The organism is Isoptericola sp. F-RaC21 (genome assembly GCF_038593535.1).
Taxonomy (GTDB): Bacteria; Actinomycetota; Actinomycetes; order Actinomycetales; family Cellulomonadaceae; genus Isoptericola.
Genome location: NZ_JBCFYX010000004.1, coordinates 227229 through 338084, shown reverse-complemented (window position 1 = coordinate 338084; position 110856 = coordinate 227229). Strand labels below are relative to the sequence as shown.

The following is a 110856-nucleotide window of genomic DNA, read 5'->3' as shown; positions in this document are numbered from 1 at the left end:
CGCGCCGGCGCGGGCCTTCATCGACGCCTCGCGCAGCGGCAGCGCCAGCACCGCCGTCGCCGCGAGCTCCTTGCGGGTGGCGGGGCGCAGCGTGGCGGAGCGACCGGGCGCCATGTGGTCGACGACGGCGTCGAGCGCCCGGGCCTTCTCGTCCTCGTCGGTGACGAGGCGCGCGGTGCCGATCACGACCGCCGAGCGGTAGTTCATCGAGTGGTGGAAGCCGGAGCGCGCCAGCACCAGGCCGTCGAGCTCGGTCACGGTGACGCAGACGGTCGCGTACGTCGCCCCGACCAGCCAGCGCGCCGCCACCGACCCGTGCACGTACAGCGTGCCGCCGTCGTCGGGGCCGTCGAGGTCGACGGCGTAGGCGCAGGGCAGCACGACGGGGTGCCGGTCCGCGCCCTCGCCCACGTCGACGCCCAGGTGGGCGACGCGCCCGTCGGCGAGCAGGGCGTGCAGCGCGGCCCGGTCGGCGACGGCGCGGTTCCGGCCGCGCCGCACGGTGGTCCTCGGGGTGGGGGAGAGGGCGTCCATGCCACTACCGTGGACCGGGTATGGCCTGCCGTCACGAGCCATTCCCCGAGGGATCCAGCAGGCCACTTCGTCCGTCCGACAGGCAGGAACCCGCGTGTCCGCGCTCCCCGTCCGCCTCGACCGCCGCAGCCGCGACCCCCTCGGCGCGCAGCTGTCCGCCCAGGTCCGCGACCTGGTCGCGCGCGGGACCCTCCGCCGGGGCGACCGGCTGCCCAGCACGCGCGCGCTCGCCGCCGACCTCGGTGTGGCCCGCTCGGTCGCCGAGCAGGCCTACGACCAGCTCACCGCGGAGGGGTGGCTGACCGCGCGCCGCGGCGCCGGCACGTTCGTCGCCGCCGAGGCCGTGCCCCGGCCCGCGCCCCGACCTCGGCGGACGGAGGGGCAGGGCGGCGGGCTGGTGCGGCTGAGCACGGGCGAGCCGTGGATCGACCCCCGCCACCGTGCCGGATGGCGGCGCGCCTGGCGGGAGGTGTCCGCGGCGACGCCCCCGCGGGGGTACGACGACCCGTGCGGCCTGCCCGAGCTCCGGGTCGCGCTCGCGGAGCGGCTCGCCCGCACGCGCGGGCTCGTCGTCGACCCCGACGAGGTGGTCGTCACCGCCGGGACCACGGCCGGGTTCCGCGACCTGCTCGCGGTCCTCCCCGGCGGCGCCGTGGGCGTCGAGGACCCGGGCTACCGGGCCGCCGTCGCGACCGCGCGCGCCGCGGGCCGCGCCGTCGTCGACCTGCCCGCCCAGGCCCGGCACGACGAGGCGTCCCTGCGCGGGCTCGCCGGCGCGTACGTGACCCCGGCGCACCAGCACCCGCTCGGGCGGGTGATGCCGGCCGACGACCGGCTCGCGCTGCTCGCCGCGTCGCGGGCCACCGGGGCCGTGGTGGTCGAGGACGACTACGACTCCGAGCTGCGGTACGACGTCGCGCCGGTGCCGGCCCTGGCGGCGCTCGGCCGGGACCGGGTGGCCTACCTCGGCACCGCGTCGAAGTCCGCGCCGCCCGGGATGCGGATCGGCTGGCTGGTGCCGCCCCCGGGCGTGCTCGACGACGTGGCGCGGCACCGCGCCGTCGTGCACGACGTCGGCGCGTGGCCCACGCAGCGGGCCCTGCTGACGCTGCTGCGGGACGGCTGGCTCGACGCGGTGCTCCGGACCGCGCGGCGCGTGTACGCCGAGCGGGCGGCGCGGGTGGCGGCGGTGCTCGCGCCGCACGCCGTCCCGGCCGCGACCTCGGCCGGCATGTACTCGACGTGGCTGCTGCCGCAGGACGCGGCGCTGTCCGCCCGGGAGGCCGCTCGGCGGGCGGGCTTCGACCTGCCGCTGCTGTCCGAGCTGTGCCGCAGCGCGCCGGAGACCGGCGTCGTCGTCGGGTTCGGCGGCGTGTCCGACGCCGAGCTCGACCGCGCGCTGGCGGCGATCGGGGCAGGGCTGGGCGGCTGACGGGGTCTGCGGCCGGGGCAGCAGCAGGGCCTACAGCAGCCCGTCGACCACCTTCGCCGCGAGGCCCAGCGCCGTCGTCGTGCCCAGACCGTCCGCGACGGTCACCGTGGTGACGCCCGGGGTCGGGTCGGTGACCACGAACGGCGTCCCCGCGAAGGGCCCGCGGCGTGGTCGGGGCACCGCGAGGTCGGGCACCGACCAGCGCCGCCGCACCTCGACCGGCCGGCCGAGCAGGGTCTCGGCCTCGCGCAGCAGCAGGGCGTCGGCGGCCTCCGATCGCTCGGGGTCGCGGTCCAGGCCCGCGTCCTCGCGGCGGTCGGCGTCGGTGCGGCGGGCCTCGCCGAGCAGCAGCGTGTCGCCGTGGGGCGTGATCGCGAGGTGGACGCCGGCGTCGAGCAGCTCCGGGGCGTTCGTGCGCAGGCGCTCGCGCACGTCGGCCAGGGCGGGGGAGTGCGCGGTGGCGGCGTCGCGCAGCAGGCTCGTGCCGCCCAGCACGGCGGGTCCCGCGGGGTCGTGGGCGCGGCCCGGGGCCGCGACCTGCAGCACCTGCCGCACGTCGGGCCGCAGCCCGGCGCGCGCGATGTCGCCGGGGAAGAAGCGGTCCAGGTCCGGCCCGACGGCGACCAGCACCCGGCGCGCCACCACCTCGCCGCGCGACGTGCGCACCAGGGTGCGGCCCGTGCCGGCCTCGAAGGTGAGCGCCGTCGTCGACCAGGCCACGTCGGCGCGGGGCCGGGCGTCGAGGGAGGCCGCCAGCGCGCGGAGCGCGTCGCGCGGCTCGATGCGCAGGTCGAGCGGGAGGAACGCGCCGCCGACGACGTCCCCCGCGGCCACCCGGGCGCGCTCCGAGGCCTGGGCCGCGTCGAGGAGCTGGGCGTCACCGTCCCGAGCGGCGACGAGGTCGTCGAGCACGGCGAGCTCGTCGGCGGAGCGCGCGACGACGACGGCGCCGGTGTCCTTCACCCAGAACCCGGCCTCCCGGCCGAGCTTCAGCCAGCGCTCGCGCGACGCCAGCGCGCACGACAGGGTCGCCGCGTCCTGGGTGGTGACCGCGACGTGGCCGCTGCGGCGCGCGGACGCGCCGTCGGGCCGCGGGTCGCGCTCCACCACCAGCACCGAGTGCCCCCGGGCGTGCGCCTCCAAGGCGTGCGCGAGCCCGACGATCCCCGCGCCGACCACGACCAGGTCGGCGGTGGCGGGCAGCGGCGGAAGGTGCGGGATGCGGGGCGACGGCGGTCTCACGACGAGACCGTGCCCGATGACGGCTCGCCCGCTCAACCGCAGGGAGCGGCCTGGCGAACAAGTTCAGCGAACGTTCATCCCGCGTTCCCCGTGGCCCTCCTTCGGCCGCCTGTCCGGCACGGGCTGTGGTAGACCGGGCGCGTGACCCAGGACGACGACGCCTCCACGCCCTTCGACGACCTCGACCGCTACCTGGAGCTCCCGCGCGTCGGCGGGCTCGCGCTGAGCCCGGACGGCTCGCGGCTGGTCACCACGGTCCAGACGCTGGACGCGAAGCGCACCGGCTGGACGACGGCCGTCTGGGAGGTCGACCCCACCGGCACGGCCCCGGCGCGGCGGCTGACGCGCAGCCGCAAGGGCGAGTCGTCGGCGGTGTTCTCGGCGTCGGGCGACGTGCTGTTCACGTCCGCCCGCCCGGACCCGGAGGCGGAGAAGGACGACGACGAGCCGAAGGCGGCGCTCTGGCTGCTGCCCGCGGGCGGCGGCGAGGCGCGGGTCGTGGCGACGGCGCCCGGCGGCATCGGCGGGGTCCTCGCGGCGCGGGCCGCCGACGTCGTGTCGGTGTCCGCGCCCGTCCTGCCCGGCGCGGCGGGGCTCGCCGAGGACGAGGCGCTGCGGAAGGAGCGCACCGACCGCAAGGTGTCGGCGATCCTGCACGCCGGGTACCCGGTGCGGCACTGGGACCACGACCTGGGCCCGGACGAGGAGCGGCGGTTCGCGGGCTCGCTCGGCGACGGCGACCGGCTCGACCTGCGCCCGCTGACCGGCCCGGGGCGCCAGCTCGACGAGCACCAGGCGGACCTCACGCCCGACGGCGGCACGCTCGTCACGACGTGGGAGGTGGCCGACCCCGGGGCCGCCCGGCGCGTCACGCTGGTCGCGGTCGACACCGTGACCGGCCAGAGGCGGGTGCTGGTGGACGACCCGGACGCCGACGTCTTCGGCCCCGCGGTGTCGCCGGACGGCCGGTGGGTCGCCTTCGGCTCCGAGACCGTCACGACGCCGGAGCAGGCGCCGGTGGTGCGCCTCGGCCTGGTCCCGCTCGACGGCGTCGACGCCGATCCCGAGATCCTCGCCGACGACTGGGACCGCTGGCCCAACACGGTCGCATGGCTGCCCGACGGGTCGGGGCTGGTCGTGACGGCGGACGAGGACGGCCGCGGCCCGGTGTTCCTGCTGACCTTCGGCGACGGCGGGCCGGGCGCCGGGGAGCCGGTCGTCGTGGAGCGCGTGACGAGCGACGACGCGATGTTCACCGACGTCCGGGTCGCGCCTGACGGCTCCGCCCTCTACGCCCTGCGCAGCAGCTACACGGCCCCGCCGGAGCCGGTGCGCATCGACCTCGCGGCGTTCGAGGCCACGGGCCCGGCGGGCGGGCGCACCCCCGTGGCGGCCGATGCGCTGCGCGGCCCCGTCCCGGCCCCCGCCCTGCCCGGCACCCTGACCGAGGTGGAGACGACCGCCGCCGACGGCGCACGCGTGCGCGCCTGGCTGGCGCTGCCCGAGGGAACCTCCGCGGACGCCCCGGCCCCGCTGCTGCTGTGGATCCACGGCGGCCCGCTGAGCTCGTGGAACGTCTGGTCGTGGCGCTGGAACCCGTGGCTGATGGTGGCCCGCGGATACGCCGTCCTGCTGCCCGACCCGGCGCTGTCCACCGGCTACGGGCAGGAGTTCGTGCAGCGCGGCTGGGGCGCGTGGGGCGCAGCGCCGTTCACCGACCTCATGGCGATCACCGACGCCGTCGAGGCACGGCCCGAGATCGACGCGACCCGCACCGCCGCGATGGGCGGGTCGTTCGGCGGGTACATGGCGAACTGGGTGGCCGGGCACACCGACCGCTTCCGCGCGATCGTCACGCACGCCAGCCTGTGGGCGCTCGACCAGTTCGGCCCGACCACCGACCACGCCTACTACTGGGCGCGCGAGATGACGCCCGAGATGGCGGAGGCGAACAGCCCGCACCGTTCCGTCGCCGACATCCGCACCCCGATGCTCGTCGTGCACGGCGACAAGGACTACCGCGTGCCGGTCGGCGAGGGGCTGCGGCTGTGGCGCGAGCTGCTCACCGCCTCCGGCCTGCCCGCCGACGACGACGGCGCCACCGTGCACCGCTTCCTGTACTTCCCCGACGAGAACCACTGGGTGCTCGCGCCCCAGCACGCGAAGGTCTGGTACCAGGTGGTGCTGGCATTCCTCGGCGAGCACGTGCTGGACGCCGACCCCGAGCTGCCCGCCTACCTCTGACCGTCTCGTGGGTCGAGCTTGTCGGGTTTCGACAGGCTCAACCAGCGGGGAGTTTCGACGGGCTCAACCAGCGGGCGTGACGATGAGGTCCACGAGGACCTCGAGCATGGCGCTGGCGTCGCGACGCGAGCCGGCGGCAGGGAGCATCGCGGCCCGCTGCCCGGCCTCGTGGGCCCCCAGGAGCAGGTCGATGGCCACGTGCTCGTCGACGGCGAACCGCAGGCCCAGGGTCGCCATGACACGGTTCAGCGCGGCGATCATCTCGCCGCGGAGGACCTGCTGCTGGTCCACGTAGCGCTGCGCGATCTGCGGGTCGCGCAGCGCGAGCAGCTCGAACTCGAGCTCCATCACGCACCACGACGCCTTGGCGGCCTGGTCGGGCAGCACGGACGCGATGACCTCGCGGACGGTGGCGCGGAACCCCTCGGGCGTCTGCAGGGCGGCGGGGTCGACCGTGGTGACGGCGCTCTCGAGGGCGCCCAGGTGGCCGCGCGCCTCGCGCTCCGTGAGCGCGAGGAACAGCTCCTCCTTGCTCGCGAAGTTGGAGTAGAACGCGCCGCGGGTGAACCCGGCGGCCTCGCAGACGGCCTCGATCGACGCGGCCTGCACGCCCACCTGCGCGAACACCTCGAAGGCGGCGTCGAGCAGCCGCTCGCGGGTGCGCTCACGGCGGGGCGAGCGGCCGGGGGCGGCCGTAGCGTCGTCGGGGGCCGCGCTCTCGGTGGTCAGGGGTCCTCCTCGGGTCCGCCGGGGTACCGGCTCTGCGCGGGCGACGTGCCCGCACCGGGCTCACTGTAGCCAATACGCCGGTGTATCGGATACGTTCGTGCATCGGATACAGTGCCGTATCGAACCCCTGCTCCGTCGTCCCGGGAGAGCCTGTGTCCTCCGTCCTGTACTCCCTCGGCCGTTGGGCCGCCCGGGCCCGGCGGCTCGTCGTCATCGGCTGGGTGCTGGTGCTCGCCGTCGTCGGCGGCGCGGCCGGCCTGCTCTACCAGGGGTTCGACAACTCCGTGACCATCCCGGGCACGGAGTCCCAGGACGCGCTCGACAGCCTCTCGGCCACGTTCCCGCAGGTCAGCGGATCCTCCGCGCAGATCGTCGTCGTCGCGCCCGACGGCTCGACCATCGACGACGCGGCGATGCGCGGGCCGATCACCGACGCCGTCGACGACCTCGGCGAGCTCGACCAGGTCGCGGCCGTGACCTCCCCCTACGACGACCAGATGGCCGCGTCGGTCAACGACGACGACACGGCCACGCTGCTGACGATCCAGCTCGACGGCGACCAGTCCGTCATCACCGAGGACACCAAGGACGCGCTGCACGCCGCGAGCGACGACCTCGCCGCCGCGCTGCCGGCCGGGGCCCAGGCCAGCCTGGGCGGCGAGCTGTTCAGCGTCGAGTTCCCGGCCCTGAGCATCATCGAGGCGATCGGCGTCGTCGTCGCGCTCGTCGTCCTCATCATCACGCTCGGCTCGTTCGTCGCGGCAGGCCTGCCGCTGGTCAACGCGCTCATGGGCGTGGGCGTGTCGATGCTCCTGCTGCTCACGGCCACCGTGTTCGGCCCGATCAACTCGACGACGCCGATGCTCGGCCTCATGCTCGGCCTCGCGGTGGGCATCGACTACGCGCTGTTCATCGTGTCGCGGCACCGTGAGCAGCTCGCCGCCGGGCTCGAGGTGGACGAGTCGATCGCTCGGGCCACCGCGACGGCGGGTTCGGCCGTCATCTTCGCGGGCCTCACGGTGATGATCGCCCTCGTGGGCCTGGGCGTCGCCGGCATCCCGTTCCTCACCGTCATGGGCATCGCCGCGGCCGTGGCGGTCGGCATCGCCGTCCTCGTCTCGCTCACGCTGCTGCCCGCGCTGCTGTCCTTCTCGGGGGAGCGGCTGCGCCCCAAGGCCCCCCGGGCGCCGCGCCGCAAGGGCCGCGGCAAGCGTCAGGCCGCGCCGTCGTCGGCCCCGCGCGAGAACCGGTTCTTCGCCGGCTGGGTGCGCGGCGCCACCCGCTTCCCGATCCTGACGATCGTGCTGATCGTGGGGGCCATCGCCGCCCTCGCCTGGCCGGCCACGAACCTGCGCCTCGCGCTGCCGGACGCCGGCACGCTGCCGGAGGACAACAGCGCCCGCGTCACCTACGACCTGGTCGGCCAGGAGTTCGGCGAGGGCTTCAACGGCCCGCTCATCGTGACCGGCTCGATCGTCACCAGCAACGACCCCGTGAAGCTCATGGACGAGCTGGGCGACGAGATCGCCGACCTGCCCGGCGTCGCCGACGTCCCGCTCTCCACGCCGAACCCGTCCGCCGACACCGGCATCGTCCAGGTGGTCCCCGAGGGCGGGCCGACGTCGCAGGAGACGAAGGACCTGGTCAACGAGATCCGGGACCAGCACGACCACTACCTCGACAAGTACGGCGTCGACCTGTCCGTCACCGGCTTCGCCGCGGTCGGGATCGACGTCTCCGACAAGCTCGGCGCCGCGCTGCTGCCGTTCGGCCTCGTCGTCGTGGGGCTGTCGCTCGTCCTGTTGACGATGGTGTTCCGCTCGATCTGGGTGCCGGTCAAGGCCTCGCTCGGCTACCTGCTGTCCGTGGGCGCGGCCTTCGGCGTGGTGACCCTCGTCTTCGAGAACGGCGTCCTCGCAGACGCCCTCAACGTCACCAAGCTGGGCCCCGTCATCAGCTTCATGCCGATCATCCTCATGGGCGTGCTGTTCGGGCTGGCGATGGACTACGAGGTCTTCCTCGTCTCGCGCATCCGGGAGGACTACGTGCACGGCGGCGACGCCCGGCGGGCGGTGCGCACCGGCTTCCTCGGCTCGGCCAAGGTGGTCACGGCCGCGGCGGTCATCATGTTCGCCGTCTTCGTGGCGTTCGTGCCCGAGGGCGACATGACGCTCAAACCCATCGCGCTCGGCCTCGCGGTCGGCGTGCTCGTGGACGCGTTCGTCGTGCGCATGACGCTCGTGCCCGCCGTCCTCGCCCTGCTGGGGGACCGGGCCTGGCACATGCCGCGCTGGCTCGACCGCATCCTGCCCACGTTCGACGTCGAGGGCGAGGGCCTCACCAAGGAGCTGCGCCTCGCGTCGTGGCCGGAGCCGGACGCGACGGACGCCGTCGCCGCGCGGGACCTCGAGGTCGCCGGGCCGGAGGGCTCCGACGTCCCGGTCGTCGGCCCGGTGAGCGTGCGCGTGCCGCAGGGCGGCGCCCTGTGCGTGCACGGCGACGCCGCCGCCCCGGTCTCGGCGCTGCTGCTCGCCCTCGCCGGCCGGATGGCGCCCGACGCCGGCGCCGTGAAGGTCACCGGCCTGGTGCTGCCGGAGCGCGCGATGACGGTGCGCGGCCGCGTCGCCGTCGTCGACGCCCTCACCGAGCGCGGCCGGCCCGCCCCGGTCGTCGACGCCGCCGTGCGCGACGGCGCGCAGGTCGTCGTCGTGGACCGCACCGACGCCGTCGCCGACCGCCCGGCGCGCGAGGCGCTCGCGGGCGCGCTCGCCCGGGCGCAGCGCGCCGGGACCGCGGTGCTGCTGGGCGCCAGCGGCGTCGCCGCGACCGACCTGCTCGACGACAGCCGCGGCCGCGAGGTCGCCGTGCTCGACGTCGGCGCCGGCTGGGGCGCGCCGAGCGCGCTCACCGGGGCCGACGTGCCGCCGCCCGTGCCACGGGGCCCGGAGGTCGAGCCCGTCGAGACCCAGGACGGGGCCTCGACAGGCTCCACCGACGGTTCGAACGACGAGGACACCCACGTGCAGGAGGTGCGGGCATGACCGCCCCGACCATCGAGAACGCCGCGCGGCGCAACCCCTGGCGCATCGCCGCCGTCGCGCTGCTGCCGATCATGGTGCTCGGGCTGCTGCTCGCCGCGCTGTGGAACCCGCAGGACCGGCTCGACCAGGTGCCGGCCGCCATCGTCAACCTCGACGAGCCCGTCGAGGTCCAGGGGCAGACCGTGCCGCTGGGCCGCCAGCTCGCGTCCGGGCTGGTCAGCGGCGGCGAGACCGCGGATGGCGCCAAGGCCGCGCAGCCGGCGGCCGACGCCACCAACTTCGACTGGACGATCACCGACGAGGAGTCGGCGGCCGACGGCCTCGCGGACGGCACCTACGCCGCCGTCGTGACCATCCCGAAGGGCTTCTCCGCGGCCGCCACGTCGTACGGCGAGGACGACCCGTCCGAGGCGCGGCAGGCGACCATCGACGTCAGCACGCCGCCCGGCGGCCGCGTGGCCGACGACGCGCTCGCCCGCGTGGTCGCCGCCACCGCGACGTCCGTCATGTCGAGCACCCTCACCGAGACGTACGTCGACAACGTGCTGGTCGGCTTCAACGACCTGTCCGACGGCATCGGGCAGGCGCAGGACGGCGCCGTGCAGCTCGCCGACGGCGCGGGCGACGCCGCCGACGGCGCCGACCAGCTCGCGGACGGCGCGGGCCAGGTCGCCGACGGGGCGGACGACCTCGCCTCCGGCGTGGGCGACCTCGGCACCGGTGCGGACCAGCTCGCGTCGGGCGCGGACGACCTGGCCGGGGGCGCGGACCAGCTCGCGGGTGGTGTCTCGCAGAGCGCCTCGGGCGCGGACGGCATCGCGAGCGGCGTCGAGGACCTCGCCGCGGGGACCAAGGGCCTGGCCGGCGGCGCCCGCAAGCTCGCGGACGGCCTGGGCACCCTGGACGAGCAGGTGGCCCCGCTGCCGAAGCAGACGCAGCAGCTCGCCGACGGGTCGGCCGGCGTCGCGGACGGCGTCGACGAGCTGGTCGGCAGCCTCACGGGTGCGGCCGGTACGGCGGACGACGCGCTGACGGACCTCGCCGACCGCCTGGGCTGCGACGGCACGGTGGGCGAGGTGATCCCGCCGGAGGTCGCGAAGCTTCTCACGCCCGATCAGCTCAAGGAGCTCGGTACGGCGCTCGCGAGCCAGAGCGCCGACGCGTGCGCGCAGATCGAGGACGCGCAGGCAGGGCTCGACCAGCAGACCGGTGAGCTCGCGAAGCTGCAGGACGGCGCCCGGCAGGTCGCGGACGGCAACCAGGCCCTGGCGTCCGGCATGGGCGCGCTCGCCGGCGGTGTCGGGGACCTGTCCGACGGCGCCGACGACCTGGCCGGCGGCGTCGAGGAGACCGCGTCCGGCGCGGGCGATCTCGCGAAGGGCGCCCGTGGCCTCGCCGACGGCCTCGGCACGCTGAGCACCGGTGCGTCGACCCTCGCGGGCGGTGCCGGCGACCTCGCGACGGGCACGCAGGGGCTGGCGTCCGGCGTGGGCGAGCTCGGGACCGGCGCGACCCAGCTCGCGACGGGCACGGAGGGCATCGCGTCGGGGGCCGGCGACCTGGCGGGCGGCGTCGGCCAGCTCGCGTCGGGCTCGGACGACCTGGCCTCGGGCCTCGACGACGCGAAGAACCAGATCCCCACGTACACGGACGACGAGCGTCAGTCGCTCGCGTCGGTGGTGGCGGAGCCGGTCGCGGCGCCGACGGCGTCCGGGATCAGCACCGGGGCGTCGGGCCCGCTGTTCGCGATCGTGGCGCTGTGGCTCGGCGCGCTGGCGCTCATGACGGTGTTCCCGCCGGTCGTGGCGCGGGCCCTGGGCTCGACGCGCGACTCCGTCCGGCTGGCGCTGCAGGCGTTCTGGCTGCCGGCCGCGGTGGGCGCGGGCACGGGTGCGCTGGTCGGCGTGATCCTCGCGGCGGTCGAGAAGCTCGACGCCGGGGGCTGGGTCGGGTCGGTCCTCGTGGGCGCCGTGGCGTCGGTGGCCTTCGTCGCCGTCCACCAGGGCTTCCTCGGCTGGCTCGGCAACCTGGGTCGCGGCATCAGCCTGCTGATCGCCGTCCTGCTGATCGCGACCGGGATCGTCGCGACCGTGCCGACCCTGCTGCAGGGGCTCGTCGACGCCCTGCCGGTCGGCGCCGGGCGCGACGCCCTGACGGCGGTCGTGGTGCCCGCGGCCGGCGGCCTCGGGATGGGCGTGACCCTGCTCGTGCTGTGGGGCCTCGGCGGCCTGGCGCTGGCGGCGCTCGTCACCGCGCGCGGCCGGCGGCTCGGCGTGCGGCGGCTGCTGCGCGCCTGAGCGCGTCGCTCAGACGCCCGGGCTCGAGCAGCGGGCGGCGGCGCGCTGCCACCGCAGCACGAGGAGCGCGTCGGCACGCCGCCGCGCCGCGTTGCCCAGGTGGACCACCTGCCGGTGCTCCAGGAGCGCGTGCAGGTCGTGGTCGAGCGCCCAGGCCAGGGCGCGGCGGACGTCGTCGAAGTCGGGCGTCAGCAGGGATGGTGCGGGTCTCACGTGGGGAGAGATGTCCGACTCGCCGGTTTGTGACATCCGGGTGTGTCAGCGGCCTGCAGCAGACTCGCCGCATGGACCTCACCCAGGCGCGCGAGACCAAGGCACAGCTCTCCGACTTCGCCCGTGACCTGGCCGAACGGCACGGCGTACCGGCCAGCCCGTACGCGGTGGGCGACGACGCGACCCCGGCCGACGTCGTGCGGGCGCCCACCCTGTCGCTGGGCCTCGCGCCGCAGGGCGAGGGGGCCTTCGGCATCGCGGTGCGGTACCGGCTGGGGGTCCCCACGGCGCGGTCGTTCGTGCGCCGGCTCGCCGCCGAGGCCGGCGACGCGGTGGACGTGCGCCGCACCGGCCGCATCCGCACCCTCGGCGCCCAGGTCCGCCCGCCGGTCGCGACGGCGCGCGCGCTGGGGGAGACCGACCGGGTGCGGCCGCTGCGCCCGGGCGTCTCGATCGCCCACGTGAACGTCACCGCGGGGACGCTCGGCGCGTTCGTGACGAAGGCGGACGGCCAGGACGGGAGCGCCGCGCGGTACGTGCTGTCCAACTTCCACGTGCTCGCCGGGTCGCCGTCCGCGCAGGTGGGGGACGTCGTCGTGCAGCCGGGCCCGGCCGACGGCGGCCGGGCGCCCCAGGACCGTGTCGGCACCCTCGCGCAGGTGGTGCCGCTGACGCCGGGCGAGCCGGCCACGGTGGACGCCGCCCTCGCCCTCCTGGACGACGGCATCGAGATCGATGCCACGTACCCCGTGGGCGCGGTGACCACCACGGCCGCCGCGGCGGGCGGCGAGGCGGTGGCGAAGATCGGGCGGACCACCGCGCACACGCAGGGCCGCGTCACGGCCATCGAGATGGACGACGTCGTCGTCGGGTACGGCGACGAGCTCGGCGCGCTGTCGTTCGACAACCAGATCGAGGTGGAGGGCACCGGCGGTGCGTTCTCCCGCGGCGGCGACTCCGGCTCGCTCGTCTACCGCGAGGACGGCGTCGCGATCGGCCTGCTGTTCGCCGGCTCCGAGACCGGCGGCGCCGACGGCACCGGGCTGACGTACTGCAACCCGGTCGACGCCGTCCTCGAGGCCCTGGGAGTCACCCTCGCCTGAGCGCCGAGGTAGTCCGAGATTTGCCGAGGTAGTCCGAGTTCTCGCGAGGTAGTGAACTACCTCGCGGCCCTGCGAACTACCTCGGCAATTCTCGGACTACCTCGGCGTGGGGCGCGGCGTCAGCCCCAGGTGAGCAGGTCCTCGCCGTGCTCGATCGTCGTGCCGACCTGCGCGAGGCGGTCGACGGCGTCGGGCGTGGCCTCGAGCGCGACGACGGGGCAGACGGCGGACTTGCCGCCGTCGCGCACGGCGGCCGGGTCCCAGGTGACCAGGACGGTCCCGCGCCGCACGACGTCGCCCTCGGACGCGTGGGTGGTGAAGCCCTCGCCCCCGAGCTTGACGGTGTCGATGCCCAGGTGCACCAGCACGGCCCGGCCGTCGTCGTGCTGCAGCACGAACGCGTGCGGGTGCAGCTTGACGACCGTGCCCGTGATGGGCGCGACCGCCTCGCCCCCGCGGACGCCGTCGGGCTCGATCGCGAGACCCGGGCCGACGAGGCCGGCGGAGAACACCGGGTCGTCCACCTCGGACACGTCGACGACGGTGCCGGTGACGGGCGCGAGGACGGTCAGCGCCGTCATCAGCGGAGGTCCTCGATGTCCGAGGCGAGCGTGTCGGCTTCGGGGCCGACGATGACCTGGATGGCGACCCCGGAGCGCACCACCGCGATGGCGCCCGCCTTCGTGAGGTCGGCGTCGATCACCTTGGCGGGGTCCTCGACCTCGACGCGCAGCCGGGTGATGCACGGCTCCAGGTCGATGATGTTGTCGTCGCCGCCGAGCGCGTCGAGGATCTGCTGTGCCTTGCTCATGATGCTCCTTGGTGGGTCCGGGTGGAGATTCCGGGGGTGGGTCGGTGCGGGGGCGACGGGCTCACATGAGCTCCGCGAGGTCGGAGGCGATCGTGTCGACGCGCGGGCCGACGACCACCTGCACGACTCGCCCGTTGATCATCACGCCGTACGCGCCGGCGCGCTTCAGCAGCGCCGCGTCCACGAGCGTCGGGTCCTTGACGAGGGACCGCAGCCGGGTGGTGCACGGGTCGATCTCCTCGATGTTCTCCACCCCGCCGAGGCCGGCGAGGATCGAGGCGGCGAGCTGCGCGTCGGGGTCGGGCGTGCTCATCGAGGGCTCCCTTCGGGGATGCGTCCAGGGCGTTCGGACGGCTGGACGGGGCGGCCGGCATCGGTGCCGGCATGCGTGCCGGAGTCGTGGTCGGCGGGTCGGGCGCGGGGGACCAGCGTGGGGCGGGCCTCGCGCAGGGGCACGAAGACGCTGTACCGGTCGCCGCGGTAGCTGGCGCGGGAGTACATGACGGCGGCGTCGCCGCCGAACGTGCGCCGGGCGGTGCGCATGACGGCGCGCGAGGCCTGCATCTGCAGGGACTCGAGCTCCTCGGGCGTGGCGTCGGCGGCGGTGATGACCTCCTCGCCCCAGGTGGGGTCGAGGCCGCGCTCGCGCAGCGCGGCGTAGAGGCTCTCGGGCACGCCGTCGTCGAGCAGGTCGGGGGCGAGGTCGACGGGGATCCACGACTCCTCGACGCTCATCGGGTTGCCGTCCGCGGTGCGCAGCCGCACGACGTGGTGCACCGGGATGCCGACCTCGCGGTCCAGCGCCTCCGCGACGGGGGCGGGCGCGGGCAGCTGCTCGCACCGCAGCACGGTGGCGCCGGGGGTGAGGCCGCGGCGTCGCGCCTCCTCGCCGAACGTCGTCAGGCGCATCTCGAAGTCGGCACGGGGCGGGGCCACGAAGGTTCCGCGGCCCTGCGCGCGCTCGAGCACGCCCTCCGTGACGAGCGCGTCGATCGCCTGGCGCACCGTCATCCGCGAGACGCCGAACTTCTCGGTGAGGCTGCGCTCGGACGGGATCGCGTCACCGACGGCGAGCTCGGTCGTCACGAGGTCGGCGAGGAACGCGCGCACCGCGAGGTACTTGTGCTCGCCGGGGCGAGCGGCGTCCCTGACCATCCTCGTGTCCTGTCCTGTGTGATCGGCGTCGATCTGCGTGGCGTGCGGCATCGGGACCAGTATCGGGCGTCGCCGCCCGTCGCCGGAGCCGATCCGCCCGGGCCGCGGCCCGGGGTTGACACATCATGAGGTCTAGACCACTCTTCCTGCAAGTGGTCCAGACAACCTGCCGGTGGCAGCGTGTGGATCATCGGCAACGACGCCGCACGCGTCGCGACACAGCCGCCGGACGACGCCGGCCCGGCACTGCAGGACACGCCCGCCCCGGGCCATCCATCGGAGGAGAACCATGACCACGGTCGCAGAGACCAAGGAGAAGCGGGGATTCCCCGGCCTGGCGCAGCTGCAGCGCGTCGGCCGCTCGCTGATGCTGCCCATCGCCTCGCTGCCCGCCGCCGCGCTGCTGCTGCGCCTGGGCCAGCCCGACATGCTCGGCGCCGACGGCGTCGCCGGCACGCTCCCCTGGATGCAGCCGGTCGCCGACGTCCTCGGCGCCGCCGGCAACGCGCTGTTCGACAACCTGGCGATGATCTTCGCGCTCGGCGTGGCCATCGGCTACGCCCGCAAGGCGGACGGCTCCACGGGCCTCGCCGCGCTCATCGGGTACCTGGTCTTCACCGGCGTGACGGACGCGCTGTCGCCCACCGTCCTCGGCCTGCCCGCCGACGGAGAGGAGCAGGAGCTCATCAACTACGGCGTCCTGGGCGGCATCGTCATCGGCCTCACGGCCGCCCTGCTGTACCAGAAGTACTACCGGATCAAGCTGCCCGCGTACCTCGCGTTCTTCGGCGGACGGCGCTTCGTCCCGATCGTCACGGCCGGCGCGTCCGTCGTCATCGGCGTGGTCTTCGCGCTGATCTACCCCGCGTTCGACTGGCTGTTCAACGAGCAGATCGGCGGGTTCGTCACCGGCTCCACCGTCATCGGCGCGTTCGTCTACGGCACGCTCAACCGCCTGCTCGTGCCGATCGGCCTGCACCACCTGCTCAACTCGCTGCCCTGGTACCAGTTCGGCTCGTACACCGGCGCCGACGGCACGGTCGCGCACGGCGACATCTTCCGGTTCCTCGCCGGCGACCCCACGGCCGGCACGTTCATGACCGGCTTCTTCCCGATCATGATGTTCGCGCTGCCCGCCGCCGCCCTCGCGATCATCCACACCGCCAAGCCCAAGAACCGCAAGGTCATCGCCGGCGTCATGGGCTCGGCCGCCCTGGTCGCGTTCGTCACCGGCGTCACCGAGCCGCTCGAGTTCGCGTTCGTCTACGTGGCCTACCCGCTGTACGCGATCCACGCCGTGCTCACCGGCACGTCGATGGCGCTCGTCAACGCGCTCGGCATCCGGGACGGCTTCGGCTTCTCCGCCGGCGTCATCGACTACCTGCTGAACTTCCGCATCGCCGAGATGCCCCTGCTGCTCATCCCGATCGGGCTGGGCTACGCGGTGATCTACTACCTCCTGTTCCGCTGGGTCATCACCAAGTGGAACCTCCGGACCCCCGGACGCGAGGACGACCCGGAGGAGGCGGCCGCCGTCGCGGGCGACCAGGCGGCCCAGGCCGGCACGTCGTCGGACGCGGCGGCGGGTGAGCCGGCGGCCAGGACGGACACCGTCGGCGCCCAGGCGGGCGGCTCGGCGGGCGGGCCCGTGGGGTCCGCGAAGGAGAAGGGCTCGGCCTGATGAGCACCACCCTCACCGGTGCCCCGGTGAGCCCCGGGCGGGCGGCCGGCGTCGTCGTGACGATGCCGGCCCCCGTCCCGGAGCCCCCGGCGGCGGTCCGCGACACGACCGACGCGTCCGGTGCCGACGGTGCCGACCGTGCCGACGACGCGGTGTCCCGCCTGGGCGCCGCGACGGCGGCCGTCCAGGAGCGCCTCGCCGCGCAGGCGGCGCAGGCCACGGGGACGGCGGCCGACGTGCTCGCCGTGACGGCCGCGATGGCGGCCGACCCCACCCTCGCCTCCGACGCCGAGCGCCGCGTGCGCGACGAGGCCGCGACGCCCGAGCGGGCCGTGTGGGACGCCGCGAACGGTCTGGCCGCGCAGCTCGAGCCGCTCGGGCCGCCGCTGAGCGAGCGTGCCCGCGACGTGCGCGACGTGCGCGACCGGATCGTCGCCGAGCTCACCGGCGTGCGCCCGCCGGGCGTGCCGTCGCCGGGGCACCCCTTCGTGCTGGTCGCCGACGACCTGGCCCCGGCCGACACGGCGACCCTCGACCCGGAGGCGGTCGTCGCGATCGTCACCAGCGGGGGCGGCCCGACGTCGCACACGGCGATCCTGGCGCGCGCGCTGGGCATCCCCGCCGTCGTGGCCGCCCGCGGGGCCGAGGACCTGGCCGAGGGCGAGACCGTCGTCGTCGACGGGGGCACCGGCACGGTCCTGCGCGACCCGTCGGACGCCGAGGTCGAGGCGGCGCGCAGCGCCGTCCGCGTCGAGCGCGAGTTCGACGGCCACGGCCGCACCGCCGACGGGCACCGGGTGGAGCTGCTCGCCAACGTCGCCGACCCGGAGGCCGCGCAGGCCGCCGTCGCGGCGCACGCCGAGGGCGTGGGCCTGTTCCGCACCGAGTTCTGCTTCCTCGGGCGCGACGTCGAGCCGAGCGTCGACGAGCAGGTCGCCGCCTACCGCGGGGTGCTGTCCGCGTTCGCGGGCCGCAAGGTCGTGGTGCGCACGCTCGACGCCGGCGCGGACAAGCCGCTGCCCTTCGTCACGGCCGACGACGAGCCCAACCCGGCGCTCGGGGTCCGCGGCCTGCGCACCGCCGTCGCCCACCCCGAGGTGCTCGACCGGCAGCTGCAGGCGATCGCGGCGGCCGCGGAGGCGGAGTCCGCCGACGTGTGGGTCATGGCGCCGATGGTCGCCACGACCGACGAGGCGCGGTCGTTCGTCGCGGCGTGCGAGCAGCACGGGCTGCGGCGCGCCGGCGCGATGATCGAGGTCCCGGCCGCCGCGCTGCGCTCGCGACGGGTCTTCGAGCACGCCACGTTCGGCAGCATCGGCACCAACGACCTCACCCAGTACGCGATGGCCGCCGACCGGATGCTCGGCGACCTCGCCGCGCTGTCCACGTCGTGGCAGCCCGCCGTCCTCGAGCTGGTGCGCGCCACGTGCGACGGCGCGCACGCGCACGGCCGCCCGGTGGGCGTGTGCGGCGAGGCGGCGGCCGACGCCGTGCTGGCGCCCGTGCTCGTGGGGCTCGGCGTGACGTCGCTGTCCATGACGCCGCGCGCGCTCGCGGACGTCGCGGCCGTCCTGGCGGAGGTGTCGTTCGCGCGGTGCCGCGACCTGGCGCGCGTCGCGCTGGAGCAGCCCGACGCCGACGCCGCCCGCTCCGCCGTCCGGCGCGAGCTGGCCGGCGTCCTGGAGCCCCTCGGCCTCTGAGTGCCGGTGGTTGAGCCTGTCGAAACCCGGCGACGTGGTTTCGACAGGCTCAACCAGCGAAGAGGGCCGTGCCGTACTTGAGCAGGACGGCGGCGGCGAGGAGCAGGAACCACGCGGCGGTGAGGATGCCGAACGCGCCGGAGCGCACCAGCGACATCGCCCAGGACTGCAGCCGCGCGGGCCAGAAGAGGTTGTCCTCCAGGATGTTCCAGTGCAGCATCGACGCGAACACGAGCGTCGTGGAGACGGTGATCGTCAGGCACCACGGGCACAGCGCGCCGATGACGAACATCGACTGGTAGAAGAGCCAGTACGCGAAGACGAAGCCCAGCAGGTAGACGGTCTGCGCGGCCGTCATGAACCAGCGCGGGAACCGCACGCCGGCCAGCCCGGCGACGGCCACGGTGATGACCACGGACTCGGCGATGAGCCCGAGGAACGCGTTCGGGAAGCCGAACAGGCTCGCCTGCCACGACGTGCCGACGGTGCCGCAGGAGACGACGGCGTTGAGGTCGCAGGCCAGCGTCGCGTCGGGGTGCGCCGCGAGCTCGACGGCGTCGACCGACAGGACGAAGGCCGCGACGAGGCCGACGAGCGCCCCGACGAGCATCTCGCCGAACAGCCAGCCGGCCGAGTGGAAGAACCCGCTCGGCCGCGGGGACCGGTCCGTCAGGCCACCGCTTCGGAGGAGAGGAACTCGACGAGGGCGTCGAGCGCGGCCGTCGCGTCGTCGCCGTCGGCCTCGGTGCGCAGCACCACCTCGTCGCCGGCGTCGGCGCCGAGGGTCATGATCCCGAGGATGCTCGCGGCGTCCACGGCGTCGCCGCCGGCGGTCTTGGCGATCTTCACCGGGACGGGCTGCTGGCCGGCCTTCTGCGCGAAGAGCGCGGCCGGGCGGGCGTGCAGGCCCTCGGTGATGGCGACGACGACGGTGCGTTCCATGGGGTCCTCCGGGACGGTGGTCTGGACCAGTTCATCGTAGGGACGCCGCGGCGGGAAGGGAAGCCCGCTCAGCGCGCGTCGCGCGCCCGGTCGATCGCCATCTGCACGGAGTCGAGCAGCCGCTCCATCGACGCGTCGAACGGGGTGGCCTCGGCGTCGAAACCGCCCGCCTCCCAGATGCGCAGCATCGTGGGGTACCGCCCCGGGTCGAACCAGTCGGCCCAGAAGCTGCTCATCGACGTCCAGTACTCGTCGTTGCTCTGGCCGGAGGCGTCCTTCTCGGCCGCCTCCGCGACGGTGGAGCGCGCCAGCCCGCGCACGAACGCGTCCACCAGCCCGACGATCTCCACCACCTGACGCTCCGGCAGCCCGGTGTCCACGAGGGTGCGCAGCCCGCACTCCTGGGCGTCGAGCACGGCCGGGGTGAGCGGCAGGCGCCACATGTTGGTCTGCAGGATCCACGGGTGGCGCTGGAACAGCTCCCAGTGGGCGCGGGCGTACGCGGCGAGCCCGTCGCGCCACGGGGCGTCGGCGGGCGGCAGCTCGAGCTCCGCGAAGGCGCGGTCGATCATGAGGTCGAGCAGCTCGGTGCGACCGGGGACGTACGTGTACAGCGACATGGCGCCGACGCCGAGCCGGGCCGCGACCTTGCGCATCGACAGCGCGTCCAGGCCGTCGGTGTCGGCGATCGCGGTGCCCGCCCCGACGACGTCCTCCAGGGTCAGGCGCGCGCGGCGGCCGCGCCCCGAGGGGCGCGGCGGGTCCCACAGGAGGGCGAGCCGGCGGACGACCTCGGGCGGGCGAGGCACGTCGTCGGCGGGTGGTTGCGGCGTGGTGCTCGACATGGCTCGTCATCCTCCCACCCCTGCCGTGCGGTCGGCCCGCGGGGTCTTGTCGGACCCCCTGGCTAGAGTCGAGACTAGTTTCAGTACAGCGTACGAGAGATGCGGGCGAGAGGGGTGCGGGGATGATCCGAGCACGGGGGCTGACCAAGACGTTCAGCCGCAGGAAAGAGACCGTCGAGGCGGTCAAGGGGATCGACGTCGACGTCGCGGAGGGGGAGCTGGTCGCCTTCCTGGGCCCCAACGGCGCCGGGAAGTCCACGACGCTGCGGATGCTGACGTCGCTGCTGGAGCCGACGGCGGGCGAGGCCATCGTGGCCGGGTACGACGTCGTCGCGCACCCGGCGCAGGTGCGGGCCCGGCTGGGCTTCATCGGGCAGGGCAACGGCGGCGGCTTCAGCTACAAGGTCATCGACGAGCTGCACAACCAGGGCCGCTTCTACGGCCTGCCGCCCGAGGTCTACAAGGAACGCGCCGCCGACCTCATGGCGGCGCTCGAGCTGGGCGGCCTCGAGAAGCGGTCGGTGCAGTCGTTGTCCGGCGGCCAGCGTCGTCGCCTCGACGTCGCGCTCGGACTGATGAACCACCCGCCGCTGCTGTTCCTCGACGAGCCCACCACCGGGCTCGACCCGCACTCGCGGGCCAACCTGTGGGGGCACATCACGGCGATGCGCGAGCGGTACGGCATGACGGTGGTGCTCACCACCCACTACCTCGACGAGGCGGACAGCATGGCCGAGCGCGTCGTCGTCATCGACCACGGCGAGATCATCGCGGACGCCGCGCCCGACACCCTCAAGCACCGGTATGCCGACGACTCCCTCACCCTCGTGGTCGGCACGGACGACGGCGCCGCGGTCCGGTCCGCACTGGCCGAGGGCCTGGGCGACGTCGAGCTCGCCGCCCACGGCGCGGGGCTGCAGGTGCGGGTCGGCACGGCCCAGGGCGCCGAGGCGCTGCCCGCCGCCATCGAGGCGCTGCGCGTGGCCGGCATCCCCACCGCGTCGGCGAGCGCCCGCCAGGCCAGCCTCGACGACGTGTTCCTCAACCTGACCGGCCGGAGCCTGCGCGAGGAGGCGGCAGCATGACTGAGCAGACCCGCACCACCACGGCGGCGGCGCACGAGGCGCCGCGCATCGTCACGCGCACCGGCCCGGGCAAGTTCTTCGCGGACACCGGGGCGGTCTTCACCCGCGAGATCCTGCTGACGCTCCGCGACCCGTTCACGCTGATCTTCTCGTTGCTGCAGCCGCTGATCTTCCTGGGCCTGTTCGGGCCGCTGCTCACCGGCACGTTCGGCGGTGGCTTCGGGGGAGAGGGGGCGAGCACGGCCGACACCCTGCAGTGGTTCGTGCCCGGCGTGATCGTCATGATCTCGCTGTTCGGCACCTCGATGACCGGCTCGAACCTGCTGTACGAGGTCATGACGGGCTCCTACGAGCGGGTGCTCGCCACCCCGCTCGACCGCTCGGCGATCCTCGTGGGCCGGGCGCTCAAGGAGTTCGCGCCGCTGCTCGTGCAGGGCCTCCTCATCGCGGTGGTCTGCATCCCGTTCGGGTTCACGTTCCACGTGCTGCCCGCGCTGTTCGGGCTCGCGCTGCTGGGCCTGTTCGGCATCGGCGTGGGCGCGCTGTCCCTCGCGCTGGCGCTGGCGTCCAAGAACCGCGAGTGGCTGTTCTGGGGCGTGCAGCAATCGCTGCTGTTCCCGCTGCTCATCCTGTCCGGGATGATGCTGCCGCTCGAGGCCGGCCCGGCGTGGATGCAGACGGCGGCGAGGTTCAACCCGCTGACCTACATGGTCGACGCCGAGCGCGTGCTGTTCGGTGGCACGTTCGCAGACAGCGCCGTCCTGTGGGGCGTCGTCGCCGCGGCCGCCACCTGCGCCGTCGGCCTCGTCGTCGGGATCCGCGCCACCCGCAAGGCCGTCTGACCTCCTGTCGGTCGAGCCTGTCGAGACCCGGGGAGTTCTCGACCGGGTTTCGACAGGCTCGACCAGCGGGAGGGGTCAGCGGCCGGTGTCGTTCATCTCGTCCGGGTGGGAGCCGATGCGCTCGCCGCGGTCGAGGCCGGTGATGGCGGCCATGTCCTCGCCGGAGAGCTCGAAGTCGAAGATCTCCAGGTTCTCGCGGATGCGCGACGGCGTCGCGGACTTGGGGAAGACGACGTCGCCGCGCTGCACGTGCCAGCGCAGCACCACCTGGGCGGGGGTGCGCTCGTGCTCGGCGGCGATGCGCGCGAGGGTCGGGTCGTCGAGCACCCGGCCGCGGCCCAGCGGTGACCAGGCCTCCGTGACGATGCCGTGCTCGGCGTCGAAGGCGCGGACCTCCTCGTTGCCGAACCACGGGTGGATCTCCACCTGGTTGACGGCGGGCACCACGGTGCCCTCCGCGAGGATGCGCCGCAGGTGGTGCGGCTGGAAGTTCGAGGTGCCGATCGCGCGGGCCCGGCCGGAGCGGTACAGCTCCTCGAGCGCGCCCCACGCCTCGACGAACCGGCCGACGGCGGGCAGCGGCCAGTGGATGAGGAACAGGTCCACGTGGTCGAGGCCGAGCTCCTCCAGCGACCGGTCGAACGCCTCCAGCGCGGCGTCGTGCTCGTGGAACGCGTTGTTCAGCTTGGTGGTGACGAAGAGGTCGTCGCGCGGCAGCCCGGCCGCGGCGATGGCCTCGCCGACGCCGCGCTCGTTGCGGTACATCTGCGCGGTGTCGATGTGCCGGTAGCCCGCCTCCAGGGCGGTCAGCACCAGCTCGCGCGTCTCCTCCGGCGGGACCTTGAAGACGCCGTAGCCGAGCTGCGGGATCGACGTGCCGTTGTTCAGGGGCAGGGACGGGATCTCGGTGCTCATGTCACCCATCTTGTCCCGGGTGCCGTGGTGTCGCGCGACCGGTCAGCGCGGACCGGCCGCCCCGCCGTCGACGCGGGGCGCGCAGCAGCCGTCGTCGCAGCCGTCGTCGTCGCAGCTGTCGTCACCTGCGAAGAGTGCCCCGACGGGGGTGCAGCAGGCGTCGCCGCGCCAGGCTTCGACGCCCTCGCGCACCGCGAAGCCGGCGATGACGAGGGCCGCGAGCGGATCGGCCCACGACCAGCCGAGCGTGGCGTTGAGGACCAGACCGACCAGCAGCACCGCCGACAGGTACGTGCAGATCAGGGTCTGCTTCGAGTCGGCGACGGCGGACGCCGAGCCGAGCTCGCGGCCCGTGCGCCGCTCGGCCCACGACAGGAACGGCATGATCGCGAGGCTGACTGCGGCGAGCGCGATGCCGACGGGGGAGTGGTCCGGCTCGGTGGCGCCGAGCAGCGTGCGGGCGGCGTCGACGGTGACGAACAGGGCCAGCCCGAAGAACGACACCGCGATGAGCCGCAGCGCGACGCGCTCGCGGCGGTGCGGGTCGGGCGCGGCGAACTGCCACGCGACGGCGGCCGCGGACAGCACCTCCACCACGGAGTCCAGGCCGAAGCCGACCAGCGCCGCCGACGAGGCCGCGCGGCCCGCCGCGACGGCCACGACCGCCTCGACGACGTTGTACGCGATCGTCGCGGCGACGATCCACCGCACCCGGCGCTCGAGGAGCGCCCGGCGCGCCGACGGGGCGGGGGTGAGCGGAAGGCCTGTCACCTGGCCGACGGTACACGGATATCTGTACCGTCGACCAGGCCGGCGGGATCGCCCGCGACCCGCACCGTCTCGCGCGGCAGGCATGCTGTACCCATGTCGAAGAGTCTGCCCCTGGGCCCCACGGTGATCGACGACGACCGGGAGGTGCGGTTCGTCGCCGGGACGAGCCAGTTCGCGATGCGCCTCAAGGACGGGCACCTGCACGTGCGCGCCATCGACACCGGCGAGGGCGAGGCGCAGCTCTCGGTCTCCCCGACGTCGAGGAGCACGCTCGACCTGCGCATCCAGCGTCGGTCGCCGCAGGGCCCCGTGGAGGTCGAGGGCCCGACCGTGCGGTAGCCGGAGCCCGCGGGCGTCGGCCGCGACGCCCGGACTGTGGCCCTGTCGGCGGGTGGCGCACAATGGAGGGGTCGGAGGTGTTCCATGGTCACGATCGACGAGGCACGCGCCGCCAAGCCCGCCCTGCGCGAGGCGCTCGAGAGCGTCGAGGGGGTGCGCGGCGTCGGGCTCGCCCAGCGCGGCGACGAGACGGACTGGGTGCTGCAGGTGAACGTCGTCTCCCTCAGCGCGCGCAAGGACGTGCCGCCCCAGGTGGACGGGGTCCCCGTGCAGGTGACGGTGGTCGGCGCGGTCACCGCGCTCTGACGCCCTGAGGTGCTGACGCTCAGGCGGCCAGCGCCGACAGCGCGGTCACCTGCTCCAGCAGCTCGTCCGCCCCGACGGCGTCGTCGGGGTCGAGGAGCACCCGCGACACCGCCCCCAGCAGCAGCATCTGCACGAGTGCGCCCTGCGCGTCCGGGACCCCGAAGAGCTCGGCCAGCGCGGTGCGGGCGTGCGCGTTGTCGGCGGCGAGGGCGGCGGCCCGCTCCGGGTCGCGTGCCGCGGCCGCGACGAGCTCGAGCTGCACCGCCCAGAGGGCGCGGTCGTCGGCGACCGACGCCATCACCCGCTGCCACACGGCGCGGAACCGCTCGCCGGGCGCCGCTCCCAGGTCCTCGGCCCCGATGGACTCCAGCACGTCGCCCCAGTCGCGCAGCGCGTCGACGAGCGCGGCGTCGAGCAGCGCCTCCTTGCTCCCGAAGTGGTACCCGATCGCCGCGAGGCTCACGCCGGCCGCGGTGGCGACGTCGCGCGCCGACGTGCGGGCGTACCCCTTGTCGCGGAGGCAGGTCCGGGCGGCGGTGAGGAGCGCGGCCCTGTTGTCGATGGAGCGCATGGGCCCATGCTAGCTCGAACGTCTGAAACGAATGTCTTGCACGATCGTCTCAATCGGGTCTAGCGTGGTGCGCGCCACCTTCCTCACGGTCAGGAGAACTCCCATGCACCGCTCCGTCCTCGTCTCCGGCGGCGGCGTCGCCGGCCTCGCGCTCGCGCACCGGCTCGCCGCCCGCGGCGACGCCGTGACCGTCGTCGAGCAGGCTCCCGCGCCCCGCGCCGGCGGCTACAAGGTCGACGTGCGGGGCGCCGCGCTGCAGGTCCTGGACCGCATGGGCCTGCTCGAGGAGGCCCGGACCCTGCGCACCGAGGTCCGCGCGGGCACGGTCGTCGACGCCCGTGGGCGCCGGGCCGCCAGCATGGACGGCGACACCTTCGGCGGGCGCGTGCACGACGACGTCGAGCTGCTGCGCGGCGACCTGCACCGCCTCCTGCGCGAGGGCGCCGCGGAGGCGGAGCACGTCTACGGCGACTCGATCCGGTCCCTGCTGGACACCGGCGACGGCGTGGAGGTCGAGCTCGCCTCCGGCCGCACGGGGCGCTACGACGTCGTCGTCGGCGCCGACGGCCTCCGCTCGCGGACGCGGAACCTGGTGCTCGGGCCGGACGAGCGGCACGTCGTCGACCTCGGGTACTACGTGGCCGTCGCGACCGTCCCCAACCGGCTCGGCCTCGACCGCGAGGAGGTCACGTACGTGGGCCCCGGCCGCACCGCCCTGGTCTACGCCACGGCGCGGGAGGAGGGCGCGCGGGCGATGTTCCTGTGGTCGTCCGGGCCGCTCGGTCACCGGGGCCTCGGCCGCGAGGAGCGCGAGCGTCTGCTCGCCGACGCTTACGCCGGCGAGGGGTGGGAGGTACCGGGCCTGCTGGCCGACGTGCCCGCCTCGCCCGACCTGCTGTTCGACTCCCTCAGCCAGGTGCGCGCCGAGCGGTGGTCGGCCGGGCGCACCGTGCTGCTGGGCGACGCGGCCTGCTGCGCGTCGGCGGCGTCCGGGCAGGGCACGAGCCTCGCGCTCGTCGGCGCGTACGTGCTGGCCGCCGCCCTCGACGCGCACGACGAGCCCGTCGCGGCGTTCGCCGACTACGAGCGCAGGATGCGCCCGTTCGCGGCGGCCAACCAGGCGCTCGGACCGGCGAACATCAAGCGGATGGTGGTCGGCACCCGCGGGCAGGTGCGTGCCTCGCTCGCGATGCTGCGGGTCATGGACAGGCTGCCCGGCAAGGACCGGATGATGGCCGCGATGACGGCGCCCATCCACCGGGCGGCGAACGCCGTCGAGCTGCCCGACGCCGCGTGAGCGAGCGTCACTCGCCGCCCGGGGGTGCGCCGATCGCCCGGTTGTAGACGACGTCGAGCTGCATCGCGAGGCGCCAGACCTCGGCGAGCGTGACCACCAGCCCGATCACCGCGGTGAGGAGGCCGAGGTAGTACGCCGCGTCGCCGCTCTGGTTCCCCGTCTCGTCGACCATCACCATGGCGTCGAGGTTCGTCTGCTGGCCGACCTGGAACAGGACCAGCCCGACGATCAGCAGCACGATGCCGACCACCAGCGCGGTGGCCGACGGCTTGCGGGGCGGGTACGCGGGCGCGCCTGGCGCGGCGGCGGCCGGTGCGGGATCTGCAGCGGGGGAGCTGCCGTCGTCGGTCATGGGCACAGTGTCCCGGTGGGTCCGAGGGCCGGTCTACGGCGACACGGGTGAACCCGAGGTATCCCGCAGAATGGAGAGGTGAGCTCTTCCCGTCTGCCCCGTGTCCGCGCCTCCGAGCTGGTCGGCCGCGGCTGGCTCAACACCGGCGGCCGCGACGTCACCCTCGCGGACCTGCGGGGCAAGGTCGTCGTGATCGACTTCTGGACCTTCTGCTGCGTCAACTGCCTGCACGTGCTGGACGAGCTGCGCGAGCTGGAGGAGCGGCACCGCGACGAGCTGGTGATCGTGGGCGTGCACTCGCCCAAGTTCGCGCACGAGGCGGACCCGGACGCGCTGGCCGCCGCCGTCGAGCGGTACGAGGTGCACCACCCGGTGCTCGACGACCCGGAGCTGGTCACCTGGGGCGCGTACACGGCGCGCGCCTGGCCGACGCTCGTCGTCGTCGACCCCGAGGGGTACGTCGTGGCGCAGATGGCCGGGGAGGGGCACGCGTCGGCGATCGAGGCGATCGTCGAGGAGCTCGTGGCCGAGCACGACGCCCAGGGCACGCTGCACCGCGGCGACGGCCCTTACGTGCCGCCCGCGCCGACGTCGGGCACGCTGCGCTTCCCGGCCAAGGCGGTCGCGCTGCCGAGCGGGAACCTGCTCGTGGCCGACGCCGGACACCACGCGCTGGCGGAGCTCGCGCCCGACGGCGAGACGCTGGTGCGGCGCATCGGCTCGGGCGAGCGGGGGCTGGTCGACGGAGGGCCGGACGACGCGCGGTTCAGCGAGCCCAACGGGCTCTGCCGGGTGCCGGACGAGCTGCGCCCCGCGCTCGGCTACGACGTGCTCGTCGCCGACACCGTGAACCACGCGCTGCGCGGGGTCGACCTGGCGACGGGTCGCGTGCGCACGGTGGCGGGCACCGGCGCGCAGTTCATGGTCGGCGGGCAGGAGAACGTCGTCGGGTCGACGGACGCGTTCGACCCGGCCGCCACCTACCCCGCGACCTCCGTGCGCCTCAGCTCCCCGTGGGACGTCGCGTGGTCGCCGCGGCTCGGCGCGTTCGTCGTCGCGATGGCCGGGAACCACACGCTGTGGACGTTCGACCCGCTGGAGGCGACGGTCACCCTCCTCGCCGGCACGATGAACGAGGGGCTGGAGGACGGGCCGGGCGCCGGCGCCTGGTTCGCGCAGCCGTCCGGGCTGGCGCCGGCGGTCATGGTCTCGACGGACTCGACCGACGGGGACGCGCTCTGGCTCGCCGACGCGGAGACGTCCGCCCTGCGCCGCGTGGTCCCCGCCGACGACGGGTCGGTCGTGGTGAGCACCGCCGTCGGGCAGGGGCTGTTCGACTTCGGCCACCGCGACGGCGCAGCGGGCGAGGCGCTGCTGCAGCACCCGCTGGGCGTGGCGTCGCTGCCGGACGGGAGCGTCGTCGTCGCGGACACGTACAACGGCGCGCTGCGCCGGTACGACCCGGCGGCGGGCGGTTCGTCGGGCACCGTGACCACGCTCGCCACCGGCCTCGCGGAGCCGAGCGACGTGCTCGTCGAGGCCTCGGACGACGCGGTCCACCTGCTGGTGGTGGAGTCCGCCGCCCACCGGCTGACGCGGGTCGCGCTGCCGGCGGACGTCGCGGGCCAGGTGCTCGACGGCGGAGCGCAGCGGGTGGCGCGCCCGGCGACGGAGGTCGCGCCGGGGGAGCTGCGGCTGGACGTGCCGTTCGTGCCCGCGCCGGGGCAGAAGCTCGACGACCGCTGGGGCCCGTCCACCGAGCTGCGCGTCAGCGCCACCCCGCCCGAGCTGCTGCTCGGCGGCGCGGGCGACGGCGTCGACCTGGGCCGCGTGCTCGTGCTCAACCCTGACGTGGCGGAGGGGGTGCTGCACGTGACCGCGAAGGCCGCGTCGTGCGACGCCGTCCCCCTCGGCCCGGACGGCGAGCCCGACCCCGACGTCTTCCCCGCGTGCCACCTGGCGCAGCAGGACTGGGGCGTGCCGGTGCGCGTGACGCCCGACGGCGACGCGACGCTCAGCCTGCCGCTGCGCGGCTGACACGGGCCGGCGTCGCGGCGCCCTAGGGTGCCCGTCGTGACCACACCGAGCACCGCCGACGTCCTCGTCGCCGGCCCCGCGTCCTGGAACCGCATCGTGCACCTGGACGCGCTGCCCGATCCCACGCCGCACACCGTGTTCGCGCGTGGCGCGTACGACACCGTCGGCGGCACGTCCGCGGGCAAGGCGCTCAACCTGGCGAGCCTGGGGCGCGGCGTCGTGCTGCGCACCGTGCTCGGGGACGACGACGAGGGTGCGCGCGTGCGCGGCGTGCTCGACGATGCCGGCGTGCGGGTGCTCGCCGAGCCGTCCCCGGACGGGCGCACCGAGAGCCACCTCAACCTCATGGACCCCGGCGGCGGCCGGCTGTCCGTCTACCTGCGCGCGCCGGGCGACGTCGCCGCCGCCGGGCCGGCCTGGGACGCGACGCTCGCGGCCGTGGACGCCGCCGCGGCCGTCGTCGTCGACCTCGCCGCGCACTCCGTCCCCGTGCTCGCCGCGGCGGCCGAGCGGTGCCGCGACGTGTGGGTGGACCTGCACGACTACGACGGCGTCGCGGACTTCCACCGCCCGTGGGCGGAGGCGGGCACGCACGTGTTCCTCAGCTCCGACCGGCTGCCCGACCACCGCGCGTTCATGGCCGAGCGGCTCGACGCCGGGGCGCGGCTGGTCGTGTGCACGCACGGCGCGCGCGGCGCCACGGCCCTCACGGCCGACGGCTTCCTCGACGTCCCCGCCGAGCGGGTGGACGACGTCGTGGACACCAACGGTGCGGGCGACGGGTTCTTCGCCGGCTTCCTCGACGCGCACCTGCGCGGCGCCGGGCTCGCCGAGGCGCTCGCGGCGGCCGCCGCGCACGCCGCGCGGGTGGTGCGCAGCCCGGCCCTGGCGCCGACGGACTAGGTCGTGCTTGAGAATGACTCGACCGTCTGAGCCGCCCCTAGGGCGTCGAGGCCTGTCAGGCCAGGCCGACGTCCCGCGCGACGATCGCCGCCTGCATCCGCGACACGACGCCGAGCTTGGCCAGCACGCGCGACACGTGGGTCTTCGCGGTGGCCTCGGTGATGACCAGCTCGTCCGCGATGCCCTGGTTGGACAGGCCGCGGCCCAGCGCGCCCAGCACGTCGACCTCGCGCGGCGTGAGGTCCGCGAGCCGGGGGTCCGTGGTGCGCGGCGCCGCGCCCGGGACGGGACCGGCGGGAGGGGCTGGCGGCGCGGCGCCCGACAGCTGCGCGAGCACGCGGCGGGTCACCTCCGGCGCGAGGACGCCGTCGCCGGCCGCGACGCGCCGCACGGCGTCGAGCAGCGCGGCCGGCTCCGCCGTCTTGAGCAGGAAGCCGGCGGCGCCGGCTCGCAGCGCGCCGTCCACGTACTCGTCCAGGTCGAAGGTGGTGAGCACCAGCACGTCGGCCAGCCCCTCGGCGGCGATGGCGCGCGTGGCGGCGATGCCGTCCGTTCCCGGCATGCGCAGGTCCATGAGGACGACGTCGGGCCGCAGCGCGCGGGCGTTCGTCACCGCGGCGTCGCCGTCGGCCGCCTCGCCGACCACCTCGACGTCGTCCGCCGCGTCCAGGAGCATCCGCAGCCCGGCGCGGATCGCGGCGTGGTCGTCGGCGATCAGCACGCGGACCGTGCCGGGAGAGGCTTGCGTCATGAGTTCCCGCCTTCGTCCTGGGTGCTGAGCGGAAGTCGCGCTCGCACGGCCCACCCGCCGTCGTCCGTCGGCCCGGCATCGAACGCGCCGCCGAGCGCCTCCGCGCGCTCGCGCATGGTGAGCATCCCCGTCCCCGCGCTGATCGGCAGGCCGGCGGCGTCCACGGGTCCACCCCGGCCCGACGGCGGCGCGGCGTTCCGCACCTCCAGCACCACCGCGCGGAGGCGCGGTCGCTGCCCACGGGCCAGGCGCACCGTCACCGCCGCCCCGGGCGCGTGCTTGCGGGCGTTGGTGAGCGACTCCTGCACGATCCGGTACAGGGCGTGCCCGACGGCGGCCGGCAGGTCGGCGCCGGCGACGTCGTCCGGGTCCTCGGCCGTCACGACCGTGCCGCCCGCCCGGGCGAGCTCGAGCAGGTCGTCGAGGCGGTCGAGCCGGCCGGGAGCCGCGAGCGGGTCCCGCGGCGAGTCGGCGCGCAGCAGCTCGATCATCGACCGCATCTCCGTGAGCGACGCGACCGCGCTGGTGCGGACCTGCTCCAGCGCGCCGCGGTCGCGCGCGGCGTCCGGCGAAGTGCTCAGCGCGGCCCCGGAGTGGATCGCGATGGTGGACAGGTGCGAGGCGATGACGTCGTGCAGGTCGCGGGCCATCGCCGCCCGCTCCGCACGCACCGCCTCGTGCCGGTCCAGCTCGGCGATGCGGGCGAGGTCGTCGGCCCGCGCACGCTCCACGGCCGCCAGCTCGGACTTCTGCCGCACGTTGTCGGCCCACCACATCGGCACCAGCAGGATCGCGCCGAACTGCAGGCCCGCGTAGACGAACATCCGCACGTCCCGGGTCAGCTCGCCGACGGCGATCGCGCCGCCCAGCGACAGCACCACCGCCGTGCCCCAGAGCCAGCGCCGCGCCGTCGGGCCCGACCACAGCGCCGCCGCGTACAGCAGGTCCCACAGCACGAGCATCATCGCGACGCTGCCGGCCCAGAGCACGACGTCGACCGCCGTCACCACGACGCCGCCCGCGAGCGCCAGCATCGGCCGGGACCGCTTCGCCAGCGTGATGGCGCAGCCCACCGCCAGCAGGAGCACCCGCCACGCCGGGTCGGGAGGGGTGGTCAGCGACGGTTCGACGCTGTAGATGTCGACGAGCCCGACCTCGATGAGGAGCCAGCCGAGGAGGAACAGCGTCACGGCGGTCGTGACGTCGCCGCGCCGGTCGTCGCCGCCCCACACCCGCGCGAGCCTTCCCAGGAAGGTGGGCGCGGGGCGGTCGGTCGTCACCGCACCATCCCAGCACAGGGCGCACGGCGGGGGATCGGTCGAAGGGTGTACCTGCGGTGGGCGGTGCAGGATCAGTCGTTCGGGCGACGACGGCGTGCGGGCGCGTCGGGAGGATCGTCGGCATGGACCTCATCGACCTCGGCGGGCTGGAGGGCGCCGGGCTCGGCGTCATGGCGGGGGCGCTCGTCGTGCTGGCGCTGATCGACTCGACCAGCTTCGGCACCCTGCTCATCCCCGTGTGGCTGCTCATGGCGCCCGGCCGCCCGCGCCCGGTGCGCCTGCTCGCCTACCTCGGCACCGTCGCGGCGTTCTACCTCGCGGTGGGGATCACGGTGATGCTCGGCGCGGGGGCCCTGCTGGACCGGTACGGCGACGCCCTGGACTCGCGGCCCGCGATGCTGCTGCAGCTGGCGCTCGGCGTCTTCCTGTTCGCGATCAGCTGGCGCTTCGACGGCAAGAAGGCCGAGGCGCGCGCCGCCCGGGACGGCGCGAAGCCGGGCCGGCTGGTGCGCTGGCGGGGCCGGGCCGTGGGCACCGAGGCGGACGCGTCGCTCCTGCCGCTGCTGGGGCTGGCGCTCGGCGCGGTGGCGCTCGAGGTCGGGACGATGCTGCCGTACCTGGCGGCGATCGGCCTGATCACGACGTCGGGCCTGGGCACCGGCGCGAGCGTCGGCGTGCTCGCCGCGTACTGCGTGGTCATGGTGCTGCCCGCGCTGCTCCTGCTGGGCGCGCGGCTGGCCGCCGCCCGGGTCGTCGAGCCGCGGCTGGCGCGGCTGGAGCGGTGGCTGTCCAAGAACGCCGCCGACCTCACGGGCTGGACGCTCGGCATCCTCGGCGTGCTCCTCGCGCTCAACGCCCTCGGCCGGCTCGGCTGGACGGGCTGACCCGGCGTCAGCCGCGCGGGTCGAGCTCGCCGAGGATCCGCTCCAGGTTGGCGTGCGCGTGCGTCGCCTGCCAGTCGCGCCGGTCGCCGGTGTAGCCGCGCGGCACGACCTCGACGGTCAGCAGGCACGCGAAGTACGCGCGGTACAGCTGCAGCCGCGTCCAGGCGTCGGGGTCGCCAGAGCCGGGGGTGCCGTCGCCGAGCCCCAGCTCGCCGCCGGCCTGGCGGTACCCCGCCAGCAGGTCGGGGTCGACGGCGCCCGCGCCGAACTGGTCGGCCCCGACGAGCTCGAACAGCGGGTCGCCCCACAGCGCGCGCTCGGCGTCGAGCACCCCGCAGACGGTGCCCTCCGACCGGTCCAGCAGCAGGTTCCCCTCCCACAGGTCGGCGTGCACGAGGCGTGGGGCGGTGACGGCGGCGAGCAGGTCGCGATGGCGCGCGGCGACGGCGAGCAGCCGGTCGCCCGGCAGGTCGACGCCCCAGCGTGCGGCGTCGTCGAGCGCGGCACGGATCATGGCGGTGAGCGCGTCGGGCCAGGTGTCCGCCGACAGCCCGGACTCGGGCGCCGGGTACCCGAACCGCGCGCCGGGGACGATGGCGTGCAGCCGGGCCATGAAGGCGCCGAGCGAGCGCCGCGCCCGGGCGGTGGCGAGCGGCTCGAGCTCGAGGGCGCTCCACAGGTCGCCCTCGAGGAACGTCACGACCATCGCGTCGCCGTCCACGTGCCGACGCGACGTGTCGGTGAGCAGCACCCGCGGCACCGGCAGGCCGGCGTCGTGCCCCAGGCGGTTCACCGCCGCCTCCGTGCCGAGCAGGCCGTGCTCGTAGCGCAGCAGGCGCGACATGTCGGCCCCGGTCACCTTGACCACGACCCGCCGACCGGCGTCCAGGTCGGCGCGCAGCACGCTGGCGAACAGCCCGCCGGACAGCGGCTCGACCCGGCGCACGGTGCCGAGCGGGGCGACGATCGCGGCGACCTGGTGGTCGCTGACCGGGGTCTTCGTCAGCATGCGGTGAGCGTAGCGGGGCGCTCAGACCGCCAGGAGGGCGGGCAGCTCCAGGAGCGAGTCGACGACGGTGGCGCGCGCGGCCTCCGGGCGCTCGGCGTGCAGGTAGCCCCACGGCCCGCGCCGGATCAGGACCGGCAGCATGCCGGCGTCGGCGGCAGGCAGCACGTCGTTGTCGAGCCGGTCGCCGACGTACGCGATCTCGGTGGCGGGCACGCCGGTGAGCTCAGCGACCTTCGCGAAGAACCCCGGGTCGGGCTTGGCCACGCCCCACTCGTCGGAGGTGCGGATCGCGTCCACGGGCAGGTCCATCGCCTCGAGCGCGGCGCGGGCCTGCGGCGGCTGGTTCCCGGCGACGACGACGGCGAGCCCCGCGGCGCGCAGCGCGGCGAGCGCCTCGCGCACGTCGGGGTACAGGTCGTCGCCGTCGAAGTTCTCCCGCAGGCCGGTCGGGTCGTCGGCGGCCCAGCGCTGGATCTCGGCGGGGACGTCGAGGTCCGGGCGCACCATCTCGAACGCGTGCCGGTGCGACAGGTCCAGGGCCGCGCAGCCGCCGAGCACCCCGAGGAACGTCAGGGCGGGCACCCCCAGCCGGTCGGCCCACCGGGTCCAGATCCGGGTCTCGTCGATCAGGGTCTCGCCGACGTCGAACACCACCGCGCGCACCATGCCCGCGACCCTATCCGCCGTCGGCGGCCCGAGCCTGCGTCCCCGGGAGGACAGCCGCTTGTCAGGAGCCGTTCAGTCACGGCGGCTATCGTGCGAACCATGGCCGGCCCGCGCGAACCCTCGTCCGTCCCCGTGACGCTGTCCACCGCGTCGGTGTACCCGCGCCGCGCGGCGTTCGCGTTCGAGGTCGCGGCCGAGCTGGGGTACGACGGCGTCGAGGTCATGGTGTGGTCGGACCCGGCCACCCAGGACCCGGCGGCGCTGCAGCACCTGTCCGACGAGCACGGCGTGCCGATCCGGTCCGTGCACGCGCCCACCCTGCTGGTCAGCCAGCGGGTGTGGGGCCGGGCACCGGCCGACAAGCTGCGTCGCGCCGTCGACATGGCGGGCGAGCTCGGGGCCCCGACCGTGGTGGTGCACCCACCGTTCCGCTGGCAGTACAAGTACGCCAGGCAGTTCCAGGACCTGGTGCACGAGCTCAACGAGGCCAGCCTCGACCAGGAGGGCGGCGTCACCGTCGCCGTCGAGAACATGTACCCGTGGAAGCCGCGCTCCCGCGGCGACCGCGAGCTCAAGGCCTACCTGCCCGGCTGGGACCCGGCCGAGCACGACTACGACGCCGTCACGCTCGACCTCTCCCACGCGGCCATCGCCCACCAGGACGGCCTGGCCCTGGTGCACGGCTTCGGGGACAAGCTGCGGCACGTGCACCTGGCCGACGGGACGGCGTCCGGCCGCGACGAGCACATGGTGCCCGGCCGCGGCGACATGGCCTGCGACAAGGTGCTGGAGGAGCTGGCGCGGCGCGACTACGGCGGCGACGTCGTCGTCGAGATCTCCACCCGCAAGGCGCGCACCGCGAGCGAGCGGCACGCCGACCTCCAGGCGGCGCTCAAGTTCGCGCGCGCGCACCTCGCGCCGGTGCCGGAGCCCTACCAGCCGCCGCCGCCCGAGCACCACCACCTGCCCGCCGACGCCTGGTGAGCATTCGTTGGTCGAGCCTGTCGGGACCCAGCACCGGGTTTCGACAGGCTCAACCAGCGGAGGTCGGGGTTTCGACAGGCTCGACCAACGGCGTCAGCCGGCGACGGGGACGCGGGCGCCCACGGCCCGCAGCACGAACGCCTCGGTGGCGCGGATCGCGCGCTCGCGGGCGGCGGGGTCGTCCGGGATGAGCCGGCCCGACAGGCACGCGTTGACCAGCTGGACGGTGGGCTCGATGTCCTGCTCGGGGAACTCGCCCTCCGCGATCCCCGCGCGCAGGATGCGCTTGAGGATGGACTCCACGATCTCCGCGTGCTCCCGCAGGCGCGCCTGCGTGGTGCGCGACAGCACGGTGCGCAGGTCCGGGCCGGGGGCGAGGTGGAAGACGCGGGTGAGCTGGGCCTGCTGGCGGATGTAGGTGCGGAGCTGCTCGACCGGGTCGTCCACCTCGGCGAGGGCCCGCTCCAGGGTCTGCGCGTACTGCTCGGTCTCGTGGGTGATGAAGCCCAGCAGCAGCGCCTCCTTGTCCGGGAAGTGGTTGTAGACGGCGGTGCGCCCGACGCCGGCAGCCGTCGCGATGTCGGCCAGCGTGACCGAGTCGAACCCGCGCTCCGACATCAGCGTCGACAGGGCGGTGAACAGCTTGTGCCGGGTCATCTGGCGGTGCTCGTGCAGGCTCTTCCCGATGATCTTGGGCATGCTGACATCATAGGCAGCCGTTGTCAGCACCTCGGGACGCTAGGGTGCCGGTGTGACCGACCCCACCGCACAGCCGGACGGCATCGTCCCGGACACCAAGGACTGGACCTGGGTGCTGGACCGCCCCTGCCCGGAGTGCGGCTTCGCGGCCGCCGGCGTGGAGCCGGCGGACGTCGGCCCGGCCGTCCGCGAGACGCTGCCCCGCTGGCGCGCCGCCCTCGCCCGGCCCGACGTGGCCGAGCGGCCGCGCGCGGGCGTCTGGTCGACGCTCGAGTACGCCGCCCACGTGCGCGACGTCTTCCGCATCTTCGACGAGCGGCTCGCGCTCATGCTCGCCCACGACGACCCGGCGTTCGCCAACTGGGACCAGGACGTCGCGGCGCTCGAGGGGGACTACGCCCACCAGGACCCGCGGGCGCTCGCCGGCGAGCTCGCCGCCGCGGGCGAGGCCGTGGCGGCGGCGTTCGACGCCGTCGCGCCCGGTCAGGCCGAGCGCACGGGGCGCCGCTCCAACGGCTCGGTCTTCACCGTCCGCACGCTGGGGCAGTACTTCCTGCACGACGTCGTGCACCACCTGCACGACGTGCGCGCCTGAGGTCCGGAGCCTGCGAAGCCGCAGGTCACACGCTCGCAACACGGCCGTGACACGCAGGTGACGGCGGGGCCGCTACGGTCCGCGCCATGGCCTCCGTCCCGGCGCTCGTCCCCGCGGAGCACACCTCCGACCACGTGCTCGTCGTGCCCCGCCCGGACGGCGCCGCGGCGGATCACGACCTGACCGAGCTGGCCGCCGCGTGGTTCGACGACGTCCGCTGGCTGAGCGCGCCGTCCTCGGCGACACCGTCGCGGCCCGCCGGGGGCGCGCGGTTCCACGGCGTGCGGGCCGCGCCCCGCCCGGCCGCGGGCGTGCTGCGGCTGGGCGAGGAGCACCGGGCCACCGGGCCCTTCCTGCTCGACGCCGCGGCCGCCGCCGCGCTGGGGTGCGCGCACCCGGCGGACGCGTGGGCGCTGGGCCGTGCGGACGGCGCGCTCGACGTCCGGGGCGGCCGGCCCGCGGTGCACGACGATCGCGACGGCGTCGCGCGCGCCTTCGCCGCCGCGCTGCCGGTGGGGGAGGAGCTGCGCCTGGTCGGCTGGGCCGTCGCCGTGGCGCGGCGCGTCTCGGGGCTGCTGCTCGCCGACGGCCGGCAGGTGCTGCGCCCCGACCCGGGTGCCTCCGTCGACCTGTCGGTCTGGCCGGGCCGCCCGGTGCCCGCCGGGGAGCTGCTCGAGGTGGCGCGCGCCGTGGTCGCCACCGCCACGCTCGAGGCCGCGCCGGGCGGCGCCGGCCACCGGGTGCTGGCCCGCACGCCGTACGACGGCGACCTGGTCGCCACCCCGGAGGCGGCGCGCGGCCTGCCGCGCGCGCTCGCGACGCACCCGTGGCCGGACGGCGCGCCCGCGACCGTGCTGCGCCTCGCGTGGCGACCGCAGGACCCGTACGAGCTGCAGGTGGCCGACCCGTCGGGGCTGCACGTCATCGCCCGGGACCGGGCGCGGGGCCTGCTGGCGCGGCTCGCGGCGCTGCTGCACGAGCGGGCGGGCGGAGCCGTCGTCGACGACGCGGGCTTCGTGGCGAGCGCGGCCGACCTGGAGCAGCGGCGGCTGTCGCCGCCCCCGGGGGCACGCGCCTGGGTGTGACGGCGTGCGTCCACGTCGTTGTCCACAGCCTCTTTCCACAGGTGCTGTCCACAGGGCGGCGCGCGGTGGACCCCTGCGGTCCTCACCTGCGACGTTCCAGGGTGGAACGGTGTCCGAGGCGACGCGGTGACCCCTGCGGCGCCGTGGTGCCCGGCGGGCAGCGCCCCGGCGTCAGCCGCAGCATTCCGCGGTTTCTCCGGGGATATCGGGGAGCGTGGCGGCGGGCCGGCGGTGACGGGGTCGGCGTCCGCCGCCGGGTCGGCGCGTGTCGCGCCCGGCGCGTCGTCCACAAATTTCTTCCACAGGGCTGTGGGCGGTGTGGGGATTCCGCGGGTGAACCTGTGGACGAACCTGTGGCCGAAGGATCCGCCCGGAAAACCTGCTCCGCACCCCTTGCACCGCACCGGCAGCAGGTCTAGAAACGTGCGTACCGGTCTTGCGGAGATCGGGTCGACGACCACCTGAGAAGGGCGGTCGCCTGCCCTCTCCACGGGACTCGGTCGACCGGAGAACGACGGGCCGTCCCGTACCGCGGTGCGGGTTGTGGGTGACGACACAGGTGCCTGTACGGGGCCGGAAGACCACCCGCGTCCGGCTGTTCGTGGAGAACGGGTTCTGCAGAGGCGACGACGCACCAGGCCTCGACGGGACACGGCGAACGGCCGGGGTCGTGACGTCGCCACGGCACCCCTGGTCCCCGGGACCGTCGATCAGGGGGACGCGGTTCTCTCCGAGGCCCCCCGGCCGCCCCGGGGGGCCTCGGCATGTCGGGCCGTCCCCGCCCACCGGTCGGGCCGTCCCCGCCCACCGGCCCGGCGCACGGCCTACCCTCGCCCCATGAGCAACCTCGAGACGCGGCCCGCCGAGCGCACCTGCTCCGCGGGCGACCGGCCGGCCGGCGTCGAGCTGCTGACCGCGCGGGACGTCCCGCTGGGCGGCCCCCGCGCGATGACCGTGCGCCGCACCATCCCGCAGCGGCAGCGCTCGCTCGTCGGCGCCTGGTGCTTCTGCGACCACTACGGTCCGGACGACGTCTCGCCCTCGGGCGGCAGGCCGGAGGGGATGCAGGTGCCGCCGCACCCGCACACCGGGCTGCAGACCGTGTCCTGGCTGTTCGCGGGGGAGATCCTGCACCGCGACTCGGTGGGCTCGCTGCAGGCGGTGCGGCCCGGCGAGCTCAACCTCATGACCGCGGGGGTCGGCATCTCCCACTCGGAGGAGTCGCCCGCCCAGGGGCGCCCGCCGGTGCTGCACGGCGTCCAGCTGTGGACGGTGCTGCCGGAGGCCGACCGGCAGGCCGAGCCCCACTTCGAGCACCACGGCGACCTGCCCGTCGCGACGCCGGACGGTGGGCGCGTGCAGGTGTTCATGGGCGAGCTCGGCGTGGTCGGGGCGAACGGCGTCGAGAGCGAGCGGCTCGTGTCGCCCGCCCGCACCTACACGCCGCTCGTCGGCGCCCAGCTGGACCTGCCGGCGGGCGGCCGCGTCACGCTGGAGACCGACCCGACGTTCGAGCACGCCCTGCTCGTCGACGCCGGCGACGCGACCCTCGAGGGCGAGGCCGTGCCGCCGGCCGAGCTCGGCTACGTCGCCCCGGGGCGCGACCGGCTCGTCGTGACGGCGGGCGCGTCGCCCGTGCGCGCCGTCCTGCTCGGGGGCGAGCCGTTCACCGAGGACGTCGTCATGTGGTGGAACTTCGTGGGCGGCACGCACGACGACGTCGCGCGGGCGCGCGCCGACTGGATGGCGCAGGTGGCCGACGCCGGCGAGGGCACCCCGACCCGGTACGCCGACGGCGCCGCGGGGCGCCGCTTCGGCGAGGTGCACGGCTACGCGTCCGGCCCGCTGCGCGCGCCGGTGCTGCCCGACGTGCGGCTGCGCCCGCGCACCCGCCGCTGACCGCGCGACGTCTGGACCGACGTCAGGGCCGGGGGAACGTCACCCGCACGGTGGCGACGCCGTCGGCCGCGGAGCGCACGGTGATCCGCATCGCGCCCGAGCGCGTCGTGAACGACGAGCCCTTGCGCAGGTTCGAGTGCCGCGCGGACTCCTTGCCCATGGGCACGATCAGGTGCTCGCCGGGGTACGCCCACGTCGAGCCCTGCCGCCCCAGCCTGCTGACCGTGACCCCGTACGCGACCGTGTAGTCCCGCGCGGCGCGCCACGGGATGCCGCCGAGGGAGGGGTAGCGCGTGCCCGACGGGCGACGGAACTCCACGTAGTAGTACTGCCCGGTCCGGGGGTCGACGGCGCGCAGCAGCGTGGGGCGGCTGGTGCTCCGGGTCCGGGCGTCGAGCTTCACGGTGCGGGCGCCGCCCTTCTTCGTGACGGTCACGACGTCGGACGCCGGGAGCACGCCGAGGCGCTTCTTCTGCGCGCCGGACAGCGGCGTGGTGCCGACGGCGGCGAAGTCGGCCCCCATGAGGTCCATCGGGTCGAGCCCCTCGACCGCGCCGCAGCGCGACGACGTGAACGTGCGGTCCGGGACGCTCCCGGTGCACCAGCCCACGCCCGAGTGCTCCAGGCCCATGTTGTGCCCGAGCTCGTGCGCCAGCGTGGCCACCGCCGTCGCGTACTGCGCGTGGCTGAAGCGCGAGCTGCGGGTCTCCCCGTTCGGGCCCCCGAACAGCGAGAACGTCCAGCCGCCGGGGTTGTCGCGCCCCGCCGTGCGCGGCATGGAGCCGAGGCCCAGCGTGCCGCCGCAGGTGTCCGTCTCCCGCGGCCCGCCGGGGTAGTCGCCGCGCAGGTACGGGAACAGGACCACGAGGTGCTCGCGCTTGCCCGGCCCGCGAGTCTTCGAGGTCATCCAGTCGGCGCCGTAGTGGGCTCGGCCGCCGCGCTTCACCTGCTTGAGGATGCGGTTCGTCGTCGTGCACGAGCCGTCGCCCGTGTCGACGCGCTCGATGTCCGAGGCGCGCACGAACCGGATCCTGCCGCCCGACTGCTTCGACCAGTACGCCGACACCTTGGCGAGCAGCGCGTCGACGTCGGCGTCGCGCACCAGCTGCGCCGCGCGGTTCTTCGACATCCAGTGCGGCGTCGCGACCGCGACGTCGACCCGGTGCACGCGGCGGTCCGTCTGGGCGCGGACGGCGGTGCGCGAGAGGTCCGGCCCCGGGACGGCGGACTGCCACCGCACGGTGTCGTCGAGAGCAGGGTCGCGCACGGGGGCGGGGGCGGTGACGGAGGCGGCGACAGGGGCGGCAGCGGCAGGCGCCGCCGGGACGCCGACGGCCGCGAGCGGCTCCGCGAGCAGTGCCGCGGCGACGAGGGCGGCGACGGTGACGGCGCGAGCTCGCATGGTTCCCCCTGGGCTCCGGACGTGCCGCGCCAGGAGGGCGCGATCGGGTGCGAGCAGCGTAGGCATGCGGCCCGTGCGATGCCCTCTGGTCGGCGGGTGAAATCGTCGCCCGGGGCGCTCAGGAGAGGCGCAGCTCGACCACCGGCACCACGCGCAGCCAGTCGGGCTCGCCCTGCTCGCGGGCGAGGGGCTCGGCCCACTCGGCGAGCACCGGGCCGAGCGTCGCCCACGGGCCGGGGTGCGCGGCGGTGTACGCGCGCAGGACCGCGGCACCCTCGTCCGGGTCCAGCACGACGGCCCGGGACCGGACGTCGCGCTGCGTGCCGATCGACACCAGCACGCGCGGGTCGGCCCGCACGTTGCGGAACCACTGCGACCGCGGCCCCAGTCCGGCGACCACGACGGCGCGGTCCGGCGCCGGCCGCGCGACCACCTCGAGCACGACGTACCGCCGCTGCCCGCTGCTGCGGCCGCGGTGCTGCATCATGAGCAGCCGCCCGCCCGCGAGGAAGCCGAGGCCCGCTCGGAACAGGCCGATCGGGGCGCGGACGAACCACCGGGTGTGCAGCATCCGGGACGCGAGGCTCATGCCCTGGACGGTACAGATCGGTCGGGGCGTCCACCCGGCCGAACGGGCCCGGGACGGTACGTTCGGTCCTGTGAAACCGTCGGCGAACGGTGGGTCCGCGTCCCTCGACCGCTCGGACTACTGGTGGTACCGCACCCGCGGGCAGCTGCTCCGCACGGTGCTCGGCCCGTATGCGCACGGCGCGGCCGACGTCCTGGACGTGGGGAGCGCGGACGGCCCCAGTGTCGGCTGGCTGCGGGGGCGGCGTCACCACGTCACCCTGGACATCGACGCGCGGGGCCTCACGCCCGGCTCGGGGGTGTGCGGGTCGGCGGCGTCGCTCCCCTTCGCGGACGGGGTGTTCGACGTCGTCGGCGCCTTCGACGTCGTCGAGCACTGCGACCCCGAGGACGTCGTCCTGGCCGAGGTCCGCCGGGTCCTGCGCCCCGGCGGGTGCTTCCTCATGACCGTGCCCGCCTACCAGTGGCTCTGGAGCGACTTCGACGTCCAGAACGGGCACGTCCGGCGCTACACGCGCGGGCGCGCCGTGGCGGCGATGGAGGGCGCGGGCTTCGAGGTCCTCCGCGCGACCTACGCGTTCGCCTCGACGTTCCCGGCCTTCGTCGTCGAACGGCTCGCGCGGCGCGCCCGCGGCCTGGTGCGGCCGGGCGACGGGCGCGCCGCCGACGTCGTCCGGCTGCCGAGGTCGCTCCCCGTCGTGGACCGGGTCCTCACCGCGCTCGGCACCGTCGACGACCGGGTCCTGGCGCGACGCGACCTGCCGTTCGGGTCATCGGTCGTGGTCGCCGCCCGCAGGCCCCCGACCTGATCCCGGGGCCTGCTCGCGCGCGGGGGCGTCGGAGGGGCGTCGGAACGAGAAGTACAGGTGGCCGAAGTAGCTGGCCGTCACCGTCAGGGCCAGGGCGAGCACCTGGGCCGGGAGCACCGGGAGGTGCACGAGCTCGACGAAGACCGGCAGGAGCGCGGCGTTGACCGCGAGCGCGCTGAGCTGCACGCCCACGAACCGGACGAGGTCGAGCCAGACGCCGCCCCGCACCTTGAACACGAAGCGGCGGTGCAGGGTGAAGCCGACCGCGATCCCCACGGCGTAGGCCAGCACCAGGGCGCCGAGATACCCGATCACGTCCCCCAGGAAGCGCTCGAACAGCGCGAACGCCACCAGCCCGACCAGCGTGTTGATCGCACCGACGGCGAGGAAGAGGGACTCGCGCCGGCGCAGGAACGCCAGGATCCTTCCTCGTCGGGCCGGCTCGGGCACGGGCTGCGTCATGGCTGTCCCCGCGTCAGCCGGCGACGAGGAACAGGCCGCCGACCACGACGACCCAGCCGGCGGCGAGGGCGACCTGGACCCAGCGGAGGGCGGTGCTCGACCTCGAGGGGTCGGCCGGTGCCAGCAGGCCGGCGATCGCGATCCCGAGCAGCGGGACGAAGACCGGCCAGTACCGCCCGCTGGAGACGTGGACGAACGGCTGGGACATGAGGAGCGCGAGCAGGCCGGAGGCCGTGATCACCATGACCTGGGCGTCGGTCCGCACGCGTCGCGCGGCCACGATCGCGACCGCGGCGATGCCGAGGGCGACGAGGTAGACCCAGCGGGTCACGGCGATGTTGAGCCGGTCCGGGGCCGCCTCGGGGGTCTTGTCCGCCCCCTCCGTCTCGGGGCGGAACACGTGGTCGTACGAGGCGGGCGAGAGGGCGTACCGCGAGAAGTTGTCGAGCACCCCGGCGGCATAGTCCGCCGGCGTGACGTCGCGCAGCGCGTAGTCGCGCATCTGCCGCCGGACCTCCAGGGGGTTCTCGCCGGTCTGCGCGCCCACCGCGCGCGCGTAGCGGGCCATGGTCGTCCAGATGTTCCCCTCGGGGCAGGGGCCGAAGCAGAGCTCGTCGCGGTCGCCGAAGGCGTAGGCGACGGACAGGGACATCGTGGTGGTCGTCGTGACCCGTTCGCCGAAGGTGCGGCTCATCAGCGCCGACCACGGCGCCAGCAGCGCCACCACGACCGCGACCGCCACGGCGGACGCCGCCAGGGAGCGGGCGAGCGCCCGGCCGCGCGCCCGGAGGAGGACCACCACGACCAGCAGGACGAGGACCGCGACCACCAGCGGGAGCGTGCTGGAGCGCAGGTACAGCGCGACGACGAGGGCGAGCCCGAGCAGGGCCGCGTCACGGAAGCGGACCGTGCCGTCGGCGTCGAGGCGGCGCCACATGACGACGAGCAGCGGGACCGTCGCGAGGATCACCAGACCGGCCCAGGCGTCGCCCCACCCGCTGAAGCCGAACAGCACCCACATCGGGATGAGCCCCGGCACCACGAGCAGCACCGCCGCCGTGCGGAGCCCGAGCGTCCTGGCGACGACGGCGACGACGGCGAGGAAGACCGTCGTCGACAGGATGCCGAGGTAGGTGCGGACGGCGGCGTCGCCGGCCGTGGGATCTACCAGGAACACCGGCGCGATCAGCAGGGACATGCCCGGCATGAACCAGCCGTTGCCGACGAGGCGGGCCTGGAGCTCGTCCGTCGGGAGCTCGCCGCCCTGCAGCAGGGCGCGGGCGGAGTCCGCGAGGACGCGCGCACCGGTGGCGTACGAGACCTCGTCGCCCTCGAGCGCGGCGGGCAGCGCCTTGTGCGCCATGACGACCCGCAGCGCCAGGTTCAGCAGCACCAGGACGCCGACGACGACCAGGGGCAGGACGGGACGGCGCCGCCGCGGCTCGGGCGGAGGCGATGCCGGACCCCGGTCGCCCCCGGTGCCGGGTGCGGACGGGCTCGCGGCGGCGGGGACCCGGTCGGAGCCGATGCCGGTCACGACGTCCCCGCCATCACGGTGGCGTCCTCGGCCGGGGGATCGACCCGCTCGATCGGCGTGCAGTGCGCCGTCTTCCGGGGGCGGGCGGCGTCCCGCGGGAGGTCCAGCCGGAAGGTGCCCTGCACCAGGGTCTCGGGCGTGGCGCCGTCGAGCGGGGTCACGTCGAACGCCACCCCGCCGTACCCGGGGGCCTCGAAGCGGTGCCAGCCCGACTCGGGGCTCAGCTCGGTGAAGCCTCCGTCGACCAGGCTGTCGGTGAGGCTTGCCGTGAAGGCGTCCGGGCTCAGTCTGTCCCACTGGACCAGCAGCACCCAGCGGTCTCCCACGACGTACTGGCGCATGACCTGGTGGCCGACGTCGACGGTGACGTCGTCGGGCAGCGGCCAGCACGGCCCGTCGAGCGGCGGGACGAGCGCCCGGGGACCCTGGTAGCCCGCCGACAGGTCGACGCACGACGACGTCGCGACGACCCCGGCCACCGCGGCGGCCAGCACGCCGGCGCGGCGGAGCGTGCGACGCCCGCCGCGCGTCATCGAGGGCCGCCCGGGCGGCGCAACGACCGGGCGACGTCCGCGAACGTGGCCCCGATCCCGGTCGCGAGGGTGGTGCTGGCGAGCCGGTCGACCTCGGGCCACAGGGTCGACCTGAAGCGGAGGTCCCGGGCCTGGAACGGCGTGCTCGAGGACGTGCCCAGCACGATGGGTGCGCGACGCTTGGTGATGCGGGAGAGCTCGCCGACGATCGTCGCGAGGGTCACCGCGGCCTGCGAGGCGAGGATCTTCACGACGGCGGCGCCCGGCCCCGCGTCGGAGAGCCGGTCCATCCCGGCCAGCACCATGCGCGCGGCGTCGCGCACGTAGACGTAGTCCCGGGCGGTGTCGAGCGACACGTAGATCAGCAGGGGAGAACGCTGGACCTCGGCGCGGCAGAGCTGCGTGATCAGGCCCTGCGGCTTGGCCAGGTTCTGACCCGGCCCGTAGAGGTTGGCGATCCGCCCGATCAGCACCGAGGCGCCGCGGGCCGTCAGGCGTCGCACCGCCGACTCCGAGGCGAGCTTCGCCGTGCCGTAGGGCGACAGCGGCGACGTCGCCGTGCCCTCGGTGAAGGGCGGGTCGCTCGAGCCGGCGTAGACCCCGCCGGCGGACGAGGCCAGGAAGGCGCGGACCGTCGTCCCGGGATGTCGGTCGCACGCGGCGTCCAGCTCGTCGACGACGGCGTCGAGGACGGACACCTCGCGGTCGAGGGCGTCCTGGCCGGTCGCGACGACGCCGGCGCCGGCGGCCCAGAGGAGGTCGACGCCGTCGAACGTCGCCAGCAGGCGCTCCGCGTCGTGGGCGAGGACCGACACGGCGGCGTCGGGGTCGTGCCAGGGCACCTTGCTCGCGTGGACGGCGCGTCCTGCCGTCGTGGCACAGGCCACGAGCTGCCCGCCCAGCAGGCCTCCGCCGCCGACGACCCAGGTCACCCGCCCGTCACGTGCCACGGCCGCTCCTGCCGAGCGGCCCCGCCTGGGGGTCGCTCATGATGAGGTACGGGGGCTTGCCCATCGCCATGTTGACCGCGACACCGATGTACTCGGCGACGATGCCGAGGGCGTACAGGATGATGCCCGAGCACAGCAGGACGATGACGACGGTCGAGGTCCACCCCTCGGGGACGTTGCCGCCCGCGAGCCGGTCGACGGCCAGCACCACGGCGAGGGCGAGGCCGAAGGTGGCGAAGGTCGCGCCGATCAGGCTGACGACCCGCAGCCCGCGGGTGCCGCTCGTCATGACCATCCGCCAGAAGTGGGAGACGAGGGTGCGCACGGAGTAGCCGGACACGCGGGCGCCCTCCGAGCGCATCGACACCGGGCACGTCGTCACCCAGTCGGCGACCCAGCTCAGCGCCACGTCGAGATAGACCCCCTGGCCCGCGTAGGCCGCCACGCTTCGCCCGACCTCGCCGAGCACGAGGCGGAAGCTGTGGAACTTCGTCGCGTCGGCGTCGCCGCCCGAGAGCATGTTGATGAGCAGCTTGGCGGCCCGTGAGGTCGTGTTGCGGAACACGGTGTGCGGGGTCGCGTTGCGGGGCGACGCGTACACGAGCGCCGAGCGCTCCCGCAGCGCCGTGTCGAGCAGGTCTCCGATGGCGGCCGGGTCGTGCTGCCCGTCCTCGTCCATCGTCACGACCCAGTCGCCCGAGGAGCTCGCGACGCCGGCGATGGTCGCGGCGTGCTGCCCGAAGTTGCGGCTGAGCCAGACCGGCCGGACCCAGGGGTGCGCCGCCGCGAGGTCGCGCATCACTCGCGCGGAGTCGTCCGGACCGCAGTCGTTGACGAGGATCACCTCGGTCACGCGGTACGGGTGCCCGGCCGGGGAGCGCTGCGGCTCGGTGAGGGGGGAGAGCTCGTCGACGAGCCCGGGAAGATGACGTTCGCCCCGGTACACAGGAACGATGACCGAGAGCGTGTGCTCCTGGTCGGTGCCTGTCCGGGTGGCATCCCCCATGAGCGATCACTCTAGGGCGCGGGGGTGCGGGAGGCGAGGGCTCGCGCCGTTCGTCGGCGTCGAGGGACCTCGTGGTGGAGCGGGTGACGGGAATCGAACCCGCGCTGTCAGCTTGGGAATCTCGTCGGACGCTGAATCTGACGATTGAATGACCAGCGCAAATATCGCGCTGACCAGCGTCAATAATAGCGGACTCGCCGGTCCTCGTCGGTCCTGGTCGGTCGCTGACGGTCCTGGTCGGCCGAACTTAGGTCACGTTAGGTCACGCCGCGAGGGCACAGGCGCCACACGTTCGCACGCGCGACCAGGGCTCTTGACCTACCCGAGCTCGCAGACGTGGGGCGCCCTGTCGCGTCCGGGTCGGGATGGTGGCTAGATGGACCGCGGGTCGTTCCCGTCCCAGTCCGTGCCCGCACAGGGACAGGGCGGGAGCGGCCTGCGAACCGCGCTTCCGTGCAGCGACACTTACGTGCTGTTGGCGTGTCTAGGTGGCAGTTTCGGTTGGAAGGTTTGCGACCAAGACGATTGATCGTGCGCTCGGTGCTGGGTGCAGAAGGTCGTGACCGTGAGCTTCTACCTCACGTCGGACCTTCTCAATAGCTTCGCGCCGATTCTGCACGGCACCGAATTCCCACGTGCGCGGTGAGGAGTTTGCGAATGTCGATGTTCTCGACGTCGGGCCCGTGGCAGCTAATGCCTTGGGCATTTCGGCAAGGACATTGTAGAGCGCGGTCTCATAATCGAACAGATCAATATGCTTATCGCGAAAGAAGAGGACACCCATGTCGGGCGCAAATTGGCGCAACGGAACGTGCCGGAGTGTGGAACCTTTCGCGTCCACATCGTCGCCGTGATGATCTGCAAATCGCCCACCCACTACCACCCCGAAATCGCTAACGGATGCCACGTTGCCGGCAGCGACCAACTCGTCGATCCGCTCATCGATATGTTCAATGGAATCTCGAACCTGGCGAATTGTTATCAATGGGGAGTCGCTGGCGACGTCCAGAAGTGTGCGCAATTCAAGAGCGCGCAGTTCGCCAGCCTCCTTGCGGGCTAGCTGAGCGTCTCTCTGCACCTTGCTCGCCTTCCTGGGTGGGCTCGGGATCTTGGGGTCGAACATTCTTGCGAGAATGATTCCAGCAAACAATGCACCTTGAAGATGGGACCACACTTCGCTCTCGTCGAATTTATCGCGGTGGGACCAGAATTCGACGTTGGGTGGTGTTCCCTCCATGCTCCAGATGTTCAGCAAATGGCGGAGTCCAATGCGTGCCTGTTCAGAGATCACATCGAGATAGAATGGCCATGGTGGCGAGTTGTTGCTAGCGCCGGAGGCGTCGGCAATGGATGTCATTGGAAGTATGATGCGTCGTTGCCCATTGGATTCTTGCATGGCTCGGCTCCCCGCGACCGGTCGGTGGGTGTTGCTGGACACCCAGCGTGGTGCCTAAAACCGCCCGCAGCCAGGCGCGGATTGGGAATTCACCCGTTCTTCCGGGGTGAGCCATCGACGATTGGGGGGATGGCCTGATCGGCGAAGAGAGCTTCTTGAACTGGCGGAATGGCGGGTTTTCGCAGCTCTCGGCCAGACTGCCAGGCGCGGTCGACGCGCGCGTGACACGACGCGCATCGCGGTTCGTAACAGTCGACGTCGAGCGAGTAGGCGGCGGGGCCGAAATACCGCGGCTCGACGAGCTCGGCGGGGTCGGTGTGGTCGTAGGAACAGTGGGCCGCGGGCCGTCCGCAGTCGACGCACAGGTGAGCGCGGGCCGGCCCGCGCTCACGCTTGACGCGCCAGTGAGCGTCGGCGTAGGTGACGACGGGTTTCCTGCTGTGCTCCCACCGGTCCCCGCATGTCAGGGTGCGGCCGGTGGTCAGCCCGTCCCGGTAGAGCTCGACGACGCGCCCGCAGTCGCACCAGCACAGCGCGGTGCGCCCGCCGGGGGTCGCGGGGTCGTCGAGCACGACGACGGCGCCGAACCGCTGCCCGGTGAGATTTCGGCGGCGTCGCATCGTGCAGCGGTCGCGGGTTGTGGGCCGGCGGTCAGCGTCGGTGCAGGATGCCGGCGCTGACGTGCTCGCCGGGGTACACCACGAGCGGGATGCCGTTGTTCTGTGGGATGACGACGGGCTCGGGGGCGGCGGGCTCGGGGCGGTCGGGCAGCCCGAGCAGCGACCGGGCACGCTCGGGGCTCATGCCGGCCGCGAGAGCTTGCGCGAACGTCTGCACCCGCCGGTGCTCGGCCGCGAGCTGGTCGACGGCGCCGGCGGTGCTCGCGCCGGCCGCGGCTACGTCGTCGATCCGTCCGCCGAGCGCGCCCGCGAGCATCCGGCGGTCGTGCTCGTCTCGGTCGTCGTGGGTGACGGTGTGGGCGGTCGGCCACGGGGTGTATCCGGTGCTCATGAGCTCTTCCCTTCGAGGGTCCGCAGGTGGTCGGCGACGAGCTCGCGCCGGGGCCGGCCGTCGACGGTCTCGGCGTCGAGCAAGATCCGTTCGGCGTGCGCGCGGCACAGCGTGCACAGCCGGGCACGGGCCGCGACGGGGCCCGGGGCAGCGACGGGCAGGAGCTCGATTTCGTCGAGCTGGCCGCAGCTCGGGCATGTGTGCTCGCGCGTCCAGCGCTCGACTTCCGCCTGCCGGTGCGCCTCGCGCTCGGCGTCGGCGACCCGGCGTCGCCGGGCACGCTCGGCGAGCTCTAGGCGCTCACCGTGCATCCATTCGGCGAACCCGTCGGGGCCGGTGACGTGCTCGTGCACGGTGAACGTGAATTGCGACGTGTCGGTGCCGATCACGAGCCCGCGCGGCACGGCCTCGCCGTCGTCTGGCGCCGGGCCGTTCTGGTGAACCATGACAGCCGCGCTCACGAGCTTTCGGTACAGGCGTGCGTCGTAATCCTCCGCCCGTAGGCGTGCCGCTTCCTCCCCGGTCACCGCCCCGTGATCGCGGGCCCACTCGACCATGCGCCGCCACCCGAACGTGTGAACCCGGGTCGCGCCCGAGCGCCAGTAGGCGTCACGCTCGGCCGTCGGCGGGCTCGCCGCGGCGTAGTCGTCGCGCAGCTCGGGCGGGACGTGGAACGGGTCGGCGAGGTCGTCGGTCCAGTCGCGGTGCGGGTAGTGCGCGGGCGGGAACGTTGCGCCGTCGTGGTCGCCGGGCGGGTCGTCGACGCCGGGCACGGTGAGCAGGGCGGGATGGGTCGCGGTCATGGGTCGTTTCGTCCTTCCGGTGCAGCGTTCAAGCGCAGTGGAGCGAGGCGCCGTGCCTGCCGTTGCCGGTAGAGCTCGGCACGAGCCCGAGCGAGCCGGAACCGTTCGACGAGCTCGGCACGCTCGGCCGGCGGCCCCGGCTGGTGTTCGAGCACGGCGCGTAGGGCCAGGGTCGGCGGGTCATGGAGAGGCGGCAGAAGCGCCGCCAGCGCGTCGCCCCCTGTCGACGAAAGCCGGCCTGCGCCGTTGAGCTCGTCGAGCACGTCAGCCGCCGGGACGAACCACCGTCCCCCGTACTGACGTGCCGACGGCCACCACCCGTTGCGCATCCGCCACCGCACGGTGCGGGGCGGGGTGCTGGTGTGTTCTGCCACGTCAGCACTCGACCACCAGGCGCCGTCGGCCGGCAACGGATGATTACCGCCAGCGGCAACACGGGCGAGCCGTTCGGCGTAGTCGAGGACCGCGCGCACGTCGGCCGCGAGATGCTCCCGATGCCGCCAACGCTCGCCGACGAGCTGGTCGACGAGCCACTCGACGACGGCGACGTGTAGGTGTGCCGCGGCCAGCTCTGGGAGCTCGACGAGCCCGTCACCGGCCGTCACCACACCACCACCCCTGTACCCGGGTTGACGACGAACCGCGCGCCGTCGTCGAGCTCGGGCCACCGGCCCGAACGGCTCGAGATGCGACGGCGTGAGCGCGCCGGCCTCGTCGCCTGGCGCCGTCCGGCGGGACGGCCGCGACGAGCCGGCACCGGCCGGCGCCGCCGGAAGCGCGACGAGCGCGCGGCCCGCTCGTTGAGCCGGCGAGCTGCCCCCGGTTTTGGTGAGCCCGGGTCGTGCCAGGTCGCGCTCGGGTCCGCCAGCCAATCCTGACAAAACTGGCGTGATTCTTCGGTTTTGTTGAGGCTTCCGGGAAAAACGAGAGAGCCGCAGGGTTGGCGTAGCCAACCCGCGCCCCCCAAAGAATCGGGGTCGCGGTCTCGCGCGCGCCGATCACGATTCACGCTCCGACGACGGCGGTTCGCTCTCGCGCTCCGCGCCGAGCTCGTCGTCGAGCTCGACGACGGCGGGCCGGCGAGCTGGTCGGCCGCGCGAGCTGGCCGCGCGCTCGTCGCGCGCTCGGGTCTCGGCAGCTCCGGGGAGCTGGTCGAGGTAGGCCAGGCGTCCGCCGGGACAGTGCGGGCAGCTCGACGCCGGGAAGCCGTGGACACACGATCGGGGGCGCCCCCGCTCGGCAGCCCGACGGCAGGCAGCACACCACCCCCCGGGGGGTGCACCGTGCACGCACCCCCCGGGGGGTGCGCCGGAACCCGGGCTCACGACGCACCACCCGAGCAGTACCGGCACGCGGGCTCGGGGCTGACGTCGTGTCCGCCGTCGGGGTCGCGGTGGTCGCCGGCGCAGTCGACGCACCCCGACCCGGGCCGGCTGGGGTGCACCCGGCAACGCGCCGAGCTCGCCGATGCCGGCGCCGTGGTCGTCGCCGCCGTCGCCCGCGCCCGCGCCCGCGCGCTAGACGGTGGTGCAGGTGGGTAAGTGGATTCCTGCCCTGTCTTTCCTATCTGTTCTTCCTCATCCTTTCCTTGGGTCGGGCGTTTCGCCCGACCAGCCACGGGCGTTTCGCCCGTCACTGGTCGGGCGTTTCGCCCGTCGACTGGTCGGGCGTTTCGCCCGTCGGTCGGGTCGGACTGGTCGGGCGTTTCGCCCTTCGAGTGGTCGGGCGTTTCGCCCGTCGTCCACAGGTCGGGCGTTTCGCCCGTCGGTCGTCGTCGGCCCTGCCGCCGGGTTAGCCGGCCGACGTCGGTCGGCATGAGCCGCGGCAGTACCCGGAACTCGGCGTTCCTTCCGGTGTACGCAACCCCCACGACGTCGACGAGCTCGGCGTCGTTTAGCCGCCGCACGGACGTACTGATCTCGTTTCTCTGGTTCTTCCGTCGTCGTCGCGCGGCGCGGGCCTCGTCGGACTGGTCGGTCCTGTCCGGCTCGGCCGGCACGTCGTACCCGAGCGCGTCGGCCAGGACTTCCCAACCCTTGAAATAGCGCGGCCCGGCCGGCGTACCCACGTCGGTGTCGAGCGCGTGCCACGCCGCTTCCTCCAACACCCGAACGTCCCGGTGGGTCACCCCGCGGCCGGAGCGGATCGCCTCCGGGCCGGCGAGCTGTGCAGCCCGGTTCAGCATGTGTCCCACTACGCGCCCCCGTCGTCGGCGACCCGCGGTGGCAGACTGATGCCGTGTTCGTGTCGCTTGGTGGCGGCCTGAGCGTTGGCGGCGGTCCCGGTGGGCACCCGGGGCCGCCGCGCCATTTCGTCCGGCGGCGGTCCGGTGTCCACGAGCTCGTACCCGTCGGCGAGGTATCGGGCGCGCTGGTCGGGCGTCGGGTCGGGGTGGACGACCCACACGGTTACGTCGTCGTGTAGGCGCTCGGCCCGCTTCCGGGCGGCGTGCGACGCCGAGAGCGCCACGATCCGGCCCGCGCCGGGCCCGCCGCCCACGGCGACGTGCACGGCGTGGAGATCGATCACAGGATCGGCGGGTGCTCGTCGAGCGGCGACGTGACCGGCAGCGGACGGGTACGGGCCCACGACGAGCACGCGGCGCGGCCGGGCCGTCGCCACGGCCGGCCGGCTCATCCGGCGTCCCGAACGGCCGGAACCGTCTGGGCGGCGATGAACTCGTCTAGGTCAGCGCGGCGCAGCCGGTGCACCCGCCCGACCTTGACCACGGGTACCCGGCGGGCCTTGATGAAATCTCGCAGCGTGTCGACGTGAATGCCTAGGTAGGCGGCGCCCTCTTCGACGCGCCACAGGCGGTCGTGCTCGCCGCACGCGGGGCACGCCGGCGGCGGTGTCGGGGTGTTCGTTTTGTGGGTCAGGAGCTTGTCGCTCATGGGATGGTGCCTCTCGGCTCGTCGGAGAGCCGGCCCTAACGAAACGGGCGGGGCACGAGCGGGCGGCGCGCGTGGGCGGGCCGGTCGTCGCTCAGGCAGCAGTGAGTGCCGCCGCTCGCGCCCGGGGGCGCGGGGGCGCGGCGGTGAGCACACACCGCGTGAGCACCGCGAGGTGCGGCGGCGGCGGCGGTTCGAGGCAATCGGCGTCACCGCCGCTGGGGCGCCCCGGCGCGGCGGCGGTGTCGGCGTCGGCCGCGGGACGGGTGAGTAGCTCGACGAGCTCGGCGTACAGGTGCGCCACGATGCGGCGGCGGGTCTCGTCGGCGTCGCCCGCGGGCGCGAGCGCGTCGAGCAGCGCGTCGACGATGCCGACGTAGAGGGCCGCGAGATCTCCGGGGCGCGCGTCGGGGGCGTACCGCTGCCACCACCCGCGCGACGTCGCCGCGGTGGCGACGTCGCCGGCGCGGGCGGCGAGAGCTTCGAGCCCACCACCGGCGCCGAGCTCGACGGGCAGCAGCGCGCCGAGCTCGCCGGCGGTCGGTGCAGCTCGGGCCCGCAGGTTGTCGAGCTCGGCCACCACGGGGCCCACGAGCCGGGCCGCGGCGACGAGCTCGGGCCCGTCGGCCCACAGCGGCACGGTGCGTGATCCGCGGTCGTCGGCGTCGTCGGCCGCGCGTACGGCCGCTTCGAGGGTCTCGGCGCGCCGGTCGACGAGATCTAGTGCCGCCGCGGTCGTGGGCGCGTCGAGGATCTCGCCGAACACGACGCCGGCGCGGTGCCAGCGTCCGCCCGAGCTCGCCGCGGCGCGCTCCGCGCTGGCGCGTGCGTCACGCACCGCGGGGTCGTGCTCGTGGTGGCGCCACCATGACGCGCCGCGGTTGTCCTGGCGCTGCCCGTCGAGCTCGTCGAGCTGGTCGTCGAGCTGGTCGAGCTCGCGCATGCGCGACACCACGGCGGCCGGCCGGCCGGGCTCGGACACGGGCGCCGCCGGCGCGCGCCGGCCAGCGAAGCGCCGGTCGTGCTCGCCGAGCCGCTCCCCGAGCACGCGGCTAGCCGACGCGGCATCCGTGACGGGCGACGTGCTCATGCGCTCGATCCTAGGGACGTCGGGGTGGTGTCGTCTTGCCGCGTAAGAAAGGTCGCCGGGGGTCTATGCCGGATCTCGGCCGGCGCCGTCGGTCCTCACGCCGGCACCCCGTACAGGTGCCGGCCGGGGCCGGCGTCGCGGGCTGTCATCGCGGCCATGCGCTCGGCGAGTCGGCGGTCGGCGTCGTCGCTTGCGTGCTGATATACCAGCGCCGCGGCGATGGTCGAGTGTCCGAGCCGGTTCTGTAGCTCGCGCAGCGTCGCGCCGGCTTCCGCGGCGCGGGTCGCTCCGGTGTGGCGCAGGTCGTGCCAGCGCAGGTCGTCGCGCCCGGCGGCGCGTCGAGCTCGGCCGAACATCTTGGTTCGCTGCCCGCCGCGCACCGGCCGGCCGCTCTCGGTCGTGAACACGAGCGCGCGGGCCCCGGGGCCGGTGAACGTGCGCATGTGGTCCAGCAGCGCCGCCGCGGCCGGCCCGTGCAGGTTGACCGTGCGCCGGCCTGCGTCGGACTTGGGCGGGCCGAACGTCAGCGGCTGCCCCGTGACGTCTACCAGCGCTTGCTCAACCCGCAGGCGCACCCCGCCGCCGGGCACCCGCTCGACGTGGCGACGTTCGAGCGCGAACAGCTCACCGGCGCGCAGCGCCGACCACGCGGCCACGACGACCGCGGCGCGGAACCGCTCGGGCATCGCGGCGGCGATGGTGTCGACTTCCGCGGGGGTTGCTGGCACCCGCTCGGCCGGCCGGACCTGCCCGGCTCGGCGTATCTGGCACGGTGAGGCGTCGATGAGCCGCTCACGCACCGCGGCGTTACACACCGTGCGCAGCAGCCGGTATGCCTGGGCGGCTTGGGTGCGCCCGGCGTCGGGCGACGAGTTCGCGCCCGTGGCCGCAGCGGCGGGCCGGCCCGCCGCCCGCCAGCCGTCGAGCACCGCAGCGGGCAGCCGGCCGCTCGCGCCGACGCTCATGCCCTGAGCTCGCGCCCACGCGCGTGCGTGCTGGGCATCGGTACGCGAGGCGTCGGCGCGCTCGGCGCGCGACGTCGCCGACGCGCGAGCCGCAGCCGTCACCGCCGCGAACCACTCGGCAACCGCGGTCGGGGTGAGCGCGCGCAGCTCGACCCGGCCTAAGTCGAGCCGCGAGCTCGACCCGACGACGGGCAGCTCGGCCAGCACCCACCGGTCGAGCAGCCGCGCGTACAGGTCGACGGTTCCCGGGCGTAGCTCGGTCTGCTGTGCCAGCCACCGGCGCGCGTACGTCGCCAGCGTGACCGCGCCGCGCTCGGGCGCACGATAGGTGCCGCGGTAGACGTCGGAGAGCACCCCGGCGAGCGCGGCGTCGGCCTCGCCGCGGGTCGGGTACGTGCCGATGGTGCGCCGCTTGCCGTCCGGGCCGGTGTAGCGGGCGCGCCAGCGTCCCGACGGGAGCTGGTTGACGTTCCCGTAACCGCGGCGCGTCTGGCGGCGCGCAGCGCGCCGCACGGGCCGGTCGACGGGGAGCTCACCCGGAGCGGCGAGCGGCACGGGGTGCGCGCCGGCGTCGAGCTCGACGGGGTGCTCGGGGGTGGGGGAGAGGGGTGCTGACGACACGTGGGCCTCGCTTCCGGCTGGGCCGACCCCCGAGAGGATCGGTCACGTTAGGTCACGCCAGACGAGATTTCCGGTGTGACCAGAGCCGGGCGGTACGTGCCCATACGTGCTCTGACCTGCATGTTCAAGCTTGGAGCGGGTGACGGGAATCGAACCCGCGCTGTCAGCTTGGGAAGCTGAAGTTCTACCATTGAACTACACCCGCGCAGCAGCACCGTGACGGTGTGCGCGCCCCGATCATACCCAACCAGTTCGGATGCTCCGAACCGGCGTGGCGTCCCGGGACAGCCGGCCGCCTGCACGCCGCGTGCGCGGCGTGCAGGCGCAGGCGTCAGAGCGGGCGGATGTTCGAGGCCTGCGAGCCCTTGGGGCCCTGCGTGACCTCGAACTCGACCTGCTGGCCCTCGTTGAGGGAGCGGAAGCCGTCGGCGACGATCGCGCTGTAGTGCGCGAACACGTCGGCGGTGCCGTCGGAGGGGGCGATGAAGCCGAACCCCTTCTCCTCGTTGAACCACTTCACAGTTCCGGTGGTCATGGTGTCTTCTCTCGTTTGTGCGACGGACCCGCGAACGTGGGTCCGGTCGTCGCACCCTGGCGGGTGCGGACGGTTCGGGCGCGGGCTCGACGAGCGCGCGCGGTGCCGTGGCAGGACGGGGCGTGGAGCCTCGTCGCCTCGGCAAGGGTGGGGGCGACGGCGACCGGCTGCGAGAAGCGGTCGTGGACGTGATAGCCGTCGGGACGTCGGGTGATCATGCCGCCGTACTCGCCGTCGACCGTCGCGACCCAGAGGTCGTCGTCGGCCCGGCGCCACACAGCGGTGGGTCGGGTGCTGCCCGTGGCCGTGGGTACGGTCGTGGGCCTTGCGATGGTGGAAGAAGTGATGCTCTCTGCTCTCGCTCCGCGCTCTGTGGGCGGAGATCGTCGTGGACAGCGGGGCTGTCGTCTGCGCGCGGACCTGGCTTCGATGCGAGGTACCGAAGAGTGCCGGGGTCGGATCCCACGGCGTGCGCGACCTCAAGGGTACACGAGCGTCGGCCCGGCGCCGTCATCGGGACGGCGGAGCGCTCTCGGGCCGACCCGACTACCGTGTCCCCGTGCTGCTCTCCGACCGCGACATCCGGGCCGAGCTCGACGCCGGACGGGTCGTCCTCGACCCGTACGAGCCGTCGATGCTCCAGCCGTCCAGCATCGACGTCCGCCTCGACCGGTACTTCCGGCTCTTCGACAACCACAAGTACCCGTTCATCGACCCGTCGCAGGAGCAGCCGGAGCTCACGCGGCTCGTGGAGGTGGCGCCGGACGAGCCGTTCGTGCTGCACCCGGGCGAGTTCGTGCTGGGGTCGACGTTCGAGGCGGTCACCCTGCCCGACGACGTCGCGGCGCGGCTGGAGGGCAAGTCGTCGCTCGGCCGGCTGGGGCTGCTCACGCACAGCACGGCCGGGTTCATCGACCCCGGCTTCTCGGGGCACGTGACCCTGGAGCTGAGCAACGTCGCGACGCTGCCGATCACGCTGTGGCCGGGCATGAAGATCGGCCAGATGTGCTTCTTCCGCCTGTCCTCCCCGGCGGAGCACCCGTACGGCTCGGACGCGTACGGCTCCCGCTACCAGGGGCAGCGCGGCCCGACGGCCAGCCGGTCGTGGCAGTCGTTCCACCGGAGCGAGGTCTGAGCGCCGCGCGCGGCCGCGGCACGGGGACGGACCCGGACGGGCCGTTCCGCGACGGGTCGGGACGTCGCTACGCTCGGTCCCGCCGCGCCGGCTCCGGCGCGGGGCGCGGTGCGCCCAGGTCCCGGAAGGAGCTCCGCCAGATGGCCCAGAACCAGCCTGTCCTGCCCCCGTTGCCGCCGGTCGCGGCGCAGGGGCACCAGGCGCGTCACCTGCTGGCGGTCCCCGCGGACGTCGTGGTCGACGAGATCGAGGTGCTGGCCATGTCGCGCTTCGTCGGCACGCGCTGGGACGTGGTCCCCGCGGACCTGCCCGGCGCCGACGTCCCCGTCGGCCGGATGGCGAACCCGGGGGAGCCGGGCGTGCTGCGGCTGTCGCGGCACAGCGTGGTCTCCGGCCCGTACGCGCCGTCGGGCAAGGGCGTCGACGCGGGCCTGCCGGCCGGCACGGCGATGGTGTTCGACGTCGTGTGCCCGCGCGAGCGCTGGGACGACGCGACCCGCTTCGGCGGCGACCGCGACGGCATCGGGCGCGCGTTCCCCGCGGCGCTGCCGAACCGCGAGGAGGAGCGGGTCGTGTCGTGGCTGGTGCAGGCCGCGCGCCGCCTCGGCGGCTCGGTCCGGCTCGACGTCGCCGGCACGTGGGACGACGCCGACGGCGGCCGCCGCCCCGCGGGGCCGGGCGTGGTGCTGACCCCCGACCCGGACCGGGCCGTGGACCTCACGGTGTACTCCGACATCTGGCTGGACCCGCAGGCCGCGCACCGCGTGCTGCAGGCCGTGCACCCCCGCGTCGTGCTCGCGACGGAGGGCAAGCCGTACCAGGGCCCGCCCGCGGGCATCGCGGACCGCCCCCTGTACCCGGGCGAGCCGCTCGACCCCGAGGTGCGCAAGGCGATCCACGAGCGCGCCGACGACGTCGACATCGACGCCCTGCAGGCGCCGATGGTGCTCGACGCCTACGGGCTGGCGACCGACCTGGGCCTCGACGGTTCGGTTACCGTCGAGGTGATCGGGGACGAGACGCTGCCGCTGCTGGTGCGCGAGCTGCCGTGGGCGGCGTCCGGCGCGGTCTGCTACCACGTGCGCTGGGACCCGCCGGACATCTACGAGGCCAACCAGGAGTTCCCGCAGGCGGCGCACGTCGTCGCCCGCCGGCGCGCGGCCGACCTCGTGGGGAAGATGGCGGTGGCGATCCACGCGGCCGTGGGCGGCGAGATCGCCGACGAGGCCGACTTCCTCCTCGCGCCCGAGGACCTCTGACCGTCGCCCCGGGCACCTGCCCGCGGGCCTCGTCGGCGACTGGCCTGGACGTTTGACACCCCTCGCCGGGGCCGCTTAGCGTTCGGATGGCGGAAAGCGTATTCCGTTCGGTTCATCACATTGGCGTGAGGAGCACCATGGCGACGACGACACCGGGGTCGGCGGTCGGGCAGAGGAACGGGACCCCCGACGAGGCCCCGAACGAGGTGCGGCGGCCGCGGCCGCTGCCGGCGCCCGTGCGGTGGGTGGCGGACTCGTGGCGGCCCATCGTCTTCGTGGTCGTGGTCTTCGCGGTGTGGTGGTTCGTCACCGCGCGAGGGCTGGTGGCGCCCTACGTGCTGCCGTCGCCGGGGGACACCTGGGCGGCCGCCACCGAGAACGTGGGCTACCTGCTGCACCACACCTACGTCACGACGTACGAGACGGTCGTCGGCTTCGTCATCGCCGTCGTGGTGGGCGAGCTCGTGGCGGTGCTGATGGCGTACTCGCGCGGCACCGAGAAGACGCTCTACCCGATCATCCTCGTGGCGCAGGTGATCCCGAAGATCGCCGTGGCCCCGCTCTTCGTGGTCTGGCTCGGGTTCGGCCTGGCGCCCAAGATCACCGTCGCGGTGCTGATGGCGTTCTTCCCGGTGGTGATCTCCGGCCTCGCCGGGCTGCGCTCCGTCGACCCCGAGATCCTGCAGCTCACCTCGACCATGGGCGCCAGCCGCCTCAAGACGTTCGCCAAGGTGATGTTCCCGGCGTCGCTGCCGCAGCTGCTGTCGGGCCTGAAGGTCGCGGCGACGCTCGCCGTCACCGGCGCCGTCGTGGGCGAGTTCGTCGGCGGCAACGACGGCCTCGGCTACGTCATCCTGCAGGCCAACGGCAACATCGACACCGCGATGCTCTTCGCCGCCCTGTTCATCATGTCCGCCCTCGGCATCGTGCTGTTCGCGATCATCCAGGTCGCCGAGCGCTTCCTCATCGGCTGGCACGCGTCCCGCCGACTCGAGTCGGCCGCCACGACCGTCGCGGCCTGACCGTCCGCCACGCGCACACCCTCGCGCACCCCGCAGGATCCCCGAGTGCAAAGGAGCACCCCATGTCCGTCCGACCGACGACCCTCGCCGCCGCCGCGGCGCTCTCCGCCGCCGCGCTGACGCTCGCCGCGTGCGCCCCGTCCACGAGCGGCGGCACCGAGGCCGAGTCCCCGGCCGCGGCCGACGCCACCGACGTCACGCTGATGCTCAACTGGTACCCGTACGGCGAGCACGCGCCCTTCTACTACGGCCTGGAGGAGGGCATCTTCGCCGACCACGGCATCAACCTGACCATCGAGGCGGGCCAGGGCTCGACCAAGACGACGCAGGCCGTCGGCGCGGACCAGGTGCAGTTCGGCTGGGCCGACACCCCGGCTGTGCTGGCGAACATCGACAAGGGCGTCAAGGTGCGCAGCGTGGGCGTGTTCCTGCAGACCACCCCCTCGTCGGTCCAGGTGTTCGCCGACTCCGGGGTGCAGGAGCCGGCCGACCTCAAGGGCAAGACCATCGCCGTCTCGGCCGGCGACGCGCCCACCACGACCTTCCCGCTCTACCTCGAGGCGGCCGGCGTGCCGGAGGACGCGGTGACCCAGCAGAACCTCGACCCGGCCGGCAAGATCTCCGCGATGCTCACCGGCAAGGTGGACGGGCTCATCGGCTTCGCGCACGACCAGGGACCGACGATCGCGGCCAAGAGCGGCCGGGACATCACCTACCTGCGCTACTCCGACGTCGGGCTCAACTTCTACAGCAACGGCCTGATCGCCTCCGAGAGCACGATCGCGGACGACCCGGACCTCGTGAAGGAGATGGTGGCCGCCACGTCGGAGGCCTTCGCGGCCGCCGCGGAGGACCCGGCAGCGGCCGTCAAGGCGATGGAGGGCAAGGACCCGCAGATGCCCGAGGCGGACGTCCTCGCCGAGCAGTGGAAGCAGACGATCGAGCTGCTGCACACCGACGCGACCGAGGGCCAGGCCCCCGGCGTGAACTCGCCGGACGACTGGGCGGCGACCCTCGACGTGCTGTCCAGCTCGGGCCTCGTCGAGAAGGGCACCGCGGCCGAGGACTACTTCGACGACTCGTTCGCCCCGGCGAACTGAACGGGGGAGACATGACCAGCACCACCGCCGAGGGGATCCGAGGGCGGGCGGCCGCGGGCGACACGGTCGTCGACGTCGACGGCGTGTCCGTGACGTTCCGCAGCCGCCGGGTGTCGACGCCGGCCCTCGGCGCGGTCGACCTGCGGCTGCGGCGCGGCGAGTTCGTCACCATCGCGGGGCCGTCGGGGTGCGGCAAGTCCACCCTGCTCAAGGTGGTGGCCGGCCTCACCGCGCCCACGACCGGCCAGGTGCGGCTGCGCGGCGAGCCGGTGCGCGGGCCGCGCCAGGACATCGGCTTCGTGTTCCAGCGCGCGGCGCTGCTGGAGTGGCGCAACGTGCGGGCCAACATCCTGCTGCAGGCGGAGATGAGGGGCATGGACTCCGCCACCGCGCGGCGCCGGTGCGACGAGCTCGTCGAGATGACCGGTCTGACGGGCTTCGAGAAGGCGATGCCGCACGAGCTGTCGGGCGGCATGCAGCAGCGCGTCTCCCTGTGCCGGGCGCTGCTGCACGAGCCCGACGTGCTGCTCATGGACGAGCCGTTCGGCGCCCTCGACGCCCTCACCCGGGAGCGGATGAACACGGAGCTGCACCGCATCTGGCGCGAGACCGGCGTCTCCGTGCTGCTGGTGACGCACTCCGTCGCGGAGGCGGTGTACCTCGCGAACCGGGTCGTCGTCATGGGCCCGCGCCCGGGCACGATCATCGAGGAGCTGCACGTCGACCTCCCGGCGGAGCGCGACTACGGCGAGACGGTGCGGCACGCCGAGTTCGGGCGCGTCTCGGGCCGGGTCCGGGAGCTGCTGGGCTCGCCCGGCGGGGACTGAGCCGGCTCGCCCGCCCCGGTGCGCCGGGGCGGGCGAGCGACCCAGGTCACACCGCGGTGTCATCTCGTCACCGCCGGACCATCGCTCGTTACCGGTAAAGTAAAGCCGACGCCCCGCCCCTCGACCGGACGGAGTGCTGTGCTCTCAGTGCTGCTCTTCACCTTCCTGCTGGCCCTCGCGGCGCCGGCTCTGGTGGCATGGCTGGGCAGGAGAGCGTTCTGGGTGCTGGCCCTCGGGCCGGCGTCGGCCGCCGCGTACGCGCTGGCGATGACGCCCCGGGTGACGGCCGGCGACTTCCCGACCACCGAGGTCCCCTGGGTCCCCGGCCTGCACCTGTCGATCACCCTGCAGCTCGACACCCTCGCGTGGTTCATGCTGCTCGTCGTCGGCGGCGTCGGCGCCCTCGTGCTCCTCTACTGCTCCGCCTACTTCGCCCGCGACGCGCTCGGTCTCGGCCGGTTCGCGGCCGTGCTCACGGCGTTCGCCGCCGCGATGGTGGGCCTCGTCGTCGCCGACGACCTGCTGCTCCTGTTCGTGTTCTGGGAGCTCACCACCGTCTTCTCCTACCTGCTGATCGGCCACTACGCCGACCGCAAGGCGTCCCGGCGCGCGGCCATGCAGGCGATCGTCGTCACGACGGCGGGCGGCCTCGCCATGCTGGTCGGCCTCATCATCCTCGGCGTCGTGGGCGACACCTGGCGGATCTCCGAGCTGGTCGCGAACCCGCCGTCGGGCACCGCGGTCACCTGGGCGGCGGTCTGCCTGCTCGCGGGCGCCGCCACGAAGTCCGCGCTCATCCCGTTCCACTTCTGGCTCCCTGCGGCGATGGCGGCCCCGACGCCGGTGTCCGCCTACCTGCACGCGGCGGCCATGGTCAAAGCAGGCGTCTACCTCGTGGCGCGGTTCGCCCCGGCGTTCGCCGACCTGCCCGTGTGGCGCTGGCTGGTGCTGGTCCTGGGCGGCGGCACGCTCCTGCTCGGCGGCTACCAGGCGCTGCGCCAGCACGACCTCAAGCTCGTCCTCGCGTTCGGCACCGTCTCCCAGCTCGGCCTGATCGTCCTGCTCCTCGGGCTGGGCTCGCAGGCGCTGGCCCTCGCCGGCCTCGCGCTGCTGGGCGCGCACGCCATGTTCAAGGCGGCGCTGTTCCTCGTCGTCGGCGCGGTCGACGTCGCCACCGGCACCCGCGACCTGCGCAAGCTCTCCGGGCTGTGGCGCACCATGCCGTTCACCACGGTCGCGGGCGTGCTCGCGACCGCCTCGATGATCGGCTTCCCGCCGTTCGCCGGCTACGTCGCCAAGGAGGCGGCGCTCGAGGGGCTGTGGCACGACGTCACGCACGGCGCCGGGGCCCTCGAGACGATCGCGCTGTTCGCCGTGGTGGTCGGCTCGGCGCTCACCGTGGCGTACGGCCTGCGGTTCGCCTGGGGCGCCTTCGGCACCAAGCGGCGGCCGGGGGCGTCCGCCGCGGGCGTCCCGGCCGACGCGCCGCGCGACGCCGCGGCGACCGTCGCGCCCGCGACGCCGGTGCGGCGCCAGCAGTGGCTGCTGGTCACCCCGCCGCTCGTGCTCGCCGTGCTCGGCCTGGCGGTGGCGCTCGCGCCCGCGACGGGGGAGCGGCTCCTCGCCCCGTACGCCGACCGCTACCCGAGCGGGGAGCCCGGGCACCTCGTGCTGTGGGGCGGGTTCACGCCCGTCCTGGCGATCACCGTCCTCGTGCTGCTCGCCGGCTTCGTCCTGTTCTGGCAGCGGGCCCGGGTGGAGAGGGCCCAGGACTTCCTGTGGTCGCCGCGGTCCGCCGAGGTCACCTACCGCCGCACCATGCGCCGGCTGGACGACCTCGCGGCCGACGTCACCGCCGCCACCCAGCGCGGCTCCCTGCCCGTCTACCTCGGCATCATCCTCGTCGTGCTGGCCGTCGCGCCCGGCGCGGTCCTCGCGTCCGGGCTGGTCAGCGGCCACCCGTCCGTCGAGCTCGTGCTGTGGGACCGCCCGGCCGACGCCGCGGTCGTCGCGGTCGTCGTCGTCGCGTGCGTCCTCGCGGCGCGGGCGCGCCGCCGGCTCAAGGCCGTCGTGCTCGTCGGGGTCGCCGGGTATGCGAACGCGACCCTGTTCATGCTGCACGGCGCCCCCGACCTCGCCCTCACCCAGGTGCTGTGCGAGACGATCACGCTGGTCGTCATGGTGCTGGTGCTGCGGCGCATGCCCCCGTACTTCACCGACCGGCCGCTGGCCGCCAGCCGCTGGCTGCGGCTCGCGGTGGGCGTCGTGACCGGCGTCGTCATGATGGCGTTCACCGTCGCCGCGCCGCTGGTGCGCGTCGCCGAGCCGATCAGCGCCCACTTCGCCGACGAGGCCTACACCTGGGGCGGCGGGAAGAACATCGTCAACGTGACGCTGGTGGACATCCGCGCCTGGGACACGGTGGGCGAGATCTCCGTGCTGCTCGTCGCGGCGACCGGCGTCGCGTCGCTCATCTTCCTGCGCCAGCGCAGCGGCGAGGTGCTGCGGCTGTCCCGCGTGGACGAGGTCAGCCGGTCCGACCCGCACACGCGCCGCGTGTGGCTCGCCGCGGGCAGCACGCTGGAGCCCGAGCGCCGCTCCGTGCTGTTCGAGGTCGTCACCCGCGTGATCTTCCACGCCATGATCGTGTTCGCCCTGTTCCTGCTGTTCAGCGGGCACAACGCCCCGGGCGGCGGCTTCGCCGCGGGCCTCGTCGTGGGCACCGCCTTCGCCGTGCGGTACCTCGCGGGCGGGCGGTACGAGCTCGGCGAGGCCGCGCCGATCAGCCCCGGCGTGCTGCTCGGCACCGGCCTGTTCCTCTCCGCCGGCGTGGGCCTCGCGACGCTGGTAGCCGGGCAGGAGGTGCTGCAGAGCACGATCGTCAACCTGCACGTCCCGGTCCTCGGCGAGGTCCACCTGGTCACCTCGCTGTTCTTCGACATCGGCGTGATGCTCGTCGTCGTCGGCCTGGTGCTCGACCTGCTGCGCACGCTCGGCGCCGAGATCGACCGTCAGGACCCGCGGCCCGCGCGCGAGGAGGTGGACGCCTGATGGTCGTCCTCGAGAACACCCCGCCCGCCGTCCTGGTCCTGGCCATCGGCGTGCTGTTCGCCACCGGCGTCTACCTGCTGCTGGAGCGCCCCCTCACCCGGGTGCTGCTCGGCTTCGTCCTCATCGGCAACGGCGTCAACCTCATGCTGCTGGTCATGGGCGGCCGGTCGGGCGCGTCGCCCATCATCGGCAACGCCGACGAGGGGGTGCGGATGAGCGACCCCCTCGCCCAGGCGATGGTGCTCACCTCGATCGTCATCACGCTCGCGCTCACCGCGTTCGTGCTGGCCATGGCCTACCGGTCGTGGCAGCTGCACGGGCACGACGAGGTCGCGGACGACGTCGAGGACCGGCGCGTCGCCCGGCACGCGGCGCTCAACGCCCCGGCGTTCGAGGACGCGGACGCCGGCGGGCTCGACCAGACGCTCGACGAGGAGGCCGCCGACTCCTACGACGACGTCGACGACAGCGACGGCGACGGTCACCGTGCCGACAGCCACCGTGCCGACAACCACCGTGCCGACAACCACCGTGCCGACAACCACCGTGCCGACAGCCACAAGGAGCGCCCCTGATGCCCTGGGACTCCGCCACGCTGGTGCCGCTGCCGGTCATGCTGCCGCTGTTCGCGGCCGGGCTCACGCTCGCCCTGCACCGGTACGCCCGCGTGCAGCGCATCATCAGCGTCACGGCGCTGGCCGCCGCCCTCGCGGCGTCGGTCGGGCTGCTCGTCGCCGCGGACGGCGGGCCGATCGTGGTCGAGGTCGGCAGCTGGGCCGTCCCCGTCGGCATCGACCTCGTGGCCGACCGCATCTCCGCGGTGATGCTCACGGTCTCGTTCGTGATGCTGCTGTGCGTGCTCCTGTACTCGCTGGGGCAGGGCGTGCCCGAGGGGGAGGACGACCCGGGCAGCACGCGCGGGGACATGATCCCCGTCGCGATCTTCCACCCGACGTTCCTCATCCTGGCCGCGGGCGTGGCGAACGCGTTCCTCACCGGCGACCTGTTCAACCTCTACGTCGGGTTCGAGATCCTGCTCGCGTCGTCCGCGGTGCTGCTCACCCTGGGTGGCACGGCCGAGCGCATCCGCGCCGGGTCGGTGTACATCATCGTCACGCTGGTGTCGTCGCTGCTGTTCCTCACCGCGATCGCGCTCATCTACGGCGCGACGGGCACCGTGAACATGGCGCAGCTCGCGGAGCGGCTGCCGGAGATCGACCCGACCGTGCGCACCGCGCTGCAGCTCCTGCTGCTCCTCGCGTTCGGCATCAAGGCCGCCATCTTCCCGCTGTCCGCGTGGCTGCCCGACTCCTACCCGACGGCGCCCGCGCCGGTCACGGCCGTGTTCGCGGGCCTGCTCACCAAGGTGGGCGTGTACTCCATCCTGCGCACGCAGACCCTGCTGTTCCCGGACAACCCCACGGTGGACCAGGTGCTCATGGTGCTGGCCCTGCTCACCATGGTCATCGGGATCCTGGGCGCCGTGGCGCAGAACGATGTGAAACGCCTGCTGTCGTTCACGCTGGTCAGCCACATCGGCTACATGATCTTCGGCATCGCGCTCGCCACCGAGGCGGGCACCGCCGCTGCCATCTACTACGTGGTGCACCACATCTCCGTCCAGACGGCCCTGTTCCTCGTGGTGGGGCTCGTCGAGTGGCGGGGCGGGTCGACGTCGCTCGACCGGCTGGGCGGCCTCGCCAAGCTCGCGCCCGGGCTCGCCGTGCTGTTCTTCGTGCCCGCGCTCAACCTGGCCGGCATCCCGCCGCTGTCCGGGTTCCTCGGCAAGGTCGGGCTGCTCACCGAGGGCGCGACCGTGGGGACGGGGCTCGCGTGGGTGCTCGTCGTCGGGTCCGTCGTGACGTCGTTGCTCACCCTGTACGCCGTGGTCAAGGCGTGGAACAAGGCGTTCTGGCAGGCGCCGTCGGAGGAGATCGAGGCCGACGTGCCGCTGCCGCGCGGCATGGTGCTGCCGACCGGCGCGCTCGTCGCGTTCGGGCTGCTGCTCACCGTCGCCGCCGGCCCGCTGTACGGGTACGCCGAGCGTGCCGCCACCGCGTCGATGGACGGCCACACCTACGTGGACGCCGTCTTCCCCGACGGGGCGGACCGCGGGCGCGGCGAGTCGGTCGTCGTGGGCGACGACGCGGCGCAGGACAGCGGACAGGACGGTGGGCACGGATGAGCCCGCAGTCGCGCCGACCCGTCCACCTGCTGCGCCGGCTGGGCTCGCAGTGGCACGCCCTGGTGCTGCTCACCGCGGTGTGGGTGCTGCTGTGGGGCGACCTGTCGTGGGCCAACGTCATCGCGGGGGCCGTGATCGCGGGCGCCGTCGTCACGCTGTTCCCGCTGCCGGCCATCGACATGCAGGGCACGGTGCGGCCGTGGCGCGCCGTCGTGCTCGTGGCGCGGTTCGTGGCCGACCTGTTCGTCGCGTCCTTCGAGGTGGCATGGAAGGCCGTCCGCCCGGGGCCGTCGCCGCACGGCGCCATCGTCGCGGTCCGGCTGCGCAACCCCGAGGACGCGTACCTCACCATCACGGCCGTGATGTCGTCGCTCGTGCCGGGCTCGCTGGTCGTCGAGGCGCGCCGCAGCACCGGCGTCGTCTACCTGCACGTGCTGGACATCGACGGCTCCGGCGGGCCGGAGGCCGTGCGCCGCGACACGCTCGCCCTCGAGGAGCGCGTGCTGCGGGCGTTCGCCAGCGACGCCGTCCTGTCCCGGTGCGGGCTGGCGCCCGGCGACGCCGCCGCGGCCGTCGACGCCGCGTCGCCGTCGGCCGGCCGAGGGGAGAGGGACGCATGATGCTCGCCGCCGTGATCGCCGCCGCCGTGCTGGTGGCCGTCGCCGCGCTGCTCGCGCTCGTGCGCGTGGAGCGCGGGCCGTCGATGCTCGACCGGGCCGTCGCGCTCGACACCCTCACCGTGACGCTGGTGGGCGCCATCGCCATCGAGGCGATCTGGTCGCGGCGCACCGAGACCATCCCGATCCTCGTCGCGCTGTCGATGGTCGGCTTCGTGGGCTCGGTGACGATGGCCCGGTTCGCCGCGAAGGAGCCCGAGGACGAGGGCCGCGTGCGCACGCCGGAGGAGGTCGCCGCCCAGGCGCGCGCCGCCGACGTGCCGCGTGGTGAACAGCGCGACGGGGTGCGGGCGATCGACGCCGAGGACGACGCCGACAGCACGGGAGGTGCGCGATGACCCACGTCGACCCGGGCCTGTGGACCACGGTCGCCGACGTCGTCGCGGCCGTGTGCCTGCTCGCGGGCGCGTTCCTGACGCTCGGCGCCGGGGTGGGCCTCGTCCGGTTCCCGTCCCTGCTCGCCCGCATGCACACCGTCACCAAGCCGCAGGTGCTGGGCCTCATCCTCCTGCTCACCGCGCTCGCGCTGCGGGTGCGCAGCGGGTCGGCCGTCGCGATGCTCGTGCTGGTGGTGGCGTTCCAGCTCGTCACGTCGCCCGTCGCCGCGCACATGGTGGGCCGGGCGGGGTTCCGCACCGGCAAGGTCGACCCCGAGGACCTGCGCCCCAACGAGTTCGGCGAGCCCGACTGACCCGCGGCTGGTAGACCGGGCGCATGGCCCCTGCCGAGCCCGGACCCTCCCGCGAGCCCGAACCCGCTGCGACGCCGGACCCGTTCGCCGCGCTCGCGCACCCCGCCGACGCCGAGCCGGGCGCCGCGCCGCCGGAGCCCCTCGCGAGCCCGCGCGTCGTCCAGGACGCGCACGCGGGGGGCGAGAGCACGCTCACCGTGGTCATCGCGTTCGCCGCCAACGCGTTCGTGGCCGTCGCGAAGTCGTTCGCCGCCGTCGTCACCGGGTCGGCGTCGATGCTCGCGGAGGCCGTGCACTCGTGGGCGGACACCGGCAACGAGGTGTTCCTCCTCGTCGCCGACCGGCGTTCGCGCCGCCCCGCCGACCGGGAGCACCCGCTCGGCTTCGGCCGGGAGGCCTACGTGTGGTCGATGTTCGCCGCGATCGGGCTGTTCGCCGTCGGCGCCGGGGTGTCGATCACGCACGGCATCCAGGAGCTGGTGCATCCCGAGCCGGCCGCCGACTTCGGCGTCGCGTACGCCGTGCTGGGCCTCGCCTTCGTGCTCGAGGGCTTCTCGTTCCTCCAGGCGAGCCGGCAGGCGCGGGCCGAGGCGAAGAAGGCCGAGCACGACCTGCTGCACCACGTGCTCGTGACCTCCGACCCGACGCTGCGCGCCGTCTACGCCGAGGACGCCGCCGCCCTGATCGGCCTCGTCGTCGCGTTCGCGGGCGTGCTCGCGCACCAGCTCACCGGGTCGCCCGTGCCCGACGCGGTCGGGTCGATCGTCGTCGGCGTCGTGCTCGCCGTCGTCTCCCTCGTGCTCGTCGACCGCAACCGCCGGTTCCTCGTCGGGGAGGCCGCCCGGCCAGAGACGCGCGCGGCCGTGCTGGCGCACCTCGTGACGATGCCGCAGGTCGAGCGGGTCACCTACCTGCGGCTCGAGTACGTGGGGCCGCGGTCGCTGTACCTGGTGGCCAGCGTCGATCTCAGCGGCAACGAGCGCGAGGAGACCGTCGCCCGGCGGCTCGACGACCTCGAGCGGGCGGCGACGCAGGTCCCCGTCATCGCCGGGGCCGTGTTCACCGTGTCCACGCCGGAGGAGCCGTCGCTCTGATTCCTCCGCTGGCCGAGCCTGTCGAGCTTGTCGAAACCGGGCTGCTCCGCTGGTTGAGCCTGTCGAAACCCGGTTCCTTCCCGGCGCACGGGGTTTCGACAAGCTCAACCAGCGGAAGCAGGGGATCAGCCAGCGGCGTGCCGCGCCTCGTGCGCGAGCAGGCTGCGCTTGACGTCCAGGCCGTAGCGGAAGCCGCCGAGGCCGCCGTCGGTGCGCAGCACGCGGTGGCAGGGCACGAACAGGGCGGCGGCGTTCATCGCGCACGCGCCGGCCGCGGCCCGGACGGCGGCCGGGCGGCCGGACAGCTCCGCGTACCGGGTGTACGTGACGGGGTCGCCGGCGTCAACGGTGCGCAGCACGTCCCACGCGTGCGCGCGATAGGGGCCGGAGACCTGGCGGACCGGGACGGCGTCGATCGCGTGCACGTCGCCCGCGTAGTACGCCCGCACCGCCGCGACGGCGGCCGCGACCGCCGGGTCGTCGTCGGGCACCGCGGACGTGGCGGCGGGGCGGACCTCCGGGTGCGTGAGCGCGACGAGCGCGTCCGCGTCCGTCGTCCAGCCCGAGGCGAGCACCGTGCCGTCCGGGTCGACGACGACGGTGAACGGGCCGTCGGGGGTGCTCACGGTGGTGGTGCGGGCGGTCGCTGTCGCGAGGGTGGTCATCGAAGCCTCCGGGAGTCGGGTCGGGTGCCGAACATGTGGTTTCGCTCGGAATACGGGCTGAGAACGCGAGAAATCACCTGGTCGGCGCGGCGGCGGCGCGCCACAGGTGCATGGCGGCGTAGGAACGCCAGGGGGCCCAGCGCTCGGCGCGGGCGGCGAGGGCGCGCGACCGGGCGGCGCGGGGGGCGTCGTCGGGGACGCCCAGGTCGACGCCGGCCGCGACGGCGCCCGCGAGGAGCGCGACGTCGCCGTCCAGCCAGGCGTCCGGGTCGCGCAGCACGCGCATCGCCACGTAGGCGGCCGTCCACGGCCCGATGCCGCGCCGGGCGACGAGCGCGGCGCGCAGGGAGTCGCCGTCGTCGCCGACCCCGACGGCGAGGGTCCCGTCGTCGAGCGCGCGGGCCGCGTCGATGACTGCGGCCAGCTGCCGGGCGGGCAGGCGCAGGTGGGCCGCGCCGGCGGCCGCCACGTGCGCGGGAGTCGGGAACAGCCGGGTGAGGCCGGGCACGGCCGAGTCGTACGGCGTGCCGGCCGCGGCCGCGAGGCGGCCCAGGTGCGTGCGCGCGGCGGCGACGCTGATCTGCTGCCCGACGATCGCGCGCACCACGATCTCGTGCGGGTCCACCGTGCCGGGCACGCGCAGGCCGGGGGTGCGCGCGACGAGGGGCGCGAGCGCCGCGTCGTCCGCGAGGGCTGCGTCGACGGCCGCCGGGTCGGCGTCCAGGTCCAGCAGCCGGCGCAGGCGGGCGACGGCCACGGAGACGTCCGCCGCCGACGCGAGCTCGAGCCGCACCGCCACCCGCCCGGCCCCGACGCCCGGCCCCGCGACGACCTCCGCGGCGCCCGGCCCGTGGGGCAGGAGCAGCGTGCGGGCGTACCGGACGTCGTCGCCGTCGAGATCCGCGACCTCCACCTCGTCGACGGCGCGCGCGGCGAGGAACGCGACGACGCCGCGGGCGTCGAACGGCTCGCGCACCGGCAGCTCGAGCTCGAGGCGGACCCGCGCGACGTCGTCGCAGCCCTCGCCTTCCAGCACGCGATCCGTCGCGGCATCGGGCCCGATGGCGCGACGGGTCGCGTGCTGGAAGGCAGGGTCGGTCCTGACCCGACGTCGGGCGCGGGCCCGCAGGTCGCTCGGCGCGACGGCGAAGACCTCGACCATCGTGTCGTTGAACTGCCGGATCGACCCGAAGCCGGCCGCGAACGCGACGTCCGCGAGCGGCAGGTCGGTGCCGACGACGAGGCTGCGCGCCGTCTGGGCCCGCTGCGCGCGGGCGAGGGCGAGCGGCCCGGCGCCGAGCTCGGCGGTGAGCAGGCGGTGCACGTGCCGCGCGCTGTACCCGAGCCGGGCCGCCAGCCCGTCCGTGCCCTCGCGGTCCACGACGCCGTCGGCGATGAGCCGCATCGCGCGCCCGGCCAGGTCGTGCCGCAGGTCCCACGCCGGCGTGCCGGGCGCTGCCTCCGGCAGGCATCGCTTGCAGGCCCGGTAGCCGGCCTCGTGCGCCGCGGCGGAGGTGAGGTAGAAGGTGACGTTCTCCGGCTTGGGCGTGCGCGCGGGGCAGGACGGGCGGCAGTAGATGCCGGTGGAGCGCACGGCGGTGAAGAACTGGCCGTCGAACCGGGTGTCGCGCGCCGCGATGGCGCGGTAGCGCTCCTCGAACTCCCGTGCGTCGGGCGGGGCCGTCGTCGTCATGACCCCATCCTCACGCGCGGCGCCGACGCAGTGCTAGCGGGAATCGGACACGGCGGTGGCGCTGCGACGGCCGGTGATCCTACCGATGCGGCCGACCGGCCCGGGGCCGGAGGGTGGCGCTGCAGCCCCCGACGAGAGGACGAGATCATGCAGCAGACATCCCTGGCAGTCCCGGCGACCCGGCGCCGCCGCCGCCCCTCGCGTGCGACGGCGGCCGCGGCCGCGCTCCTGGCGGCGGTCGGGCTGACCGCCGTCTCGGCCGTGAGCGCCGGCGCGGCCGACAACCCGTACGAGCGCGGCCCCGCGCCGACGGAGGCGAGCATCGAGGCGAGCCGCGGCAGCTACGCGGTCTCCCAGACGTCGGTGTCGTCCCTGGTGTCCGGCTTCGGCGGCGGCACCATCTACTACCCGACGTCGACCGCGGACGGCACGTTCGGCGGCGTCGCGATCTCGCCGGGGTACACGGCCCGGGAGTCGTCCATCGCCTGGCTCGGGCCGAGGCTGGCGTCGCAGGGGTTCGTCGTCTTCACGATCGACACGAACACCGTCTACGACCAGCCGGCGTCGCGCGGGGACCAGCTCCTCGCCGCCCTGGACTACCTCACCGAGCGCAGCACGGTGCGCGACCGCGTCGACGCGGACCGGCTCGCGGTCGTGGGGCACTCGATGGGCGGCGGCGGGACGCTCGAGGCGGCCAAGGACCGGCCCTCGCTCAAGGCGGCCGTGCCGCTGACGCCGTGGAACCTCGACAAGTCGTGGCCCGAGGTCAGCACGCCGACGTTCATCGTCGGCGCGGACAACGACACGATCGCGCCGGTGGCGTCCCACGCGGAGCCGTTCTACGGCGGCCTGCCCGCGTCGACCCCGAAGGCGTACCTGGAGCTCAACGGGGCCACGCACTTCGCGCCCAACCTGTCCAACACGACGATCGCGAAGTACAGCCTCTCGTGGCTCAAGCGGTTCGTGGACGACGACGTCCGCTACGAGCAGTTCCTGTGCCCGGTGCCCGGGCCCGGCTCGACCATCGAGGAGTACCGGGGCACCTGCCCGCTCTGACCGGACGGTGTGACGGGCGGCCCGGGGCGGAGGTGACCCCCGGGCCGCCCTCCGTCTCGGCGCTGTGTCGCGGCACAACGGCGGGAGCGTGTCGCTGTGCCGGCGACCAGCCGGCCGTCGCGCTCCGGGCGGGCCGGCGGGCCCCGGTCCGTAGCATCCCCAGGATGAGGCCGAGGGCGACCGCGACCGCGGTGTCCGCGCAGGGGCGGACGACGTCGGCGACGATGCACCGTCTGGCGGACGGCGCCGTCGCGCTCGTCCTGGCCGACCGGCCGCCGTCCGACGAGACGTTCCTGGTCGCGGTGGTGCCGGAGCACGACCCGCCCGCCCGCCGTCGGGCGCGCGCCTGCGCCGAGCTGGCGCGCGGCGTGACCGCGCTGGGCGCCGGAGCCGTGACGGACGCCCTCGCCTCGCTGACCCTCGCCCGGTCGCTGCTGGGCGCGGACGCGCCGCGTCTCGCCCTGGGGGCGTCCGTCGCGGCGGCTGACGCCGCGTGGGCGGCGGGCGACCGGTCGGCCTGCGTCGACGCGCTGGCTGCGGCGGAGGGCCTCGTGGCCGCCGCGGCGCACGACGCGGGAGGGCTTGGCCACCTCGGCGGCCTGGGCGCCGAGGCCGACTACGTGGCCGGGATGCGCGCGCTGCTCCGGGAGCGGCCCGGCGACGCCGTCCCCCGGCTGCGGCGCGTGCTGCGGCGTCGTCGGTCCCTGACGGACGCGCCGGCCCTGCTGCAGGCCACGGTGGCCGCGCTCCTCCTCGGCGACGTCGAGGCGGGGGCGGGCCTGGGTGCCCGGGCGCTGGCGGCCGCCCGCCTCCGGGGCGACGACGGCGCGGTGGCCCAGGCGCTGGAGCACGTCGCGTACGCCGAGCTGCGCGCCGGGCGCCATGCCCGGGCGCGGAGCCACGCCGTCGAGGGGTTCGCCGCAGCGGTGCGGACGGGGCGGCGGAACGTCGCGGCCCATCACCGGGCGATCCTGGCGCTGGCCGCCGCCGACGCCGGCGACGCGGAGGAGGCGGCCGAGCACGTCGCGGCCGCCCTCGCGACGGCGCGCGAGCACGGGCTGGCGCAGACGGCGACCCTGGCCCAGCTGGCCGCGGGCCGCCTGGAGCTCGCGCAGGGGCGGCCTGCCGACGCCGCGGCGCGCCTCGCCGACCTCGTGCGCCCGGCGGACGGGACGCCCGCGACGGGGCACTTCGCCGTCCGGCACCTCGTCATGCCGAGCTTCGTGGAGGCCGCCGTCGCGGCCGGCCGGCACGACGACGCCCGGGCGGTGACGGCCGAGTACGCGGGCTGGGCGGCGTTCGGCGCGGACCCGGTGGCGCCGGCGCTCCTGGCGCGCTGCCGCGCCCTGCTCGGGACCGGCCCGGAGGCCGAGGACGACTTCCGGCGTGCGCTGGAGCTGCACGCGGCGGTCGGCGACGAGCTCGAGCGCGCCCGGACGCGGCTCCTCTTCGGCGAGTGGCTCCGCCGGCGGCGGCGCCCGTCCGAGGCCCGCGACCAGCTGCGCGACGCCCTGCGCGAGCTCGAACGGTGCGGCGGCGCGGCGTGGGCGGAGCGGGCCGCGGCGGAGCTGCGGGCGGCCGGCACCGCAGGCCCGGGGCGGGGCGCCGGGCACCAGGGAGCGCTGGCCCGGCTGACGCCGCACCAGCGGCGCATCGCGGACCTGGTGGCGGACGGCGGCACGAACCGGGAGATCGCGCACCGCCTGTCGGTCAGCGCGCGTACCGTCGAGCACCACCTGCGGCACATCTTCGTGGCCCTCGGCGTCAGGTCGCGGGTCGAGCTGACGCGCCTGGTGCTCGCCAGCCTGGAAACCGACTAGGCGGTATGCGATCCTGGCTCGGAGGTCGATGGCGACCTGCCGAGGAGGACGTGATGCCCGAGACCCTGTCGAGCCCTCCCGTCGCCCGTGCCGTGCTCGCCGGAGGGCTGCTCGCCGGGGCACTGCTCGACGGGACCCTGCGGACCGGCGACCTGCCCGAGGCGGCCCGCGTCCTCGGCCTGCCGGAGCGCGGTCGCTACGCCGTGGTGGTGGTCAGCGGGGGCACCGCCTCCGACCGGATCGCCTGGCACGGCACCGTCGTGCCCGCCGGCCTGACGTGCCGCTGGCGCCTCGGGGCGGGAGCCGACCACGGCATCGTCCTGCTGGATCGCGGCGACGCGACCCTCGACCGGCTCGCGCAGGGCGTCGAGCTCCGGCGTGCGGCGCCCTCCGTCCTCGGCCCCGTGCGGGTCGGGGTGGGCCTGCCGGTGACAGGGCTCGGCGCGCTCGACGTCGCGCGGCGGCACGCCGACGTCGCGCTCGCCGCGTGCCCGGACGGGCCCGTGGCGCGGCTGCACGACCACCTGCCCGCCGCCCTGGTCCAGGCGGGTCCGGACCTCGCGTCGGCGCTCGCCGTCCGCGTCCTCGGGCCGCTGCTCCGGCTGCCCGCCCCCGAGCGCGGCGTCCTCCTCGACACCCTGGCCGTGTGGCTGGACGGGGACGGGGTGACCGGCCAGGCGGCCCGCCGGCTCGGGTGCCACCGCAACACGGTGCGCAACCGCCTGCAGCGCTGCGAGCGCCTGACCGGCCGGTGCCTGGCGAGGCCCGCCGACGTCGTGGAGGTGGGGCTCGCGCTGAGCGCCCTGCGCCTGGCGGGGCAGGGCGCTAGGGGAGAGCCTCGATCCAGTCGAGCACCGTGGTGAGGTAGGCGTCGCGGGCGGGCGCGGGGGAGAGCGCGAGGTCGTGCGCGCCGCCGACGACGGTCCGCACGGTGACGTCGCTGCCCAGGCGCGGGGCGCGCCGGCGGATGTGCACGACGTCGAGCACGGAGTCGGTGGTGACCAGCTCGTCGTGCCACGAGCGCGCGGGGCCGGAGCGGTCGGACGCCAGCACGAGGACGGGGATCGTCAGGTCCAGTCCGCGGGCCACCCGGTGGTGCGCGCGCCGCACGGACCGCAGCCAGCCCGCGCGCACCGGGAAGCCGGCGTGCGGCTTCCAGGCGAGGTCGAAGTCCCACTCGCCGCCGGTCTCGCGGTGCAGTGCCGCGCCGTAGTGCTCGCCGAGCGACCCCACGACGAGCCGGGGCGCGAACCGCCCGACCGCGTCGATCGCCCAGGTCGCCGGCCCGCGCAGCAGCCAGCCCTCGTTCAGCTCCAGCCAGGGGCTGTTGAGGACCAGCGCGTCGGCCCGGCCGGGGCGGGCGTTCGCCCACAGGGGCGCGACGAGCCCGCCCGTCGAGTGCCCGAGCACCACCAGCCGCTCGTGGCCCGCCGCGCGCACGACGGCGGCCGCGGCGTCGAGGTCCTGGGCGTACAGGGCGAGGTCGTCCACGAGGTTGGGGTCCCGGCCCGCGGCGGTGTGCGCCGCCAGGGCGCGGCCGTGGCCGCGCAGGTCGACGGCGTAGAACGCGTGCCCGCGCGCCGCGACCGCCCGCGCGACGTGCGGGTGGAAGAAGTAGTCGACGAAGCCGTGCACGTACAGGACGGCGGTCGGCGCCGGTGCGTCCTCGGCGTCGCCCGGCGTGGACGGCACGTGCCGCACCAGCACGGCCTCGGCGTCGCCGGGCAGCGCCAGCGTGCGCGCCTGGAACTCCGGGCCGAGGACGTCCTCGCGCCACGCCCCGGCGTCGGGGCGCGGCGCGGCCTGCGGGTCAGGCACCCTGCGTCGGACCGGACGGGCGGTCCTCGTCGCCGGGCTCGGTGTCGGGCTCGGTGTCGGGCTCGGCGCGGGGCTCCAGCGGCTCCGCGACGGGGCCCGTCGTCGGCCCGGCCGGGGGCGCGGCGTCCGGGGCGGGCTCCGGCTCGAGCGGCTCGGCGACGGGGCCGGTCGTCGGCTGCCCGGCGGGCGGGGCGGGCGGCGCCCCGAAGACCTGCTCCTCCGCCGTCGGGCCGGCGGAGGGGACGGCCCCGGGGGCGGCCTGCGCGGCGAGGGCGGCGTCGCCCGTCGCGGTGCCGGAGACGGCGGGCGTGCGGCGGTTGTTCCGCACGACGAACCACACGACGAGGCCGATGACGACCAGCCCGACGACGAGCCCGACGATCCACCACGGGAAGCTGCTGCCGGCCTCGGCGGCGGCGCGGGCCTCGAACGTGGCGGCCTCGCCCATCGTCGGGGTCCAGGTGACCGTGTTCCCGTCGACCGTGCCGTTGGCCTCGGACACCGGCCCGGGGAACGTGAGGGAGATCCGTACCTCGAGGGCGTCCTGCACGCCCTTGGGAAGATCGCCGAGCTGGCTCAGGTCCTGCGACAGGTCGGTCTGGCCGGTGACGACGTACTCGTCGCCCTCGCGGGTGATGTTCACCCCGGCGTCGTCGGGGGTACCGGCTCCGCCCAGCTGGAGCTGGTCGATCGGGACGTCGGTGTAGGTGATCTCGCCACCGGTGTACTCGTCGTCGGAGTACGGCTCCAGCGTGGCGCCCTCCGGGAGGCTCCCCTCGAGTTCGCTGCTTGCCTGGCTCCAGAGCTCTCCGGGCTCCATGCCCATGGTCTCGGCAAGCTGGTTCGAGAACGCCATGATCATGGACCCCGACGCGGTGTCGTTCTCGGAGAGCGTCATGTCGACGTCGACCTTCATGCACCCGGCGAGGGCGAGGAGGCCGACGGCGGCCAGGGCCGCCGCGATCGCGGTGCGGAGGCGGCGCACGGGGCCGCGGGCTGGAGTGGTCACCGGCCCAGCATCCCGCAGCAGCAGTGTGCCGGCCACCTCGGCGCACCGGTGGCTTGCGATCAAAGTTGAGCGGAATAGACTCAACTTTGGCGACGTTCCCCCGACAGACGTTTTCCCCGTGTCATCGCACGTCATCCCGGAGGTCCCATGGACATCAAGCTCACGACCATGTCGCAGCAGGCGCTCGGCGACGCCGTCCAGTCGGCGTCGGCCGCGGGCAACCCCCAGCTCGAGCCGGTGCACCTGCTCCAGTCCCTGCTCCAGCAGACGGGCGGGGTCGCCGTCGGCCTGCTCGACGCCGTCGGCGCCAACGCCCAGCAGATCGGCCAGCGCGCCCGCGCGGCCCTCGTCGCCCTGCCGCAGGCGAGCGGCTCCGCCGTCGCCCAGCCCGCGCCGTCGCGCCCCATGAGCGCGGTGCTGGAGAACGCCGGCAAGGAGGCCGAGGCGCTCGGCGACGAGTACGTCTCGACCGAGCACCTGCTCATCGCGCTCGCCGCGGGGCAGTCCGCCGCCGCGCAGGCGCTGACCGAGGCGGGCGCCACGGCCGACGCGCTGCGCGCCGCGCTGCCCGCCGTCCGCGGCTCGTCCCGCGTCACCAGCCCCAACCCGGAGGGCACCTACAAGGCGCTGGAGCAGTACGGCAGCGACCTCACGCAGCGCGCCCGCGACGGCAAGCTCGACCCCGTCATCGGCCGTGACTCCGAGATCCGCCGCGTCGTGCAGGTGCTGAGCCGCCGCACCAAGAACAACCCCGTGCTCATCGGCGAGCCCGGCGTCGGCAAGACCGCCGTCGTCGAGGGCCTGGCGCAGCGCATCGTGGCGGGCGACGTCCCGACGTCCCTGCAGGGCAAGCGCCTCGTCGCGCTGGACCTGGCCGGCATGGTCGCGGGCGCCAAGTACCGCGGCGAGTTCGAGGAGCGGCTCAAGGCCGTGCTCGAGGAGATCACCGCGTCGGACGGCGAGGTCATCACCTTCATCGACGAGCTGCACACGGTCGTCGGCGCGGGCGCCGGCGGCGAGGGCGCCATGGACGCGGGCAACATGCTCAAGCCGATGCTCGCCCGCGGCGAGCTGCGCCTGGTCGGCGCCACGACGCTCGACGAGTACCGCGAGCACATCGAGAAGGACCCCGCCCTCGAGCGCCGCTTCCAGCAGGTGTTCGTCGGCGAGCCGTCGGTGGAGGACACGGTCGCCATCCTGCGCGGGCTCAAGGAGCGGTACGAGGCGCACCACAAGGTGACGATCGCCGACTCCGCGCTGGTCGCCGCGGCGGCCCTGTCCGACCGGTACATCACCGGCCGCCAGCTGCCGGACAAGGCGATCGACCTCGTCGACGAGGCGGCGTCGCGCCTGCGCATGGAGATGGACTCCTCGCCCGTCGAGATCGACGAGCTGCAGCGCACCGTCACGCGCCTCGAGATGGAGGAGGTCGTGCTCAAGGAGTCGGACGACGCGGCGTCGGCCGAGCGCCTGGACCGCCTGCGCGCCGACCTCGCCGACACGCGCGAGAAGCTCGCCGCGCTCACGGCGCGGTGGGAGTCGGAGAAGGCCGGCCACAACCGCGTCGGCGATCTGCGCGCCCGGATCGACGAGCTGCGCACCGAGTCCGACCGGCTGCAGCGCGAGGGCGACCTCGAGTCCGCGGCGCGCATCCTGTACGGGGAGATCCCGCAGGTCGAGCGCGAGCTCGCGGAGGCGGAGCGCGCCGAGGCGTCGCAGGACGAGAACCAGCCCGCCGAGGCGCCGATGATCGCCGACAAGGTGGGGTCCGACGAGATCGCCGAGGTGGTCTCCGCCTGGACCGGCATCCCGGCCGGGCGGCTGCTGCAGGGCGAGTCGGAGAAGCTCCTGCACATGGAGGACGTCATCGGCGAGCGGCTGATCGGCCAGACGGCGGCGGTGCGCGCGGTGTCCGACGCCGTGCGGCGCTCGCGGGCCGGCGTGGCCGACCCCGACCGCCCGACCGGGTCGTTCCTGTTCCTCGGGCCGACCGGCGTCGGCAAGACCGAGCTGGCCAAGTCGCTCGCGGACTTCCTGTTCGACGACGAGCGCGCCATGGTGCGCATCGACATGTCCGAGTACGCGGAGAAGCACTCCGTGGCGCGCCTGGTCGGTGCGCCTCCGGGGTACGTCGGCTACGAGGAGGGCGGCCAGCTCACCGAGGCCGTGCGGCGTCGGCCGTACTCCGTCGTCCTGCTGGACGAGGTGGAGAAGGCGCACCCCGAGGTCTTCGACATCCTGCTGCAGGTGCTCGACGACGGCCGCCTCACCGACGGCCAGGGCCGCACGGTGGACTTCCGCAACGTCATCCTCGTGCTGACCTCGAACCTGGGCTCGCAGTTCCTCGTGGACCCGGCCCTGGACGACGACGCGCGCCGCGAGGCGGTCATGGCCGCCGTGCGGGCGTCGTTCAAGCCGGAGTTCCTCAACCGGCTCGACGACGTGGTGATCTTCGACGCGCTGACCGTCGAGGAGCTCGGCGAGATCGTCGACCTGCAGGTCGCGGCGTTCGCGCAGCGGCTGGCCGACCGGCGCATCACGGTGGACGTCACGCCCGCCGCGCGCGAGTGGCTGGCGCTGGAGGGCTTCGACCCCGCGTACGGCGCCCGCCCGCTGCGCCGCCTGGTGCAGCGCGAGATCGGCGACCGGCTCGCCAAGGAGCTGCTGTCCGGGGCGGTGACCGACGGCGACACCGTCGTCGTCGACCTCGACACCTCCGACGCCGCCGCCTCCGGCCTGGTCGTGACGAAGTCCTGATGCTGAGGTAGTCCCCACCCTGCCGAGGTAGTTCGAAGAGCCTCGAGGTAGTCCGGATCTTGCCGAGGTAGTTCGTGACTTCGTGTCACGAACTACCTCGGCAAGATCCGGACTACCTCGCGAGGATGCGAACTACCTCGCGAGGATGTGAACTACCTCGCCGGGATTCGAACTACCTCGGCAGTGGGCTTCGACAGGCTCAACCAGCGGTGATGGAGGCCTGCGGGCCGGCGCCGCCCTTGACGATCGCCGGCACGTCGGCCGCCGGGTCGAGGGTGTAGTCGTAGTCGGCCTTCGGGTCGAAGGTCGTGCCACCGGTGTTCTGGCCGCCGGGGGAGTCCACGACGATGCTGCCGCGCTCGGTGAGCGCCGCGTCGTCCTGCCGGTCGAACGGGCGGGGCACGCCGTCGTAGTACGAGTTCTCGATGACGACCTTGGACCCGCCGCGCGCCAGGTTGCCGTACGACCCGAGGTTCTCCATCAGGTTGTTGTACAGGTGGGCCTTGGCGACGTTGTCGATGGACGGGTTGCGCTGGTTGTTGTCGTGGATCCAGTTGTGGTGGATCGTGATCTCGGTGACGAGGTCCTCGGTCCAGCCGATGCCGAAGGCCTTGTTGTCCTCGGCGATCTCGTTCCACGACACGGTGACGTTCGTGGTGTTGTGGCGGTTGTCGATGAGACCGTCGTTCATCCGCACGAGCCGGTTGTGGTCGATCCAGACGTTCGTGGCACCGTCCATCTGGATGGCGTCGTAGTCGAACTCCTTGTCGTCCGGGTCGTCCTGCGGCATCCGTGTGTCGCGGATGGTGAGGTTGCGGATGATGACGTTCTCGGTGTCCTCGCCGAGGAAGAACCCGCCGCCGACGAGCTCACCCGAGTCGCCGGCGCCGATGATCGTCTTGTTCGACGTGACCTTGAGCTCCTTGCCCATCTCGTCGGCCTCGAGCGTGCCCTCGACGCGCACGACGTACGGCTCGGGCGCAGTGACGTACTTCTCCAGGTCGGCGTAGGTGCTGGCCGTGACGGTCTCGCCGTCCGCGCCCCCGGTGGTGCCCTGGGCGTAGCCGTCGGCGACGTCGGACCACTCGCCGTCCCCGGAGCCGGCGTCGGAGCCGCCGTCGTCGTTCCCGCCCGCGGTCACCGGGTTCCAGCCGTCCGAGCCGGCGAGGTAGTTCTCCGGCGTGTGCTCGGCGGCCTCGGCGTCCGACAGCTGCGGTCGGTTGTCGTTGACCGTCGCCCCGGCGCCGGTGTTCTTGTACTCGGCGTAGCGGGCGTTCGTCCAGCTGTTGTCGGACATGTTCGTCCACGGCTCGGCGGCCTTGACGGTCGCCGACAGGTCCGACTCGCGGTAGACGACGGACGCGTCGGGCCGCCACGGGCGCCCGAGCTGGGTGACGCCGTCGCCGGTCCCGGTGATCGTCGACCGGTAGAAGAGGAAGCCGTACTTCTGGTCCGCGGGCGTGCTGGCCGCGGTGATCGGGCCGCCGGTCTCGCGCTTCTCGTGGATGGTGCTCCGGTCGAAGACGGCGGTGCCGCCGCCGTAGATGAAGTCCACCGTGCCCTCGACGTACGAGTCGGTGACGTACGCGCGGGCGGGGTCGCCCACCATGAGCGTGTCCTGGTCGGCGAGGATCCGGGCGTCGTCGATCACGGCGCGGTCGGCGTCCAGGTACAGCGCGAGGGCCTGGTTGCCCTCGGGGGACTCGGCCTCGTCGTGGTCGTTCGTGATCGTGAGGTTGTCGGCGCGGAAGTCGGGCCCCTGCACCAGCACGGTGGCGCTGTCGCGGTGGCTGCCGCCCTCGCCGGCGCTCACGCCCTCGACGATCGTCACGTCGGACGGGCTGGCGCCCCCGCCGACGAGCGACACGTTCGGCTTGTCGACGACGACGCGCTCGCGGTAGGTGCCCGGCTTGATCGAGATGACCTGCTCGGCGCCGTTGTCGGCCGGGACGGCGTCGACCGCAGCCTGCACCGTGCGGTACTTCCCGGTGCCGTCGGCCGCGACCGTGCACGGGTCGCACTGCTCGTCGCCGTCGTTGCCGGTGTCGCCACCGCCGTCACCGCCGCCGTCGCCGCCCGAGGCCACGAGCTCGAGGTCCCAGCGGTGCGACGCGGCGTCGCTGCACGGCTTCTGCACGACGGCCGCCCCGCTGCCGCCGGCGGCCACGGTGGCGCACTGCCCGGAGGCGGCCGAGATCACCTGGTACCCGCCGCCCGTGGGCTCGAGCTTCCACTGCTGCTGCTTCTGCCTCGGCGTGCAGCCCCACTGCTGGAGGGCCGTCCCGGCCTCGCCCGTGGCGCCGGGCAGGTCCACGCACTGGTCGGAGTGGGCCGCGACGAGCCGGTAGGTGCCGTCGCCGTCGGCCGTGACGCGGAACTGCTGCCAGGCGGCGTCGTCGGTGCAGCCCCACTGCTGGAGCTTCGTGCCGTTCGCCTTCGAGGCGTCCGGCACGTCGACGCACTGGTGGCTGCCGGCGTTGCGGAGGCGGTAGGTGTCCGGCGCGACCCGGGCCGCGGCCGTCCGGGTGGAGGCGGCGGCCGGGGCGCTCGCGTCGGCCGCGGCGTCGCCGGCGCGGGTCTCGGACGGCGGCGCGCTGTCGGAGGGCGCGGCGGTCGTGGGGGTGTCGGCGGTCGGCGTCGGCGCGGGCGAGCCCAGCAGGCCGTCGGCGACGGCCGCCGTCCCCGCGCCGAGCGTCAGCGCGACGACCGCGGAGACGACGAGCGTGCGGCGCCGTCGTGGTGTGGCGGACATGAGCGGCATGGTCCTTCCGTCGTTCGGTCCGGCCCGGGGCCGGCGACCCGCGGCATCGCGGGCACATCGATGTAGACGGGGCGGGGGCGCGGGCGACAACACTTTCTCGACATCCGGCACGACCTGGCTATCCTGCTCCGCGGCCGGAACGACGACGGACGGAGCGGACGATGGGCACGGCCCGGGCGAGTGCGGCTCCGGACGTCGGGGCACTGGTGGACCGTGCCCGGTCCGGGGACCGGTCCGCGCTGGACGCGCTCGTCGCGGAGCACCTGCCGCTCGTGTACGGCGTGGTCGGCCGGGCGCTGGGCGCCACGGGTGCGCGCGACGACGTGGACGACGTCGTGCAGGAGACGATGATCCGCGCCGTGACGGCGCTGCCCTCCCTCGACGACGCCTCCCGGTTCCGCTCCTGGCTGGTCGCCGTCGCCTACCGCCAGGTGCAGGAGCATCAAAGGGGCGCGCGGCGCCGTCCCACGCCGGTCGACCCGACGGCCGACGGCTGGGCCGACGCGCCCGACCTCGGCGCCGACGTCGCGGCGACCGCGGCCGCCGGGGTGGACCTCGCCGCCCAGTGCCGGGCCCTCGCCACGGCCGCCCGGTGGCTCGACCCCGCGCACCGGGGCGTGCTGGGGCTGTGGTGGCAGGAGGCGTGCGGCGAGCTCGGGCGCGGCGACCTCGCGCGCGCCCTGGGCGTGGGGCGCAACCACGCCGCCGTGCGGGTGCAGCGCATGCGCGCCCAGCTGGAGGTGGCCCGCGGCGTGGTCGCCGCCCTCGACGCGACGCCGCGGTGCGCGGGGCTGCAGCAGGTCGCCGCCGGGTGGGACGGCGTCGCGAGCCCGCTGTGGCGCAAGCGGCTCGACCGGCACGTGCGCGGGTGCGCGGGCTGCTCGGCGCTCACGCAGCAGCTGGCACCCTCCGACCGGCTGGTGCCCGTCGTCGGCCCGCTCCCGGTGTCGGCGGCGCTCGCGGCGACGGGGTCGTGGCTCACGACCGGCGGGCCGTCGGCCGGCGGGCTCGCGCACGGCTGGCTGGACTGGTGGCACGCGCTGGAGCAGCAGCTGCGCGACGGCTGGGGCGGGATCGTGGCCAGGCCGGTGGCGGCAGCCACGGCGGCCGCCGTCGTCGTGGGCGGCGGAGGCGCGGCGGTGTGGGTCGCCGTGCCGCACGACCCTCCCGCGGCGACCGCCGGGGCGGCGCCGGCCGCCGAGGGCGACCCGGTGCCGACCGCGCCCGTGCCGGCCGAACCGCCCGTCGACGGCCCGGTCGACGGGGTCGTCACCGCCGACCTGTACGTGGCGCCCGACGGGTCCGACGAGAACGACGGCAGCTACGGCCGCCCGTTCGCGACCCTGGCGCGCGCCGTCGCCGTCGTGCGCCCCGGCCAGACGATCGCGCTGCGCGGCGGCACGTACCGGCCCACCGCCCCCGTGGAGATCACCACCGACGGCGCGCCGGGCGCGCGCATCACGCTCGGCGCCTACCGCGACGAGCGCCCGGTGCTGGACCTCTCGGCGGTCCCGGCCGACACGTGGCCGGTCGTGCAGCGCGCCGACCGCTGGACGGTGCAGGGCCTGGAGGTCACGGGGTCCCGCAGCCACGGGTGGGTCTGCGAGTCGTGCGCGGACGGCGAGTTCCGGGAGCTCAGCCTGCACGACAACACCCGCTCCGGGATGGAGTTGCGTGGCGCGGGCACCGTCGGCAACCGCGTCGTGGACAGCGCGTTCTGGGACAACCGGGACCCCGCGGGCGGCGGAGACGTGGGGATCGGCCTGGGCGTCACGGCCGGCTCGGGCGAGGGCAACGTGGTGGCGCGGAACGTGTTCCACGGGAACGCCGACGACGGCGTCGACCTGGCGGGGTTCACCAGCCCCGTGACGCTGCGCGACAACGAGTCGTACCGCAACGGCCTCCGGCGCGCCGGGGACGGCGCGTGGCACGGGAACGGCGGCGGCTTCACGCTCGGCGGGGGAGACGCCCCGCTGGCGGTGGCCCACGTCGTCGAGGGGAACGCGGCGTGGGGCAACGGGCACCACGGCTTCGCGGACGGCGGCAACCGCGGCGCGATCCGGCTGGTGGGGAACTCCGCGCGGGACAACGGTGCCGCCGGCTTCTTCCTGGAGGCGGCGGCCGCCGTGCTGCGCGCCAACACGACGTCGGGCAACGACGTCGCGGCGAAGCTGGGCGACGACGTCGTCGCGACGGGCAACTCGTGGCCGGACCCCGCGTGACGCCGAGGTAGTCCGAATCTTGCCGAGGTAGTTCACAACGCGCCGAGGTAGTTCGAAGGGCGGCCCGCACGTGGTGCGGACCGCCCTTCGAACTACCTCGGCGCGTTTCGAACTACCTCGGCGAGAACTGCCCCGGCCGGTCAGACAGCCTTGCTGCTGACGCGGATGAAGACCGGGTTCGACTGCCAGATGTGGCGCTTGACGACCCCGACGCGCGGGTTGCCGGCGTCGATCTGCTTGCCGTTGCCGATGTAGATGGCGACGTGGCCGGGCGACCAGATCAGGTCGCCGGGCTTGGCGTGGGACCGCGAGACGCGCTTGCCCACGTGCTTCTGGGCGGACGACGTGCGGGGCATCGTCTTGCCGATCGCCTTCTTGTACACGTACGAGGTGAAGCCGGAGCAGTCGAACGAGCTCGGGCCGGTGGCGCCGGAGACGTAGCGCGCGCCGACCTTGGTCTTGGCGACCGCGACGACGGGCGACCCCGTCTTCTTGGTCACGCCGGTGGTGCGCGACGACTTGTTCGCGAGCTTCGTCGACGCGGGGTCGACGACGATGCGGACGCGGTTCTTGCCGGCCTTGTACGTGGACCAGTACGGCTTGAAGGTCGCCTTGCCGCTGTGCAGCTTGCGGGTCGCGACGACCTTGCCGTTCATCACGAGCTTGGCCCGGCCGGAGATGGCCTTGCCGGCGTGCGTGGCCTTCATCGAGAACGCGGGGCGGTGCTTGCCCGAGCTCCGGGAGACGGTGTGCTTGGTCGCCTTGAAGTAGGTTTTGGGCTTGGGCTTCGACGTGGCGGCGTGGACGGCGACGGAGCTCACGCCCGCGGTCGTCGCGCCGGTCGCGGCGGAGGCGTGGGGGGCGGCGGCGATGAGGCCACCACCGGTGAGGGCGCCGGCGACGGCGAGGGCGATGATCGCCTTGCGCGGCCGGCGGGCGGCCTCGGCGGCGGTGCCGGGGCGCGCGGGATCGTGGGTCGTGGGCATGGACGTGACCTCCAGCCTGCGAGATGAGCTGTCGGGTGAGGCCGAGATCGTTGGCCCGCCACCAAGGTGGCTGAACCCCAAGGCCGGGAGCGTCCGGGCTGTGCCCGGGCGGCCGGCCGGAAGTGGGTCTCCCGCTGCTGCCGTGAGTTTCGTGGTCACCGTGACGCCGGCAGCACTCGGCTGCGTCCCGGTCGGCCGGCACCCTTTGCTAGGTGCGGTCGAGGGACGCTAACCCCGTCGACCCCCGGAGGTCACGCTCAGGTAACGACGACGGCGTGTCGGCCGGGAGGGCGTTGCAGGGCGTCCCTGCTGGACGAGTCGGGGCATCCCGGTCGGAACCGGGCACGCTCCCGTGATACCGAATGTGACGAAGGTCACTGTAGGAATCCACCCGTGGGTGGATCCGTCGCCGGGAGCCGGGCCACGGCGGCGCGACCGCTCAGCGCAGCAGGTCGGCCGTGCCGGGCGACCCGGAGACCGCGACGCACAGCCCCGTCCGGTCGCCGGCCGCCCAGCCGTCCTCGGACGGCGTGAGGACGACGTAGCTCAGGCCCTCGACGTCGCGGCCCGCGGCGCCGAGCAGCTCCGGGCCGCAGGAGGCGGAGGCCTTGCGCACCAACGCGTCGTGACCGGGCCACTCGGCGTCGGCGGCGGAGTCGGTGCGCCCCACCACCTGCGCGGCGTGCTCGTCCGCGCACGGGGCGACCGTGACCCGGCCGACGTCGCCCGCCGGCAGGTCGCGCAGGCACGACCCGAGCACGAGCTGCACCGCGTTCACCTCGCGCGCCCCCGTCACCGCGGCAGGCACCGGCGCGGCGGCGCGGTCGCGCGCCGTCGTCACCCCGATCGCGACGGCGCCCCCGACGACCGCGAGCGCCACCACCGCCACCGCCGCGCGGCCCGCGATGCGCCGTCGTGCCCGGACGGCACCGCGCGTCCCGCCGCTCGACGCCGCGCCGGAGCGCGCGCCGCCGGGCCCGGACGGGCCGTCGTCGGTGCCGGGGAGGCTCAGCTCGGCCAGGCCCTCCGCGGGCAGCGCGCCGGGCGGCGTCGGTGGGGCGAAGACCGGCTCCGCGGGATCGCGTGCGGCGTCCGGTGCCGGGTCCTGGGCGGGGTCGGTCACGACGTGCTCCTCGGCGTCAGGCCGGGTCGGCGAGGTCGAGGATCACCGGGACGTGGTCGCTGGCGCCCTTGCCCTTGCGCTCGTCGCGGTCGATGACGACGCCGGTCACCCGCTCGCGCACCGCGGGGGACGCGTAGGCGAAGTCGATGCGCAGGCCCTTGTTCCGGGGGAACGCGAGCTGCTGGTAGTCCCAGTACGTGTAGGTGTGCTCGGCCGGCAGGTGCTCGCGCGTCACCTCGGTGTACCCGGCCGCCGCGAACGCCGTGAAGGCCTCCCGCTCCGCCGGGGTCACGTGGGTGTGGCCCTCGAACGCTGCGGGGTCGTAGACGTCCGTGTCGAGCGGGATGACGTTCCAGTCGCCGACGAGCGCGACCTGGGTGCGGGGGTCGTCGGCGAGCCAGCCGGCCGCGGCGTCGCGCAGCGCGCCCAGCCACGCCAGCTTGTACGCGTAGTGCGGGTCGCCGATCGCCCTGCCGTGCGGCACGTACAACGACCAGACGCGCACGCCGCCGCACGTGGCGCCGAGCGCCCGCGCCTCGACCGGCGGGGGCACGTCGAGCAGGGTGGCCGGCCCCTCGTCGGGCGTCGCGTCCGGGGCCTCGGCGGGCGCGTCGGCCGGGGTGCCGTCCGTGGGCGCCGGGGCGACCGGCTTGACGAACCCGGGCTGGCCGGGGAACGACGTCTCGACGTCCGCGATCCCGACACGGGACGCGATCGCGACGCCGTTCCACGCCGAGTGGCCGGTGTGCGCCACCTGGTAGCCCGCGGCCTCGAAGGCCGCGTGCGGGAACTGCTCGTCGCGGCACTTGGTCTCCTGGATGGCGAGCACGTCGGTGCCCGACCGCTCCAGGAAGGCGATCACCCGGTCGACGCGGGCACGGACGGAGTTGACGTTCCAGGTCGCGAGGCGCACGGGCGCCAGGCTACCGGCGGCGCGCACGGTCACCCCGACACAGGGTCACTCCCACGTCGCGGTCTCCGGGTCGACGCCGTGGGCGCGGGCGTTCGCGTCGATCACGTCGCGCAGCCACGCCGTCAGGCCCGGGCGGCGCGCGTCGTGGTTCGCGGTGAACTCGGCGTCCGCGGCGTACATGCGCCCGATGACGACGTGCATGGCGTGCGTGACGTCGAAGTAGGCGCCGAGCGACGCCCGGTGCCGCTCGGCAAGCGCGTCGGCCTCCGCGGAGCCCGGCCGCACGCCGCGGCCGAGCGCGTCGGCGAGGGCGTCGAGGACGGCCTCGGCCTCCGCGGCCACGGCCTGCCACTCCTCGGGGGTGCGCTCGGCCGCCCGCTCGGCGAACTGGGCCCACTGGTCGGTGTCGCCCCAGCGCTCGCGCGCGCCGGCCGCCCACGACGGCTGCCAGTCGTCGCCGAAGAGGGCGACCTGCTCCTCGGGCGGCAGCAGGACGCCGCGCTCGCGCGCCTCGACCAGCCGGTCGAGGGCGTCGGCGGACCGCTCCAGGCGGCGCAGCCGCTCGCGCACGAGGTCGCGCTGGCGGCGCAGGGACGCGTCCGCGCCCTCGGGGGAGTCGAGGAGCGCTCCGATCTCGTCGAGCGGCACGCCGAGCTCGCGGTACAGCACCACGCGGTGCGCGCGGGCCAGGTCCGACGCCGTGTACACGCGGTAGCCGGCGGCCGTCCGCGCCGACGGGCGGACCAGGCCGACCGCGTCCCAGTGGTGCAGCGTCCGGACGGTCACGCCCGCGGCCCGCGCCGCGGCGCCGACGGTGAGGCCAGGCGTCATGGTGACCAGTCTGCCCGCGACGTCAGCCCTCGGCGCCGAAGCCCAGCTCGTCGCGCACGGTCTGCGCCTCCGCGCTGGCCGGGTCCCACGGCCGCGCGGCGGTCATGACGACGTGCGTCCGCTCGGGGGTCACGACCTCCAGGTCGAGGGTGCCCCACGGCTGCAGGCGCGGGCCGGTCGTCGAGCCGGGCGCGACGCGCTCGCACGCCGCCGCGATCTCGTCGATCTCGCCCTGCACGCACGAGAAGCTCACGCTCAGCGGGCCGGCCCCGGCGGCGGGCGGCGCGGGGACGAGCAGCACGTCCTGGAACGCCCACCGGCGCAGGTGCACCACGGTGCCGGGGGCGGCGAAGAACTCGAAGAAGCCGAGGCCGCGGACCCAGAAGTCGGTGGACGCCTCGAGATCGTCCGTCGGGACGTTGACGAACATCGGCATGCCGTAGATGCCGCGGAACTGTTCCGGCGGCTGCACGCCGGGGCCGGGCTGCGGGACGGGGCTGATGCTGAACGCGGGGAAGGTGGTGTCGGTCATGCGGCCAGCCTGGAGCCTGACGTCGCGTGAGGGTCAACCCCGCGGCGCCAGCCCTCTAGGCTGCCCCCATGGGTACCGCGCTCGTCACCGGCGCCACCGCCGGTCTCGGTCTGGAGTTCGTCTGGCAGCTCGCCACCGCGCGACACGACGTGGTCGTCGTCGCGCGCGACGGCGACCGACTGGAGCAGCTCGCCGCGCAAGTGCGCGCCGCCGCAGGCGTGCGGGTGGAGGTGCTGCCCGCGGACCTGTCCGTGCCGGAGGACCTGGAGCGGGTCGCCGCCCGGCTCGCCGTCACGGGGGCCGAGGAGGGTGACGACCGGCGGCCCGTCGGGCTGCTGGTCAACAACGCCGGGTTCGCGACGGCGCAGTCGTTCCTGCGCGGGGACCTCGCCGTCGAGCTGTCGGCGCTGGACGTCATGGTGCGCGCGGTGCTCGTGCTCTCGCACGCGGCCGCGGGGCAGATGACGAGCCGCGGGCGCGGCGCGATCCTCAACGTGGCGTCGGTCGCCGCGCTCACCGCCGGCGGCACGTACGCCGCGGCGAAGGCGTACGTCCGGTCGCTCACGGAGGGCCTGGCCGTCGAGCTCAAGGGCACGGGCGTCACCGCGACCGTCCTGTGCCCCGGCTTCGTGCACACCGAGTTCCACGACCGGGCGGGCGTCGACATGTCGACGGTGCCGGAGATCGGGTGGCTGGACGCGCCGCGCGTCGTCGCCGAGGCGCTCGCGGACGTGCGTCGCGGCGTCGTCATCTCCACCCCGTCCGTCCGCTACAAGGCGGCGTCGGCCCTGCTGCGCCTCGCCCCGCGGTCGGCCGTCCGCGCCGTCGGCAAGTACCGCTGACCCGGGCCGTCGACGTCCTCGGGCGAGGAACCGTCGCCTGGACCACCATGATCACGTGAGCCGGGGGACGACGCCGGCGACGGCGAACGGGGGCGGTCGGAGCACCGGTCCCGGCGGCGCCACGCTGGACTACCGAGACCTCTTCGACGCGATGGCCGTGCCGAAGATCGTCCTCGACCCCGACCTCGTCGTGCTCGACGCGAACCGCTCGTACACGGAGCTGCTCGGGGTACCGGCGGACACCCTGATCGGGCGCACGTTGGTCGACTCCCTGGCGCAGGTGCCGGGCGGCCCGCCTCCCGTGCCCCTGGCCCTGGACGCGATCGCCCGCTGCCTGCGCACGGGCATGCCCGAGGTCGTCGAGCCGACCCGGTGGGACCTGCCGGACCGGCGCACGGGCGCCGTCGGGCCGCGGTACTGGATGCTCCTCGCGCTCCCCGTGACGCGGCCCGGAGACCCGTCGGTGCGGGCCGTGGTGGTACGGGTCGAGGAGGTCGACGCCGTCGACGTCGAGGACGCCCACGGGAACGCCACCCCCGAGCGCATGTCGTGGCACAGCACGGTGGCGCGGATGCGCGCGGCGGCCGCTGCCGAGCGCGAGGCGGCCGTCGCGCTGCAGTCCTCGGTGCTCACCCCGCCGCCGCACGTCCCGGGGCTCGCGGTGGACGTCCGCTACCAGCCGGCGAACCGGATCACGCGGGTGGGCGGCGACTGGTACGACGTCGTGCTCCGGGAGTCGGGCCGGGCGGTGCTGGTCGTGGGCGACGTGGCCGGGCACGACGTCGACGCCGCGGCCGCGATGACGCACCTCAAGGGCGTGCTGCGCACCGTCGCGGTCGAGGACGACGCGGGCCCCGCCGCGGTCCTCGACCGTGCCGAGCGTGCCGCCGCCGCGCTGCGGATCGAGGTGTTCGCCGCCGTCACCGTCGCCGTCGTCGACCCGCCCGAGCCCGACGGGTCGCGACGGGTCACCTGGGCGCGCGCCGGCTCGCTGCCGCCGCTGGTGCGTCGGGCGGACCTCGGCGCCGAGCTCATCGACGAGCGCCCCGGCCGGCTGTTCGGCCTGCGGCTGCCCAAGGAGCGGCCGGAGTCGACCTGCGTGCTCGAGCCCGGCGCGGCGCTGCTGCTCTTCACGGACGGCCTGGTCGAGCGGCGGGGCGAGCTGCTGACCGACTCCCTGGAGCACCTGCGCCAGGACGTGGAGCAGGTCGTGGACGCGCGGCTCGACCGGCTGGCCGACTGCGTCCTCGCGCGGAGCACGCCGATCCGGGGCGCCGACGACGTGGCGGTGGTCGCGCTCCAGGTGGACGGCGAGCCTGCGGCCGGGCCGGAGGCCGTCGGTACGATGACCGGGTGACCTCCTCGGATACCGCCTTCGGCCCCACGCCCCGCGAGCAGCTGCGCGACCTCATCACCGAGCTCGCCGTCGTGCACGGCAAGGTGACGCTCTCCTCCGGCAAGGAGGCCGACTACTACGTCGACCTGCGCCGCATCACGCTGCATCACCGCGCCGCTCCGCTCGTCGGGCACGTGCTGCTCGACCACCTCGAGGAGGTCGGCCTCGGCACGGCGGAGGTCGACGCCGTCGGCGGCCTGACCCTGGGCGCCGACCCGATCGCGGACGCCCTGCTGCACGCCGCGGCGTCGCGGGGGCAGGACCTCGACGCGTTCGTCGTCCGCAAGGCCGCGAAGACGCACGGCATGCAGCGCCAGATCGAGGGCCCGGAGGTCGCGGGCCGCAAGGTCGTCGTCCTCGAGGACACGACGACGACCGGCGGGTCGCCCATCACCGCCATCGAGGCGCTGCGCGCCGCGGGCGCCGAGGTGGTCGGCTGCGCCACGATCGTCGACCGCGCCACCGGCGCCGGCGAGAAGATCGAGGCGCTCGGCGTGCCCTACCACTACCTCTACGACCTGGCGGACCTGGGCCTCGCCTGAGCTGACGGCGGCGGAGCCCCGCGTCGGCGGGCCGGGGCTCAGCCGCGCCGGCGCCCGAGCAGGAAGCCCGCGCCCAGCCCGATCAGCAGCGCGCCGGCCCCGAACAGCCCGAGCGTGACCGCGAGGCCGGGTGCCACGGGGGAGTACGTCGTGCCGGACAGCGGGGCGTAGGCGAACCAGCCGAAGGACGCGTAGCTCACCGGGCGTACGAGCGCCCAGACGACGAGCCCGCCACCCACCACGATCGAGGCGACGGCCAGCCAGGTGCCGCGTCGCGTCCGCGGGCCCGCCGGCCCGTCCCCGGGCGCGCCGTGGTCAGACACGGCCGAGCAGGTCGGCGATGGAGTCGACGACGTGCGACGGGCGGAACGGGTACGTGTCCACCTCCGCGGCCGTCGTGGAGCCGGTCATCACGAGGAAGGTCTCCAGCCCCGCCTCGATGCCGGCGACGACGTCGGTGTCCATGCGGTCGCCGATCATCGCCGTCACCTCGGAGTGGGCGTCGATCCGGTTGAGCGCGGAGCGGAACATCATCGGGTTCGGCTTGCCCACGTAGTAGGGCGAGCGGCCGGTGGCGGCCTGGATCATCGCGGCGACGGCGCCGGTGGCAGGCAGCGGGCCCTCGGCGGACGGGCCGGTGGTGTCCGGGTTGGTGGCGATGAAGCGGGCGCCGTCGCGCACCAGGCGGATCGCCTTGGTGATCGCGGTGAACGAGTACGTGCGCGTCTCGCCGAGCACCACGTAGTCCGGGTTCGACTCGGTGAGCGTGTACCCCGCCTCGTAGAGCGCGGTCGTGAGGCCGGCCTCGCCGATCACGTACGCCGAGCCGTTGGGGATCTGGTCGGTGAGGAACTGCCCGGTCGCCAGCGCGGACGTCCAGATCGCCTCCTCCGGCACGTCGATGCCCGACGTCGCGAGGCGGGCGCGCAGGTCGCGCGGCGTGAAGATCGAGTTGTTCGTCAGGACGAGGAACGGCCGCTCCGCGTCGCGCAGGGCGCGGATGAACTCCGGCGCCCCGGGGATGGCCTGGCCCTCGTGCACGAGGACGCCGTCCATGTCGGTCAGCCAGCACTCGATCCGTCGTTCGCTCACGCCGCTCACCCTAGTGGGCGGCACGGCGTCGCGCGTGCGCCAGGATGGGCGCATGACGACGATCGCGGTGGTGGGCGGCACCGGCCAGGCGGGGCGCGCGGTCGTGCGCGAGGCCGCGGCGCGAGGGCTCGAGGTCCGGGTGGTCTCGCGCCGGCGTCCCGAGGACCTCGAGCCCGGTGCGGCGCACCATGCTGCGGACCTGCTCGACGACGACGAGGCGCGGGTGTCGGCCGCGCTCGCGGCGGCCTTCGACGGCGCGGACGCCGTGGTCGACACCAGCAACGGCATGTCGCCGGCCGCGCAGGCGGTCTTCACCGCCGGCGCGCGGCGGGTCGCGGACGCCGCGGGCCGCGCGGGCGTCGGGCGGGTCGTCGTGCTGTCCATCGCGAGGGTCGACCGCAGCGGGTACGGGTACTACCGGGCGCACGCCGAGCAGGAGCGCGTGTACGCCGCCGGTCCCGTGCCGGCGACGGTCGTGCGGGCGACGCAGTTCCACGAGTTCCTCGACCTCTTCTTCGGCCGCGACAGCCGCCTCGGGGCCTGGTCGCGGCTCGGGCTGCTGCCGTACCCGCGCGGCTGCCGGTTCCAGACCATCGACCTGCGCGACGTCGCCCGCGCGCTCGTGGACGCCGCCGAGGGCGCCGACCCGCTCGGCGTCGCGCCGGGCACCGGCCCGTCCGGCGCGCCGACCGTGACCGTGGGCGGGTCGCAGGTGCTCGACGCGCGGGCCATGGCGGGGGCATGGCGGCGGGCACGCGGCTCCCGCCGGCTTCCGGTGGCGGTGCCGCTGCCGGGCCCGCTCGGGGAGTTCCTCCGGGCGGGCCGCAACCTCGTGCCCGACGCCGCGGTCGGCACGGTCACCTACGACGCGTGGCTGGCCGGGCGGTGACGGGTCAGGGAGACGAGCGCGAGGTCGGCGTCGGCCCGTGGCCCGGCGGCCCGGACGCGTGGCCGCGCCTGCCCGACGGCGCCCCCGACCCGCGCTACGACCCCGAGCTGCTGGCGCACGGCGACCGGCGCAACGTCGTCGACCGCTACCGGTACTGGACGGTGGAGGCGGTCGTCGCGGACCTCGACGCGCGCCGCCCGGCCTCCCGGGAGCTGCACGTCGCCATCGAGAACTGGGCGCACGACCTCAACATCGGCTCCGTGGTGCGCACGGCCAACGCGTTCAACGCGGCCGGCGTGCACGTGGTGGGCCGACGGCGCTGGAACCGGCGCGGCGCGATGGTGACCGACCGCTACCTGCACACGCACTACCACCCGGACGCGGCGGCGCTCGCGGCCTGGGCGGAGGCCGTCCCGGCGGTCGAGCCCGTCGAGACCCCGGCAAGCGGCCTCCCGGTGATCGGCGTCGACAACGTGCCCGGCTCGGTGCCGCTCGAGGGCTACGACCTGCCGGCCCGCTGCGTGCTGCTGTTCGGGCAGGAGTCCAGCGGCCTGACGCCGGAGGCGCAGGAGGTCTGCGCGGACGTCGTGCACATCACCCAGCACGGGTCCACCCGGTCGCTCAACGCGGGCGCCGCGGGCGCGATCGCGATGCACGCCTGGGCGTCTCGGTGGCTCGTCCCGTCTCATCCTTCCGACGGCATGTGACTCCCATGACCCGGACGTGAGAAAATCCGGTTGCATGCGGGTCGCACGGCGCCCGTCGCGACGAAGCATCCCGCTGCATCCTCGTACGCCCCGTCATTGGAGTACCGCAGATGCCTATCGCAACCCCCGAGGTCTACGCCGAGATGATCGACCGGGCGAAGGCCGGCAAGTTCGCCTACCCCGCCGTCAACATCACCTCGTCGCAGACCGTGACCGCCGCGCTCCAGGGCTTCGCCGAGGCCGAGTCGGACGGCATCATCCAGGTCTCCGTGGGCGGCGCCGAGTACGCCTCGGGCTCCACCGTGAAGGACCGTGTCGTGGGCTCGCTCGCCCTCGCGGCCTACGCCACCGAGGTCGCGAAGAACTACTCGGTGAACATCGCGATCCACACCGACCACTGCGTCAAGAAGAACCTCGACTCCTGGGTCCGCCCGCTGCTCGCGCTCGAGGCGGAGCAGGTCAAGGCCGGCAAGAACCCGACCTTCCAGTCGCACATGTTCGACGGCTCGGACATCCCGCTGGACGAGAACCTCGTCATCGCCACGGAGCTCCTCGAGCTGTCGCAGGCCGCGCGCACCATCCTCGAGGTCGAGATCGGCGTCGTGGGCGGCGAGGAGGACGGCCACGAGGCCGCGATCAACGACAAGCTCTACACCACGGCCGAGGACGGCCTGGCCACCGTCCGCGCGCTGGGCGCCGGCGAGAAGGGGCGCTACCTGACCGCGCTCACGTTCGGCAACGTGCACGGCGTGTACAAGCCGGGTGCGGTCAAGCTGCGCCCGTCGATCCTCGCCGACATCCAGAAGGCCGTCGGCGACGAGATCGGCAAGGAGAACCCGTTCGACCTCGTGTTCCACGGTGGTTCGGGCTCCACGGCCGAGGAGATCGCCGAGGCGGTCGACAACGGCGTCATCAAGATGAACATCGACACCGACACGCAGTACGCGTTCTCGCGTCCCGTCGCGGACCACTTCTTCCGCAACTACGACGGCGTGCTCAAGATCGACGGCGAGGTCGGCAACAAGAAGGCCTACGACCCGCGCGCCTGGGGCAAGCAGGCCGAGGCCGGCATGGCCGCCCGCATCGTCGAGGCCGCGCAGCAGCTGCGCTCCGCCGGCCACAAGATGTGACATCCCACCTCTCGCCGAGGTAGTTCGTTTCTCGCCGAGGTAGTTCGAAGGGGCGGCCCGCAGTCATTGCGGGCCGCCCCTTCGAACTACCTCGGCGAGAAACGAACTACCTCGGCTCCGGGTGTACTACCTCGGCGAGTGTCGAACTACCTCGGCGCGGGGGTCTCGAGGTCGAAGCCGGGGTCGACGTCGACGATCTCCAGCAGCTCGCCGATGCGCGTGACCTCGAGGAGGAACCGGACGGTGGGCGGCGCGCGCAGCACCCGCACGCGGTGCGGGCTGCGGGACGCGAGACGGGCGAGGAACGCCACGCCGGAGGAGTCCATGAAGGTGACGTGGTGGGCGTCGATCTCGACGGGGAGGCCGGAGCCCTCGGCGTCGGAGATGGCCTCGCCCAGCTCGGCACCGATGTCGGCGTCGATCTCGCCGGAAAGCACGACACGGGCGCGGGACGCGCCGACGATGACGTGCACGCTCGCGGGGTCTCCCAGCTCAGGCACCGCGTCTGCCTCCTTCACGTCCGCACGCCGCAGATCACGTGGGGTCGTGTTCGATCCGTCGTGCACGGTGCTCCTTCCACGCGCGGGGCGTTCACCTCGAGTCTCGGCGGACACCAATCTACGGTTGAATGACCAGCAAGAACACCAACCAGGGCGGGGAATCTCGGCAGTGGAGGCATTATGACCGAATCATCCGGTCCTGTGCCGCCCCTTCCGGACGGATTTCTCGACGCCGCGATCGCCGCCGCCGTCATCCCGGCGTTCGTCACGGGCGCCTGGGAGGATGGGATGCCGGTCCTGTGGATCAACGACGCCTTCGCGCGGCAGTCGGGGATCGGGGTCAACGACCTCGCCGTGCTCGGCCGCCACCCGCTGCTGGAGCTGGTGGAGGACGACGCCGAGCGCGAGCGGAGCCAGGCGGACATGCGGGCCGGGCGGGCCAGCACGCGGATGGTGAGCGGCCGCCTGCTCGACGGCCGCGCCACCTGGTGGCAGATCACGATGACGCCGGTGCCGGGCGAGGACGGCCCGGCGCAGCGCTGGTTCGGCACCGCCACCGACGTGTCGACGCACGTCGAGCGGCAGGCCAACCAGCTCGCGTCCCTCGAGGTGGAGCGCCGTGAGCGCGCGGACCTCGACCTCATCGCCCAGACCACCGAGCTGCTGGGCGACCTCGAGTACCCGTACGCGCTGCGCGACATCGCCGACCTGCTGCGCGCGCTCGTGCCCTGGGCCGGGTTCTACGTCAACGACGACGGGCTCGTCTTCGCGGACGGCGTCGACGTCGCGTCGCCGCCGAGCGGGCGCGGTCGGCGGCACGCGCGCTACGTGCCGGAGCTGCCGGACGACGTCGCCGGGGAGCGCCCGGACGGCGCCGAGGTCACCGACGGCGCGCGCGAGCCGGTCCGTGACGAGGTCCAGGACCTGCTGGAGGGCGTCGTCGAGGGTCCCGTGATGCTGCGGCTCGACGCGGGCTTCCCGGCGCACTCCGCCTCCGGCTGGCTGCGCCGCGACCTGCTGCGCCGCGTGGTCGAGGAGACCGGGGCGCTGCCGCGCGCCGTCGTCGTGCACGCCGTGGCCGGCCGGCGTCGCGTGCTCGGGCTCCTCGCGACGTGGCACGGCGTCGGGGTGGCCGCCGACGGCACCGTGACCGAGGAGGTGCGGCCCGCCCCCGGCGAGCCGCAGCACGTGCACACGGTGATCGAGGTGGTGGCGCGCCGGGCCGGCACCGCCATCGACAACGCGCGCCTGTACGCGCGCGAGCACCGGCTCGCGGAGGCGCTGCAGCGCGCGATGCTGCCCGAGCAGGCCGACGTCTCCGGCCTCGACGTGTGGACCTACTACGCACCCAACGCCGAGCACGCCCAGGTGGGCGGCGACTGGTACGACGTGCTGCAGATCAACGACGGCACCGTCGGGCTCGTGGTGGGGGACGTCGTCGGGCACGACGTCGAGGCCGCCGCCGCCATGGGCCAGCTGCGGTCGGTGGTCCGGTCGTACGCGTTCGAGCTCGCCACGCCGGGCATCGTCGTGGACCGGGTGGACCAGCTCGTCACCGGGATGCGCATCCCGCGGTCGGCGTCGATGGTCTACGCCACCCTCAAGCACCAGCAGGACGGCGACGCCTGGACCGTGCAGTACACGCGCGCCGGCCACCTGCCGCCGCTGCTGCTGCGCGACGGCTCCGTCACCCAGCTCGCCGGCGGGGCGGGCTCCCTGGTCGGCTTCGGGTCGAAGCCCCGCACCACGGGCCAGGCGGAGCTGCGGCGCGGCGACGTGCTCCTCTTCTACACGGACGGCCTCATCGAGCGGCGCGACCGGTCGCTCAAGGTCGGTCTCGACGCCCTCGTCGAGACGTCCGCCCGTATCACCGCCCGCGACGCCGCCGGGGTGGGCGAGGAGCTGCTGTCGCGGCTCGCCGACGCGCCCGAGGACGACGTCGCGCTCGTCGTCGTCCGCGTGCCCGACCCGGTCGCCGACGCGCAGGTGCAGCCGCTGAGCCCCCGGTCGCGGCGCTGGCTGCTGCCCAGCGAGCCCGCGTCCATCGGGCGCGCCCGGCACGCCGTGCTGCGCACGTGCCAGGCGTGGGGGCTGCCGGAGTCCGCGTCGGCGGAGCTCGTCGTCTCCGAGCTGGTCGCCAACGGCGTGCTGCACGGCTGGGGCAACATCGCCCTGCGGCTCTTCGACACCGGCGACGGCCTGCGGATCGAGGTGGAGGACTCCAACCCCGCCCCGCCCGTCACCACCGACGGCCACCCCAACCGCGTCGGCGGGTTCGGGATGCAGATCGTCGAGCGGCTCGCCGACTGGGGCTGGCGGCCCGCCGGGTCCGGCAAGCTCGTGTGGGCCAAGCTGCACGCCAGCACCGTCGGCTGACGTCACCGTCGGTCGAGCCTGTCGAGACCACGTTCCGGGTTTCGACAAGCTCAACCAGCGGGCTCAACCAGCGATCGTGCGCACCTCGTCGAGGGACGTGCCGGAGTCGCGCAGGAACTGCGTGCAGCGCTCGGCCTCCTCGGTCTCACCGATCTGGGCGGCCGCCGTCGCGAGGGCGGCGAGCGCGCGCAGGAAGCCCTGGTTGGGGACGTGGTCGGCGGGGATCGGGCCCTGACCGCGCCAGCCCGCCCGGCGCAGGGCGTCGAGCCCGCGGTGGTAGCCGGTGCGGGCGTACGCGTACGCCGTCACGGACCGGGCGGCGGTGGGCTCCGACCCGGCGGCGTCGAGCGTGGCCTCGGCCAGCACCGCCCAGGCGAGGGACGCGGCGGGGTGGTCGGCGGCGAGCCGGGCCGGGTCCTCGCCGGCGTCGAGGCCGTCGCGGACCTCGGGGTGGTCGTCGGGCAGGAGGGTCGGGGGCGGGCCGGCGAGCAGGTCGTGCGCGGGGGACGTCATGGGCCCATTCTGGCCCGGTCGCCGGCCCGGTCCACAGATCGCCGGCTCGAGCGTCGCGCGCGGCCGGTCGCGGGTACGCTCGCTCCATGATCGAGATCGCGACGTCTTCGACGACGACGACGCTCGTGATCGCCGGTGACCTCGACCTCGCGGAGCGGGACCAGTTCCCGGAGATCGCCACCCGGGTGGTCGGGCTGCGGCGCCAGCTGCTGGTGATCGACATGTGCCGCGTCACGTTCATGGACTCCACCGGGGCCGCGTTCCTCATCTCCCTCGCCGACGCCGGGCGCAAGCGCGGCGGCGCCACCGTGCTGCGCGGCGCGGACGAGCGCGACCTGTTCGTGCTCGAGGTGTGCGGTGCCCTCGACCTGTTCCGCATCGACCGCGACCACCGGTGCGAGTCCGCGCCCGCGCCGTCCACCCCCGCGACGCACCACCCGGCGGGCTGACGCCGTCCTGCTCCGCTGGTTGAGCCTGTCGAAACCGCGCCGAGGGTTTCGACAGGCTCAACCAGCGTTCGGTTCACGGGCGGGTAAACTCGGGCGCGGCCCGGCCCAGGAGGCCCGCCCGCTCGGGCGCATGGGTGACATGCCGGGCCTCGTCGACGCGAGGAGATTTCATGCCAGCCGTGGTGCTCGTCGGTGCCCAGTGGGGCGATGAGGGCAAGGGGAAGGCCACGGACCTGCTCGGGTCCCGGGTCGACTACGTCGTGAAGTTCAACGGCGGCAACAACGCGGGGCACACCGTCGTCATCGGCGACGAGAAGTACGCGCTGCACCTGCTGCCGTCCGGCATCCTGTCGCCCGGCGTCGTCCCCGTCATCGGCAACGGCGTGGTCGTGGACATCGACGTGCTGTTCGAGGAGCTCGACGACCTCATCGAGCGCGGCGTGGACGTGTCGCGGCTGCTGGTCTCGAGCCAGGCGCACGTCATCGCGGGCTACCACCGCACGCTCGACAAGGTCACCGAGCGCTTCCTCGGCAAGCGCCGCATCGGCACCACCGGCCGCGGCATCGGGCCGGCGTACGCGGACAAGATCAACCGCGTCGGCATCCGCATCGCCGACCTGTTCGACCCGAAGATCCTGCGGGAGAAGGTCGAGGGCTCGCTCGACCAGAAGAACCACCTGCTGGTGAAGGTCTACAACCGCCGCGCCGTCGAGATCGACGAGACGGTCGACGAGCTGCTCGCGCACGCGGAGCGCCTGCGCCCGATGGTCGCGAACACGCCGCTGGTGCTCAACCAGGCGCTCGACGCCGGCAAGAACGTCCTGTTCGAGGCCGGCCAGGCGACGATGCTCGACATCGACCACGGCACGTACCCGTTCGTCACGTCGTCGAGCGCCACCGCGGGCGGCGCCGTGACCGGCTCCGGCATCGGGCCCACCCGCGTGGACTCCGTCATCGGCGTCATCAAGGCGTACACGACGCGCGTGGGCGAGGGCCCGTTCCCCACCGAGCTGTTCGACGACATGGGCGAGTACCTGCTCAAGACCGGCGGCGAGTACGGCGTCACCACGGGCCGCGCGCGCCGCTGCGGCTGGTACGACTCCGTCATCGCGCGCTACGCGTCGCGCATCAACGGCCTCACCGACCTCGTGGTCACCAAGCTGGACGTGCTCACCGGCCTGGAGAAGGTGCCGGTCTGCGTGGCGTACGACGTGGACGGCACGCGGTACGACGAGATGCCCGACGACCAGTCGGCGTTCCACCACGCCAAGCCGATCTACGAGGAGATGCCGGGGTGGTGGGAGGACATCTCGCACGCCCGCACCATCGAGGACCTGCCCGCCAACGCGCAGGCATACCTGGCGCGCCTGGAGGAGCTGTCCGGCTGCCGCATCTCCGCGGTGGGCGTCGGCCCGCGCCGCGACGAGATCATCCCGGTGCACGACCTGATCCACGCGCGCTGACATGACGGTCCCCGCGCAGGCCGCCCCCGACGTCGTCGCCGCGCTCGCCCCGACCGGGGCGCTGCGCGCGGTGATCAACCTCGGCAACCCCGTGCTGGCGCAGGGGACGCCGGAGGCTCCGTCGGGCGTCACCGTGGACCTCGCCCGGGAGCTGGCCCGCCGGCTCGGCGTCGCCGCGCACCTGGAGTGCGTGGACGCCGCGCGGCTGTCGTTCGCGGCCGTCGCCGAGGGGCGCGTGGACGTCGGCTTCCTCGCCGTCGAGCCGGAGCGCGCCGCGCAGGTCGCGTTCACCGCGCCGTACGTGCTCATCGAGGGCGTGTTCGCGGTGCCCGAGGGCTCGCCGGTCCGTGCGGCGGACGACGTCGACCGGCCGGGCGTGCGCGTCGGGGTGAAGCAGGGCTCCGCGTACGACCTGTTCCTCACGCGCACGCTCCAGCACGCCCAGGTGGTGCGCGGCGCCGACGGGACGGTCGCGTTCGAGGAGCACGGCCTGGAGGTGGCGGCCGGCATCCGGCAGCCGCTGACCCGGTACGTCGCCGAGCACCCCGGGCTGCGCGTCGTCGAGCCGCGGTTCACCGAGATCCGCCAGGCCGTCGCCACCGGCCGCGACCGCGACCCGGTCGCCGTCGCCTGGCTGCGCGACGCCGTCGCCGAGCTCACGGTCGACGGCTTCGTCGCGGAGTCGCTGGCCCGGTCCGGCCAGGACGCGACGGTCCCGTCCGCCGGTTGAGCCGGTCGAATCCCGTCCCCCCGCTGGTTGAGCTTGTCGAAACCCGGTTCCTGGATTTCGACAAGCTCAATCAGCGGCTTGGCCGCGGCCCTGCGACGGGACCTCGGTCACCTGGTCCGCCCAGACCTCCACGATCTCGTGGAGCAGGCCGTCGTTCCCGGCGGTCGCGAACGTCGCTACGTGGAAGACGTCGTCGCTCGCGCCGGTCGCGTCGCTGACGCGGGCGCGCAGGACGCCGCGGTCGCCCGCGTCCACGACGTCCTCGCGCTCGAACCGCCACGCGCCCGGGTAGTCGCGGTTGAGCGCCACGAAGGAGTCCCGGTCGAAGGTCTCGCCGGTGTGCACGTACCGGGCCCGGAAGTCCGGCGCGAGCAGGGCGGACAGCCCCTCCCAGTCCCGCGCGTCGATGCGGTCGGAGAACGCGAGCAGCAGCTGTGCGGCGGTGGTCATCCGGTCAGCATGGCGGTCGCCACCGACGCCGGCCGTGCTGGGCTCCTACACTTGTCGCCCGTGAAGATCCTCGTCGTCGGGACCGGTGCCCGCGAGCACGCCATCGTCCATGCCCTCGCCGCCGAGTCCGCCGACAGCGCGGTGCCGGCACACGAGCTGCACGCCGCCCCCGGCAACCCGGGCGTGGCCGCGCAGGCCGCGCTGCACCCGGTGGACGCGAACGACGGGCGCGCCGTCGCCGCCCTCGCCCGGAGCCTCGGCGTCGACCTGGTCGTCGTCGGGCCTGAGGCGCCGCTGGTGGCCGGGGTGGCCGACGCCGTGCGCGAGGCGGGGATCCCGGTGTTCGGACCGTCCGCCGAGGCCGCGCGGCTCGAAGGGTCGAAGGCTTTCGCCAAGGACGTCATGGCCGCCGCGAACGTCCCGACCGCCATGGCGCACGTGTGCACCACGGTGGAGCAGGTCGCCGACGCGCTCGACGCCTTCGGCGCCCCGTACGTCGTCAAGGACGACGGGCTCGCCGCCGGCAAGGGCGTCGTCGTGACGTCCGACCGCGACGCCGCTCTCGCGCACGCCCGCGAGGCGCTCGAGGCTCGCGGCGACGACGGCACGGTGGTGGTGGAGGAGTACCTCGACGGCCCCGAGGTGTCGCTCTTCTGCCTGTGCGACGGCGCGACCGTCGTCCCGATGGTGCCCGCCCAGGACTTCAAGCGCGTCGGCGACGACGACGCCGGCCCGAACACCGGCGGCATGGGCGCCTACACGCCGCTGGACTGGGCGCCGTCCGGCCTCGTGGCCGAGGTGGTCGACCGCATCGCGCAGCCCACCGTGGACGAGATGGCCCGCCGCGGCACCCCGTTCTCGGGCGTGCTCTACGTGGGCCTGGCGCTCACCAGCCGCGGCACGCGCGTGGTGGAGTTCAACGCCCGCTTCGGCGACCCGGAGATCCAGGCCGTGCTCACGCGGCTGCGTACCCCGCTGTCCGGCGTGCTGCTCGCCGCCGCCACCGGCCGCCTCGACGGCATCGAGCCGCTGCGCTGGTCGGACGACGCCGTGGTCAACGTCGTCGTCGCCTCCCAGGGCTACCCGGAGTCGCCGCGCAAGGGCGACGCGATCACCGGGATCGACGACGCCGAGGCGCTGGACGGCGTGCACGTGCTGCACGCCGGCACCGCCGTCGTCGACGGCGCGCTGGTGTCCGCCGGCGGGCGAGTGCTGTCCGTCGTCGGGCGGGGCGAGGACCTCGCCGCCGCGCGCGCCGCGTCTTACGCCGGCGTCGCGAAGATCGCCCTGGACGGCTCCCACCACCGCAGCGACATCGCGCTGAAGGCCGAGCGGGGCGAGGTCGCCGTCCCCTGAGACCGTCGCGTCGGCAGTCCGTACCGGGGGCGGCAGTTCGAACTGCTGATCCGAGTCCGAACTGCCGACCCGACGGCGAGGGATCAGGGCGCGGCCTCGTCGACGTGCTCGAGCAGGTCACCGGGCTGGCACTCCAGCTCCCGGCAGACGGCGTCGAGGGTGGCGAGGCGGACCGCCCTGGCCTTGCCGGTCTTGAGGATGGACAGGTTCGCCACGGTGATGCCGACCCGGTCGGCGAGCTCCGTGAGCGTCATCCTCCGCTCGACCAACATCCGGTCGAGCCGGATCATGATCGGCATCAGACCGTCAGCCTCCGCTCCTCCTCGATCGCCGCGCCGTGCCGGAACACCTCTGCCACCAGCAGCACCAGGCCGCCTAGGGCGAGCTGGACGAAGCTCACGCCCCCGGGATAGCCCTCCGTGCCCACCGGCTCGAGGTGCGGCGGCCCGTACGACGAGACATGGATCCCTGCGACCTGGTGGAACCCGGTGAAGTGGTCCAGCGCCGGGGCCAGCACGGCGGCAGCGATCGTCAGCCAGCCCAGGGCGCGCAGGTACAGCACGGTACGTGCGCTGAACGCGTTCCCGCCGGCCGCCGCCGCGAGCAGCCGCCAGAGCAGGACGAGCCAGGTGGTGATCACGGCCCCGATGATCACCTTCTTGACCACCTGGGCCGCGACCCAGGGGTTCCAGCCGCCCGACGTCGCCAGGTGGACCACGCCGGTGAGTGTCGCGTCGGTCGGTCGGACGGCCGCATCCTGGGAGACGACGCGGTCGTGGATGATCTGCTCGCCCCCGTCCTGGACGAACTTGTAGCAGAAGCTCCCGTCGCCCGGAGACTCGTTCGGCAGCAGCTCGTCGATGTCGAACTCCTGGCACACCGGCGACGCGGTCACCACCTGGAGTGCGAGCGTGTCCCGGAAGTACAGCGGCCCGAGGCGGTACTCCGCGGGGTAGGTCGCGTGACCGGTCAGCGCCAGGACGCCGATGACGCCCGCCGCGACGGCCATGAGGGCGGCGACGACGGCCGCGGCCAGTACGGCCCAGCCTCCGATGCGGAACGCGCGCTGAGCTCGGGTCACCATCGATCCCCTCATATCGTTTCTCGATGCGAACGCATCGCGCGACGATGATGGCACATCGGTGGACGCCGTCGTGGGTGAAGATCCCACGGATGAGAGACTGGGCGCCGTGACCGAGACGCGCGCCGCCGACCAGCCCGACGCCTTCGCCGGGGGACCGCTCGACCTGCCGGGGTGGCGGCACGTCTACTCCGGCAAGGTGCGCGACCTGTACGAGCCGGACCTGCCGGCCCTCGGCGGGGTGCACCCGCTGGGCGACGTCGTCCTCGTCGTCGCGTCGGACCGGGTGTCGGCCTACGACCACACGCTCGCGCCGGGCATCCCGGACAAGGGCGTGGTGCTCACGCAGCTCAGCCTGTGGTGGTTCGACCAGCTCGCGGACCTCGTGCCGAACCACGTCGTGTCCACCGAGGCGAGCGCGGAGCCGGGCGACGGCCTCGTGCCCGACGTCGTCGCCGGCCGCGCGATGATCTGCCGCCGGCTCGAGATGTTCCCCGTCGAGTGCGTGGCGCGCGGCTACCTCACCGGCTCCGGGCTGGCCGAGTACCGGGCGTCGGGCGAGGTCACGGGCATCCCGCTGCCCGCCGGGCTGGTCGACGGGTCGCGGCTGCCCGAGGCGATCTTCACCCCCGCCACCAAGGCCGAGGTCGGGGAGCACGACGAGAACGTGCCGTTCGAGGAGGTGGCGCGCCGGGTCGGCGACGACGCCGCCGCGGTGCTGCGCGACCTCACGCTCGCCGTCTACTCCCGTGCCGAGCAGGTCGCGCGCGAGCGCGGCGTGATCCTCGCGGACACCAAGCTGGAGTTCGGCGTCGACCCTGCCACCGGCCAGGTCGTGCTGGGCGACGAGGTGCTCACGCCCGACTCGTCGCGGTTCTGGCCTGCCGACGAGTGGGAGCCGGGCCGCGCCCAGCCGAGCTTCGACAAGCAGTTCGTGCGCGACTGGCTGACGTCGCCGGCGTCCGGCTGGGACCGGGCGTCGGACGTGCCTCCGCCCGCGCTGCCCGCCGACGTCGTCGAGCGCACGCGCGACCGCTACCTCGAGGCGTACGAGCGGCTGACGGGGGCGCCCCTGCGCTGAGGCGCCCCCGTCGGCCCGCCGATCAGAGGCCGGAGCCCTGGACGCTGCCCTCCAGCGGCGAGCCGTCCGGGTTCTGCGCCCAGCACATGAGGCGGCGGTCGCCGAACGACCACGACGCGTCCGTGGGGTAGAGGTACATCATGTCGAGCTGCGACGCGTCGTAGTCCGTCCCGACGTAGTCGGCGAACTGCTCGAAGCAGAAGTCCTCCGTGGTGGCGACGACGGACTCCTCGCCGGGGTACTCGGCGTCCGTGAGCTCGTCGACGCCCACCATCTCCGCCCCGTGCGGAGACGCGCAGTCGATCGCCACGATGCCGGTGAGGTCCGTGGCGTCGGTCGGCAGCTCGAAGCAGTCGCCCAGGTCGAGGTTCGCGCCGGTGCGGTCGGCGTAGGACTCCTCGAAGCCCTGGCTGAAGCCCTCCTGGAAGTCGTCGTTGTTGACGGCGAAGACGATCAGGGCCACGAACAGCAGCCAGCCGAGGATGCCCAGTCCGCCCAGCACGACGCCGGCGATCGCGAGGCCGCGTCCGCTCTGGCCCGTGCGGCGGGTGCGGCGCATGCCCGCGATGCCGAGGCCCAGCGCGACGGGGCTGATGCCGAGGATGCCGGTGATCAGCGCCGCGATCGAGAGCCCGTCCGTGCCCGGCGGCTGCTGCCCGTACGCACCCTGGGCCCCGTACGGGGTGGAGTACGGGGTGGCAGCCCCGCCGTACGGCGCCTGCTGGTCGTACGGGGTCGCGGGGGAGGGGGCCCCGGGCTGCGCGTACGGCGCCGGCGGCTCGACGGGCGACGGCCCGGGCTGCGGCGTCGCACCGGCGTCGGGGGCGGCGTACGGGTCGGGCGTGCCGCCGGAGGGCGGAGGGGTGGGTGCGGACATGCTTCCTCGGGGTCGGTGCGATGGTGGATGACGCGGCGTCGACGGCGCCGTCGTCCGGCTGCGTTCCGCGGCGTCAGAAGGCTAGCGTGCGGGCGGTAGACTCGTCGCGGAATCCCGCCGTCGTGCTCCCGCCCTCACGCGCGCGCCCCCGCGGCGCCGCCCGTGCGGGACCTGAGGAGCGGCGGCCGCTGGACCACCCGGCCAGCTACCGGTCACGATCCAAGGAGCACCCGTGGGACGCGTCGTCGTCGAGGTCATGCCCAAGCCCGAGATCCTGGACCCCCAGGGCAAGGCCGTCGTCGGGGCGCTGCCCCGCCTCGGCTTCACCCAGTTCAGCGGGGTGCGCCAGGGCAAGCGGTTCGAGCTCGAGGTGGACGGCGACGTCACGCCCGAGGTGCTCGCCGCCGCCCAGCAGGCCGCCGAGACGCTGCTGTCGAACCCGGTCATCGAGGACGTCGTGCGGGTCGCGGACGCCGCGACGGACGCCGCCGGGACGATCACCTCCGAGGGCGTCGCCTGATGACCGCCGGCACCACCGCCAGCCTCGACGCGGCGCGGATCGGCGTCATCACCTTCCCCGGCACGCTCGACGACCGCGACGCCGCCCGCGCGGTGCGGCTCGCGGGCGGCGAGCCCGTGTCGCTGTGGCACGCCGACGGCGACCTCCAGGGCGTCGACGCCGTCGTCCTGCCCGGCGGGTTCTCCTACGGCGACTACCTGCGCGCCGGCGCCATCTCGCGCTTCGCCCCCGCCATGGACGCCGTCGTGGACGCCGCCAAGGGCGGGATGCCGGTGCTCGGCATCTGCAACGGCTTCCAGGTGCTGACCGAGGCGCACCTGCTGCCCGGCTCCATGGTGAAGAACGACCACCTGCACTTCGTGTGCCGCGAGCAGGTGCTGTCGGTCGAGAGCACGTCGACGGCGTGGACCAACCAGTACCGTCCCGGCCAGCACATCACCATCCCGCTGAAGAACCAGGACGGCCAGTTCGTGGCCGACGAGCACGTCCTCGACGAGCTCGAGGGCGAGGGGCGCGTCGTGTTCCGCTACCAGGGCTGGAACCCGAACGGCTCGCGTCGTGACATCGCGGGCATCAGCAACGCGCGGGGCAACGTGGTCGGCCTCATGCCGCACCCGGAGCACGCGGTCGAGGCCGGGTTCGGCCCGGACGGTGAGGCCGGCCCGCGCGCCGGCACGGACGGGCTCGGCTTCTTCACGTCGGTGCTGGCGTCGCTCGTCTCGGCATGACCGCCACCACCACCGTCCCGACGACCGTCGGGCCCGACGGCCTGGCGATCGACGCCGTGGCCTGGGACGACCCGGCCGCGGCCGCGCTGCGCGCCGCGCAGGAGGCGGAGATGGCCGTGCGGTACGGCGGGGACGACGAGGCCCCGGCGATCGACCCGCGGTCGATCGTCGTCACCCTGGTCGCCCGGCTGGACGGCCGCCCGGTCGGCACCGCCGCCGTGCGCGACGTCTCCGGCACCGACGACCGGCGCGGGCGCGGCACCACGCACCCCGCCGCGACCGGCGAGGTCAAGCGCCTGTACGTGGACGGCGACGTGCGCGGCCGCGGTGTCGCCCGGCGGCTCATGACGGAGCTGGAGCGCTCCGCCCGGCAGGTCGGCTTCCGCCGCTTCGTGCTCGAGACCGGCACCGCGCAGCCCGAGGCGATCGCCCTGTACGAGGCCATCGGCTACGAGCCGATCGAGTCGTTCGGGGACCACGCCGACTACGAGCAGCAGCGCTGCTACGGCAAGCGGCTCTGACCGACTCCCGGTGATCGAGACCCGGTGATTGAGCCTGTCGAAATCCGGTCGCGGGGTTTCGACAGGCTCAACCAGCGGGTGGGGCGCTCACGCCAGCGGCTTGGGGCGGCGGTTGCCTTCGTCGACGAGCATGAGGATGCCGGCGATCAGTCCGCAGAACAGCAGCGTGCACACCGCGAGGGCGGTGTGCTTGTACCCGTCCTTCGCGCCCTTGTGGATCATGACCGTCATCGGGATCATCCATGCAGCGGCGATGATCCCGAGGCCGAGGGTCGAGACCACCGTGATCGCCAGGACGACCCAGTTGAGCACCGCGGCGGCGAGGTAGAGGCCGCTGCTGGCCGATGCCGGCTGCGGGTACGCCGGGTAGGGCTGGTGCGCATACGGGGCGGGCGGCTGGGCGGGTGGCTGCTGCGGGTAGGGGACCGGGGGCGGCGATGACGGCACGACGGCGGACGACTGCTGGTCCCACGGCTGGTCGCTCGGGCTGCTGCCACTCACCGGCGGCTCTGCCGGCAGGTCCGGGCGGCGGTACGGATCATCTGATGGCGTGGTCACCCCGGGATGCTATCCGCCCTCGGTGATCGCGCCCGTCGAATTCCCGCGACCGGGCTTCGACGGGCTCAACCGGCGGCTCCGGCGGACCAGGCGGGCAGCTGCTGCAGGGTCCAGGAGTTGCCGTCCGGGTCGGCGAACGTGACGAACCGGCCCCACGGCTGGTCGTCGACGCCCTCGGCCTCGACGCCCACGCTCCGCAGGTGCGCCAGCGCCTCGTCGGCGTCGGGCACGACCACCTGGATGACGTCGAGACGGCCCGGCGGCAGGGTGCCGCCCAGGCCGGTGCCGAACGCGATGGAGCACGCCGATCCGGGCGGCGTCATCTGCACGAACCGCAGGTCGTCGTTCACCTGCTGGTCGTGGTCGGGGTGGAAGCCGACGCGCTCGTAGAACTCCTTCGCCCGGTCCACGTCGCTCACGGGCACGTGGATCAGCTCGATCTTCCAGTCCATGCTCTGCTCCTCGGGTGGGTCGTGCAGGGTGGGTCGTGCAGCGTCGGTCGTGCAGGTGGGTCATGCCTGGTCGAGCAGCGGGCGCACCTCGCGGCCGAGCAGCTCGACGAACCCGGCGAGGTCGGGCTCGTCGGCGGTGGGCTGCACGGAGACGGCGGAGGCCCCGGCGGCGGCCAGGCGGAGCACGCCGTCGGCGATGGCGCGCGCGTCCCCGGCCGCCCCGATGCCGCGCCCGGGCCCGGCGCCCCACAGCGGGAGCTCGGCGTCGAGCCGCTGCTGCGCTCCGTCGCCGGTGGCGGCGATGAGCGTGGCGTAGACCCCTGGGGCGGGCCGGCCGGCGGACTGTGCCGCGGCGCCGGCCGTCTCCGCGGCCGCGCGCACGTCGTCGGGCGTGAGCGCGTTGGCGAGGATCACGCCGTCGCCCAGCTCGCCCGCCAGCGCGATCGAGCGAGGGCCGACGCCGCCCAGCACCAGCGGCACCTGCGGCGCCGGCCAGTCGAGGCGGACGCGGTCGAGGGTCACGTAGCGGCCCGACGTCGATACCTCCTCGCCCGCGAGGAGGCGCCGCAGCGCGCCGGTGTGCTCGCGCAGCAGCGTGAGGGGCGACTTCACCCGCACGCCCGCCTGCTCCATCCAGGTCTGCACGCCGTGGCCCACGGCCGGCACGAAGCGGCCCGGGAACATGCGCCCGAGCGTGGCGATCTCCATCGCCGTCACGGCGGTGCTGCGCAGCGGCGCGGGCAGGAGGCCGAGCCCCACCCGGACGCGTTCCGTCCAGGCGAGCGCCGCCGCGGCCGAGGCGAGGCCGCTCTGCTTGAAGCAGTCCTCCCACACCCACAGGTCGTCGAGTCCGGCGGCCTCGACGGCGGTGGCGAGCGAGCGCAGCGACTCCGGCGTCATCGTCGGGACGAAGGCGACGCCGAGCCGGACGGCGGGACGGGCTTCCGGGCGGGGGACAGGGGTGACCGTCATCACGCCATCGTGCCCCGGGCCGCCGACACGCGCCCGAGGCCCGCGAGGGTCAGGCGGGCTCGTCGCGCAGGTACGCGAGCTGCGCGACGACGGACTGCCGCGCGGCGCGCCGCACCGACGGGTCCACGTCCGCGTAGACGTGCGCGACCACGGCGTCCGCGGTGCCCGCGTCGTCCGGGCCGATGCCGAGCGCCTCCAGGGCCCGGTGGACCTGCGCCAGGCGTTCCAGGCGGTGGGCGCGATAGGCACGCACGGCGTCGCCCAGGTCGTCGAGCGCCGGGCCGTGCGCGGGCAGCCCGAGCCGCCCGTCGCCCACCCGCTCCAGCGCGTCCAGGCTGGCGAGGTAGTCGCGCAGCGACCCGTCCGGCTCGGCGATGACCGTGGTGCCGCGGCCCAGCACCGTGTCGCCGGTGAGCACCGTGGGCGCCGCGCCCGGTGTCGTCACGACGAACGACACCGAGTCGGCCGTGTGCCCCGGGGTGGCGAGCACGTCGATCTGCACCCCGGCGGCCTCGATCCGCTCGCCGTCGCGCAGGGGCTCACCGCCGTGGCAGTGGGCCGGGTCG

General features: G+C 74.5%; 112 protein-coding genes and 1 tRNA gene (2 of these 113 running past the window's edge). 52 read left to right on the top strand and 61 right to left on the bottom strand.

Features of this window, described 5'->3' with window-relative positions; translation table 11 throughout:
- A protein-coding gene (locus AAG589_RS16405; protein ID WP_430568343.1) for a pyridoxamine 5'-phosphate oxidase family protein crosses the window boundary here: on the bottom strand, nucleotides 1-534 show its 5' portion. Its footprint begins 168 nt before the window's first position; 534 of the gene's 702 nt are visible here — the first part of the coding sequence; its start codon is at nucleotides 532-534; its stop codon lies off the left edge, out of view.
- 94 nt (nucleotides 535-628) lie between these two features.
- Between AAG589_RS16405 and AAG589_RS16400 the strand changes: the two genes are divergently transcribed.
- A complete protein-coding gene (locus AAG589_RS16400) occupies nucleotides 629-1966 on the top strand; it encodes an aminotransferase-like domain-containing protein (protein ID WP_430568342.1) in 1338 nt (445 codons plus the stop codon).
- 30 nt (nucleotides 1967-1996) lie between these two features.
- Here the strand turns inward: AAG589_RS16400 and AAG589_RS16395 are convergent, their stop codons facing one another.
- Nucleotides 1997-3208 (bottom strand): FAD-dependent oxidoreductase, encoded by a 1212-nt coding sequence (locus AAG589_RS16395; protein ID WP_430568341.1) that lies wholly within the window; start codon nucleotides 3206-3208, stop codon nucleotides 1997-1999.
- Between the two features lie 141 nt (nucleotides 3209-3349).
- Here AAG589_RS16395 and AAG589_RS16390 point away from each other — a divergent pair, with 141 nt between their 5' ends.
- Nucleotides 3350-5452, top strand: a complete 2103-nt coding sequence (locus tag AAG589_RS16390) for a S9 family peptidase (protein WP_430568340.1) — start codon at nucleotides 3350-3352, stop codon at nucleotides 5450-5452.
- 63 nt (nucleotides 5453-5515) lie between these two features.
- Here AAG589_RS16390 and AAG589_RS16385 read toward each other — a convergent pair whose 3' ends face one another.
- Complete coding sequence (locus AAG589_RS16385) at nucleotides 5516-6067, bottom strand: TetR/AcrR family transcriptional regulator (RefSeq protein WP_446719753.1); 552 nt, start codon at nucleotides 6065-6067, stop codon at nucleotides 5516-5518.
- Between the two features lie 266 nt (nucleotides 6068-6333).
- Between AAG589_RS16385 and AAG589_RS16380 the strand changes: the two genes are divergently transcribed.
- Together AAG589_RS16380 and AAG589_RS16375 are read left to right on the top strand one after the other, a co-directional pair.
- Complete coding sequence (locus AAG589_RS16380; protein WP_430568339.1) at nucleotides 6334-9222, top strand: MMPL family transporter; 2889 nt, start codon at nucleotides 6334-6336, stop codon at nucleotides 9220-9222.
- Entirely contained in the window at nucleotides 9219-11519 is a 2301-nt protein-coding gene (locus AAG589_RS16375) for a YhgE/Pip domain-containing protein (protein ID WP_430568338.1), read from the top strand. Before AAG589_RS16380 ends, AAG589_RS16375 begins: the two co-directional genes overlap by 4 nt.
- 9 nt (nucleotides 11520-11528) lie before the next feature.
- Here the strand turns inward: AAG589_RS16375 and AAG589_RS16370 are convergent, their stop codons facing one another.
- Nucleotides 11529-11732, bottom strand: a complete 204-nt coding sequence (locus AAG589_RS16370; RefSeq protein WP_430568337.1) for a hypothetical protein — start codon at nucleotides 11730-11732, stop codon at nucleotides 11529-11531.
- Nucleotides 11733-11803: 71 nt separating this feature from the next.
- Between AAG589_RS16370 and AAG589_RS16365 the strand changes: the two genes are divergently transcribed.
- Nucleotides 11804-12835 (top strand): hypothetical protein, encoded by a 1032-nt coding sequence (locus AAG589_RS16365; RefSeq protein ID WP_430568336.1) that lies wholly within the window; start codon nucleotides 11804-11806, stop codon nucleotides 12833-12835.
- Nucleotides 12836-12954: 119 nt separating this feature from the next.
- On the opposite strand, the gene AAG589_RS16360 is transcribed toward AAG589_RS16365, so the two are convergent.
- The 4 genes from AAG589_RS16360 to AAG589_RS16345 all read right to left on the bottom strand — a co-directional run bounded on the left by AAG589_RS16360 (nucleotide 12955) and on the right by AAG589_RS16345 (nucleotide 14801).
- Nucleotides 12955-13416 carry a PTS sugar transporter subunit IIA gene (locus AAG589_RS16360; protein ID WP_430568335.1) on the bottom strand — a complete coding sequence of 154 codons (462 nt, stop codon included), beginning with the start codon at nucleotides 13414-13416 and terminating at the stop codon, nucleotides 12955-12957.
- Nucleotides 13416-13646 (bottom strand): PTS transporter subunit EIIB, encoded by a 231-nt coding sequence (locus tag AAG589_RS16355; protein WP_429735428.1) that lies wholly within the window; start codon nucleotides 13644-13646, stop codon nucleotides 13416-13418. Before AAG589_RS16355 ends, AAG589_RS16360 begins: the two co-directional genes overlap by 1 nt.
- Nucleotides 13647-13707: 61 nt before the next feature.
- A complete protein-coding gene (locus AAG589_RS16350; RefSeq protein WP_430568334.1) occupies nucleotides 13708-13959 on the bottom strand; it encodes a glucose PTS transporter subunit EIIB in 252 nt (83 codons plus the stop codon).
- Nucleotides 13956-14801: a GntR family transcriptional regulator gene (locus AAG589_RS16345; RefSeq protein WP_430568333.1), complete on the bottom strand. Its 846-nt coding sequence runs from the start codon at nucleotides 14799-14801 to the stop codon at nucleotides 13956-13958. Before AAG589_RS16345 ends, AAG589_RS16350 begins: the two co-directional genes overlap by 4 nt.
- Nucleotides 14802-15090: 289 nt before the next feature.
- Here AAG589_RS16345 and AAG589_RS16340 point away from each other — a divergent pair, with 289 nt between their 5' ends.
- Both AAG589_RS16340 and ptsP read left to right on the top strand, forming a co-directional pair.
- Nucleotides 15091-16482 (top strand): PTS transporter subunit EIIC, encoded by a 1392-nt coding sequence (locus AAG589_RS16340; RefSeq protein WP_430568332.1) that lies wholly within the window; start codon nucleotides 15091-15093, stop codon nucleotides 16480-16482.
- Nucleotides 16482-18182 (top strand): phosphoenolpyruvate--protein phosphotransferase, encoded by a 1701-nt coding sequence (ptsP, locus tag AAG589_RS16335; RefSeq protein ID WP_430568331.1) that lies wholly within the window; start codon nucleotides 16482-16484, stop codon nucleotides 18180-18182. The genes AAG589_RS16340 and ptsP overlap by 1 nt, the downstream gene beginning before the upstream one ends.
- 49 nt (nucleotides 18183-18231) lie before the next feature.
- Here the strand turns inward: ptsP and AAG589_RS16330 are convergent, their stop codons facing one another.
- From AAG589_RS16330 to AAG589_RS16320, 3 genes are all read right to left on the bottom strand, one after another.
- Nucleotides 18232-18792: a vitamin K epoxide reductase family protein gene (locus tag AAG589_RS16330; protein ID WP_430568330.1), complete on the bottom strand. Its 561-nt coding sequence runs from the start codon at nucleotides 18790-18792 to the stop codon at nucleotides 18232-18234.
- Nucleotides 18793-18851: 59 nt separating this feature from the next.
- Nucleotides 18852-19124: an HPr family phosphocarrier protein gene (locus tag AAG589_RS16325; RefSeq protein WP_430568329.1), complete on the bottom strand. Its 273-nt coding sequence runs from the start codon at nucleotides 19122-19124 to the stop codon at nucleotides 18852-18854.
- A 68-nt stretch (nucleotides 19125-19192) separates the two neighbouring features.
- The gene (locus tag AAG589_RS16320; protein WP_430568328.1) at nucleotides 19193-19969 is read right to left on the bottom strand and encodes a TetR/AcrR family transcriptional regulator; all 777 of its coding nucleotides are present in this window, start codon (nucleotides 19967-19969) and stop codon (nucleotides 19193-19195) included.
- A gap of 122 nt (nucleotides 19970-20091) precedes the next feature.
- On the opposite strand from AAG589_RS16320, the gene AAG589_RS16315 reads away from it, so the two are divergent.
- The gene (locus AAG589_RS16315) at nucleotides 20092-21054 is read left to right on the top strand and encodes an ABC transporter ATP-binding protein (protein ID WP_430568327.1); all 963 of its coding nucleotides are present in this window, start codon (nucleotides 20092-20094) and stop codon (nucleotides 21052-21054) included.
- On the top strand, nucleotides 21051-21896 hold the full coding sequence (locus AAG589_RS16310) for an ABC transporter permease (protein WP_430568326.1): 846 nt from the start codon (nucleotides 21051-21053) through the stop codon (nucleotides 21894-21896). Before AAG589_RS16315 ends, AAG589_RS16310 begins: the two co-directional genes overlap by 4 nt.
- A 75-nt stretch (nucleotides 21897-21971) precedes the next feature.
- On the opposite strand, the gene AAG589_RS16305 is transcribed toward AAG589_RS16310, so the two are convergent.
- Nucleotides 21972-22811 (bottom strand): aldo/keto reductase, encoded by an 840-nt coding sequence (locus AAG589_RS16305; protein WP_430568325.1) that lies wholly within the window; start codon nucleotides 22809-22811, stop codon nucleotides 21972-21974.
- A gap of 42 nt (nucleotides 22812-22853) precedes the next feature.
- The gene (locus AAG589_RS16300) at nucleotides 22854-23582 is read right to left on the bottom strand and encodes a cation diffusion facilitator family transporter (protein ID WP_430568324.1); all 729 of its coding nucleotides are present in this window, start codon (nucleotides 23580-23582) and stop codon (nucleotides 22854-22856) included.
- Nucleotides 23583-23675: 93 nt separating this feature from the next.
- Between AAG589_RS16300 and AAG589_RS16295 the strand changes: the two genes are divergently transcribed.
- Both AAG589_RS16295 and AAG589_RS16290 read left to right on the top strand, forming a co-directional pair.
- The gene (locus AAG589_RS16295) at nucleotides 23676-23921 is read left to right on the top strand and encodes a hypothetical protein (protein WP_430568323.1); all 246 of its coding nucleotides are present in this window, start codon (nucleotides 23676-23678) and stop codon (nucleotides 23919-23921) included.
- Nucleotides 23922-24005: 84 nt separating this feature from the next.
- A complete protein-coding gene (locus AAG589_RS16290; protein WP_430551660.1) occupies nucleotides 24006-24227 on the top strand; it encodes a hypothetical protein in 222 nt (73 codons plus the stop codon).
- A 19-nt stretch (nucleotides 24228-24246) separates the two neighbouring features.
- Here AAG589_RS16290 and AAG589_RS16285 read toward each other — a convergent pair whose 3' ends face one another.
- Nucleotides 24247-24798: a TetR/AcrR family transcriptional regulator gene (locus AAG589_RS16285; protein ID WP_430568322.1), complete on the bottom strand. Its 552-nt coding sequence runs from the start codon at nucleotides 24796-24798 to the stop codon at nucleotides 24247-24249.
- A gap of 103 nt (nucleotides 24799-24901) precedes the next feature.
- Between AAG589_RS16285 and AAG589_RS16280 the strand changes: the two genes are divergently transcribed.
- A complete protein-coding gene (locus tag AAG589_RS16280; protein ID WP_430568321.1) occupies nucleotides 24902-26095 on the top strand; it encodes an FAD-dependent monooxygenase in 1194 nt (397 codons plus the stop codon).
- Nucleotides 26096-26102: 7 nt separating this feature from the next.
- Here the strand turns inward: AAG589_RS16280 and AAG589_RS16275 are convergent, their stop codons facing one another.
- Nucleotides 26103-26447, bottom strand: coding sequence for a DUF1538 family protein (locus AAG589_RS16275; protein WP_430568320.1), 345 nt, complete (start codon nucleotides 26445-26447; stop codon nucleotides 26103-26105).
- 78 nt (nucleotides 26448-26525) lie between these two features.
- On the opposite strand from AAG589_RS16275, the gene AAG589_RS16270 reads away from it, so the two are divergent.
- A complete protein-coding gene (locus tag AAG589_RS16270; protein ID WP_430568319.1) occupies nucleotides 26526-28484 on the top strand; it encodes an NHL domain-containing thioredoxin family protein in 1959 nt (652 codons plus the stop codon).
- A gap of 36 nt (nucleotides 28485-28520) precedes the next feature.
- The gene (locus AAG589_RS16265) at nucleotides 28521-29387 is read left to right on the top strand and encodes a carbohydrate kinase family protein (protein WP_430568318.1); all 867 of its coding nucleotides are present in this window, start codon (nucleotides 28521-28523) and stop codon (nucleotides 29385-29387) included.
- Between the two features lie 55 nt (nucleotides 29388-29442).
- On the opposite strand, the gene AAG589_RS16260 is transcribed toward AAG589_RS16265, so the two are convergent.
- Both AAG589_RS16260 and AAG589_RS16255 read right to left on the bottom strand, forming a co-directional pair.
- On the bottom strand, nucleotides 29443-30138 hold the full coding sequence (locus tag AAG589_RS16260) for a response regulator transcription factor (protein WP_430568317.1): 696 nt from the start codon (nucleotides 30136-30138) through the stop codon (nucleotides 29443-29445).
- Nucleotides 30135-31418 carry a sensor histidine kinase gene (locus AAG589_RS16255; RefSeq protein ID WP_430568316.1) on the bottom strand — a complete coding sequence of 428 codons (1284 nt, stop codon included), beginning with the start codon at nucleotides 31416-31418 and terminating at the stop codon, nucleotides 30135-30137. Before AAG589_RS16255 ends, AAG589_RS16260 begins: the two co-directional genes overlap by 4 nt.
- Before the next feature lie 122 nt (nucleotides 31419-31540).
- On the opposite strand from AAG589_RS16255, the gene AAG589_RS16250 reads away from it, so the two are divergent.
- The gene (locus AAG589_RS16250) at nucleotides 31541-32302 is read left to right on the top strand and encodes a GAP family protein (protein WP_430568315.1); all 762 of its coding nucleotides are present in this window, start codon (nucleotides 31541-31543) and stop codon (nucleotides 32300-32302) included.
- Between the two features lie 7 nt (nucleotides 32303-32309).
- Here AAG589_RS16250 and AAG589_RS16245 read toward each other — a convergent pair whose 3' ends face one another.
- Both AAG589_RS16245 and AAG589_RS16240 read right to left on the bottom strand, forming a co-directional pair.
- The gene (locus tag AAG589_RS16245; protein ID WP_430568314.1) at nucleotides 32310-33311 is read right to left on the bottom strand and encodes a phosphotransferase family protein; all 1002 of its coding nucleotides are present in this window, start codon (nucleotides 33309-33311) and stop codon (nucleotides 32310-32312) included.
- 21 nt (nucleotides 33312-33332) lie between these two features.
- On the bottom strand, nucleotides 33333-33977 hold the full coding sequence (locus AAG589_RS16240) for an HAD family hydrolase (RefSeq protein ID WP_430568313.1): 645 nt from the start codon (nucleotides 33975-33977) through the stop codon (nucleotides 33333-33335).
- A 99-nt stretch (nucleotides 33978-34076) separates the two neighbouring features.
- On the opposite strand from AAG589_RS16240, the gene AAG589_RS16235 reads away from it, so the two are divergent.
- Nucleotides 34077-34961: a sugar phosphate isomerase/epimerase family protein gene (locus AAG589_RS16235; RefSeq protein ID WP_430568312.1), complete on the top strand. Its 885-nt coding sequence runs from the start codon at nucleotides 34077-34079 to the stop codon at nucleotides 34959-34961.
- Between the two features lie 93 nt (nucleotides 34962-35054).
- Here the strand turns inward: AAG589_RS16235 and AAG589_RS16230 are convergent, their stop codons facing one another.
- The gene (locus AAG589_RS16230) at nucleotides 35055-35660 is read right to left on the bottom strand and encodes a TetR/AcrR family transcriptional regulator (RefSeq protein WP_430568311.1); all 606 of its coding nucleotides are present in this window, start codon (nucleotides 35658-35660) and stop codon (nucleotides 35055-35057) included.
- Between the two features lie 52 nt (nucleotides 35661-35712).
- Between AAG589_RS16230 and AAG589_RS16225 the strand changes: the two genes are divergently transcribed.
- From AAG589_RS16225 to AAG589_RS16215, 3 genes are all read left to right on the top strand, one after another.
- Nucleotides 35713-36255: a DinB family protein gene (locus AAG589_RS16225; RefSeq protein ID WP_430568310.1), complete on the top strand. Its 543-nt coding sequence runs from the start codon at nucleotides 35713-35715 to the stop codon at nucleotides 36253-36255.
- 86 nt (nucleotides 36256-36341) lie between these two features.
- Nucleotides 36342-37340 carry a hypothetical protein gene (locus tag AAG589_RS16220; protein WP_430568309.1) on the top strand — a complete coding sequence of 333 codons (999 nt, stop codon included), beginning with the start codon at nucleotides 36342-36344 and terminating at the stop codon, nucleotides 37338-37340.
- 837 nt (nucleotides 37341-38177) lie between these two features.
- Entirely contained in the window at nucleotides 38178-39239 is a 1062-nt protein-coding gene (locus AAG589_RS16215; RefSeq protein ID WP_430568308.1) for a pirin family protein, read from the top strand.
- Nucleotides 39240-39261: 22 nt separating this feature from the next.
- On the opposite strand, the gene AAG589_RS16210 is transcribed toward AAG589_RS16215, so the two are convergent.
- A complete protein-coding gene (locus AAG589_RS16210) occupies nucleotides 39262-40641 on the bottom strand; it encodes a hypothetical protein (protein ID WP_430568307.1) in 1380 nt (459 codons plus the stop codon).
- A gap of 118 nt (nucleotides 40642-40759) precedes the next feature.
- Complete coding sequence (locus AAG589_RS16205; RefSeq protein WP_430568306.1) at nucleotides 40760-41230, bottom strand: nitroreductase family deazaflavin-dependent oxidoreductase; 471 nt, start codon at nucleotides 41228-41230, stop codon at nucleotides 40760-40762.
- Between the two features lie 70 nt (nucleotides 41231-41300).
- Here AAG589_RS16205 and AAG589_RS16200 point away from each other — a divergent pair, with 70 nt between their 5' ends.
- The gene (locus AAG589_RS16200; protein WP_430568305.1) at nucleotides 41301-42038 is read left to right on the top strand and encodes a class I SAM-dependent methyltransferase; all 738 of its coding nucleotides are present in this window, start codon (nucleotides 41301-41303) and stop codon (nucleotides 42036-42038) included.
- Here AAG589_RS16200 and AAG589_RS16195 read toward each other — a convergent pair.
- The 17 genes from AAG589_RS16195 to AAG589_RS16115 form a co-directional block, all read right to left on the bottom strand.
- Entirely contained in the window at nucleotides 42000-42500 is a 501-nt protein-coding gene (locus AAG589_RS16195) for a GtrA family protein (RefSeq protein ID WP_430568304.1), read from the bottom strand. The two genes, AAG589_RS16200 and AAG589_RS16195, sit on opposite strands and share 39 nt — an antisense overlap.
- Before the next feature lie 13 nt (nucleotides 42501-42513).
- A complete protein-coding gene (locus AAG589_RS16190; protein WP_430568303.1) occupies nucleotides 42514-44037 on the bottom strand; it encodes a hypothetical protein in 1524 nt (507 codons plus the stop codon).
- Nucleotides 44034-44570, bottom strand: coding sequence for a hypothetical protein (locus AAG589_RS16185; RefSeq protein ID WP_430568302.1), 537 nt, complete (start codon nucleotides 44568-44570; stop codon nucleotides 44034-44036). Before AAG589_RS16185 ends, AAG589_RS16190 begins: the two co-directional genes overlap by 4 nt.
- A complete protein-coding gene (locus tag AAG589_RS16180) occupies nucleotides 44567-45520 on the bottom strand; it encodes an NAD-dependent epimerase/dehydratase family protein (protein WP_430568301.1) in 954 nt (317 codons plus the stop codon). The genes AAG589_RS16185 and AAG589_RS16180 overlap by 4 nt, the downstream gene beginning before the upstream one ends.
- Nucleotides 45510-46526, bottom strand: a complete 1017-nt coding sequence (locus AAG589_RS16175; protein WP_430568300.1) for a glycosyltransferase family 2 protein — start codon at nucleotides 46524-46526, stop codon at nucleotides 45510-45512. The genes AAG589_RS16180 and AAG589_RS16175 overlap by 11 nt, the downstream gene beginning before the upstream one ends.
- Before the next feature lie 484 nt (nucleotides 46527-47010).
- A complete protein-coding gene (locus AAG589_RS16170; RefSeq protein WP_430568299.1) occupies nucleotides 47011-47883 on the bottom strand; it encodes a hypothetical protein in 873 nt (290 codons plus the stop codon).
- Nucleotides 47884-48011: 128 nt separating this feature from the next.
- Nucleotides 48012-48542, bottom strand: a complete 531-nt coding sequence (locus AAG589_RS16165) for a hypothetical protein (protein WP_430568298.1) — start codon at nucleotides 48540-48542, stop codon at nucleotides 48012-48014.
- A gap of 31 nt (nucleotides 48543-48573) precedes the next feature.
- The gene (locus AAG589_RS16160) at nucleotides 48574-48933 is read right to left on the bottom strand and encodes a hypothetical protein (protein WP_430568297.1); all 360 of its coding nucleotides are present in this window, start codon (nucleotides 48931-48933) and stop codon (nucleotides 48574-48576) included.
- Nucleotides 48930-49736: a hypothetical protein gene (locus AAG589_RS16155; protein ID WP_430568296.1), complete on the bottom strand. Its 807-nt coding sequence runs from the start codon at nucleotides 49734-49736 to the stop codon at nucleotides 48930-48932. The genes AAG589_RS16160 and AAG589_RS16155 overlap by 4 nt, the downstream gene beginning before the upstream one ends.
- Nucleotides 49733-50344, bottom strand: coding sequence for a hypothetical protein (locus tag AAG589_RS16150; RefSeq protein WP_430568295.1), 612 nt, complete (start codon nucleotides 50342-50344; stop codon nucleotides 49733-49735). Before AAG589_RS16150 ends, AAG589_RS16155 begins: the two co-directional genes overlap by 4 nt.
- A gap of 713 nt (nucleotides 50345-51057) precedes the next feature.
- Nucleotides 51058-51921, bottom strand: a complete 864-nt coding sequence (locus AAG589_RS16145; protein ID WP_430568294.1) for a hypothetical protein — start codon at nucleotides 51919-51921, stop codon at nucleotides 51058-51060.
- Between the two features lie 8 nt (nucleotides 51922-51929).
- Entirely contained in the window at nucleotides 51930-52373 is a 444-nt protein-coding gene (locus AAG589_RS16140; RefSeq protein ID WP_430568293.1) for a hypothetical protein, read from the bottom strand.
- Complete coding sequence (locus tag AAG589_RS16135; protein WP_430568292.1) at nucleotides 52370-52630, bottom strand: helix-turn-helix domain-containing protein; 261 nt, start codon at nucleotides 52628-52630, stop codon at nucleotides 52370-52372. Before AAG589_RS16135 ends, AAG589_RS16140 begins: the two co-directional genes overlap by 4 nt.
- Before the next feature lie 91 nt (nucleotides 52631-52721).
- A complete protein-coding gene (locus AAG589_RS16130) occupies nucleotides 52722-53717 on the bottom strand; it encodes a hypothetical protein (RefSeq protein WP_430568291.1) in 996 nt (331 codons plus the stop codon).
- A 95-nt stretch (nucleotides 53718-53812) separates the two neighbouring features.
- Entirely contained in the window at nucleotides 53813-55303 is a 1491-nt protein-coding gene (locus AAG589_RS16125) for a tyrosine-type recombinase/integrase (RefSeq protein WP_430568290.1), read from the bottom strand.
- A 131-nt stretch (nucleotides 55304-55434) separates the two neighbouring features.
- Nucleotides 55435-55508 (bottom strand) — tRNA-Gly (locus AAG589_RS16120).
- 126 nt (nucleotides 55509-55634) lie between these two features.
- Nucleotides 55635-55838, bottom strand: a complete 204-nt coding sequence (locus tag AAG589_RS16115; RefSeq protein ID WP_430568289.1) for a cold-shock protein — start codon at nucleotides 55836-55838, stop codon at nucleotides 55635-55637.
- 559 nt (nucleotides 55839-56397) lie between these two features.
- Between AAG589_RS16115 and dcd the strand changes: the two genes are divergently transcribed.
- The 12 genes from dcd (at nucleotide 56398) to AAG589_RS16055 (ending at nucleotide 68879) form a co-directional block, all read left to right on the top strand.
- Nucleotides 56398-56973 carry a dCTP deaminase gene (gene dcd, locus AAG589_RS16110; protein ID WP_430568288.1) on the top strand — a complete coding sequence of 192 codons (576 nt, stop codon included), beginning with the start codon at nucleotides 56398-56400 and terminating at the stop codon, nucleotides 56971-56973.
- 140 nt (nucleotides 56974-57113) lie between these two features.
- On the top strand, nucleotides 57114-58232 hold the full coding sequence (locus AAG589_RS16105) for a hypothetical protein (RefSeq protein WP_430568287.1): 1119 nt from the start codon (nucleotides 57114-57116) through the stop codon (nucleotides 58230-58232).
- 137 nt (nucleotides 58233-58369) lie between these two features.
- Nucleotides 58370-59254: an ABC transporter permease gene (locus tag AAG589_RS16100; protein ID WP_430568286.1), complete on the top strand. Its 885-nt coding sequence runs from the start codon at nucleotides 58370-58372 to the stop codon at nucleotides 59252-59254.
- A gap of 62 nt (nucleotides 59255-59316) precedes the next feature.
- Nucleotides 59317-60354, top strand: a complete 1038-nt coding sequence (locus AAG589_RS16095) for an ABC transporter substrate-binding protein (protein WP_430568285.1) — start codon at nucleotides 59317-59319, stop codon at nucleotides 60352-60354.
- Between the two features lie 11 nt (nucleotides 60355-60365).
- Complete coding sequence (locus AAG589_RS16090) at nucleotides 60366-61181, top strand: ABC transporter ATP-binding protein (RefSeq protein WP_430568284.1); 816 nt, start codon at nucleotides 60366-60368, stop codon at nucleotides 61179-61181.
- A 138-nt stretch (nucleotides 61182-61319) separates the two neighbouring features.
- Entirely contained in the window at nucleotides 61320-64232 is a 2913-nt protein-coding gene (locus tag AAG589_RS16085) for a Na+/H+ antiporter subunit A (protein WP_430568283.1), read from the top strand.
- Nucleotides 64232-64807: a Na(+)/H(+) antiporter subunit C gene (locus tag AAG589_RS16080; protein ID WP_430568282.1), complete on the top strand. Its 576-nt coding sequence runs from the start codon at nucleotides 64232-64234 to the stop codon at nucleotides 64805-64807. Before AAG589_RS16085 ends, AAG589_RS16080 begins: the two co-directional genes overlap by 1 nt.
- On the top strand, nucleotides 64807-66417 hold the full coding sequence (locus AAG589_RS16075) for a Na+/H+ antiporter subunit D (RefSeq protein ID WP_430568281.1): 1611 nt from the start codon (nucleotides 64807-64809) through the stop codon (nucleotides 66415-66417). The genes AAG589_RS16080 and AAG589_RS16075 overlap by 1 nt, the downstream gene beginning before the upstream one ends.
- Nucleotides 66414-67037 carry a Na+/H+ antiporter subunit E gene (locus AAG589_RS16070; RefSeq protein WP_430568280.1) on the top strand — a complete coding sequence of 208 codons (624 nt, stop codon included), beginning with the start codon at nucleotides 66414-66416 and terminating at the stop codon, nucleotides 67035-67037. The genes AAG589_RS16075 and AAG589_RS16070 overlap by 4 nt, the downstream gene beginning before the upstream one ends.
- Nucleotides 67034-67432: an MrpF/PhaF family protein gene (locus tag AAG589_RS16065; protein ID WP_430568279.1), complete on the top strand. Its 399-nt coding sequence runs from the start codon at nucleotides 67034-67036 to the stop codon at nucleotides 67430-67432. Before AAG589_RS16070 ends, AAG589_RS16065 begins: the two co-directional genes overlap by 4 nt.
- Nucleotides 67429-67785, top strand: coding sequence for a monovalent cation/H(+) antiporter subunit G (gene mnhG, locus AAG589_RS16060; RefSeq protein WP_430568278.1), 357 nt, complete (start codon nucleotides 67429-67431; stop codon nucleotides 67783-67785). The genes AAG589_RS16065 and mnhG overlap by 4 nt, the downstream gene beginning before the upstream one ends.
- Before the next feature lie 23 nt (nucleotides 67786-67808).
- Nucleotides 67809-68879: a cation diffusion facilitator family transporter gene (locus AAG589_RS16055; RefSeq protein ID WP_430568277.1), complete on the top strand. Its 1071-nt coding sequence runs from the start codon at nucleotides 67809-67811 to the stop codon at nucleotides 68877-68879.
- A 125-nt stretch (nucleotides 68880-69004) separates the two neighbouring features.
- Here AAG589_RS16055 and AAG589_RS16050 read toward each other — a convergent pair whose 3' ends face one another.
- Both AAG589_RS16050 and AAG589_RS16045 read right to left on the bottom strand, forming a co-directional pair.
- A complete protein-coding gene (locus AAG589_RS16050; RefSeq protein ID WP_430568276.1) occupies nucleotides 69005-69544 on the bottom strand; it encodes a methylated-DNA--[protein]-cysteine S-methyltransferase in 540 nt (179 codons plus the stop codon).
- 73 nt (nucleotides 69545-69617) lie between these two features.
- Nucleotides 69618-71237, bottom strand: a complete 1620-nt coding sequence (locus AAG589_RS16045; RefSeq protein WP_430568275.1) for an AlkA N-terminal domain-containing protein — start codon at nucleotides 71235-71237, stop codon at nucleotides 69618-69620.
- A gap of 147 nt (nucleotides 71238-71384) precedes the next feature.
- Here AAG589_RS16045 and bdeA point away from each other — a divergent pair, with 147 nt between their 5' ends.
- The 3 genes from bdeA (at nucleotide 71385) to AAG589_RS16030 (ending at nucleotide 74976) form a co-directional block, all read left to right on the top strand.
- Nucleotides 71385-72293, top strand: a complete 909-nt coding sequence (gene bdeA, locus AAG589_RS16040; RefSeq protein WP_430568274.1) for a bis(hydroxyethyl) terephthalate hydrolase — start codon at nucleotides 71385-71387, stop codon at nucleotides 72291-72293.
- Nucleotides 72294-72457: 164 nt separating this feature from the next.
- Nucleotides 72458-74113 carry a LuxR C-terminal-related transcriptional regulator gene (locus AAG589_RS16035; RefSeq protein WP_430568273.1) on the top strand — a complete coding sequence of 552 codons (1656 nt, stop codon included), beginning with the start codon at nucleotides 72458-72460 and terminating at the stop codon, nucleotides 74111-74113.
- A gap of 53 nt (nucleotides 74114-74166) precedes the next feature.
- Nucleotides 74167-74976, top strand: coding sequence for a PucR family transcriptional regulator (locus tag AAG589_RS16030; RefSeq protein ID WP_430568272.1), 810 nt, complete (start codon nucleotides 74167-74169; stop codon nucleotides 74974-74976).
- On the opposite strand, the gene AAG589_RS16025 is transcribed toward AAG589_RS16030, so the two are convergent.
- Complete coding sequence (locus tag AAG589_RS16025) at nucleotides 74939-75931, bottom strand: alpha/beta hydrolase (protein ID WP_430568271.1); 993 nt, start codon at nucleotides 75929-75931, stop codon at nucleotides 74939-74941. The genes AAG589_RS16030 and AAG589_RS16025 overlap by 38 nt on opposite strands.
- Nucleotides 75924-76940 carry an LppM family (lipo)protein gene (locus AAG589_RS16020; RefSeq protein ID WP_430568270.1) on the bottom strand — a complete coding sequence of 339 codons (1017 nt, stop codon included), beginning with the start codon at nucleotides 76938-76940 and terminating at the stop codon, nucleotides 75924-75926. Before AAG589_RS16020 ends, AAG589_RS16025 begins: the two co-directional genes overlap by 8 nt.
- 147 nt (nucleotides 76941-77087) lie before the next feature.
- Between AAG589_RS16020 and clpB the strand changes: the two genes are divergently transcribed.
- Nucleotides 77088-79697, top strand: a complete 2610-nt coding sequence (gene clpB, locus AAG589_RS16015; protein ID WP_430568269.1) for an ATP-dependent chaperone ClpB — start codon at nucleotides 77088-77090, stop codon at nucleotides 79695-79697.
- A gap of 199 nt (nucleotides 79698-79896) precedes the next feature.
- On the opposite strand, the gene AAG589_RS16010 is transcribed toward clpB, so the two are convergent.
- A complete protein-coding gene (locus AAG589_RS16010; RefSeq protein WP_430568268.1) occupies nucleotides 79897-82449 on the bottom strand; it encodes a pectinesterase family protein in 2553 nt (850 codons plus the stop codon).
- A 170-nt stretch (nucleotides 82450-82619) separates the two neighbouring features.
- Here AAG589_RS16010 and AAG589_RS16005 point away from each other — a divergent pair, with 170 nt between their 5' ends.
- On the top strand, nucleotides 82620-84680 hold the full coding sequence (locus AAG589_RS16005) for a sigma-70 family RNA polymerase sigma factor (RefSeq protein ID WP_430568267.1): 2061 nt from the start codon (nucleotides 82620-82622) through the stop codon (nucleotides 84678-84680).
- Nucleotides 84681-84820: 140 nt separating this feature from the next.
- On the opposite strand, the gene AAG589_RS16000 is transcribed toward AAG589_RS16005, so the two are convergent.
- The 5 genes from AAG589_RS16000 to AAG589_RS15980 form a co-directional block, all read right to left on the bottom strand.
- Nucleotides 84821-85666 (bottom strand): C40 family peptidase, encoded by an 846-nt coding sequence (locus tag AAG589_RS16000; RefSeq protein WP_430568266.1) that lies wholly within the window; start codon nucleotides 85664-85666, stop codon nucleotides 84821-84823.
- Between the two features lie 439 nt (nucleotides 85667-86105).
- Complete coding sequence (locus tag AAG589_RS15995) at nucleotides 86106-86789, bottom strand: septum formation family protein (RefSeq protein ID WP_430568265.1); 684 nt, start codon at nucleotides 86787-86789, stop codon at nucleotides 86106-86108.
- 16 nt (nucleotides 86790-86805) lie between these two features.
- On the bottom strand, nucleotides 86806-87702 hold the full coding sequence (locus AAG589_RS15990; protein ID WP_430568264.1) for an exodeoxyribonuclease III: 897 nt from the start codon (nucleotides 87700-87702) through the stop codon (nucleotides 86806-86808).
- 45 nt (nucleotides 87703-87747) lie between these two features.
- Nucleotides 87748-88533, bottom strand: a complete 786-nt coding sequence (locus AAG589_RS15985; RefSeq protein ID WP_430568263.1) for a MerR family transcriptional regulator — start codon at nucleotides 88531-88533, stop codon at nucleotides 87748-87750.
- Nucleotides 88534-88555: 22 nt separating this feature from the next.
- Nucleotides 88556-89065: a VOC family protein gene (locus tag AAG589_RS15980; protein ID WP_430568262.1), complete on the bottom strand. Its 510-nt coding sequence runs from the start codon at nucleotides 89063-89065 to the stop codon at nucleotides 88556-88558.
- 68 nt (nucleotides 89066-89133) lie between these two features.
- Here AAG589_RS15980 and AAG589_RS15975 point away from each other — a divergent pair, with 68 nt between their 5' ends.
- Genes AAG589_RS15975 through pyrE form a run of 3 tightly spaced genes read left to right on the top strand, consistent with a single transcriptional unit; the run spans nucleotide 89134 to nucleotide 91845 of the window.
- Nucleotides 89134-89907, top strand: a complete 774-nt coding sequence (locus AAG589_RS15975; RefSeq protein ID WP_430568261.1) for an SDR family NAD(P)-dependent oxidoreductase — start codon at nucleotides 89134-89136, stop codon at nucleotides 89905-89907.
- A gap of 55 nt (nucleotides 89908-89962) precedes the next feature.
- Nucleotides 89963-91264, top strand: coding sequence for a PP2C family protein-serine/threonine phosphatase (locus AAG589_RS15970; RefSeq protein ID WP_430568260.1), 1302 nt, complete (start codon nucleotides 89963-89965; stop codon nucleotides 91262-91264).
- A complete protein-coding gene (gene pyrE / locus AAG589_RS15965; protein ID WP_430568259.1) occupies nucleotides 91261-91845 on the top strand; it encodes an orotate phosphoribosyltransferase in 585 nt (194 codons plus the stop codon). The genes AAG589_RS15970 and pyrE overlap by 4 nt, the downstream gene beginning before the upstream one ends.
- Before the next feature lie 38 nt (nucleotides 91846-91883).
- Here pyrE and AAG589_RS15960 read toward each other — a convergent pair whose 3' ends face one another.
- Nucleotides 91884-92168, bottom strand: a complete 285-nt coding sequence (locus AAG589_RS15960; protein WP_430568258.1) for a hypothetical protein — start codon at nucleotides 92166-92168, stop codon at nucleotides 91884-91886.
- A complete protein-coding gene (locus tag AAG589_RS15955) occupies nucleotides 92161-92901 on the bottom strand; it encodes an HAD-IIA family hydrolase (protein WP_430568700.1) in 741 nt (246 codons plus the stop codon). The genes AAG589_RS15960 and AAG589_RS15955 overlap by 8 nt, the downstream gene beginning before the upstream one ends.
- Before the next feature lie 88 nt (nucleotides 92902-92989).
- Here AAG589_RS15955 and AAG589_RS15950 point away from each other — a divergent pair, with 88 nt between their 5' ends.
- From AAG589_RS15950 to fbaA, 3 genes are all read left to right on the top strand, one after another.
- Nucleotides 92990-93826 carry an SDR family oxidoreductase gene (locus tag AAG589_RS15950; protein WP_430568257.1) on the top strand — a complete coding sequence of 279 codons (837 nt, stop codon included), beginning with the start codon at nucleotides 92990-92992 and terminating at the stop codon, nucleotides 93824-93826.
- Nucleotides 93823-94533 carry a TrmH family RNA methyltransferase gene (locus tag AAG589_RS15945; RefSeq protein ID WP_430568256.1) on the top strand — a complete coding sequence of 237 codons (711 nt, stop codon included), beginning with the start codon at nucleotides 93823-93825 and terminating at the stop codon, nucleotides 94531-94533. Before AAG589_RS15950 ends, AAG589_RS15945 begins: the two co-directional genes overlap by 4 nt.
- Before the next feature lie 110 nt (nucleotides 94534-94643).
- Nucleotides 94644-95663 carry a class II fructose-bisphosphate aldolase gene (gene fbaA, locus AAG589_RS15940; RefSeq protein WP_430568255.1) on the top strand — a complete coding sequence of 340 codons (1020 nt, stop codon included), beginning with the start codon at nucleotides 94644-94646 and terminating at the stop codon, nucleotides 95661-95663.
- 146 nt (nucleotides 95664-95809) lie between these two features.
- Here the strand turns inward: fbaA and AAG589_RS15935 are convergent, their stop codons facing one another.
- Complete coding sequence (locus AAG589_RS15935) at nucleotides 95810-96163, bottom strand: STAS domain-containing protein (protein ID WP_245807192.1); 354 nt, start codon at nucleotides 96161-96163, stop codon at nucleotides 95810-95812.
- Nucleotides 96164-96364: 201 nt separating this feature from the next.
- On the opposite strand from AAG589_RS15935, the gene AAG589_RS15930 reads away from it, so the two are divergent.
- Complete coding sequence (locus AAG589_RS15930; RefSeq protein ID WP_430568254.1) at nucleotides 96365-98539, top strand: ATP-binding SpoIIE family protein phosphatase; 2175 nt, start codon at nucleotides 96365-96367, stop codon at nucleotides 98537-98539.
- A 63-nt stretch (nucleotides 98540-98602) separates the two neighbouring features.
- On the opposite strand, the gene AAG589_RS15925 is transcribed toward AAG589_RS15930, so the two are convergent.
- The gene (locus AAG589_RS15925; protein WP_430568253.1) at nucleotides 98603-99052 is read right to left on the bottom strand and encodes a DUF3151 domain-containing protein; all 450 of its coding nucleotides are present in this window, start codon (nucleotides 99050-99052) and stop codon (nucleotides 98603-98605) included.
- Nucleotides 99053-99138: 86 nt separating this feature from the next.
- On the opposite strand from AAG589_RS15925, the gene AAG589_RS15920 reads away from it, so the two are divergent.
- The 3 genes from AAG589_RS15920 to AAG589_RS15910 all read left to right on the top strand — a co-directional run bounded on the left by AAG589_RS15920 (nucleotide 99139) and on the right by AAG589_RS15910 (nucleotide 101694).
- Nucleotides 99139-99501 (top strand): STAS domain-containing protein, encoded by a 363-nt coding sequence (locus AAG589_RS15920; RefSeq protein WP_429735554.1) that lies wholly within the window; start codon nucleotides 99139-99141, stop codon nucleotides 99499-99501.
- A 170-nt stretch (nucleotides 99502-99671) separates the two neighbouring features.
- On the top strand, nucleotides 99672-100964 hold the full coding sequence (locus AAG589_RS15915; protein WP_430568252.1) for an adenylosuccinate synthase: 1293 nt from the start codon (nucleotides 99672-99674) through the stop codon (nucleotides 100962-100964).
- Between the two features lies 1 nt (nucleotide 100965).
- A complete protein-coding gene (locus AAG589_RS15910; protein ID WP_430568251.1) occupies nucleotides 100966-101694 on the top strand; it encodes a transporter substrate-binding domain-containing protein in 729 nt (242 codons plus the stop codon).
- A 66-nt stretch (nucleotides 101695-101760) separates the two neighbouring features.
- On the opposite strand, the gene AAG589_RS15905 is transcribed toward AAG589_RS15910, so the two are convergent.
- On the bottom strand, nucleotides 101761-102144 hold the full coding sequence (locus tag AAG589_RS15905; protein WP_430568250.1) for a nuclear transport factor 2 family protein: 384 nt from the start codon (nucleotides 102142-102144) through the stop codon (nucleotides 101761-101763).
- 60 nt (nucleotides 102145-102204) lie between these two features.
- Here AAG589_RS15905 and purD point away from each other — a divergent pair, with 60 nt between their 5' ends.
- Complete coding sequence (purD, locus tag AAG589_RS15900; RefSeq protein WP_430568249.1) at nucleotides 102205-103500, top strand: phosphoribosylamine--glycine ligase; 1296 nt, start codon at nucleotides 102205-102207, stop codon at nucleotides 103498-103500.
- Between the two features lie 83 nt (nucleotides 103501-103583).
- On the opposite strand, the gene AAG589_RS15895 is transcribed toward purD, so the two are convergent.
- Nucleotides 103584-103799, bottom strand: coding sequence for a helix-turn-helix domain-containing protein (locus AAG589_RS15895; protein WP_430568248.1), 216 nt, complete (start codon nucleotides 103797-103799; stop codon nucleotides 103584-103586).
- A complete protein-coding gene (locus AAG589_RS15890; protein WP_430568247.1) occupies nucleotides 103799-104584 on the bottom strand; it encodes a DUF2975 domain-containing protein in 786 nt (261 codons plus the stop codon). Before AAG589_RS15890 ends, AAG589_RS15895 begins: the two co-directional genes overlap by 1 nt.
- Before the next feature lie 106 nt (nucleotides 104585-104690).
- Here AAG589_RS15890 and AAG589_RS15885 point away from each other — a divergent pair, with 106 nt between their 5' ends.
- Nucleotides 104691-105662, top strand: coding sequence for a phosphoribosylaminoimidazolesuccinocarboxamide synthase (locus AAG589_RS15885; RefSeq protein ID WP_430568246.1), 972 nt, complete (start codon nucleotides 104691-104693; stop codon nucleotides 105660-105662).
- Nucleotides 105663-105684: 22 nt separating this feature from the next.
- On the opposite strand, the gene AAG589_RS15880 is transcribed toward AAG589_RS15885, so the two are convergent.
- The gene (locus tag AAG589_RS15880; protein ID WP_430568245.1) at nucleotides 105685-106539 is read right to left on the bottom strand and encodes a DUF4190 domain-containing protein; all 855 of its coding nucleotides are present in this window, start codon (nucleotides 106537-106539) and stop codon (nucleotides 105685-105687) included.
- 232 nt (nucleotides 106540-106771) lie between these two features.
- Here AAG589_RS15880 and purS point away from each other — a divergent pair, with 232 nt between their 5' ends.
- From purS to AAG589_RS15865, 3 genes are read left to right on the top strand one after another with little or no spacing between them, the layout of a single operon-like run.
- Nucleotides 106772-107059 (top strand): phosphoribosylformylglycinamidine synthase subunit PurS, encoded by a 288-nt coding sequence (gene purS / locus AAG589_RS15875; RefSeq protein WP_429766102.1) that lies wholly within the window; start codon nucleotides 106772-106774, stop codon nucleotides 107057-107059.
- On the top strand, nucleotides 107059-107787 hold the full coding sequence (gene purQ / locus AAG589_RS15870) for a phosphoribosylformylglycinamidine synthase subunit PurQ (RefSeq protein WP_430568244.1): 729 nt from the start codon (nucleotides 107059-107061) through the stop codon (nucleotides 107785-107787). Before purS ends, purQ begins: the two co-directional genes overlap by 1 nt.
- Nucleotides 107784-108308, top strand: coding sequence for a GNAT family N-acetyltransferase (locus AAG589_RS15865; RefSeq protein ID WP_430568243.1), 525 nt, complete (start codon nucleotides 107784-107786; stop codon nucleotides 108306-108308). Before purQ ends, AAG589_RS15865 begins: the two co-directional genes overlap by 4 nt.
- Before the next feature lie 87 nt (nucleotides 108309-108395).
- On the opposite strand, the gene AAG589_RS15860 is transcribed toward AAG589_RS15865, so the two are convergent.
- From AAG589_RS15860 to AAG589_RS15845, 4 genes are all read right to left on the bottom strand, one after another.
- On the bottom strand, nucleotides 108396-108866 hold the full coding sequence (locus AAG589_RS15860; RefSeq protein WP_430568242.1) for a hypothetical protein: 471 nt from the start codon (nucleotides 108864-108866) through the stop codon (nucleotides 108396-108398).
- Nucleotides 108867-108931: 65 nt separating this feature from the next.
- A complete protein-coding gene (locus AAG589_RS15855) occupies nucleotides 108932-109318 on the bottom strand; it encodes a VOC family protein (RefSeq protein ID WP_430568241.1) in 387 nt (128 codons plus the stop codon).
- A gap of 60 nt (nucleotides 109319-109378) precedes the next feature.
- Nucleotides 109379-110290: an LLM class flavin-dependent oxidoreductase gene (locus tag AAG589_RS15850; RefSeq protein ID WP_430568240.1), complete on the bottom strand. Its 912-nt coding sequence runs from the start codon at nucleotides 110288-110290 to the stop codon at nucleotides 109379-109381.
- Between the two features lie 49 nt (nucleotides 110291-110339).
- Nucleotides 110340-110856: the 3' portion of an MBL fold metallo-hydrolase gene (locus tag AAG589_RS15845; RefSeq protein WP_430568239.1), read on the bottom strand. Its footprint extends 254 nt past the window's final position; only the last 517 of its 771 coding nucleotides appear in the window; its start codon lies off the right edge, out of view; it ends in the stop codon at nucleotides 110340-110342.

Coding starts and splice junctions, on each gene's coding strand:
- AAG589_RS16350 (WP_430568334.1), bottom strand. CDS start 13,959: ATGAGCACGCCCGACCCCGACGCGCAGCTCGCCGCCTCGATCCTCGCC.
- ptsP (WP_430568331.1), top strand. CDS start 16,482: ATGAGCACCACCCTCACCGGTGCCCCGGTGAGCCCCGGGCGGGCGGCC.
- AAG589_RS16355 (WP_429735428.1), bottom strand. CDS start 13,646: ATGAGCAAGGCACAGCAGATCCTCGACGCGCTCGGCGGCGACGACAAC.
- AAG589_RS16050 (WP_430568276.1), bottom strand. CDS start 69,544: ATGACCACCCTCGCGACAGCGACCGCCCGCACCACCACCGTGAGCACC.
- AAG589_RS15980 (WP_430568262.1), bottom strand. CDS start 89,065: ATGACCGACACCACCTTCCCCGCGTTCAGCATCAGCCCCGTCCCGCAG.
- AAG589_RS16065 (WP_430568279.1), top strand. CDS start 67,034: ATGATGCTCGCCGCCGTGATCGCCGCCGCCGTGCTGGTGGCCGTCGCC.
- AAG589_RS16375 (WP_430568338.1), top strand. CDS start 9,219: ATGACCGCCCCGACCATCGAGAACGCCGCGCGGCGCAACCCCTGGCGC.
- AAG589_RS16010 (WP_430568268.1), bottom strand. CDS start 82,449: ATGTCCGCCACACCACGACGGCGCCGCACGCTCGTCGTCTCCGCGGTC.
- AAG589_RS16135 (WP_430568292.1), bottom strand. CDS start 52,630: ATGAGCGACAAGCTCCTGACCCACAAAACGAACACCCCGACACCGCCG.
- AAG589_RS16360 (WP_430568335.1), bottom strand. CDS start 13,416: ATGACGGCGCTGACCGTCCTCGCGCCCGTCACCGGCACCGTCGTCGAC.
- mnhG (WP_430568278.1), top strand. CDS start 67,429: ATGACCCACGTCGACCCGGGCCTGTGGACCACGGTCGCCGACGTCGTC.
- AAG589_RS16095 (WP_430568285.1), top strand. CDS start 59,317: ATGTCCGTCCGACCGACGACCCTCGCCGCCGCCGCGGCGCTCTCCGCC.
- AAG589_RS16045 (WP_430568275.1), bottom strand. CDS start 71,237: ATGACGACGACGGCCCCGCCCGACGCACGGGAGTTCGAGGAGCGCTAC.
- AAG589_RS16250 (WP_430568315.1), top strand. CDS start 31,541: ATGGACCTCATCGACCTCGGCGGGCTGGAGGGCGCCGGGCTCGGCGTC.
- fbaA (WP_430568255.1), top strand. CDS start 94,644: ATGCCTATCGCAACCCCCGAGGTCTACGCCGAGATGATCGACCGGGCG.
- AAG589_RS16165 (WP_430568298.1), bottom strand. CDS start 48,542: ATGCGACGCCGCCGAAATCTCACCGGGCAGCGGTTCGGCGCCGTCGTC.
- AAG589_RS16195 (WP_430568304.1), bottom strand. CDS start 42,500: ATGACGCAGCCCGTGCCCGAGCCGGCCCGACGAGGAAGGATCCTGGCG.
- AAG589_RS16130 (WP_430568291.1), bottom strand. CDS start 53,717: ATGAGCACGTCGCCCGTCACGGATGCCGCGTCGGCTAGCCGCGTGCTC.
- AAG589_RS16235 (WP_430568312.1), top strand. CDS start 34,077: ATGGCCGGCCCGCGCGAACCCTCGTCCGTCCCCGTGACGCTGTCCACC.
- AAG589_RS15975 (WP_430568261.1), top strand. CDS start 89,134: ATGGGTACCGCGCTCGTCACCGGCGCCACCGCCGGTCTCGGTCTGGAG.
- AAG589_RS15920 (WP_429735554.1), top strand. CDS start 99,139: ATGATCGAGATCGCGACGTCTTCGACGACGACGACGCTCGTGATCGCC.
- AAG589_RS16315 (WP_430568327.1), top strand. CDS start 20,092: ATGATCCGAGCACGGGGGCTGACCAAGACGTTCAGCCGCAGGAAAGAG.
- AAG589_RS16245 (WP_430568314.1), bottom strand. CDS start 33,311: ATGCTGACGAAGACCCCGGTCAGCGACCACCAGGTCGCCGCGATCGTC.
- clpB (WP_430568269.1), top strand. CDS start 77,088: ATGGACATCAAGCTCACGACCATGTCGCAGCAGGCGCTCGGCGACGCC.
- AAG589_RS16100 (WP_430568286.1), top strand. CDS start 58,370: ATGGCGACGACGACACCGGGGTCGGCGGTCGGGCAGAGGAACGGGACC.
- AAG589_RS16220 (WP_430568309.1), top strand. CDS start 36,342: ATGGCCTCCGTCCCGGCGCTCGTCCCCGCGGAGCACACCTCCGACCAC.
- AAG589_RS15910 (WP_430568251.1), top strand. CDS start 100,966: ATGACGGTCCCCGCGCAGGCCGCCCCCGACGTCGTCGCCGCGCTCGCC.
- AAG589_RS16320 (WP_430568328.1), bottom strand. CDS start 19,969: ATGTCGAGCACCACGCCGCAACCACCCGCCGACGACGTGCCTCGCCCG.
- AAG589_RS16105 (WP_430568287.1), top strand. CDS start 57,114: ATGGCCCAGAACCAGCCTGTCCTGCCCCCGTTGCCGCCGGTCGCGGCG.
- AAG589_RS16260 (WP_430568317.1), bottom strand. CDS start 30,138: ATGACGCAAGCCTCTCCCGGCACGGTCCGCGTGCTGATCGCCGACGAC.
- AAG589_RS16080 (WP_430568282.1), top strand. CDS start 64,232: ATGGTCGTCCTCGAGAACACCCCGCCCGCCGTCCTGGTCCTGGCCATC.
- AAG589_RS16325 (WP_430568329.1), bottom strand. CDS start 19,124: ATGGAACGCACCGTCGTCGTCGCCATCACCGAGGGCCTGCACGCCCGC.
- AAG589_RS16030 (WP_430568272.1), top strand. CDS start 74,167: ATGCCCGAGACCCTGTCGAGCCCTCCCGTCGCCCGTGCCGTGCTCGCC.
- AAG589_RS16230 (WP_430568311.1), bottom strand. CDS start 35,660: ATGCCCAAGATCATCGGGAAGAGCCTGCACGAGCACCGCCAGATGACC.
- AAG589_RS15880 (WP_430568245.1), bottom strand. CDS start 106,539: ATGTCCGCACCCACCCCTCCGCCCTCCGGCGGCACGCCCGACCCGTAC.
- AAG589_RS15905 (WP_430568250.1), bottom strand. CDS start 102,144: ATGACCACCGCCGCACAGCTGCTGCTCGCGTTCTCCGACCGCATCGAC.
- AAG589_RS16070 (WP_430568280.1), top strand. CDS start 66,414: ATGAGCCCGCAGTCGCGCCGACCCGTCCACCTGCTGCGCCGGCTGGGC.
- AAG589_RS16055 (WP_430568277.1), top strand. CDS start 67,809: ATGGCCCCTGCCGAGCCCGGACCCTCCCGCGAGCCCGAACCCGCTGCG.
- AAG589_RS15855 (WP_430568241.1), bottom strand. CDS start 109,318: ATGGACTGGAAGATCGAGCTGATCCACGTGCCCGTGAGCGACGTGGAC.
- AAG589_RS16170 (WP_430568299.1), bottom strand. CDS start 47,883: ATGACATCCATTGCCGACGCCTCCGGCGCTAGCAACAACTCGCCACCA.
- AAG589_RS16005 (WP_430568267.1), top strand. CDS start 82,620: ATGGGCACGGCCCGGGCGAGTGCGGCTCCGGACGTCGGGGCACTGGTG.
- AAG589_RS16210 (WP_430568307.1), bottom strand. CDS start 40,641: ATGCGAGCTCGCGCCGTCACCGTCGCCGCCCTCGTCGCCGCGGCACTG.
- AAG589_RS15850 (WP_430568240.1), bottom strand. CDS start 110,290: ATGACGGTCACCCCTGTCCCCCGCCCGGAAGCCCGTCCCGCCGTCCGG.
- AAG589_RS16090 (WP_430568284.1), top strand. CDS start 60,366: ATGACCAGCACCACCGCCGAGGGGATCCGAGGGCGGGCGGCCGCGGGC.
- AAG589_RS16155 (WP_430568296.1), bottom strand. CDS start 49,736: ATGACCGCGACCCATCCCGCCCTGCTCACCGTGCCCGGCGTCGACGAC.
- AAG589_RS16140 (WP_430568293.1), bottom strand. CDS start 52,373: ATGAGCCGGCCGGCCGTGGCGACGGCCCGGCCGCGCCGCGTGCTCGTC.
- AAG589_RS16290 (WP_430551660.1), top strand. CDS start 24,006: ATGGTCACGATCGACGAGGCACGCGCCGCCAAGCCCGCCCTGCGCGAG.
- AAG589_RS16275 (WP_430568320.1), bottom strand. CDS start 26,447: ATGACCGACGACGGCAGCTCCCCCGCTGCAGATCCCGCACCGGCCGCC.
- AAG589_RS15865 (WP_430568243.1), top strand. CDS start 107,784: ATGACCGCCACCACCACCGTCCCGACGACCGTCGGGCCCGACGGCCTG.
- AAG589_RS16340 (WP_430568332.1), top strand. CDS start 15,091: ATGACCACGGTCGCAGAGACCAAGGAGAAGCGGGGATTCCCCGGCCTG.
- AAG589_RS16145 (WP_430568294.1), bottom strand. CDS start 51,921: ATGCTGAACCGGGCTGCACAGCTCGCCGGCCCGGAGGCGATCCGCTCC.
- AAG589_RS16310 (WP_430568326.1), top strand. CDS start 21,051: ATGACTGAGCAGACCCGCACCACCACGGCGGCGGCGCACGAGGCGCCG.
- AAG589_RS15925 (WP_430568253.1), bottom strand. CDS start 99,052: ATGACGTCCCCCGCGCACGACCTGCTCGCCGGCCCGCCCCCGACCCTC.
- AAG589_RS16295 (WP_430568323.1), top strand. CDS start 23,676: ATGTCGAAGAGTCTGCCCCTGGGCCCCACGGTGATCGACGACGACCGG.
- AAG589_RS16365 (WP_430568336.1), top strand. CDS start 11,804: ATGGACCTCACCCAGGCGCGCGAGACCAAGGCACAGCTCTCCGACTTC.
- AAG589_RS15890 (WP_430568247.1), bottom strand. CDS start 104,584: ATGGTGACCCGAGCTCAGCGCGCGTTCCGCATCGGAGGCTGGGCCGTA.
- AAG589_RS15950 (WP_430568257.1), top strand. CDS start 92,990: ATGACGACGATCGCGGTGGTGGGCGGCACCGGCCAGGCGGGGCGCGCG.
- AAG589_RS16035 (WP_430568273.1), top strand. CDS start 72,458: ATGAGGCCGAGGGCGACCGCGACCGCGGTGTCCGCGCAGGGGCGGACG.
- bdeA (WP_430568274.1), top strand. CDS start 71,385: ATGCAGCAGACATCCCTGGCAGTCCCGGCGACCCGGCGCCGCCGCCGC.
- AAG589_RS16285 (WP_430568322.1), bottom strand. CDS start 24,798: ATGCGCTCCATCGACAACAGGGCCGCGCTCCTCACCGCCGCCCGGACC.
- AAG589_RS16305 (WP_430568325.1), bottom strand. CDS start 22,811: ATGAGCACCGAGATCCCGTCCCTGCCCCTGAACAACGGCACGTCGATC.
- AAG589_RS16115 (WP_430568289.1), bottom strand. CDS start 55,838: ATGACCACCGGAACTGTGAAGTGGTTCAACGAGGAGAAGGGGTTCGGC.
- AAG589_RS15895 (WP_430568248.1), bottom strand. CDS start 103,799: ATGCCGATCATGATCCGGCTCGACCGGATGTTGGTCGAGCGGAGGATG.
- purQ (WP_430568244.1), top strand. CDS start 107,059: ATGACCGCCGGCACCACCGCCAGCCTCGACGCGGCGCGGATCGGCGTC.
- AAG589_RS16075 (WP_430568281.1), top strand. CDS start 64,807: ATGCCCTGGGACTCCGCCACGCTGGTGCCGCTGCCGGTCATGCTGCCG.
- AAG589_RS16330 (WP_430568330.1), bottom strand. CDS start 18,792: ATGCTCGTCGGGGCGCTCGTCGGCCTCGTCGCGGCCTTCGTCCTGTCG.
- AAG589_RS16185 (WP_430568302.1), bottom strand. CDS start 44,570: ATGACGCGCGGCGGGCGTCGCACGCTCCGCCGCGCCGGCGTGCTGGCC.
- AAG589_RS16280 (WP_430568321.1), top strand. CDS start 24,902: ATGCACCGCTCCGTCCTCGTCTCCGGCGGCGGCGTCGCCGGCCTCGCG.
- AAG589_RS15985 (WP_430568263.1), bottom strand. CDS start 88,533: ATGACGCCTGGCCTCACCGTCGGCGCCGCGGCGCGGGCCGCGGGCGTG.
- AAG589_RS16175 (WP_430568300.1), bottom strand. CDS start 46,526: ATGGGGGATGCCACCCGGACAGGCACCGACCAGGAGCACACGCTCTCG.
- AAG589_RS16160 (WP_430568297.1), bottom strand. CDS start 48,933: ATGAGCACCGGATACACCCCGTGGCCGACCGCCCACACCGTCACCCAC.
- AAG589_RS16205 (WP_430568306.1), bottom strand. CDS start 41,230: ATGAGCCTCGCGTCCCGGATGCTGCACACCCGGTGGTTCGTCCGCGCC.
- AAG589_RS16240 (WP_430568313.1), bottom strand. CDS start 33,977: ATGGTGCGCGCGGTGGTGTTCGACGTCGGCGAGACCCTGATCGACGAG.
- AAG589_RS16345 (WP_430568333.1), bottom strand. CDS start 14,801: ATGGTCAGGGACGCCGCTCGCCCCGGCGAGCACAAGTACCTCGCGGTG.
- AAG589_RS15915 (WP_430568252.1), top strand. CDS start 99,672: ATGCCAGCCGTGGTGCTCGTCGGTGCCCAGTGGGGCGATGAGGGCAAG.
- AAG589_RS16215 (WP_430568308.1), top strand. CDS start 38,178: ATGAGCAACCTCGAGACGCGGCCCGCCGAGCGCACCTGCTCCGCGGGC.
- AAG589_RS16000 (WP_430568266.1), bottom strand. CDS start 85,666: ATGCCCACGACCCACGATCCCGCGCGCCCCGGCACCGCCGCCGAGGCC.
- AAG589_RS15955 (WP_430568700.1), bottom strand. CDS start 92,901: ATGGACGGCGTCCTCGTGCACGAGGGCCAGGCCATCCCCGGGGCGCCG.